The sequence below is a fragment of the Blautia hansenii genome (genome assembly GCF_013304445.1).
Classification (GTDB): domain Bacteria; phylum Bacillota; class Clostridia; order Lachnospirales; family Lachnospiraceae; genus Blautia.
This window is the reverse complement of sequence record NZ_JAAITA010000004.1, coordinates 114,737-218,033: the sequence shown is the minus strand read 5'-3', so window position 1 is coordinate 218,033 and position 103,297 is coordinate 114,737. Positions and strand designations below refer to the sequence as shown.

The window sequence follows — 103,297 nt, the reverse complement described above, 5'->3', positions numbered from 1 at the left end:
GAAGATGAAGCGGCCTCTGTTTAATATAGCAATTATTTATTATTCGTTGTACTAGATTACAAAATTATGAAGCACATAAGGATATTCTTGCAGAGCGTGACGATGTTATGTTGGAATATGTTACTTTGTATAATCTTTTAGGCATGCATCAGAAAGCTTATGATACCATTATGAATCATAGATTCCGTGCATGGGAAGGTGCAGAAGGACGAATCTCAGGACAGTATAAAATTGCTTTGACTGAGATGGCGAAGGAAGAGATTGTAAAGAAAAATTTTAAAGCGGCAAAAGAACTGTTGGAAAAAGCTTTATTGTACCCCGTAGATTTAGGCGAAGGAAGATTGGAAGGAATCAAGGATAACAATATTTATTATTATCTTGGAGTTGTAGAAGCAGAACTTGGAGAGGCAGAAAGGTCTGAAGAATGTTTCAAAAATGCAGAACTTGGAGTTGATGAACCGGCAGGAGCTATGTGTTATTATGACCAGCCGGCAGATATGATTCTTTATAAAGGACTTGCGAATCGGAAACTTGGAAATACAAATGCTGCCTGCGTATGCTTTAATAAACTTATGGATTACGGTGAGAAACATTTATATGATAAAATGAAAAATGATTACTTTGCTGTATCCTTGCCTGATTTTTTGATTTTTGAGGATGACATGAATCAAAAGAATAGGGCACATTGTCATTACTTGATGGGACTTGCCAATGTTGGAATGGGAAATAAGGAAGAGGCAGCCGTGCAATTTAAAAAGGCATTGCAATATGATTTTAATCATCAGAACTGTCGAATTTATTTAAAGATGGTAAAAGAAGCTGTTTGTTAGGGTAGGGAATTGGTAAATATTATAAAAAAATTGTAGATAAAGTTGGTGCTGGGGATTACTGCAGTACCAACTTTATTTGGTATGTGTTTAAGTTTTTCTTTCTTCCGTATAGAATTCCTGATTAGGTGAGAAAACTGACAAAATTTTATTCTGCAAAAGAGATATATTTTCAGCCCGTTGGGAGTAAACTGAAAGAAAATGCAGGAAGTGCAGCATGAAGAATCAAAAGCTGGAGAATCTTTTGAACCTGGCCTTGGATGCAACGCCGGAGGAACTGGAAAAGTCACCGGAACTGGGTATCGGGTATAATGAAGTGGAGCGGACATGGGACTTAATTATTAAATATACAGGAAATCTTTCGCAAATCATTGGAGAAGAGGTGGCACGGGCAGAACTTTTAAATGGCTTCGCCGTGATTACTCTTGCAGAGAGTAAAATCGAAAGTCTTTCCAGACTTCCCGGCATAGAATATGTGGAAAAGCCGAAAAGGCTTTTTTTTGCTGTCAATCAGGGGAAAAGTGCGTCCTGTATGACGGCAGTGCAAAGTCGTTTTTCTCCTTTGGGGGAAGCACTGACAGGGAAAGGAATTTTGGTAGCGTGTGTAGATTCGGGCATTGATTATACACATCCGGATTTTCGGAATCCGGACGGCAGTACCCGGATATGGAGGCTCTGGGACCAGAGTATAGCAGGCAGACCGCCGAAAGGCTATTCCCTGGGAACGGAGTACACACAGGAGGAAATCAATGAGGCTCTGCAGGCAGGAAGCCGAGCTGAAAGAGAGAAGATAGTGCCAAGCAGGGATTTGAGCGGACATGGAACCGGAGTCATGGGAATTGCTGCCGGAAATGGAAGAGCCTCTGACGGGATATACCGGGGTGTGGCTTATGAAAGTGAATTGCTTGTTGTAAAGTTAGGCGCCCCAAGGGAAGGCGGATTTCCGAGGACTACAGAACTTTTGCAGGGCATTGATTATGCCATTCGTCTGGCCGCAGACCGGGGAATACCGCTGGCGCTGAATTTGAGTTTTGGAAATAATTATGGCTCTCACAGTGGAGAATCTCTTTTGGAAACTTATCTTGATAATGCAGCGCTTACGGGACGAAGTGTTATCTGTGTGGGAATGGGGAACGAGGGAAACCGGGCGCTTCATACTTCTGGAACCGTATTGGCGGGAGAAGTTACGGAAATTTCTTTTAATGTGGGGGCGTATGAGCCTGGTCTGAATGTGCAGATATGGAAGCAGTATGTGGATGAAATGACAATGGAGCTGCTGCTACCCGGAGGACAGCGGGTGGGGCCATTTCAGGAGATTTTGGGACCGCAGCGCTTTACTGTGGGAAATACAGAACTTTTGCTGTATTACGGAGAACCGGCGCCTTATAGTCTGGCACAGGAAATCTATGTGGAAATGCTGCCTCGCAGCGAATATATTGACAGCGGAACGTGGAAAATCCGGCTGATTCCAGGGAAGATTGTGGATGGCAGGTATGATTTGTGGATGCCGGGGGGCGGTGTATTAAATGAAGATACCCATTTTCTGCAGCCTACACCGCAGACAACACAGACCATTCCCTCTACGGCCCAGAGAGTGATTTCCGTAGGCGCCTATGACTCCCGGTATCTGGCTTACGCAGATTTTTCCGGGAGAGGATATACCAGAGTGACCAACGAAATTAAGCCGGATTTAGCCGCGCCGGGAGTGGGAATTACCACAGCTGCCCCAGGGGACGGATATGAAAGCCGCACGGGAACTTCTTTTGCCACGCCGTTTGTCACAGGGGCAGCGGCACTTATGATGGAGTGGGGGATTGTAAGAGGCGAGGACTTGTTTTTGTATGGGCAGAAGGTAAAGGCGTATTTAAGAAGAGGAGCCAGGCCTCTTTTGGGCGGGGAGTATCCCAATAATCAGCTGGGGTTTGGGGCGCTGTGTTTGAGGGATAGTTTTCCAATTTGAAAACCCTATTGACGTGTGTAATAAAAAATGCAATAATATGTGTGATAAGAAATGCAAATGGAGAAGATATGAGAAGGAATACGTACATTAAACTTGAAACTTTATATAACAAATACAGTGGCTATGTAGGAACGAAAGAACTTCTGGCAGAAGGATTCACGAATCGTCAGATTTCTGTTTTAGTGGAAGAAGGGTATTTACAAAAAGTATGTTATGGACATTACTGGCTTGTGGGGAAACAATGCAGGAAACCGTTAGATTATAAATGCATTGAAGTGTGTCTGAGCAATCCTCGTGCGGTTATTTGTATGGACAGTGCACTTTACTATCAAGGTGTACTGGCACATGAGCCGGATTATTTATCAGTTGCAACAGAAAGAACAGATCGCAGTATGATGAAAATGGATTTTACGGTACAAAGACATTATTTTTCAAACAGTAATTTTAACTTTGGAATAAGAAAACAAAAGACGGAATTCGGCAGTTATAATATTTATAATATTGAGCGCTCTGTTTGTGATCTGTATCGTTTAGGGGGAAAAACGGAAATAGAGATAGTAAATAGTATAAAGGAAAATAAATATTTGTATGATCGTTTATTGAAATATGCAGAAGTACTACAGATAAAACGAGGATTGTAAAAAGGGATATACGATGGAGTACATATATAATGGCATACTGATAGAAGTAAAAACTTCACAGGAAAATCAAAATTGCAGTTCATGGATATATTTTAGGATAAAGAAAGTGAATGGGAACAAAAAATTTACGGTAAACTGAAAGGAGGGGAGGAGAGACATCCAATAATGGGAATTGTATTTTGTACCGTTTTAGGTAGAATTCTGGTTGGTTTGGTTGCAGGCGTTATTTCGGAGGCTGTTTTGCTGTGTGTATAAAAAATGGAGATAAAGAATGAAGAATAGAATCATAGATGTTCAAAACGTAAAAATTACTATTTCAAAAGAAGAATTAGATGATTATATTTGCATTACAGATATTGCTAAAGTAAAATCAAATTCCTCTAGAGCGGCTGATGTAGTGAGAAATTGGTTAAGAAATCGTGGAACGTTAGAGTATTTATCTGTATGGGAACAAATATACAATCCAGCATTTAAAGTGTTCGAATCTGAACACTTTAAAAAGCAAGCGGGTTTATTAACATTTACACCAAGTGTTTCTGAATGGATTCAGAAAACAAATGCCGTTGGTCTTTATGTAAAGCGTGGAAAATATGGAGGAACCTACGCTCATAAAGACGTAGCTTTTGAATTTGCGTCTGCAATTAGCCCGGTTTTTAAATTATATCTGATAAAAGAATTCCAACGTTTGAAGGAAGAAGAAAATAACGCAAGACAAATAGAATGGAATGCAAAACGTTTTCTTAGTAAAAGTAATTATTTGATTCAGACAGATGCAGTGAAGAACTATATCCTGCCTCAGAGAGATTTTAAAAAAGATTCAAAATGGATTGCATATGCGGAAGAAGCAGACATAGTGAATGTCGCTTTGTTTGGGTTTACAGCAAAAGCTTGGAGAGAAAAGAATCCAGAACTTGCCAAGAAAAATAATGTCAGAGATTTTGCAACAATTAATGAACTAACAGTAATTTCTAATTTAGAAACGCACAATGCCCAAATGATACGAGAAGGGAAGAAGAAGGAAGAACGGTTTGAAGTACTGAAAGAAATTGCGGAATATCAATTGAATATATTAAATACTGCTGAGCAGATAAAAATGATAGAAATTTGTGACAATGACTTGACATCCTCGGAGGCGCTGTGTTTGAGGGATAGTTTTCCAATTTGAAAAAAAATATTGACATATGTTCATAACGGTGGTATTCTGAAAGCGAAAAAATAGAAATCACTATCTTTTATCTATTTGAGGAAAGGGGATATATGGCACGGCCGCAGAAACGCAGATGTATCTGCTCAAAACCGAAAGTCACCAGTTTTTCACCGCAGGGCTGTACCGCAAATGGGAGTGTCAATCTTACATACGATGAATATGAAGTGATTCGTGTTCTGGACTTTCTGAAAATGACACAGGAAGAATGTGCAGTGAAAATGGACATTTCCAGACCAACGGTAACGAGGATTTATGACAACGCCCGACAGAAAATAGCAGATGCTATGGTGAATGGGCGAAGTCTAACCATAAGCGGAGGAGATGTGGCTGTATGCGAAAAGGTGAGGCCGGAATGTGCAGATATGGAGCACTGCTGTCATAGACAGCAGCCAAAAGAAATGGATAACCAGCAAAACAAAGCACCAGTTGAGAAAGAACAGGAGAAATAGAATGAAAGTACTAATTATAGGAGGCGTTGCTGCAGGAACCAAGACAGCAGCCAAACTGAAACGAGAAGACAGAAGTACGGAAATCACAGTAATCACCAGAGAAAGAAACATTTCTTACGCTGGGTGTGGGCTTCCTTATTATGTAGGCGGTCTGGTTGAAAATCGTGAGGCATTGATTATAAACACTCCTGAAAAATATGCAGAGCTGACGGGAGTGGAGGTAAGAACCGGAAAAGAGGCTATATCTCTGGACGCGGATAAAAAGCAGGTGACAGTAAAGGATTTGTTTACAGGAGAAGAAGAAGTCTGTACTTATGACAAGCTGGTTCTGGCTGTAGGAGCATCTCCGGCAGAACTGCTCATTCCAGGTATGGCACAGCAGGGTGTATTTAAAATGCGTACCCCGGATGATGCAGCGGCTATTCGTTCTTATATGGAAGAAAACCAGGTGAAGAAGGCCGTTGTTATCGGAGCTGGATTTATAGGGCTGGAAGCAGCAGAAAATCTGAAGAACAAAGGCGTGCAGGTTACGGTCCTGGATTTTGCTTCCCAGCTTCTTCCCAATATTTTGGATGAGGAAATGGCTGCTTATGTGAAAAAACATCTGTTGAAAGAGGGTATCCGTGTTCTTACAGGTACAAAAGCAGAAGAGGTGGTTGGAAGCGGAAAAGTGACCGGACTGAAAACTTCTGCTGGATTTTTGGGCTGTGAACTTCTGATTACAGCAGCCGGTATTCGTCCCAATACAGAATTTCTGCAGAGCAGCGGTCTGGAAATGTCTAAGGGAACGATTCTGGTTGATAATACGATGAAAACCAGTCTGGAAGATGTTTATGCAGCAGGAGACTGTGTCATGGTGACAAACCGCATTACCGGAAAGCCGCAGTGGTCGCCAATGGGCTCTTCCGCAAATATGGAAGGCCGAACCCTGGCGCAGATACTGACCGGAACAAGGAAAACTTATCCTGGTGTATTGGGAACCGGTGTCGTAAAACTTCCGGGTCTGCATGTGGGACGCACAGGTCTTACACAGCAGCAGGCAGAGGCAGCAGGATATGAGGTTGTAACGGTTCTGGTACCTACAGATGACAAGGCACACTATTATCCGGGAGCAGGCTTCTTTATTACCAAACTGATTGCAGAAAAAGAGACACATAAACTGCTGGGGGTACAGGTTCTGGGAACCGGTGCAGTAGACAAGATGGTGGATATTGCCGTTATGGGGCTGAATATGGGTGCTGTTCTGGAAGATTTTGAAAATGCAGACTTTGCTTATGCACCGCCATTTTCCACTGCCATTCATCCTTTTGTACAGGCGGTACATGTGCTGCTCAACAAGATAAACGGAGCACTGGTGAGCATGACTCCGGCGGAATATGCGGCAGGCAAGGCAAAAGGCTATAAGGTTATTGATGCAGGTCTGGCGCCGTCCATTCATGGAGCCCGTTATGTAGACCTTTCTGCGGTGCAGGGAGAAATCGAAGGGCTGGATAAAGAAGAAAAACTGCTTTTGGTATGTGCGAAAGGAAAACGTGCCTATTTCCTGCAGAACCGTATGCGTTTCTATGGATATAAAAATACTGTGGTTCTGGAAGGGGCAACGTTCTTTAACGATGTAAAAGTAGAAAATCCAGAAGGGGCCGTATCACTGGAAGAAGAGAAACGGGTAAAAGCTCTTGGATTTTTAAAAGACAAAAATACCCTGGATAAGTTTAACGGCCGTGTGATTACCAGAAACGGAAAGATTACAGCCGAGGAAGCACGGACGATTGCAGAAGCGGCTGAACTTTTCGGAAGCGGTGAGGTGACTATGACCTCTCGTATGACCATGGAAATTCAGGGGGTATCTTTTGCTAATATTGAACCTCTTCGTGAATATCTTATGCAGGCGGGTTTGGAAACAGGGGGCACTGGCTCCAAGGTTCGTCCGGTAGTATCCTGTAAGGGAACCACCTGTCAGTATGGACTCATTGATACATTTGGGCTGTCTGAAGAGATTCATGAAAGATTTTACCACGGATATTCCGCAGTGAAGCTTCCGCACAAGTTTAAAATTGCAGTGGGCGGATGTCCGAATAACTGTGTGAAACCGGATTTAAATGACCTGGGTATTATCGGACAGAGAGTTCCTATGGTGGATATGGAAAAATGCCGTGGCTGTAAAGTCTGCCGCATTGAAAAAAATTGTCCGATTAAGGCGGCAAAGGTTGTGGAAGGAAAGATTATGATTCCGGACAATGAGTGCAACCATTGCGGTCGCTGCATTGGCAAATGTCCGTTTAAGGCCTTTGAAAACTATACCAATGGATACCGTATCTACATTGGCGGACGCTGGGGCAAAAAGGTGGCACAGGGACGTTATCTGGATAAGGTGTTTACGGAGAAAGAAGAGGTACTTTCCATTGTGGAAAAAGCAATTCTGCTGTTCAGAGAGCAAGGAATTACAGGAGAGCGTTTTGCAGATACCGTGGCAAGACTGGGATTTGAAAATGTACAGGAACAGCTCATGGCAGATGATTTACTGAGCAGAAAAGAAGAAAATATTAAGGGTGAGAAACATTTAGTGGGCGGAGCGACCTGCTAAAGAAATATGCAGGATTGAGGAAGCTTTGTTCGCAGAAAAAAAGAGTTGTGACATACCAATAGGTGTGTGATAGCTCTTTTTTTTCATGCAGACTATCCTTTTTTCTGTTTGCTGCGTTATATATAATAGAAGGACAGGCGTTTGACTTTGAAAGGGAGGAAGGAGGAAACTGTGGATTCTGATTTTATACTGATACGGAGAATGAAGCAGGGCAGGGAAGAGGCCATGGAACATTTTGTGCGCAAATACTATGACGAAATTTTAAAATACTGTACATATCATTGTCAGGATGCACAGTATGGGGAAGATTTCACACAGGAAGTTTTTGTACGATTTTTTGCAGGGCTTGCAGCTTATGAATACCAGGGGAAAACAAAAAATTATCTCTACACCATTGCAGGGAATCTGTGCCGGGATTTTTACCGAAAGAGTCGGGAAATTCCCATGGAACAGCAGGTATTTGAACAGGAAAAAGAAGAGAACGGAAAGTTGGAGAAAGTGGCAGAGAGACTGGATATGGAGCAGGCTCTTAGAAAATTGCCGGAAGAATTGCGGGAGGTGTTGATTTTGTATTATTTTCAGGAGTTAAAACTGAGGGAGATTGCAAAGGTGCTGCAAATTGGTCTGCCTCTTGCAAAATACAGGATAAAAAGGGCAAAAGAGCAGTTGGCACTATTGCTGGAAGGAGGGAATTTAACATGAAACTGGAAGAAGAACTGCGCCTTTATAAAGAAAGCAGGAGCATACAAGCCCGGGAAATCTGTAGGAAAAGAACCATAGAGCAGAGCAAAAAGGTTTTTTATGCAGAAGAACAGAAGCGGATTTTATCGGGAACAGAATTTCTATATACCCAGCTTGGATATATCCGAAAACGATGGTGGATGTTACAGGCCCTGCTTCTGATAAGTCTGTGGAGTTTTCTTTCCTGTACAAGAGAGCCGTTCTACGTACAGCGAAGTATGGGAGTGGCGGGGGCTTTGTTTGTGATTTTGCTGATTCCTGAGTTGTGGAAGAATAGAAACTGTAATTCCATGGAAATTGAGGCGGCCGCTTATTATTCCCTTCGCCAGATTTATGCGGCAAGATTGCTGCTGTTTGGGATGACAGACGTGTTTTTACTCACTGTTTTTTGTCTGGTGTCGTCCTTTAGTCTGCAGATAGCCATGGCAGAACTGCTGACACAATTTTTATTTCCCATGGTGGTGGCAGCGTGTATTTGCTTTGGAATTTTATCCGGCAGACATGGGTGGAATGAACTTGCAGCCATAGGCGGCTGTATTGCGTGGAGTATTTTATGGTGGAGCATAGTGATAAACGAGAGACTTTATCAGGCCATTACCATGCCAATCTGGTGTGGGCTGTTTGGCATGGCAGTGATTGCTCTTTGCTTGCTTGTAAAACATTTGCTGGCGGGAAGCCGGAAGATTTGGGAGGAAAACTGGAATGGAATTGGAAATGAATAATTTGACAAAAAAATTTGGGGATTTTACTGCGGTAAAACAGCTGAATTTGTCTATGACAAGAGGCGTTTATGGGCTGTTGGGGAAAAATGGTGCGGGGAAAACCACATTTATGCGTATGTTGTGTACCCTGCTCACCCCTACGGAAGGAAACATTTTGTGTGACGGAAGAGATATCTTTAAAATGGAAGGAGAATACAGGAAACTTTTGGGATATCTGCCCCAGGATTTTGGCTTTTACCCGGAATTCACCGTGCGGGATTATCTGCTGTACATTGCGTCAATCAAAGGGCTTCCCCCGGCTGTGGCAAAGAAACGGACAAAGGAATTGCTTGCTGCCGTGGGGCTTGAAAAATATGCAGGCAGAAAAATGAAAAAACTTTCCGGCGGCATGAAGCGAAGGGCAGGAATTGCCCAGGCTATGATGAACCACCCTAAAATCCTGATTCTGGACGAGCCCACAGCAGGTCTGGACCCCAATGAACGTATCCGTTTTCGCAACCTCATCAGTGAATTTTCAGAAGACAGACTGGTGCTTCTCTCCACCCATATTGTGTCTGATGTGGAGTATATAGCCAATGACATCTGGCTGATGAATGAGGGAGAAATTGTTCGCCAGGGAACACCAAAACAGATAACAGAATCTATGAAGCAGAAGGTCTGGGAATGTTTGGTAGAGAAGAGAGCGGTTCCTTTGCTGGCGCGACAATATAAAATTTCCAATATGAAAGCAGATACACAGGGAGTACAGGTGCGGGTAATTGCAGGCGAAAAGCCGGCAGAGTATGCAAAAGAGGCAGTTCCGTCCCTGGAAGATGCGTTCTTATATTATTTTGGCGAAGAGGCGGGTGACAATCATGGTATTTTATGAAATGAAGAAAATCTTTTCCAAAAGCAGCAGTAAGGCAGCGCTTGTTTTTCTGGGATTTGCATTGTGCCTTATCATATATTTTGCAATGGGAGAAGTGTCTTATGTAAATCCGGAAGGGGAAGGAACAAAGGGAATTGCCGCAGCGCGTCATCTGGAAAAAGAGAAGGAAAAGTGGAAGGGAACACTGACAACAGAACGGCTTCAACAAGTTATCCGTGAAAATAATAAAGTGAACCAGAGCCCACAGGCAAAGTCCGAAAATACAAAAGAGAACGATCAGGCTTTTAGTCGGAAACAGGGATTTTCAGATATTCGTGAGTTGTTAAATAAAGCATTTACAGGATTTCAGGAATATGATTATTTCCGGGCAGACACGTTGACGGAAGAAGAGGCAGGGCAATTTTATAAGAAAAGGACAGAAAATCTGAAAGCCTGGCTTGCAGAAGAAGGAGGAGGGGCAGACCAGTTTACGAAAACGGAAAAAGAGTTTCTTGTAAACCAATACAAGAGTTTGGAGACACCGTGGTATTACGAAAGTTCGGATGGATTTGATGCATGGTTTACCTGGTCTCCAACGATTTGTATGCTGGTGGTTCTTACGGTAGGTTTCCTGGTATCCGGTATCTTTTCCTGCGAAAAGAGATATCGTGCAGCTTCTGTTTATTTTGCCTCTTACCATGGGAGGAAAAAAGCGGTTTTGGCGAAAATTAAGGCAGGAGTGCTTACTGCCACACTTGTTTATTGGGGAATCATGCTTCTTTACAGCGCGGTTGTATTGGGGTGTCTGGGACTGCAGGGAAGTCAATGTGTAATACAGACCCAGTTTGGAAAATGGAAAAGTTTTTATGCTATGACTATAGGGCAGGAATACGCTTACATATTGCTTGGGGGATATATTGGCTGTCTGTTTTTCACACTTTTAACCATGCTGATTTCGTCATGGAGTCATTCAGGCACGGCAGCCGTCATCGTTCCCTTTGCGCTGATATTGGCGCCCTCTTTTCTGGCAGAAACCCAGATTCCTTTTGTAGATAAAATTCTGGGACTTCTGCCAGACCAGCTGCTGCAGGTGGAACTGGTGATTTCCCATTTTAGTCTGTATTCTCTGGGCGGGAAAATAATAGGAGCCCTGCCTGTGCTGCTGGTACTTTACAGTGTGCTGTGTGCAGGACTTCTGCCTGTGGTATACAGGATTTATCGAAGAAAAGAAGTCCGGGAATAGAGGCTGATAAGCAGCACCACACCAAAAAGCAGAACTTTGAAAATTTTAAGTTTTTTAAATGCTTTTGCATGGAGAATGCGTTATATTAAGTGCAGAGAACCGTTGTCTTTTTGCAGGATTTTCGCTATAATCAACAAATAGAATAAAACGAGGGGGCATTTTCACATGCAGAAAAATCTTACACAAGGCCCTGTAGGTAAGACACTGCTGTTGTTTTCTCTTCCTATGATAGTGGGAAATTTGCTGCAGCAGCTTTACAATATTGCGGATACCTTGATTGTGGGCAGGTTTTTAGGCTCCGGCGCGCTGGCTGCGGTGGGGTCTTCTTATACACTTATGACATTTTTAACTTCTGTTTTTCTGGGACTTTGTATGGGAAGCGGCGCGGTGTTTTCCATACGGTTCGGAGAAGGGGAGATGGAAAAGCTGCAGGAGAGCATAACGGCGGCTTTTCTTCTGATTTTTACAGTAACGGCGGCGCTGAATTTTCTGGTTTTTCTGCTGATTGACCCTATTTTAGGCCTTCTGCAGGTACCGGAAGAAATTTACGGCATGATGCGGGGATACCTCTGGGTTATATTCTGGGGAATTCCGGCAGTGTTTCTTTACAATTTCTATGCCGCCCTGCTGCGGGCTGTGGGGAACTCTGTAGTACCTCTGGTATTTCTGGCAGCCTGTGCGGTATTGAACATTGTACTGGATTTGTGGTTTGTTCTTGGATTTTCCTGGGGTGTGAAAGGGGCAGCCGCGGCAACAGTTATGTCCCAATACGTTTCCGGGGTGGGGATTGCCTTGTATACCTGGAAAACCCAGACACACTTTCGGATTCAGCGGAAGTATCTGTGTCCCAGACGGCAGGTGCTGAAGGAACTGGCACAGTTTTCCTTTTTGACTTCAGTGCAGCAGTCTGTGATGAACTTGGGAATTTTAATGGTGCAGGGATTGGTAAACAGCTTTGGAACGGTAATTATGGCGGCCTTTGCAGCGGCCGTAAAGATTGATTCCTTTGCATACATGCCGGTACAGGATTTCGGCAATGCTTTTTCTACCTTTGTGGCACAGAATTTCGGGGCAAAGAAGGAGGAGCGAATCCGGGAAGGTATCCGAAAAGCAGTAGGAATGGCTTTTGTCTTTTGTGTGCTGATTTCCTGCGGTGTATTTTTCTTTGCCAGACCGCTGCTGTTGATTTTTGTCCAGCCGCAGGAGTCGGAAATTCTGGCGGCAGGCGTGGAGTATTTACGCATCGAAGGGGCGTTTTACTGCGGCATTGGCTGTCTGTTTCTGTTGTATGGCTTTTACCGGGCTGTGAAGCTGCCGGGAATGTCCGTGGTACTGACGGTGATTTCTCTGGGAACCCGCGTGGTCCTGGCGTATCTTTTATCTTCGGTGGAGAGCATCGGGGTTCTGGGAATCTGGTGGTCGGTGCCCATTGGATGGGCCCTGGCTGATCTGGTGGGCTTTGTGTATTACCGAATGAAGAAAAAGTATCTATTTCACACACTTTTTACGGAAAAAGGATAACAAATCACATAAAAAAAGAGTATGATTTCCAGATGTATGGAATTTATACTCTTTTTTGATGAGAAAGACAGAACAGGAGAAAACAATGGCAGAAGAAAAATACAAGCAGATTACGTATATGGATATGAAGAAAGATGAAGAGGTTAACATGCTTTTGGCACATGGCAATCAGGTGTTAAAGGAGTTGGGATTTACTGAACATTCCAGAAAGCATGCGGCAAAGGTAGCGGAAACAGCGGGAAGAATTTTAAAGGAGCTGGGATATGGAGACCGGGAAATCAGGCTGAGTAAAATTGCCGGGTATATGCATGATATCGGCAACGGTATTCATCGCCATGACCATGCACAAAGCGGAGCGCTTCTGGCTTATCAGATTTTAAAAGAGCGGAAAATGCCCCTTGAGGAGGCGGTTACAGTGATGACGGCTATCGGCAACCATGACGAGGAAACGGGAACAGCGGTGGATGTGGTGTCTGCAGCCCTGATTCTGGCAGATAAGACGGATGTAAGAAGAAACCGGGTGCAGAATCCCACAGCTGCCAATTTTGACATTCATGACCGGGTGAATTATGCGGTGCTGTCTTCTTCTTTAGAGGTGAAAAAGGAGAAAAAAGTCATCGAAATGAGTCTGGAACTGGATGATGAAATGTGTACGGTCATGGATTATTTTGAGATTTTCCTAAAAAGAACCATGATGTGCAAGCGGGCTTCTGAGGTGCTGGGCTGCAGGTTTAAGCTGGTGGCAAATGGGAATAAGGTTTGCTGAAATACCCCTTTTTGTGCTATGATAAGAAAAATACCATAGAACAGAAAGGGGTATTTTCAATGGAGAATATCAGTATGGCTCTTCTGGCCCATGTAGATGCAGGAAAGACTACACTGGCCGAGAGCATTCTTTATCATACAGGCAGTATTCGGAAAATGGGAAGGGTGGATCACCAGGACACCTTTCTGGACACAGATTCCATGGAACGGGCAAGAGGCATTACCATCTTTTCCAAACAGGCGGGCTTTCGGTTGGGAGAAAAGTCCTTCACCCTTCTGGATACGCCGGGGCATGTGGATTTTTCAGCAGAAATGGAGAGAACCTTGCAGGTGCTCGATTACGCAGTGCTGCTTATCAGCGGCGCAGACGGTGTCCAGGGGCATGTGCAGACCCTTTGGCGGCTGCTGAAACAGTATAGGATTCCCGTGTTTCTTTTCATTAATAAAATGGACCAGGAAGGCACGGACCGAAGAGTGCTGCTTCTGGAACTGCAGAGAAAGCTGGATGAAAGATGTATTGATTTTGGACAGGACAGAAAAAAAGAGGATATTTTAGAAGAAGTTGCCATGTGTGATGAACATTTGCTGGAAACGTATTTAGAGGAAGGGGAGATTTCTGTTTCTGAGATACAAAACCTCATTGCCCAACGAAAAATATTTCCGTGTTACTTTGGTTCTGCGCTGAAATCCTTTGGGGTGAAAGAACTGCTGGAGGGACTGGAAACCTATATAAAAGAGCCGGAGTATGGAGAAGAGTTCGGCGCCAGAATTTTCAAGATATCCAGAGATGATAAGGGAAACCGTCTGACTCACATGAAGGTTACAGGCGGCAGCCTGAAAGTGAAGCAGGTGCTGCAGGGGAAAGAATGGGAAGAAAAAGCAGACCAGATAAGAATCTATGCAGGGGCAGGATTTCGCACAGTGAGCGAGGCGCCGTCAGGAACCATCTGTGCAGTGACAGGACTTACCAAAACCTTTGCAGGAGAAGGACTGGGGATGGAAAAAGAATCCATAAGTCCGCTGCTGGCTCCGGTGCTTACTTATGAAATCCGGCTGCCGAAGGGCTGTGATGTACATAGAATGCTTCTCCAGCTTCGACAGTTGGAAGAGGAAGAACCGCAGCTTCATATTGTATGGAAGGAAAGTCTGGGAGAAATCCATGCGCAGGTCATGGGAGAGGTGCAGATTGAAATTCTAAAGAATTTAATACAGGAACGATTCGGTGTTTCGGTGGAATTTGGCTCCGGAAGTATTGTATATAAGGAAACCATTACAGAGTCTGTGGAGGGAATCGGCCACTTTGAACCTCTGCGCCACTATGCGGAGGTACATCTTCTTCTGGAACCTCTGGAGAGAGGAAAGGGACTGCAGTTTGCCTCCTCCTGCAGCGAGGATGTGCTGGATAAAAACTGGCAGAGACTGGTGCTTACCCACCTGGCTGAGAAAAATCACAAGGGCGTTCTTACAGGAGCGGACATTACAGATATGAAGATTACGCTGACCGCGGGGAGAGCACACATCAAACATACGGAAGGTGGAGATTTTAGAGAGGCCACTTACCGGGCTGTGCGGCAGGGGTTAAAGAAGGCAAAGAGTATCCTTCTGGAACCTGTGTACGAATACCGTCTGGAAGTGCCTCAGGAACTGGTGGGAAGAGCCATGACGGATATTCAGAAGATGAGCGGAACTTTTGCCGGACCGGAATTGGAGGAAGAGATGGCCGTGCTTACGGGAATGGCTCCGGCAGTGACCATGAGCGGCTATCAAAGAGAGGTGACTTCCTATACAGGCGGCAGGGGAAGGCTGTTCTGTACTTTGAAAGGATATGAACCCTGCCACAACCAGGATGAGGTGTTGGAAACGATTGGCTATAATTCCGAAGCGGATGTGGAAAATCCTACGGGCTCTGTATTCTGTTCTCATGGTGCCGGTTTTACGGTCAGCTGGGATGAAGTAGACGAATATGCCCATGTGGAATCCGCTAAAAGGAAAGAAGACATTCAAATAGAAACAGCCAGAGCTGTGCCACGCAGTTTTTCTCAGATTCGCCTGGATGAAAAAGAATTGGAAGAAATTTTCGCCAGGACTTATGGACCCGTAAAGCGGGAGAGAAATGCATTTCAGAAAACTGTGCGCAGTGTTTCTTTTGATTCTTCTTCCGGAAAAAGCGGAGGAAAGAAGAAAGAGAAAGAAAAAGAGTATCTGTTGGTGGACGGCTACAACATTATTTTTGCATGGGAAGATTTAAATGAACTTGCAAAAACCAGTATGGAAGGCGCCAGGAATAAGCTGATGGATATTCTCTGTAATTACCAGGGATATAAAAAATGTACATTGATTCTGGTTTTTGACGCTTACCGGGTGGAAGGCGGCCAGGGGGCTGTGGAGAAATATCACAATATCCATGTGGTTTACACAAAGGAAGCAGAAACCGCAGACCAGTATATTGAAAAGACGGTACATGAAATCGGAAAAAAACATCATGTGACTGTGGCTACGTCTGATGCCCTGGAACAGGTGATTATCCTGGGACAGGGAGCGGCCAGAATGTCTGCCAGAAACCTGCAGGAAGAAATCCGGATGATGAAGCAGGAAATCCGGGAGTATTATATAGAAAAACAGAAAAAAAGCGGAACGTATCTGTTTGAACATCTGCCGGAAGATTTGGCGGAATTTATGGAGGATGTCCGGCTGGGCAGAAAGGAAATAGAAGAAAAAGAGGTTTAGAAGACCAAGAAATCAGGCAGTGAGAAAAAAGAGTGCAGGAGATTACAAATTTTGTAAAAAAAGCTCTTGCATTCTTTCCAGAGAGGTGATATTATATAAAGCGTACTTTTATGCTCAGAAAGGAGGAAGAACAGTGAAAGTTAGATCATCTGTAAAACCAATTTGTGAAAAGTGCAAGGTTATCAAAAGAAAGGGAAGTATCAGAATTATCTGTGAAAACCCAAAACACAAACAGCGTCAGGGCTAATATCTGAAATTTATAGCAGAGTTGTGACATTGATTTGTGTGAATTTTAGTGCGGCTGCAGTATGAAACGCAAGGACGCGTTGTTCGTACTGATTAAATATAGTGATATTAGAATCCAGGGCAGATTTAGACCCTGAGGGAACTGTTTACCGAGGATGGTTCCTGTTGTCGGAGCGCGCGGTGCGCGGTTTCGATGACCCGGAATATTGCTTAATACCGGTATCCGCCAAATACCGGAAAGGCTGCGTAAAATTATTTTGCGGCTGGACGCAGAAGACCCCGTCAGTTTTTTGTGTCTCAATTAGGAACAATATTAACAGAAAATGGAGGAACAAATACATGGCTCGTATAGCTGGTGTAGACTTACCAAGAGAAAAACGTATCGAAATCGGCTTAACATACATCTACGGAATCGGTAGAGTAAGTTCAAACCGTATCTTAGAGAAGGCAGGCGTAAATCCTGACACTCGTGTCAGAGATGTTACTGACGAAGAAGTAGGAAAAATCCGTGACGCAATCGAAGAGTTACAGATTCCTGTAGAAGGTGATTTAAGAAGAGAAATCGCTCTGAATATCAAGAGACTTCAGGAAATCGGATGCTACAGAGGAATCCGTCATCGTAAAGGACTTCCTGTTCGTGGACAGAAAACAAAAACAAACGCAAGAACAAGAAAAGGTCCTAAGAGAACTGTTGCTAACAAGAAGAAATAATTTTTTTGTTGCGATACAGGCGGCGGCCTGAATTATGAAAATTACAGTTGAGTTTAAATATTAGAGAAAGTAGGTTAGTTTAAAAATGGCTAAAGTTACAAAAAAAGTGACAAAAAAGCGTGTTAAGAAAAACGTTGAACGCGGACAGGCACATATCCAGTCTTCTTTCAATAACACAATCGTTACATTGACAGATGCTGAAGGAAATGCTTTATCATGGGCAAGTGCCGGTGGTCTGGGATTTAAAGGTTCAAGGAAATCTACTCCATATGCAGCTCAGATGGCTGCAGAAACAGCTGCTAAAGCAGCAATTATCCATGGTCTGAAGACTGTTGACGTTTTTGTAAAAGGACCTGGTTCAGGAAGAGAAGCAGCAATCCGTGCATTGGCAGCTTGCGGTATTGAAGTTACAAGCATCAAAGATGTAACTCCGGTTCCACACAACGGTTGTCGTCCACCAAAACGCAGAAGAGTCTAATTAGGAGGTCAGTGAATCATGGCAGTAAATAGAGTACCAGTTCTGAAAAGATGTAGATCCTTAGGTCTTGACCCTGTATATCTGGGAATTGACAAAAAATCTACCAGACAGTTAAAAAGAGCAAACAGAAAAGTGTCCGAATACGGACTTCAGTTAAGAGAAAAACAGAAAGCAAAATTCATCTACGGCGTTCTGGAAAAACCTTTCCGTAACTACTACAAAAAAGCAGACCAGAGACCGGGACAGACAGGTGAAAACCTGATGGTTATGCTGGAAACACGTCTGGACAACGTAGTATTCCGTCTTGGACTTGCAAGAACAAGAAAAGAAGCAAGACAGATTGTTGACCACAAACATGTACTGGTAAACGGAAAACAGGTAAACATTCCATCTTACTTATTAAAAGCTGGCGATGTTATCGAAATTAAAGAAAAATGCAAAGGTTCTCAGAGATACAAAGATATCCTTGAAGTAACCGGCGGACGTCTGGTTCCGGCTTGGTTAGATGTAGACCAGGAAGCATTAAAGGGCGAAGTAAAAGCACTTCCTACAAGAGAAGAAATCGACGTACCGGTTAACGAAGTGTTAATTGTCGAGTTGTATTCTAAATAATTAAGAAGTGAATTGTGCGCGTAGCAAGGAGGGCTTTGCATGTTCGATTTTAACAAACCCAAAATTCAAATCACAGAAATGTCTGATGATAAGAGATATGGGAAATTCGTGGTAGAACCACTGGAAAGAGGATATGGTATTACACTGGGCAACTCTTTAAGAAGAATTATGCTTTCTTCTTTACCGGGTGCCGCTGTAAGCCAGGTGAAAATTGACGGTGTTCTCCATGAATTCAGTTCTATGCCGGGTGTCAAAGAAGATGTGACAGAAATTATCATGAATCTGAAAAATCTGGCGATTAAGAACGTAAGCGACAGCAATGAGCCGAAAACCGCATATATCGAGTTTGAAGGCGAAGGCGTTGTGACAGGTGCAGATATTCAGGTTGACCAGGATTTGGAAATCTTAAATCCGGAGCAGGTAATTGCCACCTTAAATGGCGGTACAGGCTGCAAATTCAATGCAGAACTGACCATTACCAAAGGCCGCGGATATGTAAGCGCAGATAAAGGAAAATCAGATGACATGCCAATCGGTATGATTGCTGTAGATGCAATTTACACCCCGGTTGAGCGTGTGAATATGGCCGTTGAAAATACCCGTGTAGGTCAGGTTACAGACTTTGATAAGCTGACTCTGGATATTTACACAAACGGAACACTGGACGCAGACGAGGCTGTCAGCCTGGCTGCTAAGGTATTAAGCGAGCATTTAAGCCTCTTCATTGATCTTTCTGAAAGTGCAAAGACTGCAGAAGTCATGATTGAAAAGGAAGACAATGAGAAAGAAAAAGTTCTGGAAATGAACATTGACGAATTAGAACTGTCTGTTCGTTCCTACAACTGCTTAAAACGTGCTGGTATTAATACCGTGGAAGAGCTTTGCAACCGTACTTCCGAAGATATGATGAAGGTTCGTAACCTGGGCCGTAAGTCATTAGAAGAAGTTTTGGCAAAATTAAAAGAATTGGGCTTACAGTTAAATCCAAGCGAGGAGTAAGCCTTTAGGACAAATTTATGGAAGAAAAGCAGTGCGTCAGTAAGACCGAAGAGAGCATGGCGCATTGTTCCACAAATGGAGGAAATCTAAAATGGCAAAATATAGAAAATTGGGCAGAACTGCTGACCAGAGAAAAGCTTTACTTAGAAACCAGGTAACAAATCTGTTATATCACGGAAAAATTGTTACTACTGAAACAAAAGCAAAAGAAGTTCGTAAAATCGCTGACGGTCTGATTGCTATGGCTGTTCGTGAAAAAGACAACTTTGAAACAGTAACTGTTACAGCTAAAGTTGCTCGCAAAGACGCTGACGGCAAGAGAGTAAAAGAAGTTGTTGACGGAAAGAAAGTGACTGTATACGACGAAGTACAGAAAGAAATCAAGAAGGACGCTCCTTCCAGATTACATGCCAGAAGACAGATGTTAAAAGTTCTTTACCCAGTGAAAGAAGTTCCGACAGCTGCTGCTGGAAAGAAGAAAAATACTAAAGAAGTTGATTTAGTAGAAAAATTATTCACAGAAATCGCACCAAAATACGCTGACCGTAACGGTGGTTACACAAGAATCATCAAAATCGGACCTCGTAAAGGTGATGCAGCTATGGAAGTAGTTCTGGAGTTAGTGTAAGAACACAGATGTAGCAGATGAAAGAAGGTGGACCAAAAGCAAGACCGTTGCGGTATTTGCTTTGGGGACACCTTTTTTTTCCGAATTTACAGGAGGCCATTTGAATGAGTAAGAAAATGCTTTTTATATTTAACCCGCGGTCCGGCAAAGGCAGCATTAAAAACCGTCTGATGGACATTCTGGATATTTTTGTCAAAGGAGGATATGAGGTTACGGTTCACCCCACCCAGTGCTATATGGATGGATTGAAGGTGACCAGGAAAAAGGCGGCGAACTATGACATTGTAGTAGCGAGCGGCGGAGACGGCACACTGGATGAAATTGTTACAGGGATGATGCTGGGGGGATATACCAATCCTATTGGCTATATACCTTCCGGAAGTACCAATGATTTTGCAAATAGCTTTCATATTTCAAAAAATATGCTGCAGGCCGCTACGGACATTGTAGAGGGACTGCCTCACGCCTTTGATGTGGGACGATTTAATGACGATTATTTTGTTTATATTGCAGCATTCGGACTGTTTACGGATGTGTCTTATGAAACGAATCAGGATATGAAAAATATTCTGGGACATGCTGCCTATATATTAGAAGGAACACAGCGGCTGTTTAATATCAAGTCTTACAGCCTGCAGATAGAAAGCGACGAAGGCAAGTTGTCAGGAGACTTTATTTTCGGTATGGTCAGCAATGCCACTTCTGTAGGTGGATTTAAACGTCTGACCGGGCCGGATGTCATGCTGGACGATGGCGTCTTTGAAGTCATGCTTATCCGAAAACCCAAGAATATTCTGGAATTGAATGAAATTATTGCTTCCCTGGTGGGACCTGGGGATTCCAAAATGATAGAAGTATTTAAAACCAGAACCTTGCGTATGCAGTGTGAGGAAGAAATTTCTTGGACGCTGGACGGCGAATTTGGCGGAGAACACAGAAGCGTGGAGATTCAAAATATGAAACACGCTGTACAGATTGTACTGCCGCGAAACGGGGAAGTTCCCCTTATTCATACGCCGGAAGAATAAATGCAGGAACCTGTGTACCCGGTTTCTTCATATGATAATAAAAATAGAGAAATCAGGTTACGCAATGGGTGAAATCAAAATTGTTGATGGGATTTTACTGATTCTTGCACTGACCACAGATTCGTTTGTGGTCAGTTTTGCATATGGCATGGCAAAAACAAAAATGCCATTTTTCATTGTGGCAGGAATGAATTTGATGATGAGTTCTCTTTTGGGCGCAGCTGTGCTGACGGGGAATTTTTTTTCTTCCTTTCTGCCGGACAGTTTGACCTGCTGGGTGGGAATTCTTCTGTTGTCTTTTCTGGGAATTTACAGGATGATGAGTTTTTTCTTTCGGAAAGAGACAAATTCCTGTGCCGTGAAAGTTTTGACTATGAAAGAGGGCTTTATTTTGGCATTTGTGCTGTCTGCGGACAGTCTGGCCGCCGGGTTGGGGACTGGTCTTATGCAGTCGGGAGAGTGGATGCTGGCAGCAGGGGCTTTCCTGGGCGGTATGGGAATGATGAAGGCAGGCTGGGAACTGGGGAGTCGGTTTCGGAAAAAGACCAACCGGGACTTGTCCTGGATAAGCGGTATGTGTCTGCTGCTTCTTGCATTTGGGATTTTTTGCAGAAGATAGGAAGGGAATCTTGGCCTGCATTTGCAAGTTGGCAAAAAAATACTTGCATTCTGGAAAATTTTGCGGTATCTTAGAAACAGTTTCAGGGCTATAAATGTTTGGGAAGATTCTATACCGTATGAGAGGAAGGAACACAGAAATGAGTGAATATATCAATGTATCTGAGATTTTCGGGGAAGATGTTTTTGATGACGAAGTAATGCAGCAGCGTCTTCCGAAAAAAGTTTACAAAGATTTGAAACAGACCATATTAGAGGGCAAAGAGTTGTCCCAGGAGATGGCGGATGTCATTGCTCACGAAATGAAAGAGTGGGCCATCGAAAAAGGCGCCACTCATTATACCCATTGGTTTCAGCCGCTTACCGGAGTAACGGCGGAAAAGCACGACTCTTTTATTACGGCACCTCTTCCCAATGGCAAGGTACTGATGAGTTTTTCCGGAAAAGAATTGATTAAAGGCGAGCCGGACGCGTCTTCCTTTCCTTCAGGAGGGTTAAGAGCCACCTTTGAGGCCAGAGGATATACAGCCTGGGATTGTACTTCTCCTGCATTTGTCCGTCATGACGCTGCAGGTGCCACGTTATGTATTCCCACAGCATTTTGTTCTTACACGGGAGAGGCGCTTGACCAGAAAACACCGCTTTTGCGTTCCATGCAGGCTATCAATACGCAGGCTCTGCGCCTTATCCGCCTCTTCGGAGACACCACGGCAAAGAGAGTTATTCCTTCGGTAGGGGCAGAGCAGGAATATTTTCTGGTAAGCAACGAAAAATTCAGAAAGAGAAAAGATTTGGTATTTACCGGAAGAACGCTGTTTGGCGCTATGCCTCCTAAAGGACAGGAACTGGATGACCACTATCTGGGAACCATCCGCCAGAAGGTTTCCGCTTATATGAAGCAGGTAAACGAGGAACTTTGGAAGCTGGGGGTAACAGCTAAGACACAGCACAACGAAGCGGCCCCGGCCCAGCATGAACTGGCGCCCATTTACGCAGAAGCCAATGTGGAAGTAGACCATAACCAGATTGTGATGCAGACTTTAAAACGTGTGGCTTCTCAGCACGGCATGAAATGTCTTCTCCATGAAAAACCTTTTGCTGGTGTCAATGGTTCCGGAAAGCACAACAACTGGTCTTTAACTACAGATACGGGACATAACCTGCTGGAACCGGGCATTACGCCTCACGAGAACATTCAGTTCCTTCTGGTATTAAGCTGTGTGTTAAAAGCCGTGGATACCCATGCGGATCTGTTAAGAGAATCTGCAGCAGATGTGGGAAATGACCACCGTCTGGGTGCAAACGAAGCACCTCCGGCCATTATTTCCGTATTTTTGGGTGACCAGCTGACCGATGTGATGAATCAGCTGATTACCACCGGTATGGCAGACCACAGTATTGAAAGTGAAAAACTGGAGACAGGGGTAAAGGCAATTCCCGAATTTATGCGGGATACCACAGACCGTAACAGAACTTCACCCTTTGCCTTTACAGGAAATAAATTTGAATTCCGTATGGTGGGGTCCAGAGATTCCATTGCACCGGCTAATGTGGTGCTGAATACTATTGTGGCACAGGCATTTAAAGAAGCCTGCGACATTCTGGAAAAAGCAGAAGACTTTGAAGTAGCAGTTCACGATTTGATGAAGAAAAACTTCACGGAGCACCAGAGAATTGTATTCAACGGAAACGGTTATTCTAAGGAATGGGTGAAAGAGGCAGAGAGAAGGGGACTTCCGAATCTCACCTGTATGGTGGAAACCATTGATACGTTGACTACAGAGAAGGCAGTAAAGCTGTTTGAGGAATTCGGCGTCTTTACAAAAGCGGAACTGGAGTCCAGAAGAGAAATCAAATACGAAGCTTATGCCAAAGCCATTAATATCGAGGCAAGAACTATGCTGGATGTGGCGGGAAAACAGATTATTCCTGCGGTTATCCGTTATGCCAGACAGCTGGCAGATTCCATTAATGCCATTGTAGCAGCGGGAGTTCTGGACGTAGATGTACAGACAGAACTTTTACGGGAAACTTCTGCATTGTTAAAAGAGACAAAAGAGGCACTGGATGCCCTGCATACAGTAGCAGAGCAGGCCTGGGCTATGGAAGATGGAAAAGACAAGGCATTTTTCTACCGCCGTCAGGTGATTCCGGCTATGGAAAAACTGAGAAAACCGGTAGATAAACTGGAAATGATTGTGGATAAAGAAATCTGGCCTATGCCGTCCTACGGTGATTTACTGTTTGAGGTATAGAAAAGAGACAGGAGGGCTGTCGCATTAAATATTCTTAAAAGGTGTTTAGTGCGGCAGCTTTCTTCTTTAAAAGAGAAAATCAGAAAGGGAGAATATGGAACAGACAGTAGCGTTTCTGGAGAACCAGAACATAGACAAGAACCTTATCAGAGGTGTTGAGGAATTTCGCAGCCGGAATTTTGTAGAGGAAGAGGAAAAACGGCGGATTGTAAAGCCGGACATGGCTTTTTATGGAAAAGAAGTGCTGGAGATGGCCATTGCGGCTCTCCTGGAAGGGGAAAATCTGCTGCTTACGGGAGCTAAGGCCACGGGAAAGAACGTGCTGGCAGAGAATCTGGCATGGATTTTCGGACGTCCGGTTTATAATGTATCGTTTCATGTGAATACAGACAGCGGAGATTTAATTGGAACAGACACTTTCCTTGACAATGAAGTAAAGCTTCGCAAGGGAAGTATTTACCGCTGTGCCCAGTATGGTGGATTTGGAATTTTAGATGAAGTCAATATGGCGAAAAATGATGCGGTTTCTGTGCTTCATGCGGCTTTGGATTACCGCCGCTGCATTGATGTTCCCGGTTATGATAAGATTGATATAGACCCGGCAGCCAGATTTATTGGTACCATGAACTACGGCTATGCGGGGACAAAAGAACTAAATGAAGCGTTGGTTTCCCGTTTCCTGGTGATTGATATGCCGGCCCAGGATGAAGAGACCCTGGCCTTTATTTTTCAGTCCCGTTTTCCGAAATTGAAAAATTCTGCCATGAAGCAGTGGATAGGACTGTTCATGGACCTTCAACTGAAGGCGCAGAACGGGGAAATTACCACAAAGGCTCTGGATTTGCGGGGAATGCTGGGAGCATTAAAGACTATACGGCAGGGGCTTTCTCCGGCTCTGGCAGTGAAAATGGGCGTGGTAAACAAATGCTTTGATATATTTGAGAAGGAAATTGTGCAGGATGTGGTGATGACCAGAATTCCGGATACCTGGACACCCCGGGATGTATTTGAAGACTGAGGATAGCTTATGGATGAATTAGAACTGGAACTGGAAAACCGAATAAAAAATCTTATGTGGACTGTGAGCGGGGATTATGCACTGGAGTTTAAGCCGGATTTGGCGGCATTTGCCCGTTCGCGGTATGTGGCTTTATACGATGGCATTAAGCAGGGGGCTTTTGCAAGATATTTCGACAGGGAAGCATTTTCCATGTATCTGGTGAAAAAAATCTATCTCCATGGCATGGAAGCTCCTCTGATGCAGCTGGCACAGCTGTGCATTGAATTTGCCGTTTCCGCAAGAATTACAGCAGAGAGAGAAGGCGTTGCCACTATCCGCAGAAAAGCCTGCGAAGATATCCTGGAAATGGATTTTGCCCGTCTGCAGGAAACCCTTACAGGACGGCTGAAGCTGGCTCTGTTTAAAGAAGTTTTAAACGGAAAAGAACCGGCCACAGCCCGGATGAGAAACTGGATGGACCGGATAGAAGAACTGGAATATGCCGAAAGCACAATGGATATTATTCGGACTACTGATACGCTGTACAATGAGATTGCAGACCCGTATTTTGAACGCAGGCATGGCAGTCTGGAGACGGTACTGGCCGTAACGAATGAGGAGCTGGCGGAGTTTTCCTGGAAGGATTATCTGAAAGAAGAGGAGCTGGAGGATACGCTGGAGACTTATCTGGACCAGGTGGCACAGAATATGACGAATCTGGATATGTTGGAACAGGCGGAAAAAGAAGAAAAGCCAGAGAAGAAAGAAGATAAAAAACGGGTTTTGGTGGTGGATGAAAAGGCACTGGAGCGGATGTATTCTTATGTAGAGCGCAATTATGGAAAAACGTTCTTAACAGAAATGGAAGAGAAACGTGTGAACCAGCTGATGTGCAGAGGAATCCACGGAGACTGCAGTCTGTATTTTACCAGGGGGATTTTGAAGACACCGGTTTTGCGCAATTACCAGTATGAGTATGCCAGAAAGCAGAAAGATAAAAATCTGTATGAGTATTATGATAACCACAGAATTGTAAAGAATAATATCCGGATTTTAACGGATATGTTGAAGAAAACCCTGACTTTGCGGGAGGAGGCAGAAGAGCTTCTTTCGGACAGAGGACGGGTTCTGCCTTCGCGTCTTTGGAGAATTGGACGGTCTGAGGATGCCAGAGTGTTTGAACGCTGCCTGTATCAGGACAGTGGAAGCTTTGTGGTGGACGTTCTCATTGATGCCAGTGGTTCCCAGCGCTCCAGACAGGGACAGGTAGCCATACAGGCCTATATTTTAAGTGAAGCCCTGAGTAATGTGGGAATTGCCCACAGGGTTATGAGCTTCTGCACTTTTTGGGATTATACGATTCTTCATGAATTTCGGGACTATGATGCGGACAGAAGAGAAAACAGCAATATTTTTGAGTATGTGACTTCCTCCAACAACCGGGACGGACTGGCTATAAAGGCAGCGGGATACGGGCTTTCGGCAAGAGAAGAGGAACACAAAATCCTCATTGTGTTAAGCGACGGGCGGCCCTATGATGTCATTTTAAACCGGCCAAATGCCAGAAATCCTCAGCCCTATCACGGGGAATATGCCATAAAGGATACGGGATTTGAAGTGCGGAAGCTGAGAAGCCAGGGCATTTGTGTCTTGGGGGTATTTGCCGGAGAAGAGAAAGATTTGGCAGCGGAAAAGAAAATTTTCGGGAAAGATTTCGCTTATATTCGGGATATTTCAGGATTTTCTCCAGTAGTGGGACGGTACCTCATGAAACAACTAGAAAAAGATACTTGATATTGGATAAAAATTCTGTTATATTGATAGAATATGTGTAGAGCGGAGAATGTGTATGAGTGAAAAAATAGAGATTATGGGGATTTCCGTAGAAAAATGCTATGCCGAGGATATTATGGAAAGCATTAACCAGCACTGGAATGAGGATACGCTGGCTACTTACGGGGTTATTACAATGAAATTGCTGATTGCAGCCCAGAAAGACGAAGAACTCAAGGAATATATTGAGACTCTGGACAAGGCTGTGGCAGATGAACCGGAGATTGTCAAGGCTGCCGGACTTCAGGACGAGGCTTGGGAGAGTGAAATATCCGAGCACGGATTTTTCGGAACTTTGTTCTGGTTGTTGAATTTATATAAAAACCGTATTTTTATTCTGGGTGAAAAGGAAGAAGATACGGAAAAGTTTTGCAATTATCTCAAGGAGCAGTATCCGGATATTGTCATTCTGGGAAAAGACAGCCTGACAGATATGGAGGCAGACCAGACAGACCGGGTGATAAACGAAATTAACAGTTGGAATCCCCAGGCGGTACTGAGTTGTTCCAGGGAATACAACGTAGAACGTTTTGTAAAGCGTTACAGAAAAATGATGAATACAAAGGTATGGTTCAGCCTGGGAAGTTCGCTTCCTGTTTTTCAGGAAACAGGCATAAAGTCCAACTGGCTGAACCGCCTCATGGAAAAAAACAATTTTAAAAAGCTGGTATCCCAGTACCAGGAAGAAACAGAGAAAATGTGAATAAATTGTTACATTTTGAAAAAAAATATGTAATATTTTACGTTTTCTCTTTATTTTTTCCCTATTTTGTATTAGTATATATGGTAGGGTTTTTATTTATGGGATTTGTAACAGTGTAAACAGACTATATGATGAAAGAAGGAGAAAGCATGATATCAAACCAGATACTCCAAACAACCCTGGACGGTTTAAAAGGAATATCCAGGACAGATTTTTGTGTAACAGATATGGACGGCAAAGTTTTGGCAAGCACTTTTGCACAGAGCGTATGCGGAGAGGGAGAAGTTTCCGAATTTGCCAATTCTCAGGCGGACAGTCAGGTAGTAAAAGGAAATCAGTATTTTAAGATTTATGATGACCACCAGCTGGAATACATATTGATTGTGGACAGTGCGGGGGACGATGCGTATACCCTTGGAAAGCTGGTTGTGTTCCAGATTCAGGGGCTGCTTACCGCATACAAAGAGCGGTTCAATAAGGATAACTTTATCAAAAATCTTTTGCTGGACAACCTTTTGCTGGTGGATATTCATAACCGGGCTAAGAAGCTTCACATAGAAGTAGATGTCCGCAGGGTAGTATATATACTGGAAAACAGTGAAGACAGAGACTATGGTTCCCTGGAAAATATTAAAAATGTTCTGGGAGGAAAAGCCGGAGACTTTGTAACTGCAGTAGATGAAAAGAGCATTATTATTGTGAAGGAAGTGAGCCCTTCCGATGATTATGCCCAGTTGGAGAAGAGTGCAAATGCTATTTTATCGGCTTTAGGCGTAGAAAGAGATGGAAAGACGCATATTGCGTACGGAACAATTGTAAAGGAACTGAAGGAGGTTTCCCGTTCTTACAAAGAGGCCAAGATGGCTTTAGACGTAGGAAAGATTTTCTTTGGAGAAAGAGATGTGATTGCATACAGTTCTCTGGGAATCGGACGCCTGATTTACCAGCTTCCCATTCCTCTTTGTAAAATGTTTATCCGGGAGATTTTTGACAATCATTCTCCGGATGACTTTGACGAGGAAACACTTACTACCATTAACAAATTCTTTGAAAACAGTCTGAATGTGTCTGAGACTTCCAGACAGCTTTATATCCACAGAAATACCCTGGTATACAGACTGGATAAGCTGCAGAAAAGTACGGGACTGGATTTGCGTGTTTTCGAAGATGCCATTACCTTTAAGATTGCCCTCATGGTAGTAAAATATATGAAGTACATGGAAACACTTGATTACTAAAGAGCGCGGCGCGTCTGTGCTCAATAGGAAAACAGGAGGTTATTATGATTGATTTAAAAGACGTGAGCAAATCATACAGCAAGGGCCAGCCAGCCATTGACCATATGAATCTTCACGTGGAGAAGGGTGAATTTGTGTTTATCGTAGGAAACAGCGGCTCAGGAAAATCAACTTTGATTAAGCTGCTTTTGAAGGAACTGGATCCTACCAGCGGAACCATTACGGTAAACGGACAGGTACTTAATAAGCTGAGACGGAGAAAAGTGGCAAAATACCGCAGGGGAGTAGGTGTTGTGTTCCAGGATTTTCGTCTGTTAAAGGATAGAAACGTGTATGAAAACGTGGCGTTTGCCCAGCGTGTCATACAGCGCCCTACCCGTATTATTAAGAAAAGAGTTCCTGAAATGCTGACGCTGGTCGGTCTGGCAGAAAAATATAAATCAAAACCGGACCAGCTTTCCGGTGGTGAGCAACAGCGAGTTGCTCTTGCAAGAGCGCTGGTAAACCGACCAAGTATTCTTCTGGCAGACGAGCCAACCGGTAATCTGGATCCGAAAAACTCTTTTGAGATTATGAAACTTCTGGAAGAGATTAACGAGCGCGGCACTACCGTTCTTGTCGTTACCCATAACAGAGAAATCGTAAATGCGTTTAAAAAACGTGTGGTTACGATGAAGAAAGGCGTCATTGTAAGCGACGAACAAGAAGGTGAATATCTGAATGAGAATTAGTACAATCGCATATATATTGAAACAGGGATTTAAAAATATCTGGCGTAACCTGCGCTTTTCACTGGCGTCAGTGGCTACTATGGCCGCATGTATCTTTTTGTTCGGACTGTTTTTGTCCATTGTTATGAACTTTAACTATATTGTAGATTCTGCAGAAGAAGGCGTTGCCGTTCTGGTTTATTTTGAAAAGGGTGCAAAGCAGGAACAGATTGACCAGATTGGAGAAGAAATTAAGAGTCGTCCGGAGGTTTCCAAGGTAGAGTATGTTTCCGCAGATGATGCGTGGGCATCTTTCAGTAAGGAGTATCTGGGCGAGGATAATGAAGAACTGGCAGACGGTTTTAAAGAGCAGCAGGATAATCCGTTGGCGAATTCTGCGCGGTACGATGTATATCTGAAGGATGTGGAAAGTCAGAAGGAATTTGTAGACTTTGCAAAAAGCCTGGATGGTGTCCGTCGTGTAGATGAGTCTAAAGAAGCCGCAGATATGCTGACCAATGTGAATAGGCTGATAGGATATGTATCTATTGCTATTATTCTGATCCTTCTGGCCATTGCATTTTTCCTTATCAGCAACACCATTACTATGGGTATTTCCATTCGTCAGGAGGAAATCGGAATCATGAAACTGATAGGTGCCACTGACTTTTTCGTAAGAGTACCTTTTGTCATAGAAGGTATTCTGCTGGGCGTTATCGGTGCAGCAATTCCTATGGGAATTATTTATGTTGTGTATGAAAAGGCGGTTGCTTATATTATCAGCAGATTCGGTGTTCTTGGAAACTTACTGCAGTTTTTGAATGTGTGGGACGTATTCCGTTATCTTCTGCCAATCGGTATCGGACTTGGCGTGGGAATCGGATTTTTTGGAAGTATGTTCTCTTTGAGAAAACACCTGAGAGTGTAAAGAATACAGGATTTCAGAAGGGGAGGGTGCTGCAGAGGCAGTGCTCTCTCCTTCCTTGCACAAAATGGAAAATTATTTTATAAAAATGAGAATCAGGAGCAGAGAAAATGGGACAGAAAAAATTTGCAAATGGATTTATCCTGGGGATGGCGCTTACTCTTGCTGTGGGGGGAGCGGGAATGAAAGTCTATGATGTAGTGGAAGACCGGCAAAACAGTAAAAATGCGGTGAATGATGAATCTATGGAAAAAGCAAAGCTGATTGAAGAGATTATAGACGAAAAATATACTGGAGAAGTGGATAAGGAACTCATGGAAGCAGACATGTATAAGGGCATGATGGTGAGTCTTGGAGACCCGTATTCCGCTTATTACACGGCAGAGGAATACGAGGAATTGAATACGGAAACTACAGGCTCTTATAAGGGTATTGGTGTGGTAATGCAGATGCAGATGGACACAGGTGCGGTGAAAATTGTCCGCTGCTATGAAGGGGCGCCGGGAGAGAAAGCAGGACTTTTGCCGGAGGATATTCTTTTGCAGGTGAATGGAGAGAATGTCAGCGGCCTGGAACTGTCAGAGGTTGTGGATAAGGTGAAAGCTTCCGAAGGCGAGGTGGCACATCTGACTGTGGCCAGAGATGGGGAAGACGATTATCTGGAATTTGATGTGCCTTTGGAAGAAGTAAATATACCGGTAGTAGACCATGAAATGTTGGAGGATAACATCGGTTACATTTCTCTCTATGAATTTACGGAACAGACAGAACCCCAGTATTTGGAAGCCTTCGAAGAGTTACAGAGCCAGGGGATGGAACGTCTGATTATAGATGTGAGAAATAATCCGGGCGGTCTGCTTACTTCCGTGTGCGGTATCTTAAATGATATGCTTCCAGAGGGACTGATTGTGTACACGGAAGATAAAGACGGGAAGAAAGAAGAAATCAATAGTGATGGAAAAAGTGAACTGGAGATTCCGCTGGCAGTGCTGGTTAACGGAAACAGTGCCAGTGCATCGGAAATTTTTGCAGGGGCAATTCAGGATTACGAAAAGGGAACGATTGTAGGAACAACGACCTTCGGAAAGGGAATTGTGCAGAGCATACTGCCTCTTTCAGACGGAAGTGCAGTAAAGACTACCACAGCTAAATATTATACGCCAAAAGGCAGATGTATCCACGGTACGGGGATTGAACCAGATGTGGAAGTAGAGTTGACGGAAGGGCTGGAACAGAAAGCCGAACTGACCCACGAAGAGGATAATCAGCTGCAGAAGGCTATAGAAACAGTAAAAGCTATGCAATAGCAAAATAAAAACAGCAGAAAGTAAAAGAAGAAAGGGGCAGACGGTTTTACGGACTGCCAAAAGGGAGAAGGAAAATGACACAGAAAGAACGTATGGAAAAAGGAATGTTATATGACCCGGGGGATGACGCCATTATGAATGAACAGTTCCCTTATCTGGACAGACTAGGAGAATTTAACAGCTGCAGTTCCAGTGAGACAAAAAAGAGAGAGGAACTGATGAAGGAGATGTTTGCAGAATGTGGGGAAAACTGTTACATTCAGCCCCCCTTTTATGCTAACTGGAGCGGACATCACATACATTTGGGAAAGAATGTGTATGCCAATTTCAATCTTACGGTTGTGGATGACGGAGAGGTGTATATCGGAGACTATGTGATGATTGGACCAAATGTAACTATTGCCACAGCCGGACATCCGGTGCGGCCGGATTTGCGGCGCAGGGGTATCCAGTTTAATCTTCCGGTTCATATCGGGAACAATGTGTGGATTGGCGCAGGTGTTGTGATTCTGCCGGGGGTTACCATTGGGGAGAATTCTGTTATCGGTGCGGGAAGCATTGTGACAAAGGACATTCCGGCTAACGTAGTAGCAGTGGGGAATCCCTGTAAGGTGCTGCGGGAAATCGGGGAGAAAGATGAGAAATACTATTACCGGGACAGAGAAATTGATGTGAGGGCAGAGGAAGAAGGGCTGATATGGGAAAAATAAAGAAGGAAGAATTCTTTTCCATACCCAACTGTATGGGATATTTCAGGATTCTTCTAATCCCTTTCTTTTGCGTGATTTATCTGAAAGCAGACAGCATGAAAGACTATTATCTGGCAGCAGGAATTGTGGCAATCTCAACAATTACTGATTTTCTGGATGGAAAAGTGGCGAGAAAGTTTCACATGATAACGGAGTTCGGAAAATTCCTGGACCCGCTGGCAGATAAACTGACCCACGGAGCCATTGCGCTGTGTCTGGCTTTTCGTTACGAAGCCATGCGGTATCTGGTGGCACTTATGCTTGTAAAGGAAGGTTTCATGGCTGTTATGGGGCTGATAAACCTCCGTCATGGAAAAAAGCTGGATGGAGCAAAATGGTTTGGAAAAGTGTGCACAGCCAGTCTGTTTGTTGTGCTGTGTATGCTGGTGCTGTTTCCGGGGATTTCCCTTGGGGCGGCAGAAACTCTGATTTATCTGGAGATAGGAATTATGGCGGGAACGCTGCTTTTGTACATACCGGAATTTCGGAAAATGAGGAAGAACTGGGAGCAGGAAGAAAGCAGGTGCTGACATGCTTATAGAATTTATTTTTTATATACTTTTGGGGTATTTTTCGGGTGGCCTTATGTTTGGGTATGTGATACCGAAAGTTATCAAAGGAATTGATGTACGCAGTATGAGCAGTGACGGGAATCCGGGGACAGCCAATGCCTTTTTCTACGGCGGGGCTGTCTGTGGAATTGCGGTACTGCTCTGCGACGTTTTAAAGGGACTTTTGCCGGTGCATTGGGCGCTGAAATGTCTGGGACCTGAGAAATTGGGGATGGGAGTTGCTTTGGTTATGGCAGCTCCAGTGGCAGGGCATGCATTCCCGCTTTTTGGGGGACGGAAGAAAGGCGGGAAGGGCATTGCAGTGTCTTTCGGCGTACTTTTAGGGATGTATCCTATGCTGACCGGGTTGTGGCTGCTGGTTTTCTGGTATCTGCTTTTTTCCCTGGTTCTTGTACTGGAACCTCACGGATACCGAACCATTGTGACTTATCTGTGCTGGCTGGTCAGTGGTTTGGTGTTTCATCTGCAGCCGGCAGTGCTGGCGGGAAATCTGCTGATTTCCTGGGTGGTTATGAATAAACATGCGGCAGAGTGGAAAAACAAGGAAGAAAGGCAGATACGTTTAGGGCTTAGGAGAAGTTAATGTATGAAGGTTTTAATTTTATCCTGCAAGACAGGAGGAGGGCATGACGCGGCAGGGTTTGCCGTAAAAGAGGCATTGGAACAAAAGGGACATGAGGCGGTGATGTTCGATTATCTGACTTTAGCAGGACAGAAAGTATCGGATACGGTGGGAGATGTGTATGTAAATACAGTAAAAAAGATGCCCCATGTATTTGGTGCGGTTTACCAGATTGGGATGGCTGCCAGTAAAATTATGCGGAAATCTCCGGTGTATTATGTCAATGCAAAAATGGGAAAATATTTAAAGGACTATTTAGAGACAGAAAATTTTGATGCTATTTTGATGCCGCATCTATATCCTGCGGAAACCATTACTTATATGAAACGGCAGGGAATAAAACTGCCGCTGGCGGTGGCGGTTATGACGGATTATACCTGCATTCCCTTCTGGGAAGAGACGGAATGTGATTATTATGTGGTAGCCCATGAGGAAATGGTGGCAATATGTGTGAAAAGAGGAATACCGGAGGAAAAATTACTGCCTTTGGGAATTCCGGTCAGCGGGAAGTTTTCCAGACGGGCGGATAAAGACAGGGCGAGAGCTTACCTTCACCTGCCTTTAGAAGGCGTAAACTATCTTTTAATGGGCGGCAGCATGGGGGCTGGAGATTTGGAAAAACTGACTCAGCAGTTTTGCAGAACAAGGGAAGAAGGGGAATATCTCACGGTCATCTGCGGCAATAATAAAAAAATGTTTCAGAAAATGAAGAAAAAATACAAGCAGGATTCTTTTATTTTTGTTGTGGGAAAGACCCGGCAGATGGAGGTTTATATGAAAGCCTGCGATATGCTTTATACAAAGCCGGGCGGGCTGACCTCTACAGAAGCGGCAGTATCCGGGATTCCCATTGTGCATACAGCACCCATACCGGGATGTGAGACGGCAAACAAACGGTTTTTTGTAAAGCATGGCCTTTCCATTGCCCCGAGAACTGTGGAGGGACAGGTGAAAAAGGGAAGAGAATTATTAAGAGACCGAGAAAAAGCAGAAGCCATGCAGACAGCGCAGCAGCAGGTGATACCGGGAGATAGTGCGGAGAAGATTGTTGCGTTACTGGAGGAAAAGAGAGAGGTGACAGCGGAAAACAGCAATGAAATGGATATCCTGATTACACGAGACAGCCACAAGCCATCGAACAGCTTTATGGAGAATTCAAAGAAATGAATTGATCAGCAAATTAAATGGAAAAAAGATTTTAGTAAAAGGAAATCATCATAAAAAATATGATTCAGAATTGTTTGAAGAAATTGGAATTAGAAGATATGATGTGGGTGTGGATGCAAATGGCCATTGTCCGATATCGGTGAAGCGGATTATAGAGTTGAAAATGATACCGTATGGCTTTCGATTGATCAAATGGCAGAATTATTTCAACGTGATAAAAGTGTTACAGGGAAGCATGTAAGGAATATTTTCAAAGAAGGAGAATTAAAGAAAGAATCAGTTTGGGCAAAATTTGCCTATACTGCTTCGGATGGAAAAACATATCAAGTGGATTATTACAATCTCGACATAAAACGTTCAGATGTGGGTTACTTTTAAAGAATGAATAGAAAGAGGAGAATTTATGGATCATTTTGAATTAGTATCAGAATATGCCCCTACCGGCGACCAACCACAAGCCATTGCCCAGCTTGTAAAAGGATTCAAAGAAGGTAATCAATGTCAGACTTTACTGGGGGTTACGGGATCTGGAAAGACATTTACCATGGCAAATGTTATAGCAGCCCTGAACAAACCGACATTGATTATAGCGCACAATAAAACCTTGGCTGCTCAGCTCTATGGAGAATTCAAAGAATTCTTCCCGAATAACGCCGTCGAATATTTCGTATCCTACTACGATTACTACCAACCCGAAGCCTATGTCCCATCATCTGACACCTACATCGCCAAAGATTCCGCAGTCAACGATGAAATCGACAAACTTCGTCTTTCTGCCACTTCTTCTTTAAGCGAGAGAAAAGACGTTATCATTATTTCCAGTGTGTCCTGTATCTATGGAATCGGAAGCCCGGACGATTATCAGAACATGATTATTTCCCTGCGTCCCGGCATGGAAAAAGACCGTGACGAGGTTATCCGTCAGTTAATAGACATTCAATATGACAGAAACGAAATGGATTTTCACCGGGGAACTTTCCGGGTGCGAGGAGATGTTTTGGAAATTTTTCCGGCAGATTACAGCGACACAGCTGTGAGAGTAGAGTTTTTCGGCGATGAAATTGACCGCATTACAGAAATTGATACGCTGACAGGAGAAATCAAACGCTCCCTGAGTCATATAGGAATTTTCCCTGCCTCTCATTATGTAGTGCCCATAGAAAAAATACGGAAAGCTGCAGTGGCCATTGAAGAAGAATTAAAAGAGCGGGTGGATTATTTTAAAAGTGAAGACAAGCTCTTGGAGGCCCAGAGAATTTCAGAGAGAACCAACTTTGATATAGAAATGCTGAAAGAAACAGGGTTCTGTTCCGGTGTAGAAAATTATTCCCGTCATCTTTCAGGTCTGAAGCCGGGACAGCCGCCGTTTACCTTGATAGACTATTTCGGAGATGATTTTCTGATTATTATTGATGAGTCTCATAAAACCATACCGCAGATTCGGGGGATGTATGCAGGTGACCAATCCAGAAAGCAGACTTTGGTGGACTATGGGTTCCGTCTGCCTTCCGCGAAGGACAATCGTCCTTTGAACTTTGAAGAGTTCGAGGATAAAATTGACCAGATTCTCTTTGTGTCGGCAACGCCGGGGGAATATGAAGAAAATCATGAATTGCTCCGGGCAGAGCAGATTATCCGCCCTACCGGCCTGTTAGACCCAAAGGTGGAAGTGCGTCCGGTAGAGGGGCAGATTGATGACCTTATCGGAGAAGTGAATAAAGAAGTAGAAAAGGGAAATAAGATTCTGATTACGACACTGACTAAACGCATGGCTGAGGATTTGACAGAGTATATGAAGGATTTGGGAATCCGTGTGAAATATCTGCACTCAGACATTGATACTCTGGAGAGAACCCAGATTATCCGGGATATGCGCTTAAATGTTTTTGATGTGCTGGTGGGAATCAACCTTTTGCGGGAAGGGCTGGATATACCGGAAATTACACTGGTCGCGATTCTGGATGCAGACAAAGAGGGATTTCTGCGCTCCGAGGTATCTCTGATTCAGACTATTGGACGTGCGGCCCGCAATGCGGAGGGAAGAGTAATCATGTATGCAGATGTAATGACAGACTCTATGCGCCTTGCTATGGATGAAACTATGCGCCGCCGGACTCTTCAGGAAAAATATAACGAAGAACACGGCATTACGCCAAAGACCATTAAAAAGGCAGTTCGTGACCTTATCAGCATTTCCAAGGCAGTAGCAGAGACAGAAGACAAGCTGATGAAAGACCCGGAATCCATGAGCCGGAAAGAACTGGAAAAACTCATTGGACAGGTGCAAAAACAGATGCAGACCGCAGCCGCAGACCTGAATTTTGAAATGGCAGCACAGCTGCGTGATAAGATGATAGAACTGAAAAAGAATCTGGAAGAACTGGAAGACTGAAATTCTTTCCGGGAAAATTCTAAAATAATTATAAAGCCCTTGACAAATAAAACCTCTGGTGCTATCTTAAAAACATAGATATTAGCACTCCACTTAAATGAGTGCTAACAACAAAAGAAAGGAGCAAAAGATGGAAGTCATAAGTGAACTGGATGAAAGAAAACGAAAAATTTTAAAAGCGATTATCCAGACTTATTTGGAAACCGGCGAACCGGTAGGCTCCAGGACCATTTCCAAGTACACGGATTTGAATCTTAGCTCCGCAACTATCCGCAATGAAATGTCAGATTTGGAGGAGCTGGGATACATTATTCAACCTTATACCTCCGCCGGAAGGATTCCTTCGGATATGGGTTACCGCCTTTATGTAGACGAACTCATGAAAGAAAAGGAAAAGGAAACCGCAGAAATCAAGGAACTGATGATTGAGAAAACCGACAAAATGGAAAAGGTTTTGAAACAGGTAGTCAAAGTCCTGGCATCTAACACGAATTATGCTACTATGATTACCAGTCCCACTTATCATCGGAATAAATTGAAATTCCTGCAGCTTTCCAGAGTCGGCGAAAGCCAGCTGCTGACGGTGGTGGTCGTAGAGGGTAATCTGGTGAAAAATCATATTATTGATTTGACAGAGCCCATGGATGATGAGACCGTTCTCAAGCTGAATCTTCTGTTGAATACGCAGTTAAACGGGCTTTCTATTGAGGAAATTAATCTGGCTATGATTTCCAGATTAAAGGAGCAGGCAGGAATACACAGTGCAGTAATCAGCAGTGTCATTGATGCCGTAGCGCAGGCCATTGCACCGGACGAAGAGGACATGAAGATTTATACCAGCGGAGCAACCAACATTTTCAAATATCCGGAACTGGCAGATACCTCAAAAGCAAGTGAATTGATTTCCGCATTTGAAGAGAAACAGGCGCTGGCAGAGTTTGTAAAGGATGTTGCAGAAAGTGAATACGGCAGTGAGAATACGGGGATTCAGGTATACATTGGAAATGAGAGTCCCGTGAAGACCATGAAGGACTGCAGTGTTGTAACCGCTACCTATGATTTGGGCGAAGGCATGCAGGGAACCATTGGAATTATAGGACCGAAGCGGATGGATTATGAAAATGTAATGGATAATCTGAAAACGCTGAAAAATCAGTTGGACAATATATTTAAGAAAACATAGAAAGGCGGTATGAGATTCGTGTCAGAAGAAAAAAAGGAGTATAATACCATGGAAGAAGGAAATATTTCCAGTAAAGAAGCAGAAGAAATTCTGGAAGAGGATGATGTGAATCTGGCAGAAGAGGCAGTTTCCAAGGAAGAAAGCCAGGAAACAGAAGATTCTGCAGCAGAACAGGAAGAGAAAACATCTGAGAAAAAAGGTCTTTTCGGAAAAAAGAAAAAAGATAAAAAAGATGAAAAGATAGAAGAACTTACCGATATGGTAAAACGCCAGATGGCAGAGTTTGACAATTTCCGTAAACGGACAGAAAAAGAAAAAGCTTCCATGTATCAGGTAGGTGCAAAAGAAATTGTAGAAAAAATTCTTCCGGTAGTGGATAATTTCGAAAGAGGCTTAGCAATGATACCGGAGAATGAAAAAGAAAATCCTGTTGCTACAGGAATGACTCAAATTTATAAGCAACTTATGACGGCTTTTGATGAGATGGGCGTAAAGACAATAGAAGCGGTGGGACAGGAGTTTAACCCGGATTTTCACAATGCGGTCATGCATATAGAAGATGAAGAAGCCGGAGAAAATGTGATTGTAGAAGAATTCCAGAAGGGTTATATGTATAAAGATTCTGTGATTCGCCACAGCATGGTTAAGGTGGCAAATTAACTTGAAACATTCGGTTAAAAAATTATGCGATATTCATCTCACAGGAGCAATCCTGGAAGATTTTATCTTATAAATTACAGACAATCCATCATAGAAGAAAAATTTAGGAGGAATTTATCATGGGAAAGATTATAGGTATTGACTTAGGTACGACAAACAGCTGTGTAGGTGTTATGGAAGGCGGACAGCCGGTAGTTATCGCAAACGCAGAAGGAGCAAGAACTACACCTTCCGTAGTAGCATTTACAAAATCAGGAGAAAGACTGGTCGGTGAACCTGCAAAACGTCAGGCAGTAACCAATGCAGACAAAACAATCTCTTCTATTAAGAGACATATGGGAACCGATTATCGAGTTGCGATTGATGATAAAAAATATTCTCCACAGGAGATTTCTGCAATGATTCTTCAGAAATTAAAAACAGATGCAGAAAACTATCTGGGTGAGAAAGTAACAGAAGCTGTTATCACAGTTCCGGCTTACTTCAACGATGCTCAGCGTCAGGCTACAAAAGATGCAGGTAAAATTGCAGGACTTGACGTAAAACGTATTATCAACGAGCCTACAGCAGCAGCTCTGGCTTATGGTCTGGATAACGAAAAAGAGCAGAAAATCATGGTATACGACTTAGGCGGCGGTACATTCGATGTTTCTATCATTGAAATCGGTGATGGTGTCATTGAAGTATTGTCTACAGCAGGTGATAACCGCCTTGGTGGTGACGACTTCGACCAGAAAGTTGCAGATTACATGATTGCTGAATTCAAGAAAAACGAAGGCGTGGACTTATCCGCAGATAAGATGGCTATGCAGCGTATCAAAGAAGCTGCTGAAAAAGCAAAGAAAGAACTTTCTTCTGCAACAACTACCAATATCAACCTTCCGTTTATCAGCATGAATGCCAACGGACCGCTGCACTTTGATATGAACCTGACAAGAGCCAAATTTGATGAATTAACACACGATTTAGTGGAGAGAACAGCAGAACCGGTAAAACGCGCTTTGTCGGATGCAGGACTTTCCGCATCTGAACTGGGTCAGGTACTGTTAGTAGGTGGTTCTACACGTATTCCTTCTGTACAGGATAAAGTAAAACAGCTGACAGGCAAAGAACCAAGCAAGACTTTGAACCCGGATGAATGTGTAGCACTTGGTGCATCTGTACAGGGCGGTAAGCTTGCAGGTGATGCAGGTGCCGGAGATATCCTTCTTCTGGACGTTACTCCGCTGTCTCTGTCTATTGAAACCATGGGCGGTATTGCGACAAGACTGATTGAGAGAAATACAACAATTCCTACAAAGAAGAGCCAGATTTTCTCTACAGCAGCAGATAACCAGACAGCCGTTGATATCAACGTTGTACAGGGTGAAAGACAGTTTGCCAGAGATAATAAATCTCTTGGACAGTTCCGTCTGGACGGTATTCCGCCAGCAAGAAGAGGTGTTCCTCAGATTGAAGTTACCTTTGATATTGATGCAAATGGTATTGTAAATGTATCCGCTAAAGATTTGGGAACAGGAAAAGAACAGCACATCACTATCACAGCAGGTTCTAATATGTCTGACGACGAAATTGATAAAGCAGTAAGAGAAGCTGCTGAATACGAAGCACAGGACAAAAAGCGGAAAGATGCTGTAGATACAAAGAATGATGCAGATGCCATGGTATTCCAGACAGAGAAAGCTATGGAAGAGGCCGGAGATAAGATTGACGCAAACGATAAGACAGCAGTAGAAGCTGACCTGAATGCATTGAAAGATGTTCTGGCTAAATGTGCAAATGTGGATGAAATTACCGATGCACAGGTAGAAGAAATCAAAGCAGGAAAAGAAAAACTGATGCAGAGCGCACAGAAACTTTTTGCAAAAATGTACGAACAGGCTCAGGCACAGGGTGGTGCACAGGCTGGTCCGGACATGGGAGCAGGCGCACAGGGCGGTGCCTCTAATGAAGCGTATGGCGATGATGTGGTAGACGGAGATTACAGAGAAGTTTAATCTGCAGTGTATAAGGTGAATCAGTAAAGGCATAGACATGGGGTGTTTTCGGGCAGCCCATGTCTATGTGCTTCGATATACAGAAAGGGACAAAACCAATGGCAGAAAAGAGAGATTACTACGAAGTCCTGGGCATAGACCGGGGCGCAGATGACTCTGCGATTAAAAGTGCATATCGTAAACTTGCCAAAAAATACCATCCGGATGTGAATCCGGGAGACAAAGAGGCGGAAAAAAAGTTTAAAGAGGCAACGGAGGCATATGGTGTTTTAAGCGACCCGCAGAAGAGGCAGCAGTATGACCAATTCGGTCACGCGGCATTTGAACAGGGCGGCGGCGGTGCCGGAGGCTTTGGCGGTTTTGGCGGCGCAGACATGGGTGATATTTTTGGCGATATTTTCGGTGATTTGTTCGGTGGCGGCGGAAGAAGACGCCCCAATAATGGTCCGATGAAAGGGGCTAATGTCCGTGCAGCCGTGCATATTACGTTTGAGGAAGCTGTTTTCGGCTGTGAAAAAGAGTTGGATTTAAACTTAAAAGATGCCTGTAATACTTGCCACGGAACGGGTGCAAAGCCGGGGACTTCTCCGGAAACCTGTCCGAAGTGTCACGGTTCCGGACAGGTGGTTTATACCCAGCAGTCCATGTTTGGCACTATCCAGAATGTGCAGACTTGTCCGGAGTGCCAGGGAACCGGTAAGGTGATAAAGGAAAAATGCACAGATTGCCGCGGTACAGGATTTGTTTCCAGCCGTAAGAAGATTAAAGTTACCATTCCGGCAGGAATTGACAATGGACAGAGCATTCGTATCCGGGATAAGGGTGAACCGGGATTAAACGGTGGTCCGAGAGGGGATTTGATGGTGGAGGTTATTGTGGCACGCCATCCGATTTTCCAGAGACAGGATATGAATATATTCTCGACTGCGCCTATTACGTATGCTCAGGCGGCTTTAGGCGGTGAGGTACGCATCAGTACAGTGGACGGAGATGTTATGTATGATGTGAAACCGGGAACGCAGACGGATACCAAAGTAAGACTGAAAGGTAAGGGTGTACCTTCTCTGAGAAATAAGAATGTCAGAGGAGATCACTACGTGACTCTGGTAGTACAGGTTCCCACCAAATTAAATGAAGAGGCCAAAGAGGCCTTGCGCAAATTTGATGAAGCCTGTGGAAACCGCCCTTCTACTGGCGAGAAAAAGAAAAAATTCGGTGAAAAGCTGAAGCAGGACATTAAAGATATGTTTGATAATTAAGAAAGAAGCAGACTGCTGTTTTGACAGAAAAACCTGTCGGGCAGCAGTCTTTTTCTATGGCTTTCCATATTGCAATTCGGATTTTTTTCCTCTATAATAAATATCATGTGTTTTCTGTATGGGAAACATACAGAAACAGAGGGAGAAAATGAGAATTTATGAGTGGAGTAGTAGTGCTGCAGCAAATGGCGCTGATATTTCTTTTGATTTTAACAGGTTTTGTCCTGTACAGGAAGCAGATAATATCCGAACATGCCTCCAAAGATTTGTCTGCGCTGGTTGTCAATATCTGTTCTCCGGGATTGATTATTGTCAGCATGTTTGAAGACTTATCGTCTGTATCCAGAGACAGTGTGTTATTTGTGGGAATGATAGGTATCTGTTTTTTTCTGTTTTTAAGTGTTTTGGGACTGCTGTTTGTAAAAATACTCAAAGTTTCTGCGCAGGAAAGGGTATCCTATATACTCATGACCGTATTCGGCAATCTGGGATTTATCGGAATTCCGGTAGCGTTGGCAATTATTGGGCCAGAATCCATGGTATATGTGATTGTGTTCAATTTTTTGTTTAATGTGTATATTTATACTTTTGGCGTTATGCTGCTGAAAAAGGGAACATCTGGTGTAAAAACTTCTTTTCGGGATATGTTAAGTCCGGGACTTATAGCTTGTATGGCGGCTTTTTGCATCTATTGGTTTGACATACAGCTTCCGGAGGCTGTAGAAACTGCAGCCGGTTATTACGGCAATGCCTGCACCCTGCTTTCCATGCTGGTTATCGGCATTTCCATGGCAGATATGAAGGTGAAAAGCGTACTGAAAAATACCAGGCTGATGTTGTTTACCCTTTTGCGGTTTGCAGTCTTTCCCATACTGCTGGCTCTGCTGTTAAAGCCGCTGCTTCCGGATTTTGTCATGCGGGCCACCATTGTGCTTATGGCAGCCCTTCCGGTAGGCAATCTTTCAGCCATGCTGTGCAATCAATACGGAAAGGATTCCCGGATAATTGCAGAAGGTATTATTGTGACAACCCTGCTTTCTGTGGTAACAATTACAATTACGTTTTTGTTTGTTTGATACATATAAATAGTTTATATAGAGGAGAGGAAACGATGAAGTGGAAAAAATTCAGAATAAAAACAAAAACAGAGGCTGAGGATATGATTATCAGTTCCCTTTATGACATTGGACTGGAAGGGGCTCAGATAGAAGACCATGTTCCTTTGACCACACTGGAAAAAGAGCAGATGTTTGTGGACATTCTTCCGGATATGCAGGAAGATGACGGCATTGCTTACCTGAGCTTCTTTGTGGAAGAGACAGAAGACGGCGAACTTTTGATGAATGGAGAAGTGACAGCTCAGGAGGACATTTTAAAAGCCGTGGAGGAAGAACTGGACAGCCTGAGAACTTTCATGGATATCGGGGAAGGTTCCATAGAAATCGACGAGACAGAAGACATTGACTGGATTAACAACTGGAAACAGTATTTTAAACAGTTTTATGTAGATGACATTCTGATTATTCCCTCCTGGGAAAAGGTGAAGAAAGAGGATGAAGGCAGAATGATTATTCATATTGACCCGGGAACGGCTTTTGGTACAGGTATGCATGAAACAACACAGCTTTGTATCCGCCAGTTAAAGAAGTATGTGACAAAGGATACAGAACTTCTTGATGTGGGAACCGGAAGCGGTATTCTTTCCATTGCAGCCCTGAAAATGGGGGCGAAGCATGCGGTTGGTACAGATTTGGATACCTGCGCAGTACCGGCTGTAGAAGAAAACAAAGAAGCCAATGACATTCCGGAGGCTGCTTTTGATATGATGATTGGAAACATTATTGATGATAAGGAAGTACAGGATACCGTGGGATATGAAAAATACGATATCGTAGTGGCCAATATCCTGGCCGATGTATTAGTGCCTCTGACTCCGGTAATTATCCATCAGATGAAAAAAGGCGGTATCTACATCACTTCCGGTATTATTGACAACAAAGAGGAAACCGTGGTAAATGCGGTGAAAGCTGCAGGACTGGAAGTGCTGGAAGTGACCTATCAGGGAGAGTGGGTGTCTGTGACAGCCAGAAAGAACTAGGAGAAATCTATGTATCGTTTTTTTGTGGAACCCCGGCAGGTGGGAGAAAAGGAAATTCGTATTCAGGGCTCTGATGTCAATCATATCAAAAATGTGCTTCGCATGAAGCCGGGAGATGAAATATTCATCAGCAGCGGAGAAAATACGGAATATACCTGCTATATTGAAGATATGCAGGAAGAAGAAATTCTGGCACATATTATGTATGCTCAGGAGGCGGGATACGAGCTGTCCTCCAAACTCTATCTCTTTCAGGGGCTTCCTAAAAGTGATAAAATGGAGTTTATCATACAGAAGGCAGTGGAACTGGGTGTTTGTGAAGTGATTCCCGTGGCTTCCAGAAGAGCAGTGGTAAAACTGGACAAAAAGAAAGAAGAGAAGAAGATTGCCAGATGGCAGGCAATTTCAGAAAGCGCTGCCAAGCAGTCTAAAAGAATGTATGTTCCCCGGATTTCCGAGGTGAAAACCTTTCCGGAGGCTGTGGAATATGCAAAAAAGCTGGATGTGGTGCTTCTGCCTTATGAGCTTGCAAAGGGAATGGCCCGGACCAAGGAGATTGTAGAAAACATCCAAAGAGGACAGTCCGTGGGAATTTTTATCGGTCCGGAAGGCGGATTTGAAGAAGCAGAGGTGGAACTGGCGGTGCGGGAAGCAAAGGCCAGCGCTATCACTCTGGGAAAAAGAATTTTAAGAACAGAGACAGCAGGACTTGCAGTGCTGTCTGTATTGATGTTTGCACTGGAGGAATAGAAATGGAAGCATATCTGGATAATTCGGCAACCACCAGATGTTATGAAGAAGTAAAAGACATTGTGGTAAAGACCATGCTGGAGGATTATGGAAATCCTTCTGCTATGCACTTAAAAGGTGTGGAGGCAGAGAATTATGTAAAACAGGCTGCAAAAGAAATTGCAAAAACATTAAAAGTGCAGGAAAAAGAAATTTTCTTTACTTCCGGAGGAACGGAATCCGATAACTGGGCAGTCATAGGAACCGCTTTGGCAAACAGCAGGCAGGGAAAACATATCATTACCACTCCCTTTGAACATGCGGCGGTTTCTGCGCCTTTGGCCTGGCTGGAAAAGCAGGGCTATGAGATTACGGAGATTCCCGTAGATGAGAAGGGAAACCTGCTTCTTGAGCGTCTGGCAGAGACTATTCGGGAAGACACCATTCTGGTTTCCACCATGTATGTGAACAACGAAATGGGAGCCGTAGTACCGGCGGAAGAAATCGGCAGAATCATTCATGAGAAAAATCCCAAAACACTTTATCATGTAGACGCAGTGCAGGGATATGGAAAATACAGAATTTACCCGAAAAAAATGGGGATTGATTTGCTGGCTGTCAGCGGACACAAGATTCACGGGCCAAAGGGGGCCGGCTTTTTATATATAAATGAAAAGGCGAAAATCCAGCCTTTGCTTTTAGGCGGAGGTCAGCAAAAAGGCATGCGTTCCGGAACCGACAATGTGCCGGGAATCGCAGGGCTTGGCGTGGCGGCAAAGAAAATCTATGAGAATCTGGAAGCAGATACCGCCCGTATGAGAGAACTGAAAACATATCTTGCGGCAGAGCTGGAGAAAATGGAACAAGTAGAAATTAACGGACCGGAACCGGAGAAGGGAGCGCCCCATATTTTAAATGTCAGCTTTTTAGGTGTGCGGAGCGAGGTGCTTCTCCATACCCTGGAAGACCGGCAGATTTATGTTTCTGCGGGAAGCGCCTGCTCCAGTCACAAGCGGGCAGGAAGTGCCTCTTTAGGGGCTTTGCGCCTGTCGCCAGAGAGAAAGGAATCCGCCATTCGCTTCAGTCTGTGTGAGTTTACCACAAGAGAAGAACTGGCTTATACCCTGGAAGTATTAAGAGAAGTGCTTCCCATGCTGCGCAGATATGCCAGAAGATAACAGAGAGGAAAAAGATTATGTATAAAGCATTTTTGATTAAATATGCAGAGATTGCCATTAAGGGCAAAAACCGTTATATTTTTGAGGACGCTCTGGTAGAGCAGATAAAGTATCAGTTGAAAGACGTAGAAGGCAAATTCCGTATTGTAAAAGAAATGGGACGTATTTTCGTCTATGCGGAAAGTGCATTTGACTATGAAGAAACCATAGAAGCTTTAAAAAGGGTATTTGGTATTTTCAGCATTTGTCCTGCTGTTGTACTGGAAGACGAAGGCTTTGAGAAATTGTCCGAAGAAGTCGCTGCTTATGTGAAAAAACTGTACGGAGATCAAGAACTGACCTTTAAGGTAAATACCAGAAGAAATAAGAAAACCTACCCCATGCAGTCCATGGAAGTCAGCAGCGCTCTTGGCGGCATAATTTTAGACGCCTGCCCGAATATGAAAGTGGATGTACACAAACCGGACGTGTTTGTCAATGTGGAAATCCGAAGCAAAATCTATCTCTATTCTGAAAACATTCCGGGACCGGGCGGTATGCCTCTGGGAACTAACGGAAGCGCTATGCTGCTGCTTTCCGGCGGTATTGACAGTCCTGTGGCAGGCTATATGATTGCTAAAAGAGGTGTGAAAATCGACGCGGTATACTTCCATGCGCCGCCGTACACCAGTGAGAGGGCCAAACAGAAAGTTGTGGATTTAGCAAAACTGGTAGCCAGATACAGCGGTCCTATCCGCCTGCATGTGGTGAATTTTACAGACATACAGCTGTATATTTACGATAAATGTCCTCATGAGGAACTGACCATTATCATGCGCCGCTACATGATGAAAATTGCCGAAGAGTTTGCAAAGAAAGACGGTTGTCTGGGGCTGATTACAGGGGAAAGTATTGGGCAGGTGGCCAGTCAGACGATTCACAGCCTGGCAGCAACAAATGAAGTGTGTACCATGCCGGTATTCCGTCCGGTTATCGGATTTGACAAGCAGGAAATCGTAGACGTAGCGCTGAAAATCAATACTTATGAGACTTCTATTTTGCCTTACGAAGACTGCTGTACCATCTTTGTGGCGAAACATCCGGTGACAAAGCCGAATCTTCAGGTAATTAAACGTTCTGAAGAAAAGTTACAGGAAAAAATCGACGAGATGATGAAAGAGGCTGTGGAAACTGCAGAAACCATTATCTGCGAATAAGAAAAAAGACTGCTGCAAAAGTAGCAGTCTTTTAAAAAATATGAATACGCACTTAAATTAGATTAAGTATGGTTTTAATACTTCCAGGATTTCATCTAAAGCAGCGTCTGTTGCATGAATGTTTAAATCGATAGCCTTAGATAAATCTAAAGAAAAAATACCCATGATGGATTTAGCGTCGATGACATATCTGCCGGATACTAAATCAAAATCATAATCAAATTTTGTGATTTCATTTACAAAGGATTTAACCTTGTCAATGGAATTGAGTGAAATTTTAACTGTTTTCATTGGAATAAAATCCTCCCTTACATCAGATTTTTTAATTGCATTTTACAAGGATAATGTTACCGTTATTGGCAGGAAAAGTCAATATAAAAAAGGGAGAAATAAAATACAAAGAAAATGAAAACAATTCGTCAAAACGCTAGGTCTAAAAAACAGGAAAGGTGGAATTATGAAAAAAAGAGTCGCATTGCATAATCTGGGCTGCAAGGTCAACGCTTATGAACTGGAGGCTATGCAGCAGATGCTGGAAACAGCAGGATATGAAATTGTTCCCTTTGAGCCGGGAGCAGACGTTTATATTATCAATACCTGTACGGTTACCAATATTGCTGACAGAAAGTCAAGACAGATGCTGCACAAAGCCAGAAAGATGAATCCCGATGCCATTGTCATTGCGGCGGGGTGTTATGTGCAGGCACAGAAAGATATGGATAAAATCGATGATGCCATTGACATTGTGCTGGGAAATAACCGGAAGCAGGATTTGCTCTTTATACTGGAAAATTATAAAAAGAACCAGGGACAGGAACGGGAAGTGGTGAATCTGGAGACTCCTGTAGAGTATGAGGACTTGCAGTTGTCCAGAGCAGGAGAGCACACCAGAGCATATCTGAAAGTGCAGGACGGCTGCAACCAGTTCTGCAGTTACTGTATCATTCCTTATGTGAGAGGAAGGGTACGCAGCCGGAAAAAGGAAGACGTACTGACAGAGGTGGAACGTCTGACAAAAAACGGCTATCAGGAGTTTGTACTGACCGGTATTCATCTGAGTTCTTACGGCGTGGACTGTGGGGAAACGCTGCTGTCTCTGATTCAGGCCGTACATGCAGTGCCGGGAGTGAAAAGAATCCGTCTGGGTTCCTTAGAACCCAGAATTGTAACCGAAGAATTTGCAGCAGCACTGGGCAGTATGCCTAAAATTTGCCCTCATTTTCATCTGTCTCTACAAAGCGGCTGCAATGAGACCTTGAAACGCATGAACCGTCGTTACACAGCAGAGGAATATTTAAAGGGCTGCGAAATCCTGCGGAAGCATTTTGAAAATCCTGCGCTGACTACGGATGTCATTGTAGGATTTCCGGGAGAGACAGAAGAGGAATTTGCTGAATCCAAAGCTATGATTGAGCAGGCGGACTTTTATGAAACCCATATTTTTAAATATTCCAGGAGACAGGGGACACGGGCAGACGGTATGGAAAACCAGGTGCTGGAGCAGGTAAAGACAGAGAGAAGCCATGTGCTGATTCAGCTTGGAAAAGAACATATGGAAAAATATATGAGTCATTTTGTGGGACAGGAAGTGGAAATTCTCTTTGAAGAAACCATGGAAATCAAGGGAGAAACTTACTGGACAGGGCATACAAAAGAATATCTGAGAGCTGCTGTAAAGACAGAAAAAAACCTGGAAAACTGTATTCGTACGGGGAAAGTTGTGGATTCTGTCGAAGATGGGATTTTTATTTGCACAATATAATAGTTGAATTTCCAAACAAGATATATTAAAATAGTATCATAGTTGCAGTAGTAGAATGAGAGATAAGGGCGTGAATCGTATGGCAAATTTAGAAAATACACAATATTTTAATGTAAAAACAGCTCCGGAAGTGCGCGTGAAGGAAGTCCTGGATTTGGTTTACAATGCGATGGCGGAAAAGGGATACAATCCGGTGAACCAGATTGTGGGCTATATCATGTCAGGAGACCCGACTTACATTACCAGCTACAAGGGTGCCAGAAGTACAATTATGAAAGTAGAACGGGACGAGCTGGTAGAAGAACTTCTGAAGGAATACATTAAAAACGAATCCTGGAAGCGCGGTTAAGCTATGAGGATTATGGGACTGGATTATGGCTCAAAGACCATAGGGGTGGCAGTCAGTGACCCCTTGGGACTGACAGCCCAGGGCGTGGAAATCATCAGAAGAGAAGAGGAAAACAAGCTGCGGAAATCTCTGCGCAGAGTGGAAGAACTGGTGAAAGAATACGAAGTGGAAGAAATTGTTCTGGGATTTCCAAAGAATATGAACAATACTATCGGAGAACGGGCGGAAAAATCACTGCAGCTAAAAGAAACGTTGGAACGAAGATTGGGACTGCCCGTTGTTATGTGGGATGAAAGGCTTACGACAGTGGAAGCCAACCGTACGCTGATGGAAACCGGTGTGCGAAGAGAAAACAGAGGTAAATATGTAGATATGATAGCGGCTGTATTTATTCTGCAGGGCTATTTAGATGCAAAAGCAAACCCGGATACCGTTTGATTGCAAGCCTGAACCATAAGCGGCAGGTTCGGGCAGAAACGAACGTGTTTCCGGGTTCTGTGTATGCCTAAAAAATAAAAAGAGAAAGGACGAAAAAAATGGAAACAGTAATTTTTGACGGAGAAGATGGAACAGAACTGGAATTTGGGATTCTGGAGCAGACAAGAGTAGGGGGCGTGAATTACCTGCTGGTTATTGACCCTGAAGAAAACGACGAAGAAAACGGAAGTGCGGCGTACATTTTAAAAGACATTTCTGAGGATGGCGACGAAGAAGGCTGCTATGTATTCGTAGAAGACGATACGGAATATGAAGCAGTTTATAAGGTCTTTGCTGCTATGTTAGATGACATTGATTTTGAATAGGAACGGACAATAATTGGAGGAATAACATTGAAAAAAAATAATAACGGAAAATTGAGAATCATTCCATTGGGCGGACTGGAACAGATTGGAATGAACATCACAGCCTTTGAATACGAAGACAGTATTGTCGTAGTGGATTGCGGTCTTTCTTTCCCGGAGGACGATATGCTGGGGATTGATTTGGTAATCCCGGATGTAACTTATTTAAAGGACAATATTGACAAAGTCAAAGGTTTTGTCATTACCCATGGACACGAGGATCATATCGGGGCTCTGCCATATGTGCTGAGGGAAGTAAATGTACCGATTTATGCGACTAAACTCACCATAGGACTGATTGACAATAAATTAAAAGAACACAATCTTTTAAGAAGCACAAAGAGAAAAGTAATTAAACACGGACAGTCTATTAACCTGGGCTGCTTCCGTATTGAATTTATAAAGACCAACCACAGTATTCAGGACGCGTCAGCCCTGGCTATTTACTCACCGGCGGGAATCGTGATTCACACAGGAGACTTTAAAGTGGACTATACACCTGTGTTTGGTGATGCCATTGATTTACAGCGTTTTGCAGAGATAGGGAAAAAAGGTGTGCTGGCGCTGATGTGTGACAGTACCAATGCAGAGAGAAAAGGCTTTACCATGTCGGAAAGAACCGTGGGAAAGACCTTCGACAATATTTTTGCAGAACATAGAAATACCCGTATTATCATTGCGACGTTTGCTTCTAATGTGGACAGAGTACAGCAGATTATCAATTCTGCCTATAAATACGGCAGAAAGGTGGCTGTGGAAGGCCGAAGCATGGTAAATGTCATCGGTACAGCAGCAGAACTGGGCTATCTGCAGATACCGGATAAGACGCTGGTGGACATTGACCAGATTAAAAATTATCCGGACGACAAGGTGGTGCTGATTACCACAGGAAGTCAGGGGGAATCCATGGCAGCCCTGTCCCGTATGGCGGCAAACATTCATAAAAAAGTAACCATTAAGCCCAACGACACCATTATTTTCAGCTCTAATCCCATTCCGGGAAATGAGAAGGCTGTGTCAAAGGTGATTAACGAGTTAAGCCGCAAAGGTGCAGACGTGATTTTCCAGGATGCCCATGTATCCGGACATGCATGCCAGGAAGAAATCAAACTGATTTATTCCCTGGTGAAACCCAAATATTCCATACCGGTTCATGGTGAATACCGCCATTTGAAGGCGCAGGCCGGGCTTGCCAGAGACCTGGGTATTCCGAAAGAAAATATTTTTATTCTTTCTTCCGGGGATGTGCTGGAACTCAATGAAGAAGAACCGGCAAAGGTGAAAGAAAAGGTTCGCACAGGCGCTATTTTAGTAGACGGACTGGGTGTAGGCGATGTGGGAAATATCGTTTTAAGAGACCGCCAGCACCTGGCAGAAGACGGCATTATGATTGTGGTACTGACACTGGAAAAACACAGCAGCAGACTGCTGGCAGGACCGGATATTGTTTCCAGAGGCTTCGTCTATGTAAGAGAGTCGGAAGACTTAATGGATGAGGCAAGGATTGTAGTGGAGGATGCCATTGACATCTGCCTGGATAAACACATTACAGATTGGGGAAAAATCAAGAACATTATTAAGGATTCTCTGGGAGATTTCTTGTGGAAGCGCACAAAGAGAAATCCGATGATTCTGCCAATCATCATGGAGGCTTAGACATGAGTTTTGTTGAAACCTGTACAGAAATGCTGGTTTCCGCAATCCGAAATGGCAGCACATACAAGGAGTATTGTGCTGCACTGGATGCGGTTTTCAAGATTCCGGGATTAAAGGAGCAGGTAGATGAAATTCGCCGCCTGAATTACCGGGTGCAGAATGCAAGCGAAGAAACAAAGCTGTACGAGGAGATGGATGACCTGGACGAAAAAATGGATGCATTGTCCGGGATACCGGAAGTAAACCGTTTTCTGGATGCAGAACTGGCCTTGTGCAGACAGCTGCAGGATATCGGAACCGCTATTCATCAGGGCATTCATCTGGACGTGCCTGATTTGTCATAGAGTAAGGAGAACAGTATGGGAAAACAAATCAGAAAACAGAAAAAATCATCCATTATAGCAGGCGGTTTTTTCCGTTTGGGTGTCTATCTGTGTGTGGCTATTGCGGTTATTTATATAGGCAAGTCTGCTTATGATTTCGGATACGAGATTTTTAATCAGGAAGCAGTGGCAACCAAAGAGAACGGGCGGGATATTACCGTGGTTCTGAAAAAAGATGATTCGGTATACCAGATTGGAAAAATCCTGAAAAAAAAGGGATTGATTAAAGACGCAAAGATTTTTGTGGTACAGGAAAAACTTTCCAGTTATAAGGGCAAGCTGCAGGCAGGCACATATATCCTCAACACCAGTATGACCCCGGATGAGATGATGGCCATTCTGGCCAGAGAAAACACAGAGGGACAGCCGGACCAGACAGACGCAAGCGGGGCGGCGAAGGAAGGCAGCTCTGATATCGAAAGCGAATCGGAAAATGCCTCTGATGAGGGAGGAGCAGAGCAGTGATTGTAGATGAGAGAATGGTTACCTACATGAATTCCCTGGATAAGGGGAATACTCCTTTCTTAAATCATCTGGAACAGGAGGCACTGAAAAATCGTGTGCCCATTATCCGAAGAGAAATGCAGAGTTTTTTGAAGGTGCTTCTGCAGATAAAAGCACCGAAACGTATTTTAGAGGTGGGGACCGCAGTGGGGTTTTCCACCCTTCTTATGAGCACATATAATCCGGCGGACTGCGAAATTGTCACCATAGAGAATTATGAAAAGCGGATTCCCATTGCAAAAGAGAATTTCCGAAAAGCCGGTAAGGAGGAACAGATTACACTTCTTGAGGGGGATGCTCAGGAGATTTTGAAGACGCTTACCGGAAGTTTTGATTTTATCTTTATGGATGCAGCCAAGGGACAGTATATCAACTTTTTGCCGGAGGTGCTGCGCCTGTTAGAAGATGGAGGAATTCTTCTTTCCGACAATGTACTGCAGGATGGAGATATTGTAGAATCCCATTTTGCGGTAGAGCGGCGCAACCGGACAATTTACAAGAGAATGAGAGAATATCTCTATGTTTTGAAACATCATGAGTTGCTGGAAACATCGATTCTTCCCCTGGGAGATGGGGTAACTCTGAGCATTAAGAAACAGCAGGAGGAATAAAATGGTTCGTAAACCAGAATTATTAATTCCGGCCAGCAGCCTGGAAGTGCTGAAAATTGCAGTTATGTTTGGCGCAGATGCGGTATATATCGGCGGAGAAGCTTTCGGACTGCGGGCAAAGGCAAAGAATTTTTCCATGGAGGACATGAAAGAAGGAATTGCGTTTGCTCATGAGCATGGAGTAAAAGTATATGTAACAGCCAATATTCTGGCTCATAACGATGATTTAAAGGGTGTGCGGGAATATTTTGAAGAGTTAAAGACAATCAGGCCGGATGCTTTGATTATTTCAGACCCCGGAGTGTTTATGATTGCAAAAGAAGTCTGCCCGGAAATTGAGCGTCATGTAAGTACCCAGGCCAATAATACCAACTACGGAACGTATCAGTTCTGGTGGAATCTGGGAGCCACTAGGGTGGTTACTGCCAGAGAACTGTCTCTGGCGGAGATTCGGGAAATCCGCGCGCACATACCGGAAGAAATGGAAATCGAAAGCTTCATTCACGGGGCTATGTGCATTTCCTATTCCGGCAGATGTCTGCTTTCCAATTTCTTTACCGGACGGGACGCAAACCGGGGAGCCTGTACACATCCCTGCCGTTGGAAGTACTCTCTTGTAGAAGAGACACGGCCGGGAGAATATATGCCCGTTTATGAAAATGAGCGGGGAACCTATATTTTTAATTCCAAAGATTTGTGTATGATTGAGCATATGGATGATGTGCTGGAAGCAGGGATTGACAGCCTGAAAATCGAGGGAAGAATGAAAACGGCCCTCTATGTGGCAACAGTAGCCAGAACCTACAGAAAGGCCATTGATGATTATCTGAAAGACCCGGCACTTTACCGGGAACATATGCCCTGGTATCAGGAACAGATTAAAAGCTGTACTTACCGGCAGTTTACCACTGGATTTTTCTATGGAAAGCCAGATGAAACCACGCAGATTTACGACAACAATACGTACGAAAAAGGCTATACGTATCTTGGTTATATTGAAGGGCGCAGAGAGGACGGCCGTTACCGTATCACCCAGAGGAATAAGTTCCTGCTGGGCGAAACGATAGAAGTGATGAAACCTGACGGAAGAAATGTGAAAGCCCTTGTCAAAGGAATTTTTGACGAGGACGGACAGCCAATGGAAAGTGCACCTCATCCACAGCAGGTTTTGTATGTGGATTTAGAGGCTGAAGTATCTGTCTATGATATTTTAAGAAGACGGGAAGAAACTGCGTAATTTCAGAAGTGCGTTTTTTTCAATACGGGACACATAGGAGCGGCTGATATTCAGCCGCTTTGCTATTTCCCGCTGAGTCAGTTCTTTCTCCCCGTACAGACCATACCGCAGTTTCAGAATTTCCTGCTCCCGCTGGCTTAGAATTTCAGGAAGCAGACGATAGAGAAGGGTGGTGTCCTGTTTCAGCGCATAATTTTTTACCACATCTACGGGTTCCGTTTCAATCACGTCTAACAGACTGATTTCATTGCCCTCTTTATCTGTACCAATGGGTTCATAGAGGGAGACTTCCCGGTTAGACTTTTTTCTGGAGCGCAGAAGCATTAACAATTCGTTGTCAATACATCTGGCTGCATAGGTGGAAAGTTTGCTTGCTTTGGCACTGTCAAAGGTCTGGACAGCTTTAATCAGACCAATGGTACCGATAGAAATCAAGTCGTCCAGTTCTTCTGAAGCTCCCTGATATTTCTTTACAATATGCGCAACCAGACGCAGATTTCGTTCAATTAGGATGTTTTTGGCTTCCAGGCTGCCCTGTTTGTATTCCTGAAGATAATGGCGTTCTTCTTCCGGTGTCAGGGGCTTTAGAAAAGTTTTCACACAGGCATACCTCAGAGGAATTTAATTATAGTTTATGTAAAGAGAAAGAAATTAGTGCTTTTCCATTGTAAAATACCGGAAAATGTGTTAAAATGAACTTCATCAAAATCTAAATTTCAAGGCGGTTCCGCCGATAATTTCCAAAAATAAAAAAGAAAAAAGAAACGGCTGTGAAGATAGGGAATTGTTTCATAGTGCAAAGTGTTTCTGTCTGCAGACAGCCGTTGCAGTTTGGGAGGTATTGCTTATGTTCAGCAGTATAATTTCAGCAGTTATTTCAGGGGTATCCTGTATTCCAGTGAAGGTAGAAGCAGATGTCAGCAATGGACTGCCGCTGTTTTCCATGGTAGGGTATTTGTCTTCCAGGGTGAAGGAGGCACAGGAACGTGTCAGGACAGCACTGAAAAATACGGGGTTTTCTTTTCCGGCCAGGCGGATTACCGTAAATCTGTCTCCGGCGGATATCCGAAAGGAGGGGACAGGATTTGATTTGCCCATTGCAGCGGCTCTTTTATGCGCTTTTGGCAGCCTGGAAGCGGAACAGGTAAGGGACGTCTGCATGGTGGGGGAATTGAGTCTGAATGGAGAGGTAAAAGGGGTACAGGGGATTTTGCCCATTGTGGATACTGCAGCAAAGGCAGGGTGCCGTCTTTGCATTATTCCCCGGGAAAATTTAAAGGAGACAGAGTTTCTTGACAACATTCCCATTCTGGGAGTAGGGAGTCTCCGGGAACTGTTGGAGTGTGCCGGACGCCCGGATTGGGGCGCTGTGAAAAATCCGCCTAAGAAATGGGAGTATCAGGAAGAAAAACCGGAAGAGGATCTTTCTGATATTTTCGGTCAGGAGGCAGCCAAGCGGGCGGCAGTGATTGCGGCAGCCGGGTTTCATAATCTGCTGCTGATAGGCAGCAGAGGTGCAGGGAAAACTATGATAGCCAGCCGGATTCCCGGAATTTTTCCGGGGCTTTCCAGGGAAGAAGGCATGGAAGTTTCCGGAATATACAGTGCGGCCGGACTTTTATCCAGTACAAAACCTGTTTTGAAAAAACGTCCTTTCCGCGCGCCGCATCACACCATTTCCCCCACAGCGCTGGCAGGAGGAGGGAGAATTCCGCGGCCGGGAGAAATTACTCTGGCACATAAGGGCGTCCTTTTTTTAGATGAACTGCCGGAATTTTCCCGGATGGCTCTGGAGGTTCTGCGACAGCCTTTGGAAGCGCATAAAATTTGTATTTCCCGTTTGAATGGAACGTATGAATTTCCGTCTCATTTTTTATTGGTTGCTGCCATGAACCCTTGCCCGTGTGGTTACTACCCGGACCGAAACCGGTGTTCCTGTACGGAGGGAGAAGTTGCCAGATACCTGGGGCGAATCAGCAGCCCCCTTTTGGATAGGTTTGATTTGTGTACGGAGGTAAAGGACGTTCCCTCCCAGCAGCTCTGGAGGAGAGAAAGAGGAAAAACTTCGCTGGAAATCCGCAGAGAGGTGCAGCGGGTTCATGAGATTCAGAAAGCACGTTACGGGGAGGAGAAAATCTGTTTCAATGGTTCTCTTGGCGGAAGGGAAACTGAGAAGTACTGCCAGATGGACAGGGAGGGAGAAAGGCTGCTGAAAAAAGCCTATGAAAAAATGAATTTAAGCGTAAGAGGGTATCATAAGATTTTAAAGACAGCCAGAACCATAGCGGATTTGGACAAAGAGGAGCTTATCAGGGAGCCTCATATCAGTGAGGCTGTGTTTTACCGGACCTTAGATGACAAATACCGGAAATAGGAGAAAGGGATTTTTATATGGAACGAAAAGAAAAGATTTGTTGTTATACTGCATTGGAAAAGGAATTTCCGGCAAAACTCCGGGATTATGATAAGATGCCGGGCGTTTTGTACGTGAAAGGACAGTTGCCGGATGTCGGGAAAAAAAGTGTGGCCATTGTAGGAGCCAGAACCTGCAGCCGCTACGGGGCTTATCAGGCCTATGAGTTTGCCAAAGCCCTGGCCGGATACGGAGTACAGATAATCAGCGGCCTGGCCAGAGGGATTGACGGCTGTGCCCACAGAGGCGCTTTGGACGCAGGCGGCGCAACCTTTGCCGTTTTGGGCTGTGGGGTGGATATCTGTTATCCCAGGCAGAATCAAGACTTGTATCAGCGGATAGTGAGTGGCGGCGGAGGCATTTTGTCCGAGTTTCCCCAAGGAACACCACCCTATGCCGGAAATTTTCCAAGGAGAAACAGGATAATCAGCGCTCTGGCGGATTTGATACTGGTGGTGGAGGCCAGAAAGAAAAGCGGTTCTCTGATTACAGCGAACTGCGGACTGGAACAGGGAAAAGCCGTTTTTGCCCTGCCGGGACGGGTGGGGGATGCACTCAGCGAGGGCTGCAACCGGCTTCTGGCAGACGGGGCCGGAGTGGCGGATTCTGTGGAAGCAGTTTTAAGTGAATTGCAGATTTATGGCCAGAAACAGGGAGAGAAGAATGGGGATTTCAGGGAGAAAAAAAAGATTGGGCTTGCAAGCAGAGAAGAAATGGTGTATAGTTGTCTCGATTTACAACCTAAAAATATAGAAGAAATCTTTCAGGAAATTCCTCTGAAAACAAGTGAAATTACAGAGAGTTTACTGAAATTGGAATTAGATGGGCTTATTGAGGAGCCGGTAAAAAATTATTATGCCAGAGCAGGAGGATGACATGGCGAAATATCTAGTGATTGTAGAATCACCGGCAAAAGTAAAGACAATTAAAAAATTTCTGGGCTCTAATTATGAGGTAATGGCATCGAACGGTCATGTGCGGGATTTGCCGAAAAGCCAGCTTGGAATTGACGTAGAGCATGACTTTGAACCAAAATACATTACAATCCGGGGAAAAGGAGATATTCTGGCAGCGCTGAGAAAAGCGGCAAAAAAAGCGGATAAAGTTTATCTGGCAACGGACCCCGACCGGGAAGGAGAAGCAATTTCCTGGCACTTGTCCAACGCACTGAAGCTGGATGAGAAAAAAATGCGCAGAATTACCTTTAATGAGATTACCAAAACAGCGGTAAAAGCATCCATTAAACAGGCCAGAGACATTAAAATGGATTTGGTAGACGCTCAGCAGACCAGACGTATCCTGGACCGCATGGTGGGATATGAAATCAGTCCGGTATTGTGGGCAAAAGTAAAGAGAGGTCTCAGCGCAGGCCGCGTACAGTCTGTGGCGCTGCGGATTATCGGAGACAGGGAAGAAGAAATCAACAATTTCATTCCGGAAGAATACTGGTCTCTTGATGCAGAATTTTCTGTGGATGGAGAGAAAAAGCCGCTCGTTGCAAAATTCTATGGAAACAAAAATAAGAAGCTGGGCATTCATTCCAGAGAAGAACTGGACAAGATTTTAAAAGAACTGGATGGCGTGGATTACAAGGTAGCAGAGGTCAAAAAGGGCGAGAGAAGCAAAAAAGCTCCCCTTCCGTTTACCACCAGTACCCTGCAGCAGGAGGCGTCCAAGGTTCTGAACTTCTCCACACAGAAAACCATGCGCCTGGCACAGCAGCTATACGAAGGCGTGGACATTAAGGGCAGCGGCACCATTGGTATTATCACCTACCTGCGTACAGATTCCACCCGTATTTCCGAGGAAGCAGACGCAACAGCAAGAGAGTACATTATCTCTGAGTACGGAGAAGCTTATGCGGCTACTGCAGAAAAGAAAAATGACAGCAAAAAGAAAATTCAGGACGCTCATGAAGCCATTCGTCCAACAGATATCCGAAGACTTCCGCTGTCTGTAAAAGAATCGCTGTCCAGAGACCAGTACAGACTGTATCAGCTTATCTGGAAACGGTTTGCAGCCAGCAGAATGCAGCAGGCTGCTTATGAGACAACTTCTGTGAAAATCCAGGGAGGGGAATATTATTTTACAGTGGCTGCGTCAAAGCTGAAATTTGACGGTTTTATGGCTGTCTATACCCAGGACGAGGATGGCAAAGCAGAAACCCAGCTGTTAGTGAAAAGTATAGATGAAAATACAAAAATCGGTCTAAAGGGATTTAAGGAACAGCAACATTTTACCCAGCCGCCGGCTCATTACACAGAGGCCGCCCTTGTAAAAACGCTGGAAGAACTGGGTATCGGAAGGCCGAGTACCTATGCGCCAACCATTACCACTATCATAGCCAGACGGTATGTAGCAAAGGAAAATAAGAATCTGTACATGACAGAATTGGGAGAAGTAGTCAATAAGATTATGAAAGAGGCTTTCCCAAGTATTGTAGACGTAAACTTTACAGCCACTATGGAGGAACTTCTGGACTGTGTGGGAGAAGGCAAGGTAGAGTGGAAAACCGTAATCCGAAACTTCTATCCGGACTTAGATGAAGCCGTAAAGACAGCGCAGAAAGAACTGGAGCAGGTGAAGATTGAGGACGAGGTTACAGATGTTGTTTGTGAACAGTGCGGACGGAATATGGTTATTAAATACGGCCCCCATGGAAAATTCCTGGCATGTCCCGGTTTCCCGGACTGTAAGAATACCAAACCGTATCTGGAGAAAATAGGGGTAGCCTGTCCGCTCTGCGGCAAAGAGGTCGTGGTGAAGCGAAGCAAAAAAGGACGTCTGTATTACGGATGTGAAAACAATCCGGAATGTGAGTTCATGTCCTGGCAGAAGCCGTCAAAAGAGAAGTGTCCGTCCTGTGGAGGCTATATGCTGGAAAAAGGCAGTAAACTGGTATGTGCGGACGAGCACTGCGGTTATGTAATGATGAAACCAAAAGAAACCGCAGAAGCGCCAAATAAATAAAAAGAATGAGACAGCCTGGCGTCTGAATCCACGTCAGGCTGTTTTTCTGCCATTGGTTAAGCTTCATTGTTTCAGTAATAGGAATTATTAGAAAAACTATAGAAAAGACTGAAAATAGCAAAACTACACATTGCTTTAAAGAATATTGTATGTTAAAATGGTTAGAAGAAGAGGATTCGTAACGGTAATTTATGATTTTGCCACCGGAACAGACACTATGAGGTAAAAAGGAGAGGAGGTTCGCCATGAGCGTACAATTATTAGACAAGACTAGAAAAATCAATAAACTTCTTCACAACAACCACGCATCAAAGGTACTTTTCAATGATATCTGTGAGGTTATGGTAGAGACATTAGATTCCAACATTCTGGTCATGAGCAGGAAGGGAAAAGTCCTGGGTGTGGGAACCTGCCCCGGCATAGAGCGTATTACGGAATTGATAGACAGTGAGGTAGGGGGCTATATTGATAAACTTTTAAATGAAAGACTGCTGGGAGTGCTGTCTACAAAAGAAAATGTAAATCTGCAGACACTGGGATTTGAAGGCCAGCAGATTGGACAGTATATGGCCATTATCAGTCCCATTGATATTGCGGGAGAGCGTCTGGGAACACTGTTCATGTACCGCAGCCAGAAACCATATGATATTGAAGACATTATTGTCAGTGAATATGGAACAACGGTTGTGGGGCTGGAGATGATGCGTTCTGTGCATGAGGAAAATGCAGAGGAGAACCGGAAAATTCAGGTGGTAAAATCAGCTTTTAATACCTTGTCTTTTTCAGAACTGGAAGCGATTATTCATATTTTTGACGAACTGGATGGCGATGAGGGAATCCTGGTAGCCAGCAAAATTGCAGACAGAGTGGGGATTACCCGTTCCGTTATTGTGAATGCACTGCGGAAATTTGAAAGCGCCGGAGTCATTGAATCACGTTCCTCCGGTATGAAGGGGACTTATATCAAGGTATTAAATGAAGTGATTTTCGACGAACTGGAAGAAATCAAGAAACGGAAGCTGGTAAAAAAAGCAGTAACAGAACCGTAAACAGGGCTGACGCTTAAAAGAGCCGAGAAAAATTCTGTGGGATTTGCAGAAGGCTGTTTTAGGCGGCAGCTTTTTGTTTATAAACTAAATATAAAATCTGCACAAAAAAGAAAAAGTGAAATATAGTGAGAAAATAAATGAAAATAAGAGATATAAAGAGTAAAGTGGGAGAAATAGGTTCATGTATCCGCTTGCGAAAATGTCTTAAATTAACTAATATATGACTATCGGTTAGCACTCGATAGAAATGAGTGCTAATAACAAAAGACAGGAATGATTAAGGAGGAAATAGATATGAAGTTAGTACCATTAGGAGACAGAGTTGTATTAAAACAGTTAGTTGCAGAAGAGACAACCAAATCAGGTATTGTACTGCCGGGTCAGGCTCAGGAAAAACCACAGCAGGCAGAAGTTGTTGCAGTTGGTCCTGGCGGAGTTGTAGACGGAAAAGAAGTGAAAATGGAAGTTGCAGCAGGCGACCAGGTTATCTATTCCAAATATGCCGGAACAGAGGTAAAACTGGACGGAGAAGAATATATCATTGTAAAGCAGAACGATATTCTGGCTGTAGTAAAATAAACTTTGCAAACAGATAAGAAAAGACAACAGTAAATTTAAAGATTAATTTAGGAGGAATGTCATCATGGCAAAGGAAATTAAATATGGAGCAGAGGCAAGAGCAGCCCTGGAAGCTGGCGTAAATAAATTAGCAGATACTGTAAGAGTAACTTTAGGACCAAAAGGAAGAAACGTAGTTCTGGATAAATCTTTCGGCGCACCATTAATCACAAACGACGGTGTTACGATTGCAAAAGAAATCGAACTGGAAGACGGCTTTGAAAACATGGGCGCACAGCTTATCAAAGAAGTTGCTGCAAAGACCAATGATGTAGCTGGTGACGGTACTACAACTGCTACTGTTCTGGCTCAGGCTATGGTTCACGAAGGAATGAAAAACCTGGCTGCAGGCGCAAACCCGATTATCTTGAGAAAAGGTATGAAAAAAGCTACAGAAGCAGCAGTGGAAGCTATCCAGAATATGAGCTCTAACATTGAAGGCAGAGACCAGATTGCAAGAGTTGCAGCCATTTCTGCAGGTGATGACGAAGTTGGCGAAATGGTAGCAGAAGCTATGGAAAAAGTCAGCAAAGACGGTGTTATCACAATCGAAGAATCCAAAACAATGAAAACAGAACTGGATTTAGTAGAAGGTATGCAGTTTGACCGCGGTTATATTTCTGCATACATGGCTACAGACATGGACAAAATGGAAACCGTTTTGGATGATCCATACATTTTGATTACAGATAAGAAAATCTCAAACATTCAGGATTTGCTTCCGGTTCTGGAACAGATTGTAAAGACTGGCGCAAAGCTTCTGATTATTGCAGAAGACATTGAAGGTGAAGCGTTAACTACTTTAATCGTAAACAAATTAAGAGGAACCTTCTCTGTATGTGCAGTGAAAGCTCCGGGATACGGGGACAGAAGAAAAGAAATGCTCAAAGATATTGCAGTTTTGACAAACGGTACTGTGATTTCTGATGAACTGGGACTGGAATTAAAAGACGTAACCATGGAACAGTTAGGCCGTGCAAAATCTGTGAAAGTACAGAAAGAAACTACGGTTATCGTAGACGGTCTTGGCGATAAAGAAGAAATCGCTGCAAGAGTTGCTCAGATTAAACACCAGATTGCTGAGACAACATCTGAATTTGATAAAGAAAAACTGCAGGAGAGACTTGCAAAACTGGCTGGCGGTGTTGCTGTTATCCGCGTAGGCGCTGCAACAGAGACAGAGATGAAAGAAGCAAAACTTCGTATGGAGGATGCTTTAAACGCAACAAGAGCAGCAGTAGAAGAAGGTATTATTGCAGGCGGCGGTTCTGCTTATATCCATGCTTCCAAAGAAGTGGCTAAAGTTGTAGATACTCTGGAAGGTGATGAAAAGACAGGCGCTAAAGTTGTTCTGAAAGCTCTGGAAGCTCCGCTGTTCCACATTGCAGCAAATGCAGGTCTGGAAGGCGCTGTGATTATCAATAAAGTCAGAGAATCCGAAGTTGGTACAGGATTTGATGCTTTACATGAAGAATATGTAGACATGGTGAAAAAAGGTATTTTGGACCCTGCAAAAGTTACAAGAAGTGCACTGCAGAACGCAACAAGCGTTGCAGGTACATTACTGACAACAGAATCTGTTGTTTCCACAATTAAGGAAGAAACTCCGGCTATGCCGGCAGGCGCTCCAGGAATGGGAATGATGTAAATAAAAAAGGAAAAGCCGGTGTTCAAAAGTTGGAACACCGGCTTTTCCTTTCTTGCAACCCCGGTTTATTTGTGCTACACTACTTATCAGAATACATAGGAAATATAGGAGGAACTTGAGATGACAGACTTGTATTCAGAGCTGCTTATTAAAAAAGAGCAGACTGGAAAAGACAAGGCCATTAAAATCCTGATGATTGCAGCCATTGCCATTACGGCTGCAGCGGGGTTGCTTATTCCCATTGCATGGATTTTAACACTGGCGCTTGGAATCGCGGCATACTTCATTCTTCCAAAGCTGGATTTGGAATATGAGTATGTATTTGTAAATGGAGAATTGGATATTGATAAGATTATGTCCAAGGCTAAAAGAAAACGTGCCCAAAGCTTTGATTTGGGCAAAATGGATATTATGGCACCGGTGAATTCCCACAGACTGGAATACCAGAATCATAATACCAGAGCAAAGGTGCTGGATTTTTCTTCGGGAAATCCCAATCACAAAGTATTTGCAATGTTTATTCCAGATGAAAAAGAACTGTATAAAGTCCTGCTTGAGCCGGATGCCCAGCTTCTTGAAAACATTCAGAAAAGCTGTCCGCGCAAAGTTTTTTTAGATTGACAGGCTTGTCGTAATTTGTTATATTACTATACTATAAATGAAACGAAGGGAGAACAGAAATGGGTAAGATTATTGGTGAAGGCATTACTTTTGACGACGTGCTGTTAGTTCCTGCATATTCAGAGGTAATACCGAATCAGGTTGAATTGGCAACATGGCTGACAAAAAAAGTAAAATTGAATATTCCGATGATGAGTGCAGGTATGGATACTGTTACAGAACACCGGATGGCAATTGCCATGGCAAGACAGGGCGGTATTGGTATTATCCACAAAAATATGACAATTGAGGAACAGGCAGAAGAGGTGGATAAGGTAAAACGTTCTGAAAACGGTGTTATCACAGACCCATTCTATTTATCACCGGAACATACACTGGCAGACGCCAATGACCTTATGGCAAAATTCCGCATTTCAGGTGTTCCTATTACAGAAGGAAAAAAACTGGTTGGTATTATTACAAACCGTGATTTAAAGTTTGAAGAAGATTTCTCCAGAAAAATCAAAGAATGTATGACGTCTGAAAATCTGGTAACTGCAAAAGAAGGTGTAACCCTGGAAGAAGCCAAGAAAATCCTTGCAAAATCCAGAAAAGAAAAACTTCCTATTGTAGACGACAACTTCAATTTAAAAGGACTTATTACTATTAAAGACATTGAAAAACAGATTAAATATCCGCTTTCCGCAAAAGATGAGCAGGGAAGACTGCTGTGCGGCGCTGCGGTTGGTATTACTGCAAATGTTATGGCCAGAGTCGATGCGCTGGTAAATGCCAGAGTGGATGTAATTGTAGTGGATTCTGCACATGGACATTCTGCAAATATTTTAAAGGCTGTACGCGAAATCAAAGAAAAATATCCGGATTTACAGTTAATCGCAGGTAATGTGGCTACAGGTGCAGCAACAAAAGCCTTGATTGAGGCTGGTGTAGATGCTGTTAAGGTAGGAATCGGTCCTGGTTCTATCTGTACTACCCGTGTAGTTGCAGGTATTGGTGTGCCGCAGATTACCGCGGTTATGGACTGCTACGCAGTAGCAAAAGAATATGGAATTCCAATTATTGCAGACGGTGGAATCAAATATTCCGGAGATATGACAAAAGCCATTGCAGCAGGCGCTAATGTATGTATGATGGGAAGTATCTTTGCAGGCTGTGATGAAAGCCCTGGAGATTTTGAACTGTATCAGGGAAGAAAATACAAAGTTTACAGAGGCATGGGTTCTATTTCCGCTATGGAAAACGGAAGCAAAGACCGTTACTTCCAGCAGGACGCAAAGAAACTGGTGCCGGAAGGCGTAGAAGGCCGTGTGGCATACAAAGGCCATGTGGAAGATACGGTATTCCAGCTTATCGGAGGTCTTCGTTCCGGTATGGGATATTGCGGTGCAAAGGACATTGAAACTCTGAAAGAAAGCGGACAGTTTGTCAAGATTTCTGCAGCTTCCTTAAAAGAGTCACATCCTCATGATATCCATATTACAAAAGAAGCTCCTAACTATAGTATAGACGAATAAGAAATACCGCATGAATTTGCAGCAGGAAGCAGGTTCATGCGGTATTTTTTGGCAGCATAAACAAAATATCTGTGTTCTATTGACATAAAATTTGTATTTGCGTATCATAGGATTTATAACAACAGGCAGGAAAAACGGAAAAGCAGAACACAGAAAGGACAAAAGAGAAAATGTTTGGCAGAAAGAAACAGGAAGAGCCGGCTGATTTTGAGAGCAGAAGAGCATTGCGCCGTCAAAGACGAAAGCGGGAAAGACGCCGCCATATATTGCTGTTTATTGCAGCTATTTGCACCGTTCTTCTGCTGTTTTTATTGGTCAGCCAGATAAAAGAAAAAATAGAAGAGAGAAGGCTTTTAAAGGCAAGAAATGAATCTTTTGTGGGAGCGCCGCCTTTTGAGGTGGATTTGCTGGACGTCAATGAATATTCCAGACCGGGAACTCCTCTGGAAAAAGTCAAAGGAATTGTGGTGCATTACACTGCAAATCCAGGGACAACGGCGAAAAACAACCGGGATTACTTTCAGGGGTTAAAAGACAGTCATGAGACAAAGGCAAGCAGCCATTTTGTGGTGGGAATTGAGGGGGAAATTGTACAGTGTATCCCCAGCTCTGAGATTGCATATGCTTCCAATTCCAGAAATGAAGATACCTTGTCCATTGAATGCTGTCATGTAGATGAGTCCGGCGCTTTTACTGATGCCACCTACATTTCCCTGGTACGGCTTACCGGATGGCTCTGCTACCGCTTTAACCTTACTTCTGAAGATGTGATTCGCCATTATGATGTGACCGGGAAAAACTGTCCCAAGTATTATGTGGAACATCCGGATAAGTGGCAGGAGTTCAAAAAAGATGTGGATAAGCAGATTCAGGAAGTGGAAAAGGAAGCAAAGGCTGAGGGAAAATAGAAAGTTAAAGAAATTTATAAAAAGCAGGCAGAAACGGGAGAGTCCCGCACATCTGCCTGTTTTTTGTCTGCAGCATTCCGGAAATAAGGAATGTTTACTCCAGATTCAGTTTTTTGGAAAGAATGTATCGGCTGCCAAGGAAAAATAAAACTGCAAATACCAGATCCCAGGCAAGGGAAAATCCCATTAGAGCCAGTTCATTGCCTCCAAGGGAGGTTTGCGTTATCACAGAACCGTCTGTTCCGGAAGAAACCATGGTAGTGAAAGGATTCAGTCCAGGAATCAGAAAACAGAGCAGAGTCCGGATGACAGAGAGACCAATATTAATACCAAAGAAGGAAACAATGGCTCCCAGAACTTTGTGCGTTTTAAACAGGCTGCCCAGGCAGAGTGCAAAAAACAGCAAAGTGGTGTAATAGGCAAAAAACTGAACCAAAGCATCCAGTATGGTAAGAATCATCAAAGTCTGTTCTTCGATTCCGGTAAAGCCGCTGAGTACATCCAGCAGAGATTTCAGGTCATTCACCATCCAGGACAAGGTATCTTTGTAGGTAACCAGTATCAGAATGGAAAGAGTGACGCACAGAATATCCAGCACGGACCAGGTACAGAAAACCAGGATTTTAGAAAAAAGCAGTTTTCCCGGAGATACGGGCAGTGTGTGTGTCAGGTATCCTTCATCTGAAAACAGGCTCTTCTGCATACGGGCAGCCAGATACACGAAGGTAGCAATCATGATGGCAAAGATAAACAGAACAAAGCCAAGAACGTAAAGCATACCTACAATGCCAAAAACCTGAGCAGAATCTTCGGTTATAACATGGCTGGCACTTTGGGACATGGCAATGGAAATACCGATTCGTCCGATTAATGTATAGAAAAGAAGTATCCCGTGAAGAATAAACAAAAGCAGGGAAACGGATTTCCAGTCATATTTAAACAATTTTTTTAACATTTGAACACCTCCCGGAATAAAGTATCCACGGATTTTCCCTGTTGGAAGCGAATATTTTCCACACTGTCTGTAAGCCGGATTCGTCCGTTTTGGATAAAGACCACGTCATCCAGTATGTTTTCTACATCGGAAATCAAGTGAGTGGAAATGAGAATCGTGGCATTTTCATCATAATTATTAAGAATGGTAGAGAGAATGTAATCTCTTGTGGCAGGGTCTACACCGGCAATGGGCTCGTCCAGACAGTAAAGACTGGCCCGGCGGCTCATAACCAGAATCAGCTGTACCTTTTCTTTGGTTCCCTTGGACATGGAGCGAAGCTGGTCGGAAGGATTGATATTCAGCTTCTGCAGCATATCATAGGCCCGGCTTTTATCAAAATCCTCATAAAAATCCCGAAAATAATCAATGATATCACAGACCTTCATCCAGGAATTCAGATAGGTACGTTCGGGAAGGTAAGAGACGATCTTTTTGGTTTCCACTCCGGGAGTTCGTCCATCTACAAAAATGCGTCCTTCGCTGGGAGTCAGAAGTCCATTGAGCAGTTTGATGAGTGTAGTTTTGCCGCTGCCGTTAGGACCCAGAAGACCAATGATTTTTCCGCGCTCCAGGGAAAGATTCAGGCTGTCTAAAGCGGTTTTTGTGCCATAGCGCTTCGTTAAATTTTGACATTCCAAAATGGGTTTCATGTGTAATCCTCCTTTTTTGTTTCTTTTTCTTCTTCATCTGCCTGCTGAATCAGCTGCAGGGTGGTTTCTTTGTCAAAACCAATGTTTCTCATTTTTTCCAGAAATTCTCTGACCTGCTCAGAGGCCAGTTCTGTCTTGATTTTTTCTATCATAGTTAATTCCTCCGTGACAAAACGTCCGCTGGTTCTCTGACTGAAAAGCAGTCCGGTTCGTTCAAGCTCGGACAGAGCCTTCTGCATGGTATTTGGATTAACGCCGGCATCCTGAGCCAGATCTCTTACAGAAGGAAGCTTTGAGCCGGGGGGATAGATACCGGAAATAATGTCCAGGGTTATGCGTTCCATAAGCTGAGCATAGATGGGACGTTCAGAATTCAGGTTCCATGACATAAAGAATACACCTCCTAACCAATGTATTATTGTACTAATTGCTTAATACAATAATACATACGAGAAGAGCAAATGTCAATAGAAATTTTAGAAAATAAGCATTGCAATTCAAATTATATATGTTACAATATTGTTACAAATAAGCTGAGGGTGAGAATATGAATTTATATGAAGCAATTTTTTTAAGAAAATCTGTACGCAGCTATGAAATGGAGCCTGTGAACAGCGAAATTCTGCAGGAACTCAGGGAGTTTTATGAGCAGATTGAAGGATTGAATCCCGGTATCCGCACAGATATTTCTATTATAGACAATACGAAGGGGCAAAATAAGAGGATTCACTTTCTGGGCGTGAAAGCACCTTATTATATTTCTTTTTATTCAGAAGAAAAGGATTTGGCTCAGATGAATGCAGGTTATATTATGGAACAGCTTGCGCTCTTTTTATGTACCAAAGGGCTTGGAACCTGTTTTTTGGGCAGTGTAAAGCCGAAGATGGGGAACCCGCACAAAGGCAGCTTAAAATTCATGATTACCATGGCTTTTGGGAAGAGCAAAGGAAGCTATACAAGAAAATCCGTAGACGCAAAGCGGATGGATTTAAAAGAGTTATGTGTTTATAAAGAAGTGCCGAGGCAGTGGATGAAGCAGCTTTTAGAGGCAGCCCGCCTGGCTCCGTCCAGCATGAACAGCCAGCCCTGGCGTTTTGTTGTATATGATAACCGGATTCATGTGTTTGCCAAAAAGCATACTGTGAGTCACATGGGGAAATATGAAGAAATGAATTTTGGCATTATGTTTTCGCATCTTATGGTAGTGGCAGAAGAATTGTGGTTGGATGTGGACCTGATTCGGCTGGAAGATATTACTCATAAGAATTTTCCGAACAATCAATATGTGCTCAGCGCTATTTTGCGTACCTGAAGCGGGATGCTGCGGTTAAGCAATATCCCGTTTGGCTCTTGTTTTTGTAAGGTTCAGAAAATGAGTTAAAAAAATTTTAAAATTATAGTTGACAAACAAAAAGTTTTATAGTATATTATATCTTGTGCTTGAGATAACACCTCAAAACACAATATGCGCGAGTGGCTCAGTTGGTGGAGCGCGACCTTGCCAAGGTCGAGGCCGCGGGTTCGAGTCCCGTCTCGCGCTTTTTTTGTATAAAAGTTCCTGGGATACAGGGGCTTTTTTGTTTTGCCTAAAGATGTAAAATGTGGTATAATAAGCCTCACAGAAAAATACCTGTGCACAAACAGGCAGAATCCGAAAGGATGAAGGAGGTATGGGCTTATGAAAATGATATTTGCCATTGTACGAAAAGAAGACGAAGGATTTGTGATAGAGCGGTTGAATAAAGAGAAAATCAGCATAACAAAGCTGTCCAGTACCGGTGGATTTCTGAGAAAAGGCAATGCCACACTGATGATTGGTACGGAAGATGAAAAAGTGGATACTGTCCTGGAAATTATTAAGGAAGAGTGTTCCAGAAGAAAAGAAGTCATGATTACGCCGTCTTATTCAGCCGGAAGCAAGGGACCTGTTCTGGGATATGCTGCACCTCCGGTTACCATTGACGTGGGCGGTGCCACAGTATTTATTGTGAATGTAGAACAGTTCTTAAAACTGTAGAGAGAAGTTATAAGATATAGGAAAATCTTCTTGAGAAATCGCCGATAAAATGGTAAAATTATCAGATGATAACAACCTGAAATGCGCTGTGCGCATACAAATTTTATCACGAAAGCGGAGGATTTTACCATGAAAAAACTGAAAGTTGTAAAAGGTGCAAAATGTATGGCATGTCTGGAGTGTGTGAGAGCATGTTCTCAGAGTTTTTATAAGGAGTTTGACCCGGACAAGTCCTGTATCCAGATTATTGACAAAAAGGGCGATGCAAAGCCTATGGTATGTGTACAGTGCGGCAAATGTGCGAAAGCCTGTCCGGAAGGCGCAATTACACAGAATGCCAAGGGCGTATACATGATCAACAAGAAGAACTGTACAGGATGTGGCAAATGTGTAGAAGCCTGTCCATTTGGCGTTATGGTAAAAGCAGAAGAATCACCGGTGAGTAGCAAGTGTATTGCATGTGGTATCTGTGCAAAAGCCTGTCCGGCAGATGTTCTGGAGATCGTAGAAGATTAATTAAGACACGGAAGGGGCTGGCGCTTTTGAGGCATACGTTGTATGCATAGGAAGCGCCGGTTCTTTTTAGGTTTTGAAAGAGTTCGTGAGAAAAATTAAGGGAATGGAGGCGATTTGATGATACAAAATACAGCAGAACTCATTTCCAAACAGGATGGGCTTACCCTGTCTGTGCTTTGGACAGAGCCGGAGAAAAAGGTAAGAGGTGTAGTACAGATTTCTCATGGTATGAGTGAACATAAAGAAAGATATCTTCCTTTCATGAAATTTCTGGCAGGACATGGATATGTGGCTGTGATTCACGACCACAGAGGGCATGGAGGCAGCGTAAGGGAAAAAGAAGACCTGGGATATTTTTATAATACAAAAGAAAAAGGAATTATAGAAGATTTACATCAGGTTACCAGGTGGGCAAAAGATAGGTTTGCAGGTCTGCCCTTTTATATGCTGGGACACAGTATGGGAACATTAGTGGCCAGGAATTACCTGAAACAGTATGATGAAGAACTGGATAAACTGGTTCTTACAGGACCTCCCAGCAAAAATCCGGCAGTGGATGCAGGGCTTTGGCTGGCAAAAGTCCAGAAAAAGCTAAGAGGCGGCAGTTACAGGAGCAAAGAAATTCAGCTGCTGGCCTTTGGACCGTTTGCGTCCAGATTCAGGAAAGAAGGAAGTCCTTCTGCATGGATATGTTCGGATGAAAAAGTGGTAGAAGCCTATGACCAATCTCCGCTTTGCGGCTTTGTGTTTACCACAGATGGATTTGAGAGTCTGTTTCATCTGACGAAAAGCGCCTATAGCAAAAAAGGATGGAATGTCAGAAACCAAAAGCTTCCCATATTGTTTCTGGGAGGCGAGGAAGACCCCTGTATTGGAAACGGCAGAAAATTTGTGCAGGAACTGCAGTTTTTGAAAGCAGTGGGGTATCAGAAGGTGACGGGAAAAAGATATCCGGGCATGCGCCATGAGATTCTCAATGAACAGGGAAAAGAAGAAGTTTTTAGAAATATTTTGCAATATCTGGAAAAATAGAGGGAGCACAGAAAGATGACGGAAGAACAGGAACGGTTAAGACGCCGTAGAAAAAAGGCAATGCTGAGACGGCAGATACTGAAAAAGAGAATAGCTTTGACAGTAATTGCCCTGGCAGGGGTAGGTGTTGGCATTTACAGTGCCTGTGTGATAAGGGCGGAAAAAGCAGAGCAGAAAGAAATCCAGCAGAAGAAAGAGGAACAGGCTGCCAAAGAAAAGGCAGAGGAAGAAAGAAAACAAGAACGTAAGGATGCGCATCAGGAAGCGGAAGAAGAGCAGGTGCAGGTTATGGAAAACCTAAAGGAAGATGTGGAAAACCTGTTGAGTGATTTTTCTGGCGAGTGGAGCGTTTATATTCAGGAAATGAATTATGACAACGAAATCGTCGTGAATAATACTCCCATGTATCCGGCAAGTCTGATAAAGCTCTTTGCAATGGCGGCGTCTTATGAAAATATGGGAGAAATACTGGAGCATGAGAAAGCGTATGCGGACAGTGAAGAGGCAGCGGTAGAAGAGGTGGGAAGACTGTTAGAAGAAATGATTACAGTGTCAGATAATGAAGCATACAATGAACTGGTGAAACTACAGTCGGCGGATCGGGATTTTACAGAAGCCTGCAGTAAAATCAATGCATATCTTGAAGAAAACGGTTTTGAGGATACAGAGGTACATACAACGCTTCATCCTGCTTATTCCAGCTTTGATTCGGACAATGGAGGCGATAACGTTACAACGGTAAAGGACTGCGGAAAGCTGCTGGAACAGATTTATAAGGGAAGCTGCATAAGTCAGGAAAAATCCGCAAGTATGCTGCATTTGCTTTTGAAACAGGAAAATACGGTAAAAATACCGGGAGGACTGCCAAAGGGAACGAAGGTAGCCAATAAAACGGGAGAAACCTCGGATGTACAGCATGATGTGGCGATTGTATACGGAGAAGAAACAGATTTTATCCTGTGTATTATGACCCGGGAATTTGACAGTGAGGAAGGCGTTTACAGCGACATGCATGAACTTTCTCAAATGGTATATGAAACTCTGAACCCATAGAAAACCGAAAAATGCGGTTGAAAAATAAATTATATGGTGCTATCATGTAGTTTCATGGATAGTTTTTGTAAAATGGTCTATGATAACATTAAAACTTTAGGAGGAAAATCATGAAGAAGAAAATCTTAGGTGTGTTACTTTCTCTTGCCATGGTTGGAACATTAATGGCAGGCTGCGGACAGCAGCAGGGGGTGGAAGACCAAAATGCTTCCAAGACAGACAGCGCACAGACAGAAGAAAGTGCGGATGCAGGAGAGGACAAAGAAGATGGAAAAAGCAACTTTGCACCGGTAGCAAAGGAAGATTTAAAAGTAGGCGTTATTCACATTGGCGATCCTGCAGACGGCTCCGGATACAGCTACGCTCATGACCAGGGAATCGTAGAGATGCAGAAGGAACTGGGGCTGGAAGACAGCCAGATTATCAGAAAAAACAACATTCCTGATGCAGACCCGACTATGACTGAACAGGCTATGAGAGAGTGTATCGAAGAAGGATGCCAGATTATCTTTGCAACCAGCTTTAACTACATGGATACCTGCGAAGCTCTGGCAGAAGAATATCCGGATGTTATTTTCTCACATGGTACAGGCTATAAATCAAACGACACAAACTTCAATAACTATTTCGGAAGAATTTATCAGGCCAGATATTTATCCGGTATTGTAGCAGGTATGAAAACAGAAACAAACAAAATCGGTTATGTAGCAGCTATGGGTTCTGAAAACTCAGAAGTAACCGGAGGTGCAGATGCGTTTGCTATTGGTGTTGCAGAAGTAAATCCGGATGCACAGGTTTATGTAAAAGTAACAAACAGCTGGCTTTCTCCAACAGAAGAAACCAATGCGGCAAAAGCTCTGATTGCAGAGGGCTGTGACGTTATCGGACAGCACTGCGATACTCCAAATCCACAGACTGAGGCAGAATCTGCAGGCGTATGGGGCGTTGGATATAACTCTGATATGATGAATGATGCGCCGAAAGCAACTCTGACTTCCGTTGTCTGGAACTGGGGAGTGTACTATACACAGGCTGTACAAAAAGTTATTGACGGAACCTGGACATCTGAAAACTACTTTGGCGGCATGGATGACGGTCTGGTAGACATCACTCCGTTAAATGAAGATATCGTTGCACCTGGCACACAGGAAAAAGTAGAGGAAGCCAGAAAGAAAATTGTAGAAGACGGCTTTAACGTATTTGACGGTGTTCTGGAAACGAATGACGGTAAAACCGTAGGAGAAGAAGGAAAAACTTTAGATGATGCGACTATTACAGGCGGTATCAACTGGTATTACAAGAATATTGTAGTAAAATAAAAATGATAGAAGAAGGTGCTGAGACGAAAGTTGAAGCACCTTCTTTTTGCTCTGTGAAAAAGCAGAAAAGCCCTTGTGCACTACTTCTTTCTCTGATACAATGAATCAGTATGCGATGTGAGAATTCAACAAAAGAAATGAGAGGTGACACGAGTTGGCTTTGGAAAAGAAAGAGAATGCCATTGAGCTTCAGGGAATTACCAAAACCTTCGGAAGTGTTGTCGCCAATGACCATATTAATCTGGAAGTGCGCAGAGGAGAAATTTTGGCGCTTTTAGGTGAAAACGGATCCGGTAAGACAACGCTTATGAATATGATTTCGGGAATTTATCACCCTGACGAAGGCGTTATTAAAGTAAATGGGAAAGAGGTAACCATCAACTCTCCCATGGATGCAGGAAAACTGGGAATCGGTATGATTCATCAGCATTTTAAGCTGGTAGATGTATTTTCAGCCATGGATAATGTGGCTATGGGAATGGAAGGGAAACGAGTAAAGCCAAAAGAATTAAAAGAACGTCTTTTAAAACTGACAGAAAAATACGGACTGGAAGTAGAACCGGAGAAAAAGATTTACAATATGTCTGTCAGTGAAAAGCAGACCGTAGAGATTCTGAAAGTATTGTACCGTAATGCAGATATTCTGATTCTGGACGAACCTACTGCCGTGCTGACTCCCCAGGAGACGAAAAAGCTGTTTGCCATTCTGCGGAAGATGCGGGAACAGGGAAGCGCTATTATCATTATTACCCACAAGCTGAACGAGGTTATGGAAATTAGTGACCGGGTAACTATTCTCAGGAAGGGTCAGAGTATTGATACAGTAAATACCTGCGAGACCAATGAAAAACAGCTGACAGAGCTGATGGTGGGACGCCCTGTGACACTGGAAATCCAGCGCCCGAAATGTGAAAATGTGTTTACCAGACTGAAAATCGTAGATCTTTCTGTGAAATCTGCAGACGGAACTATGGCTGTAAAGGATTTGAGTCTGGAAATCAAGGCCGGTGAAATTCTGGGTGTGGCTGGTGTGGCCGGCAGCGGACAGAAGGAACTATGTGAAAGTATTGCAGGGTTGATTCCGGTAGATAAGGGAGCAATTCTGCACAATAAAGAGAATATTGTGGGAAAAAGTCCAAGAGAGATTGCCAATCTGGGAATCAGTCTGGGATTTGTGCCGGAGGATCGTCTGGGTATGGGACTTGTGGCGTCCATGGGTATGGTAGATAATATTCTTCTGAAAACCTACGACAAAAATAAAGGGATTTTTATAGACAGAAAACCAGCCAGAAAGATGGCTGAGGAACTGGTGAAGAAGCTGGAAGTGGTAACACCCGGTGTGGATACTCCAGTGCGGCTGATGTCAGGAGGAAATGTCCAGAAGGTGCTTCTGGGGCGGGAAATTGAGTCAAATCCGTCTGTTCTGGTGACAGCTTATCCTGTCCGGGGACTGGATATCAACTCTTCTTACACGATTTATGACCTGCTTAACGAGCAGAAGAAAAAGGGCGTTGCCGTGTTGTTTATCGGAGAGGATTTGGACGTGCTTCTGCAGATTTCTGACAGAATCATGGTTATGTGCCACGGGGAAGCTACGGGAATTGTAGATGCCAAGACAACCACCAAAGAAGATTTGGGACTGATGATGGCAGGTAAGAGGAGGGAAGAAGCATAATGGAAAACAGCAGAAAAGAACCCCTGATTCGTATTGAGAAGAGAAGTGAGAGATCCCATGGCCAGATTATCCGTCTGCGTCTGCTCTCTGTTCTTCTTGCCATTGTGGCAGGGGGATTGTTCATACTCTTTATCGGATATAATCCATTTTCCGTATACGGAACCATTGTATCCGGTGCATTTAGAAGTACTATGGCCTTTCAGGCAACTATTAAGCTGATGGTGCCTCTTCTGATTCCGGCTCTTGGTGTAACGCTGGCCTTTAAGATGCGGTTCTGGAATATCGGTGCAGAAGGACAGATTATTATGGGGGCTATTTTTGCCACCTATTTTGCTCTGTTTTGCTGGGATTTTCCGCACTGGCTGCTGATGATTTGCATGTTCCTGGCCGGTATGCTGGGCGGCGCTTTGTGGGGGCTGATTCCGGCACTTTTCAAGGCGAAATTTGATACCAATGAAACACTGTTTACACTGATGCTGAACTATGTGGCTTTGTATCTGATTTCTTTTTTGCGTGACGGCCCGTGGAAAGACCCAAATTCTTCCGGATTTCCGAAAATTGCCAGATTTGGAGAAAATGCGCAGCTGGATAAAATTTTCGGCGTACATGCAGGCTGGCTGATTGGTCTTGTTCTGGTGGTTATTGTTTTTATTTATCTGAAATTTACAAAGCAGGGATATGAAATCGGTGTCGTAGGGGAAAGCCGGGCGACAGCCAACTATGCGGGAATGAATTATAAAAAGATTGTGCTCCGTACCATGGCATTTTCCGGAGGAATCTGCGGGATTGCCGGTATGGTACAGGCCAGCGGTTCTGACCTGACACTGACCACATCTGTAGCCGGAGGCGTAGGTTTTACGGCTATCATTGTGGCATGGCTGGCACAGTTAAATCCAGTAGGAATTCTGGTGGTTTCTTTCCTCTTTGCGGTACTGGAAAAGGGAAGTACCGTTATGCAGTCTGCTCACGGCCTGTCTGCTTATTCCGCAGATGTGCTGCAGGGAATCATTCTGTTCTTTGTACTGGGCTGTGAATTCTTTGTACGGTATAAATTTGTGACACGCAGGAAAGGAGGACATGCATAATGGATTTCTTTGTAAACTTTTTCGTAGCAGCAGTTCTTGCGGGAACACCTCTGCTGTTCGGAATTCTGGGAGAAATTATCAATGAAAAAGCAGGACATCTGAACCTGGGTGTGGAAGGGATGATGTCCATTGGTGCCGTAGGCGGATTTGTGGTGGGATACTGGACAGACAATCTGGTGTTTGCCTTGATTGCAGCCTTTGTGACCGGTATGCTGGGTGCGCTTATCTATGCGGTTCTGACTGTTACCTTTATGGCAGACCAGAATGTGACCGGTCTGACGCTTACCATTTTCGGCATTGGTTTTAGTAACTTTGTAGGTGATTTTGTAAGGGAAAAGAGCGGAAGCACCTCTTTAAAGCTGCCGGAAGGAATTCTGGACAGTCTGGGAAAGGTGGAGATTCCTTTCCTGACCGATATTCCGGTACTGGGAAAACTGCTTTTTAACTATAATATTTTTGTGTACCTGGGTGTGGCTGCGGCTATTCTGTGCGCCATTTATCTCCATAGAACGAAAGCAGGTCTGAATGTCCGGGCGGTAGGCGAGAATCCGGCGGCAGCAGATGCAGCGGGAATTCCGGTTACGAAACTGAAATACCTGAATCTGATGCTGGGCGGCGGCTTGTGCGGTATCGGTGGTGCTTACTGTTCTATGATTATTTGTAATGGTGTGTGGGTGACAAGCTGCGTAAACGGACTTGGATGGATTGCGGTGGCTTTGGTTATCTTTGCAACCTGGAATCCCAACAGAGCTATTTTGGCAGCCTTGGTATTTGGCGGTTTCAGCGTTCTGAAATACTATGTACCTCAGGTGATTCCAAGCTCTATTTTTGACATGATTCCGTTCCTCATGACGATTGTGGTGCTGGTTGTGACCTCCATTCGCTTCTCTAAGGAGAATGCGCAGCCGAAATCCTGCGGTGTGAATTATTTCCGTGAAGAGCGGTAAAAGAAAGTAAGGGAAGGCAAATGTCTACGAAATCAAAGCTTCTGGAGTTGTTGGAAAGTCAAAAAGGAACTTATCTTTCGGGAGAGGAACTGGCGCGGCAGCTTCAGGTGTCCAGAGCCGCTGTATGGAAAGCAGTGAAAACGCTCCGTCAGGAGGGGTATCAGATTCAGGCGGCAACAAACAGGGGATATGCGCTGAAGCAGGAAAACGATATCCTTTCTAGAGAAGCTGTCCGTTGTTTCCTGGAGCACCAGGAGGCAGAGGTGCAGGTCTTTCAGAAAATTTCTTCTACCAGCAGGGTCATGAAACAGTTAGCGGTGGAGAAACAGCTGCCCCATGGGTCTCTGGTGGCAGCCAACAGCCAGACAGAAGGAAGAGGCAGAAAAGGACGAAAGTTCTATTCGCCTGAAAGCAGCGGGCTGTATCTCAGTGTGCTGCTTTATCCGAAAAAGACACTGCGGCAGAGCCTGGAGATTACGGCAGCAGCTGCGGTGGCTGTGTGCCGTGCGGTGGAAGGGTGCTGCGGGGTTTCTCTGGGCATTAAGTGGGTCAATGATTTGTATCTGCAGGAAAAAAAGGTGTGCGGAATTCTTACAGAAGCTGTCACGGATTTTGAGACAGGAGAGATAGAGTTTGCCGTAGTGGGAATCGGTCTGAATCTCTATGAACCAAAGGAGGGATTCCCGGAAGAAATTCGCCGGAAGGCAGGAGCGATTCTGGAAAGAGGAGTTCGGACAGACAGAAACCGACTGGCAGCCTGTATTGTCAATGAACTTTTAAAAGAAGCAGAAAAGCCAGGCATTTCTCCAGAATATCGACAGAGAAATATTGTGCCGGGAAGACAGATAAAAGTCTTTGGAAATCAGGAGTGTCGTGTGGTAAGGGCAGAAAAAATTCTGGAGGATGGAAGACTTCTTGTAACCAATGGACAGGGAGAGAGAGAACTTCTGGATTTTGCAGATGTGTCCCTGGAAATTTAAAAAATAAAAAAGGAACTGTTGGCGGGACAGTTCCTTTTTTATTACCTTCTTTTAGAAGGCGTAAAGCTATGACAGAAAATCTGGACGAAAATAATACCAAACAGCGCCCCGGTACTGTCGATAAGGACGTCTCGCTTGGAAGGTCCCCGTCCGGCAACAAAGGACTGGTGGAATTCATCTGTGCAGGCAAATCCTGCGGACAGCAGTCCGGCCAGAAGAAAGAGCCAGAAGCCCCGGACTCCGTATACATACAGAGGGAAAGATATACATATGGTCAGAATGCAGTATTCTGTCATGTGAGCCAGTTTTCGTACCGGCAGTTCAATTTTGTCGGCATAGGTATTTTTGCTTTCTTCAGACAGATTTTTATCCAGAATCCGGTCTGCTGCGGATACAATCTGATAACTGATTTCATGGCTTAAATTTCCGGACTCTTTGCCGGTTTGGCTGGAAAAGCTGAAAATGAGATACATCATGGCAATGGCCGGAAGGAAGGAAAATGGTTTCAATAAATAAATAATCAGTTTTTTCATCTGTAAAGGGCTCCTTTCTGAATCGTAAAAAGTAAAACACACGTTGAAGAATTTATTGTTAAAGCGTATCATTTTTTGCAGGATTTGTAAAGTTCAGAAGCTTTCCGCCGGGAGACGCTTTTGTTTTTTGTATAGCAAAAGACAGGAGAATAGGGTATAATAAAAAGCATGAGAAAAGCAGAAGAAAGGAAACCAGTATGAGTTTAGCAGATAATTTGTTTATTTCCATGTGCCGTGACATCCTGGAAAACGGAACTGATACACAGGGAGAAAAGGTGCGCCCCAAATGGGAGGATACAGGCGCTTATGCTTATACCATTAAGCGTTTTGGAGTGGTAAATCGTTACGATCTGCGCAAGGAATTTCCGGCGCTGACTTTAAGAAAAACAGCATTAAAAACCTGTATGGACGAAATTCTCTGGATTTATCAGAGAAAGTCCAACAATATTCATGATTTAAACGCCCATATCTGGGATGCGTGGGCGGATGAAAACGGCTCTATCGGAACCTGCTACGGAGATGTGGTGGGCAGAAAATTTCTGTATAAGGGCGAAAAAATTGACCAGATGGACTATGTATTAAAGCAGCTGAAGGAGAATCCTTACAGCAGAAGAATTATGACGAATCTGTATCAGTTTGAATATCTGCACAGCGGCGGCTTAGACCCTTGCTGTTACAGTATGACGTACAACGTTACCAAAGAAAAGAACAGCGAGAAGCTGGTGCTGAATGGCGTGTTAAACCAGCGTTCCCAGGACGTGCTGGCAGCAAATAACTGGAATGTGTGCCAGTATGCGATTCTTCTTATGATGGTGGCTCAGGTCAACGATATGATTCCCGGAGAACTGGTACATGTGATTGCGGACGCCCATATTTATGACCGACATGTGGACATTGTGAAAGAACTGATTTCCAGAGATACCTATCCTGCGCCAAAGGTTTCTTTGAATCCGGAAATCAAGGATTTTTATGCGTTTACCACAGCAGATTTGATTGTGGAAAATTATCAGGCAGGACCACAGATTAAAAATATACCTATTGCAGTGTAAGAGAGGAGAACAGTATGAATCTGATTGTAGCGGCAGACGCCAACTGGGGCATTGGAAAAGAGAATAAACTGCTGGTAAGTATTCCGGCGGATATGAAATTTTTCCGTACCACAACCACGGGAAATGTGGTGATTATGGGAAGAAAAACATTGGAGAGTTTTCCGGGAGGACTTCCATTGAAGAACCGGGTGAACATTGTTCTTACAAGGGACAAGAATTACCGGGTAAAGGATGCCATTGTAGTGCACAGCGTGGAAGAAGCTCTGGAAGAAGTGAAAAAATATAAGGAAGACGTTTACGTTATCGGCGGGGACAGCATTTATAAACAGATGCTGCCTTACTGCCACAAGGCTCATGTGACAAAAATTGATTTTGCCTACGAAGCAGATACCTTTTTCCCAAATCTGGATGAGGATAAAGAGTGGAAAGTGACTGAGAGAAGCGAAGAACAGACGTATTTTGATATTGAATACGAATTCCGGACATATGAGAGAGTGAAAAAATAAAAAACAGCAGAAAGCTGCAGGAGAAAAACGCCATTGCAGCTTTCTGCTGTTTTTTTACCCTGGGGGCATTTGCAGAAAGGTTTTCCCGTTTCGTGCAGGCTTTGCGCAGGTGTCCCGTTTGGCAATGTGGAAGGGCAGAATTACTTTCAAAGGAATTCTGTGTCCGCCGTTAATCCGGTCAATGAGAATCTTGGCAGCCAGCTGTCCCATTTCTTCTGTGGGAATGTGTACGGTGGTCAGCATGGGAGAGAGATACTGGGCGGTTTCGATGTCATCCACACCAATGATAGAAATATCTTCCGGAATCCGGTATCCTTTTTCCCGGATGGCTTTGATGGCCCCGATGGCAGTATTGTCATTGGCACAGAAAATGGCCGTTATGTCGGATTTGGCTTCCATAAGATGATAAGCTCCCTGGTAGCCGCCTTCGTGGGAAAGTTTTACGTTTGCTGTATTTTTCTGTAAAAAGGGCAGATTCAGGGATTTTAAAGCCTCCTTGAAAGCCGTATAGCGGATTTCGTTGTTCTGCTCTCCGATATAGCCGATTTTAGTATGCCCCAGTTCATGGAGATAGGAAATGGCGCTGTAGGTAATCTCTCTTCCATCGCATACCACCTGGTCGTATTTGCTTCCCATGGGGTTTAGTCCTGCATATACAATATGCTTATAATGTTCTGTGAAAAATTTCAGCATTTGTTTGTCATAACGACCCAGAATCACGGCTCCGTCGGCAGGAGAATTAGCTACCCGGGCGGCAACCTCCGCATTGGCAATATCAAGAGCAGTGAAAGAATGTTTGATGAAAAAGTTGCTTTTAAAAGCTTCCTGCTCAATGGCCTTGGCAATATGCGAGAAAAAAAGGTCGGAAACTGCGGTTTCTCCTCTTGCGTAAATACAGGAAATCGTTTTCGGCAAAGAGGTGATTGCAGCAGGTGCTTTTGTCCCCATTTTCAGCGCCCGTGCAGAAGTATTGGGCGTATAGCCGCTCTCCCGCACAATTTCCCAGATACGTTCCTGAACTTCAGGGCTTGCTGCTTTTGTGTTTTTTTGATTAATGACACGGGAAACCGTGGATATGGATACGTTTGCTTTTTGGGCGATTTCTTTTAAAGTCATATTCAAACCTCACAATACAAGAGTTAATAGATAAGCATATTATAACTGAAATGACGGATTATGACAACAAAATATAAGACAACGTTTGCTTAAATAGAATATAAAAACAAGGGGCTTTTGGGAAAGGTTTATTGAAAATGTATGGTGCTTATCGTATAATCGGAACTACAAAGATAAGATTTATAGTACAATGACCAATCGTATGGAAAGGAAGAACTGATATGAGACATGCATATTACAGCTATACCAGAGAAGAACTTTTAAGCAATAACCCGAAACTTCCTGTGCTGGTTATGGAAAACAATGAAGCGGTGTTTCGCTCTATGGCAGAGGAAATGGCAGAGGAAATCAAGTCCCACAACGAAAAAGGGGAAAAAACAGTATTTATCTGCCCCGTAGGCCCGGTAGGACAGTATCCGTTTTTTGTGGAAAAGGTAAATACGGAAAAAATCAACCTGAAAAATGTATGGTTCATCAACATGGATGAATATCTGGAGGACGACAAAAAGTGGGTGCCGGAAACCCATCCGTTAAGTTTTCGAGGCTTTATGAACCGTGAAGTATATGGAAAAATCGAAAAAGAACTTTTGATGCCGGAAGAACAGAGGGTTTTCCCGGATCCGGAAAATTTGGGATACATACCGGAATTGATTGAAAAGCTGGGCGGTGTGGATATTTGTTTTGGCGGTATCGGTATCAACGGTCATGTGGCGTTCAACGAAGCAGACGCTTCTATGAGCAAGGAAGAATTTCTGGCGCAGAAGACCAGAGTGCTGGAGATTACAAAGGAAACCAGAACTGCAAATGCCATTGGAGATTTTAACGGTGCACTGGAAGATATGCCTCATTACTGTGTGACCATTGGTATCTGGGAAATTGCCCATGCAAAAAAAATCAGACTGGGATGCTTCAGAAACTGGCACAGAGCAGTGGTACGCCGTACAGCTTACGGAGAGGCAACTTCTGATTTCCCGGTATCCCTTCTTACCGGACATCCGGACATTAATCTGAAGATTACAGAGTTTGTAGCTGCACTGGAGGGATAGAGATGAAAACCTGGATTACCGGCGGATATGTATACCGATATGAAAAACGCCGCCTGGAAAGAAAAAATCTCTGTATGGAAGATGGGAGGATTACCAGAATCTGCAGCCCGTCTGAGAAAATTACAGATGGAATCATCCATGATGTCAAAGGCAATGCGGTAGTTCCCGGCTTTATCGATATTCACACCCACGGCGGCTGCGGCTTTGACGTCAATGCAGCTTCCAAAGAAAAATTTCAGAAAATCGGTTATTTTTTTGCACAGCAGGGAACTACAACCTGGCTTTGTTCGATTTTGACCGATACCAAAGAACAAACGGAAAAGGTCATTGCAGAAGTGCTGAAGCATAAAGAAGACCACGAAAACTGTGCAGATTTGCTGGGAATTCATCTGGAAGGACCTTTTTTATCCGTGGAATTTAAAGGGGCCATGCCTGAATCCCTGCTTCGGGGGGCGGATATAGAGCTTTTACGGGAATATCAGGAAAAAGCCCGGGGGAACATTCGGTATATTACAGTATCGCCGGAGGTAGAGGGAATTCCGGAATCCATTCCTGAAATCAGAAAGCTGGGCATAACCGTTGCCATCGGTCATTCCGGAGCGGATTATGAGACGTCAAGAAAATGTATTGAAAACGGAGCCGAAGCCTGTACCCACACCTGCAATGCCATGAAGCTGTTTCATCAGCATTTCCCTGCAATTATGGGGGCTGTGCTGGAAGCGGACGATGTATACTGTGAAACTATCTGTGACGGAAGACATCTGCACCCGGGCAGTGTCCGTATGATTTTAAAGGCAAAAGGCCATGACAGAGTGGTAGCTGTGACTGATTCTATTATGGCCGCAGGACTTCCGGACGGAGCGTACAAGCTGGGAGTCAATGATGTGATTGTGGAAGACGGAGATGCCAAACTGCCAAACGGTGTCCGGGCCGGCAGTACGCTGACTACGGGAACAGCTCTGAAGCGGCTGATCGAATTTACGGGAGAGTCTATGGAAGACGTTCTGCCGCTGCTTACCATGAATCCGGCCAGACTGATACACGCAGAGGAGCATATTGGCAGTCTGGAAGTGGGAAAAGACGCAGATATACTCATTTTAGATGAAAATTACAATATTCTGGAAACTTTTGTAAAAGGAATGAAAATTGAAAAACAGGAGGAATCATCATGCCATTAATACCATTGAGACCATTGTTGGAAACCGTTGACAAATATCATTTTGCCCAGGGGGCTTTTAATGTAAATGCAGTGGCACAGGCAAAAGCAGCCATTGAAGTACACGAAATGTTCCGTTCCGCAGCAATTCTGCAGGGGGCGGATTTGGCCAACGGATTTATGGGAGGACGCACAGATTTTCAGAATGCTACCCTGGAAGATAAAAAAGTAGGCGCAAAAAATATTGCGGCAGCAGTAAAAAAATACGCAGAAAATTCACCTATACCGGTTGTTCTGCACCTGGACCACGGCAAAAATTTTGATTCCTGTGTGGCAGCCATTGAAGGTGGATATACGTCGGTTATGATTGACGGTTCTTCCCTTCCTTTTGAGGAAAATGTGGAACTGACCAGAGAAGTGGTAAAATATGCCCATGAAAGGGGCGTATCTGTAGAAGGAGAATTAGGTGTACTGGCCGGCGTGGAAGACCATGTATTTTCCGCCACCTCTACTTATACCAATCCTTTAAAGGCAGTGGAATTCTTTCGGAAAACAGGCTGTGATGCCCTGGCCATTTCTTATGGAACTATGCATGGGGCTTCCAAAGGAAAAGGTGTAAAGCTGAGAAAAGAAATTGCTATTGCAATTAAAGAGTGCATGATGCATGAAAATCTCTTTGGAGTTCTGGTATCTCACGGTTCCTCTACAGTACCCGGATATATTGTAGAGGAAATCAATGCACTGGGCGGAAATATTCAGAATGCACATGGTATTTCCATTGAAGAACTGAAAGCTGCCATTCCCTGTGGCATTGGCAAAATTAATGTGGACACGGATATTCGTCTGGCTGTTACCAGAAATATGAAAGAATATTTCGCACAACATCCGGAAAAGAGAAACAGTCCGTCTATTGGAGGCGTTTATCAGCTGCTGGAAGAGAAGAGAGAGCAGTTTGACCCAAGAGCCTTTCTGCCGCCAATTATGGATACGGTTATGTATGGAATGGTTCCGGATAAGGACAGGGCGGAATTGGTAGAAGTGATTGAGAAAGGTGTAAAAGAAGCTATCGGAACTTTGATTGTAGAGTTTGGTTCTTACGGAAAAGCGCCGCTGGTGGAACAGGTTTCTCTTGAGGAAATGGCAGAACGTTATAAAAGAATGTAAAAAATAGAGTCAAAAGTGCAAAATGCACAGAAAAATGTGAGGTTTGGGCAGCGCAAAAAAGGCGCTGCTCAAATTTTTATGCTTTTTTGCTATCTTGCGCAATATTTTACTTTGATAAAACACAAAAATAAACAAAACAATCAAACGTTTGCTTAAAATACAGTTGAAACAAAACCCTATATAGGGGATAATGTCAATAGAAAAACAAATAAGAAATGTGTTTTGGTGCGAAATACCGAAACGAAAGAAAGCGGAGGTTTAAAATGGGGAAAAAAAACAAGGGCGGTGCTGATTTTATTAGCAAAATACCAAAAGGGATATGGCTGTTTATTTCATTTATCGTTGCCATGCTTGTATGGACGCTGTTATCTGTGACGCCGCAGACAGCAAGATGTTTTCCAAATGCGGTGAAAGTAGTGGAGTCCATAGGATTAATGCAGGGAGAAAGAGGAATTTTGCTGCAGGATATCGGAAGCAGTTTGATTTCCGTATTCTGGGGATTTCTTCTGGGATTTGTGATTTCTGTGCCGGTAGCCTTTCTGATGGCCTGGTACAGACCGGTACGGTTTATTCTTGAGCCGTGGATTCAGTTTATTAGAAATATCCCGCCATTAGCATATGTACCGTTGGTTGTTATTGGTGTTGGTGTTGGACGTACACCGCAGATTATCGTTATCTGTCTGGCCACTTTCCTGATTATGACCGTTACGATTTTCCAGGGTGTTATCAATGTGGATGAAACGTTGATTAAGGCGGCAAGAGTATTGGGAGCCAATGATGCGCAGCTGTTCGTGAAGGTTATCTTTCCGGCTACGACACCATTTATCATTACGGCAGTAAGACTTGGTATTTCTACTGCACTGACGACTCTGATTGCGGCAGAGTCCACCGGAGCCATTGCAGGTCTTGGTATGAGGATTAAATCTCTGGCCAACTCTTATGAGACAACACCTATGCTGCTTTACATCATCATTATTGGTGTAATCGGTATGATTGCAGAAAAAGTTCTTAAATTCTTTGAAAGGAAGTTAACAGGATGGCAGGAAAAGAGGGAAATATAAAGGTAAGTATTCAGGGCATAGAGAAAAAGTACAATACCCGTAAGGGAGAGGTAGTTGCTCTGAATGGTGTAAATTTTGATATTAAAGAAAATGAATTTATCTGTGTAATCGGGCCGTCCGGCTGTGGAAAATCCACCCTGTTAAATATTATTGCCGGACTTTTAGAGCCTACAGCCGGACAGATTCTGGTAGACGGCAAACCGATTCAGGGAACCGGAACAGACAGAGGTGTGGTATTTCAGCAGTATGCGCTGTTTCCGTGGCTGACAGTTAAGAAAAACGTAGAGTTTGGTCTGAAGTTAAAGGGACTCTCCAAAGACGAATGTGACAGCATTGCCATGAAATATCTGAAAATGGTAGAACTCGAAAAATTCGCAGATTCTTATCCAAAGGAATTATCCGGCGGTATGAAACAGAGGGTTGCGATTGCAAGAGCTTATGCCATGAATCCGGAAGTACTTCTCATGGATGAGCCTTTCGGCGCTTTGGATGCACAGACCAGGACGCAGCTTCAGACAGAGTTATTAAAAGCATGGCAGGAAGAGAATAAAACCTGTTTCTTTGTAACGCATGACATTGAGGAGGCCATTGTACTGGCTACCAGGGTAGTGATTATGAGTGCCCGCCCGGGACGGATTAAAGAAGTGGTGGATATTGATATTCCATATCCGAGAGACCAGGAAACAAAAATGAGCGAGCGTTTCATTGAACTGAAAAACCATATCTGGGGTCAGGTATACCAGGAATACCTGGAGGTTAGAAAATAGGACTTACAAGGGGCGACCTGTGAGAACATAAAAACTATATTTTTAAGGAGGATTTTTTCATGAAGAAGAAATTATTGGCAATGGTACTGGCAGCAGCGACTGCAATGACAATGTTGGCAGGCTGCGGCGGTGACGACAAGGTGGCAGGCACCAAGGACAACAAAGAAGCGTCTGCAGATGCAGGGGAGAAAAAAGAAGAGTCCAAAGAACTGGACAAGGTAAAAGTGGCTTATATGCCGAATTACGCTTCCTTATGGGTTGTTACCACAGCGAGAGAAAAAGGATTTTTTGAAGAAGAAGGCATTGAAGTAGAACTGACAAAGTTTGATGACGGTCCTACAGAAATTGCAGCTATGGAATCCGGTTCTATGGACGTGGCTTATATCGGCCCTGGCGCTCATACACTGGCAATTCAGGGAAATGTAGACGTATTCTGCTTCCAGCAGTTGGGTGATGCAGACTGCGTGATGGGGCTGAAATCCCACGGTGTAAATTCCCTGGAAGACTTAAAGGGTAAAAAAGTAGCGTATGCTTCCGGTACATCTTCTGAGACAATTTTGCTTCGCGCTCTGAACTCTGTAGGGCTTACTATGGACGATATTGAACCATACAACATGGAAGTTACCAACATGCCAAGTGCCATGATTTCCGGTTCCATTGACGCCTGTGCTCCATGGTCACCGAACACAAAGGTTATCACGGATGAGTTAGGCGATGACGCACAGATTTTCGTAAGCAACGCAGACTTCTCTGACATTGCAGCAGACCCGGCAAGCTGGGTATGTATGCCGGAATATGCAGAGAAGAACAAAGACCTGCTGGTAAGATACACAAGAGCATTGTATAAAGCCATGGACTTCGGTGCAAAAGAAGAAAACTTTGAAGAAGTTGCCGGATATGTGGCAGATGAAACAAAAACAGATGTAGAAACGGCTATGGGTCAGACAACAGACGGTGCATGGATTACTTCCGAAGAACTGTTGAAAGAAGTTGGTGACGGAACCGTTGCAGGATACTATGAAATTCAGCAGAAAAACTTCCTGGATGCAGGAAAGATAAAAGAAGAAGTTCCGGTTGAGGACTATGTACTGTTTGACATTATGGAAGAGGCAGGAAAATAAGCTTCCAAACTTGTCAGGTGCAGCTGTAGGAAAAACAGAGGATTGAAAATTGGGGGAGGGGCTGCCGCGTTTGTTGTATACAGAAAATTACAGAAAGCGGCAGCCCCTGTTTTTTGTCATATGGAAAACACGTTTTTCCCTGTGCCAAAGAACTTCCCGAAATATGGAAAAGAAAAATTCTGTGTTTCAAAGGGAACTCCAAATTTTATAGAAGATTGAGAAAGGAAAAGAAGCATGGCAGAGAATTTACTGATTGTACATGGAGGCGGGCCTACGGCAGTTTTAAACGCTTCTCTGTACGGGGCAATCAAAGAAGCAAAAAAATACGGAAAGCTGGAACATATTTACGGAGCTGAAAATGGAACGGGAGGTGTTCTGGAAGAGCATTTTCTTGCATTAGAAAATGTGCCGGAAGAAAAGCTGGAACTGCTTCTGCAGACTCCAGGAACTGCCATTGGAACGTCCAGAGACCCTATCTGGCAGGAAGACTATGAAAAAATGGCAGATATTCTGGTAAAGAGAGAGATAAAATATGTGCTCTTTAATGGAGGCAACGGTACGATGGATACTTGCGGGAAACTGCATAAAACCTGTCAGGCCAGAAATCTGGATATCCGTGTTATGGGGATTCCCAAGACTACAGATAACGATATTGCGGTGACAGACCACAGTCCCGGTTTTGGAAGTGCAGCCCGCTATATTGCAGCCTGTACGGAAGAATTGTGTGCGGATGTGCGTTCCCTGCCAATTCATGTAGTGGTGATGGAGGCTTCCGGTAGAAATGCAGGCTGGATTACGGCAGCCAGTGCGCTGGCCGGGGAGAAAGGATACGGACCGGATTTGATTTACCTTCCGGAGCGTCCTTTTGATGAAGAACAGTTTATAAAAGATGTGGAAAATAGGCTGAAAGAGAAAAGCGGCATTGTGGTAGTGGCCAGTGAAGGGCTCACAGACAAAGAGGGAAACCCCATTGTCAAACCGGTTTTTAAAACAGAACGGGCTACGTATTTCGGAGATGTGAGTTCTCATCTGGCTAACCTGGTGATTCAGAAGCTGGGGTATAAAGCCAGAGGAGAAAAACCGGGGCTTCTGGGCCGGGCATCCATTGGTCTGCAAAGTCCGGTGGACTGTCAGGAAGCGCAGCTTGCGGGAGAAACAGCATGCCGGGCTGCCCTTGATGGAGAGTCCGGGAAGATGGTGGCATTTAAACGGACTTCAGAAAATCCATATCACATAGAAGCGTTTCTGGTGGATATTGATGAGGTTATGATGTATGAGAGGACCATGCCGGAGGAATTTATCAATGAAGAGGGCAATGGTGTGACCGGGGCCTTTCTGGACTGGTGCAGACCTCTTATCGGAGAAGAACTTCCGGATATGGTATCGTTTAACGGATTTTATGGAAAAAAGTAAAAGCGTGTTTCGTTCGGTTTGAAAAGGGAAACACAGAAAGGAAAAAAGATGAAACATATTTATCTGAATTTAAAGAGATTTGATGTGCCTGCAGAGTTGGGCGGTGTAAACCGGATTGCGGATGTTCGGGAATGGGGCAGTTATATAGTAAAGGAAACACAGGAAAAGCTGAAACCTTATGCAAAAGAGGATGTGGAGTTTGCTATGTTTTTCCCTGAAATTCACCTGTTCTCCGCTATTGGGGCAAAGACAGAAGAAAGTCCGGTTCAGGTGGGCTGTCAGGGAGTATTCCGGAATGACGTACAGCCCGGTGGAAACTTCGGGGCCTTTACAACCGGAAGACCGGCAGCAGCGATGAAAGCGGCGGGCTGTGAAGCCGTGATTATCGGACACTGTGAGGAACGGAACAACTTAAATGGGATTCTGGCAGAAGCCGGATGTAAAGATACCAAAGCCGTGAACCGTATTTTGAATCAGGAAATCAAATGCGCGGTAGCTCAGGGGCTGAAAGTTCTGTACTGTATTGGGGAAAAGAGCGAAGAACAAGAGCAGTGGCAGGAAGTTTTGGGAGAGCAGTTGGAAATCGGACTGCAGGATGTGGATAAATCCATGGTAACCATTGCCTATGAACCGGTTTGGTCCATTGGACCGGGCAAAACTCCGGCAGATAAAGAATATATCACGAAGATTGCCAGATTTGTCAAAGAAAAGACAGCGGGCATGGATATGGTATACGGAGGCGGGCTGAAGCAGGACAATGCAGCCATGCTGGCTTCTATACCGGAAATCGACGGCGGACTCATTGCTCTTACCAGATTTCAGGGTGAAATAGGTTACTATCCGGAAGAATATCTGGAAATCATCGGTCTTTATATGAATGCATAAAATCAGGAGGAATAAGGTTATGAAATTAGAATTTGAATACGGACAGGGAACTATGGCAGCAGAACTGCCGGATAACACAGACATTTTTATTCCGGGTGAAACGGTAAAAGACCCGGACTACATACCGGAAGACAAATTAAGAGACGCTTATCTCACAAGTTTGGCGCATCCCATCGGCATGCCTACACTGACAGAACTGGCTCATAAGGGCAGCACCGTTACCTTTGTAGTTCCGGACCGAGTAAAAGGCGGGGAACAGGCGACCAGCCACAGAAAACTGAGTATCAAATATATTTTGGAAGAACTCTATGCAGCAGGTGTGGAAAAGAAAGATATTTTATTCATTATCTCAAACGGTCTGCACCCAAGAAGTAAGGAATCTGACGCAAAGGCTATTTTCGGAGAAGAATTGTTCCATGAATTCTGGCACACAGGACAAATTATCAGCCACGACAGCGAAGACCAGGAGCATATGGTGAATCTGGGAACCACCAGAAGAGGGGACCCGGTTTACATGAATAAATATGTATATGAATGTGATATTCCGATTCTGATTGGTCATGTACAGGGAAATCCTTATGGCGGATATTCCGGTGGATACAAACACAGCGCAACCGGTATTACAAACTGGAAGAGCATTGCCAGCCACCATGTTCCGTCCGTTATGCACAGAAAAGACTTTACTCCTGTAAACGGAGGCAGTCTTATGAGAACGAAATTTGATGAGATTTCCATGCATATGGAAGAGAAAATGGGACATCCATTCTTCTGCTGTGACGCAGTCCTGGATACAAATTCCAGACAGATTGCGATTTATTCCGGTTATGCAAAAGAAATGATGCCGGAAAGCTGGAAACTGGCTGACAAGAGGACTTATGTACACTGGGCAGAGAAGAAATACGATGTTCTGGTATTTGGTATGCCGCAGAAATTCCATTACGGGGACGGCATGGGAACAAACCCGATTATGATGATGCAGGCTTTAAGCGCACAGGTACTGCGTTACAAACGTGTCATGAGTGATAACTGTGTCATCATCTGTTCTTCTCTGTGCAACGGCTTTTTCCATGATGAACTGTGGCCGTATTTGAGAGAAATGTATGATGTTTTCCAGCATGATTACATGAACACACTGCCGGATGTGAACCGCTATGGCGAGTATTTTGCTACAAACGAAGAGTATATCCGGAAATACCGTTTTACAAATGCGTTCCATCCATTCCATGGCTTTAGTATGATTTCCTGCGGACATATTGCAGAAATGAATACCAGTGCGATTTACATTGTAGGCGCACAGGAACCTGGTTATGCAAGGGGCATGGGACTGAAAACAAGAGCCACCTTTGAAGAAGCTCTGGAGGATGCCAAGAAGAAATTTGTTGGGGAAACTCCGAATATTCTGGCCCTGCCTCTGACCTTCAAAAAATCGGCAGTTCATCTCTGTATGAAAAATCCGGAAGAGGACTGTATGGATGCTTACGGACACTGTCATCCTTGCATGGGTTGAGAAAAGGCAGAGAGAAAGGGATAAAATAGGATAAATAATAGAAAGTGGGTTGTCTTTTATCGCTATGTGGAAAATTGTAAAATTTTGCAGCGTGGTTGGGGACAGCCTGCTTTTCGTTTATTTGCGGAAGAAGCAGTTGGGGAAACGGGGAAATCCAAGGAGGAAAAAGGAATGTTGAATTTAAAAATAGAAGACAAAAATCCCAATATCAAGCAGGAATTAAAGGAGTATATGGAAGGAAAAAGAAGCGTTCTGAATCAGATTCTGGAGGGCGAAACAGATTATAAAGATTCGCTGGGCTGGTTTCATACAGCAGAATGGGCAGATGTGGAACAGACAGAAAGGATTCAGAAGCTGGCCGATGAAATCCGGGAAGAGGCAGACGTTTTTGTAATCGTGGGAGTGGGAGGCTCCAATAATGCGGCCCGTTCCGTCATCGAAGCCATTCAGACAGACCGTAAAGTAGAAATTGTGTATGCAGGCCATACACTGTCACCTTATGCGTTAAATCAAATGCTGAAAAGTCTGGAGGGAAAATCCGTTTATATCGATTGCATTGCCAAGAACTTTGAAACATTGGAGCCGGGGGCTTCCTTCCGTATCCTGCGGAAATTTTTGTATGAAAGGTATGGAGAACAGGCAGGGAAAAGAATGATAGCAACCGGCACAAGGGGAAGTTCTCTGGAAAAACTCTGCAAAAAACACGGATACACGTTTCTGGAATTTCCGCAAAATGTAGGGGGACGTTTTTCTGCTGTGACCAGCGTGGGGCTGCTTCCCATGGCTGTGGCGGGAATTGATATGAAAAGTCTGGTAAGAGGCGCTGCCGATATGGAAAAACAGCTTCACAAAGGGGGAAGTGAGGAAAATCCGGCTTATGAGTATGCCTGTCTTCGGAATATGTATTATGAAAAAGGGTATAAGCTGGAAATGCTGGCAGGCTTTGAACCTCAACTTCGGTGGTTTTATAAATGGTGGGTGCAGCTTTTCGGGGAAACGGAAGGCAAAGAAAACAAAGGGCTTTTCCCTGTGGCGGCAGAATTCTGCGAGGAACTGCATGCAGTGGGGCAGTATATTCAGGACGGAGCGCCGCTGATGTTTGAGACGTTTCTGGATGTACAGGAGCAGAACGCGTCCTTGTATGCCGAACAAGACCGGGTGGAGGATGGATTTGATTACCTCAACGGGAAAGATTTCTGGGATATGAATAAGGCCTCTTTCCATGCTACGGTAAAAGCGCACAGAGAAAAGCTTCCATGCCTTATCCTGGAGATTGAGAAACTGGATGCTTACCACTTCGGACAGTTGTTTTACTTCTTTTTGTTCGCCTGCTATGTGTCGGCCAGGATTCTGGAAGTGAATCCCTTTGACCAGCCGGGGGTAGAGGCGTATAAGAAGTGGATGTTTGAGGCATTGGGGAAATAAAAAAGAGGGTGAGAAACCATCACCCTCCAGGTTGTTATTCAATCACCTTCAGCCAACCTTCCGGTGCCTCCAGTTTCCCCATCTGAATACCGGTCAGTGTTTCGTAAAGTTTCTGTGTCACCGGTCCCATGGCTTCCATGCCGCTTGGGAAGCAGATTTCTTTTCCGTGGTCTACGATTTTTCCCACCGGAGAAATAACGGCGGCTGTACCGCACAAACCACATTCTGAGAAATCCTTTAATTCATCCAGGAATACCTCCCGTTCTTCCACTTCCAGTCCAAGGTATTCTTTTGCTACATACATAAGAGAGCGGCGGGTAATGGAAGGAAGAATACTGTCGGATTTCGGTGTGACAACTTTTCCGTCTTTTGTAATAAACAGGAAGTTGGCGCCGCCTGTTTCTTCGACTTTTGTTCTGGTAGCTGCGTCCAGATACATGTTTTCATCATATCCCTGCTGATGGGCATCCACAATTGCATGCAGACTCATAGCATAATTAAGGCCGGCTTTGATGTGTCCGGTTCCGTGTGGGGCAGCCCGGTCAAAATCACTGACGCGGATGGTCAGAGGTTTCACACCGCCTTTGAAATACGGTCCTACCGGGGTGGTAAAGATACGGAACTGATATTCGTCTGCAGGTTTCACTCCAATAACAGGATTGCTGCCGAACATATAGGGGCGGATGTATAAGGTTGCGCCTGAGCCGTAAGGAGGAACATAAGCGGCATTTGCCTTTATGGTTTTTACAACAGCCTCAACAAAACGGTCTTCCGGAAATACCGGCATTTCCAGTCTTCTGGCAGAATCTGCCATACGGCTGGCATTTAAGTCCGGGCGGAAGGTAACAATGCGTCCATCCTGTGTAGTGTAAGCTTTCATTCCTTCAAATATGGTCTGGGCGTACTGCAGGACGCCGGCACATTCGCTGATGACTACTTTGTCATCCTGCGTCATTTTTCCTTCATCCCATTTTCCGTCTTTAAAGTCAGATACGAAACGATAATCGGTTTTTACATAGCCAAATCCCAGATTAGACCAGTCAATGTTCTTTTTCTCCATGTCCATTTCCTCCATTCTGCCGCAGAATGCGGTATGTAATTTTTTATCATTAATTAATTTTTTACCATTATAAAACTTTAACGTGTGAATTGCAAGAGAAGTTCCGTTGCTTTTTTGGATTCTTTCATATATAATTTAAGGGAGTGAAAAGAACAGAGTTTTAAATAGAAAATTGGGACGCAAAAAATAGGATGCGGACTGAGAGTGAGGAGTGAAGGATATGTCTGGAAATGACTGGAATAATTTGGGGAGAGATGTGAAAAATATTGTGCAGAATGCCATTGATACAGGAGACTTCGGCAGACTGAACCGGGACTTGGGACAGACTCTGGAGAGCGCATTGGGAAATGTGGCACAAAGTATGAAAAATGCAGGAAATATGGCCGGGCAGTACCGTTATCGGGGACAGCAGGGAATGAATCAGCCATACGGGCAGGATAAAGAGCCGAAACCGTACGGGCCGGGGAATGGGTATAGTACCAATTACAGGTATCGGCCCTTTGGACACTACAGAAGCCCTGCGTCATCTGAGCGAGTGAAGGAAGCCAGAGAAGAGTTTGCCTTATTTGTCAATACGGGAAGTGCAAAAGCCATGGGGATTTTGCTTACGACATTGGGAATTGCATTGACCATTATGTTTGGGGCGACTGCAGCGGGATTTATCATTGCATCTCTGTTTGTGCATACAGTTGCGGTAAAACTGGGGACTATCCTGGCTGTTTTTGGGACAGCTACTGCACTGAGTCTGATTATGGCGGTTTGCGGTAACCATTTGAGAAAGAAGATTAAACGATTCCGCACTTATGTGAAAACCCTCAATGGGAAACCTCATGGAAGCATCAGAGAGTTGGCAAAAAGCGTAAGAAAGTCGGAGAAATTTGTCCGTAGAGATTTGAAAAAAATGATTAATAAGCGCATGTTTTTAGAGGGGCATCTGGATGCTAAAGGCACTTGTCTGATTGCCAGTGACGAAGCTTATGAGCAGTATGTGAAAACAGAAGAAAATGCCAGAGAGTTAAAGAAACAAGAAAAAAAATCTCCCAGACAGCAGCTTTCTGAGGAAGTGAAAAAGGTTATCGAAGAGGGTGACCGTTATATCGAAGAAATCCGCAGAAGCAATGACGCTATTCCAGGCGTGGAAATTTCCAACAAAATTTATCATATGGAAAATGTAATTCTCCGGATTTTCCAGAGAGTAGAACAACATCCGGAGCTGATTCAGGATTTACATAAGTTTATGGATTATTATCTTCCTACCACAGTAAAACTTCTGAATGCTTACGAGGAACTGGACAAGCAGAGTCTGGAAGGCGAAAACATTAAAACGGCCAAGAGGGAAATTGAAAATACACTGGATACCATTAACGTAGCGTTTGAAAATCTTCTGGACAGTTTTTATAAAGAAACAGCCTGGGATGTTTCTGCCGACATTTCGGTATTGAAAACCATGCTGGCACAGGAAGGGCTTACGGAAGAAAAAAATTTTCAGAGAAAGGAATCATAGAAGATGAGCGAAGAATTAAAGGATTTTACGGTGACACCCACCCTGACTTTTGAACCTTTAAAAGAGGAGGCACCGGTTGCAGAAGTGAAGAAGGAAGAGCCGACAGAGCCAAAGATGGACGACAGTATTCTGTCACCGGAAGAGCGAAAGATGGTAGATGACTTTGCCAAACAGATTGATATCCGCAATTCAACTGCTATTTTACAGTATGGCGCAGGCACACAGAAGAAAATGGCGGATTTTTCGGAGGATGCGCTGGACAAAGTGCGCACCAAGGATTTGGGCGAAGTGGGCGATTTGCTGGAAGATGTGGTGACAGAACTGAAAAACTTTGATGCGGAAGAAGAGCGCAAAGGTATTATGGGATTCTTCAAAAAGGGAGCCAACAAACTGGAATCCATGAAAAACAAGTATGCCAAAGCGGAGACCAATGTGAATAAAATCGTGGAAACTCTGGAAAAACATCAGATTCAGCTTATGAAAGACGCAGCGATTATGGATAGGATGTATGCCTTAAACTTAAACTATTTTAAGGAATTATCCATGTATATTCTGGCAGGAAAACAGAAGCTGGAAGAAATCCGCGCCACAGAACTGCCCCAGCTTATGAGCAAAGCCCAGATCAGTGGTCTGCCGGAGGACGCCCAGGCGGCAAAGGATTTGGACTCTCTCTGCGACCGGTTTGAAAAGAAAATTCACGACCTGGAACTGACCAGGATGATTGCCATTCAGACAGCACCGCAGATTCGTCTGGTACAGGGAAATGATACGCTGATGGCAGAAAAAATACAGTCCACCATTGTCAATACTATCCCCCTGTGGAAGAGCCAGATGGTGATTGCCCTTGGAGTGGCACATTCTACGGAAGCGGCAAGAGCCCAGAGAGAAGTGACAGATATGACCAATGCTCTGCTGCAGAAAAATGCAGAGACTCTGAAGCTGGCTACTGTGGAAGCGGCGAAAGAATCCGAGCGCGGTATTGTAGATATTGAAACTCTGCAGAAGACCAATGAATCCTTAATCAGTACCTTTGATGAGGTTATGAGTATTCAAAAGGAAGGACGGGAAAAGAGAAGAGCTGCAGAAGCGGAAATCTACCGTCTGGAGGGAGAATTAAAACAGAAATTACTGCAGATTAATCATTAAGGAGGAAGGCAGTATGTATCGGGACAACACAAAGGTCATTGCTATCGGGAACCGGAAAATCGGTGGCGGGAATCCTATTTTGATTCAGTCCATGACCAACACACCTACCGAAGATGTAGAGGCAACGGTAAACCAGATATTAGAACTGGAGGCCGCAGGCTGCGAGATTATCCGCTGTACCGTGCCTACTCTGGAAGCGGCAAAAGCTGTTAAAGAAATTAAAAAACAGATACACATTCCACTGGTGGCAGACATTCATTTCGATTATAAAATGGCTCTTGCAGCCATGGAAAACGGGGCGGATAAGATTCGGATTAATCCGGGAAATATCGGCAAAAAAGAAAAAATCAAGGCGGTAGTGGATACGGCAAAAGAAAGGAATATCCCTATCCGCGTAGGAGTAAACAGCGGGTCGTTGGAAAAAGAACTGGTGGAAAAATATCATGGTGTCACAGCAGAAGGCTTGGTGGAAAGCGCGCTGGATAAAGTGAAAATCATAGAGGATTTGGGCTATGACAATCTGGTTATCAGCATTAAATCCTCGGATGTTCTGATGTGTGTAAAAGCCCATGAACTTTTGGCAAAAGAAACCTGCTATCCTCTGCATGTGGGAATTACAGAGGCGGGAACTTTGTATTCCGGAAATATAAAGTCTGCTGTGGGACTGGGCATTATTTTGTATCAGGGAATCGGAGATACGATTCGGGTATCGCTTACGGGCAGTCCGGTAGAGGAAATTAAGTCTGCCAAGCGGATTTTAAAGACGCTGAACCTGCGAAAAGGCGGTGTGGAAGTGGTTTCCTGTCCCACCTGCGGAAGAACAAAAATTGATTTGATTGGACTGGCCAATCAGGTGGAAAACATGGTGCAGGAATTTCCTCTGGACATTAAGGTGGCCGTTATGGGCTGCGTGGTTAATGGACCGGGGGAGGCAAAGGAAGCGGACATTGGAATTGCCGGAGGCAAAGGAGAGGGCCTTTTAATAAAGAAAGGCGAAATCATCCGAAAGGTACCGGAAGAAGAACTGCTTTTTACTTTGCGGGAAGAACTTGCAAATTGGAAATAAAGATGGAGGCAATGCGGTTATGGAAAAGGAATTTCTGGATGTGTTCCGGAATCTGGAATTAAACGGAGAACTGAAAGCCCTGTTGGAAGAGGTTGTGGTAACAAAGGTATCCGTGAACCAGAGAAAGGACCATATTCGGGTTTATATCCGAAGCCGGCAGTGGATTCATAAAAAGTATATCTACGCACTGGAGAGAGCCATTGCGTCCCAGTGTTTCAGGGGAGTTCCCATGGAGGTTAAGGTGTTGGAGAAATTTACACTTTCCAGCCAGTATACGCCCCAATTATTCTTTGAAGCGTATCAGTCTTCCATGGGACTGGAACTAAAAAATTACAGCATTCTGGTCTTTAATATGTTCCGGAATGCTGTTATTACGTTTCCGGAAACCAATACCATGCATATGCTTTTGCAGTCCACAGTACTGGCAAGAAGTAAAGAAGAGGAACTGATTCACTATATGGAAAAGGTGTTCTGTGAGCGGTGTGAATTTTCTCTGAAAGTGGAAGCCGAATATCAGGAAGCAAAGGAAAGCAGATTCCGAAAGAACAGTGATATTCGCATTGCGCAGGAGGCTGCGCATATTATAGAAATGTCAACTCTTGGAAAAGGAAAAGAAGAGGCGGAGAATACGGCAGAGGAACGAAAAGAAGAAGTAAAAAATACAGAAAAGAAGAGTGCAAAACAGGTTGGCAGCGGAGAGAAAACACCCAGAACTAAGGGGAAAAACGAGAAGTTTTCCTCTGATTTCAGACGGAGTGTCAAGCGCTCGGATAATCCGGATGTATTGTACGGAAGAGACTTCGAGGATGAGGCGCTTCCTTTAGAAACCGTGCAGACAGAGATGGGAGAGGTGTGTATCCGCGGTCAGATTATGAGCCTGGAGAAGCGGGAAATCCGCAACGAAAAGACCATCATTATCTTTTCTATTACGGATTTTACGGATTCCATTACGGTAAAAATGTTTGCCCGCAACGACCAGGTAGAGGAGATTACCGAAGGGGTAAAAGAAAAAGCCTTTGTAAAATTAAAGGGAATTACCACCATAGACCGCTTTGACAGTGAGCTGACCATTGGCTCTGTAGTGGGGATTAAAAAGATTGCCAGTTTTGGAACTGTGCGCTCCGATAATTATCCACAAAAGCGTGTAGAGCTGCACTGCCACACCAAAATGAGCGATATGGACGGTGTTTCTGACGCAAAGTCTATTATTAAGAGAGCGTATGAGTGGGGACATAAGGCCATTGCCATTACGGACCATGGAGTGGTACAGGCTTTCCCTGAAGCCAATCACTGTTTTGACGCCTGGGGCGGCGTAGTGCCGCAGGATTCGGACTTTAAGGTGATTTACGGTGTGGAGGCTTATCTGGTGGATGATTTGAAAGGAATTGTCCAGAAAAGTCAGGGGCAGAGCCTGGACGCTCCTTATGTGGTCTTTGATATCGAGACCACCGGTTTTTCTGCCATGAAGGACAAAATCATTGAAATCGGTGCGGTTAAGGTGGTAAACGGAAACATTACCGAGCGGTTTTCCGAGTTTGTGAATCCGGAAATTCCCATTCCTTTTCGCATTGAGCAGTTAACCAGCATTAATGACAGTATGGTGGCAGAGGCTCCTACCATTGATGTGATTCTGCCCCGTTTCGAGGAGTTCTGCAGGGGCTGTGTGATGGTGGCTCACAACGCAGAATTCGATATGAGTTTTATTAAGAAAAATTATGAGGATTTGGGGATAGAGAGAGAGGATACCATTGTGGATACCGTGGGAATGGCTCGTTTTCTGCTGCCTCAGTTAAATCGTTTTAAGCTGGATACTGTGGCAAAGGCCGTGGGAGTTTCTTTGGAACATCACCACAGAGCCGTGGATGACGCAGCATGTACGGCTGAAATTTTTGTGAAATTTCTTCAGATGTGCAGGGAAAGAGATATTTTCAATCTGGATGAGTTGAATGAAAAAGGTGCGGTTTCCGTGAATTCTATTCAGAAAATGCCTACCTATCACGCCATTATTCTGGCGAAAAATGATATTGGAAGGGTGAATCTGTACCACTTGATTTCGGATTCTCACCTGGTTTATTATCACAGGCGTCCCCGTGTGCCAAAAAGCCTGTTTTTGAAGTACCGGGAGGGATTGATTATTGGTTCAGCCTGTGAAGCAGGGGAACTGTATCAGGCCGTATTAAACGGCAGACCGGAGGCGGAAATTGCCCGATTAGTGAATTTTTATGATTATCTGGAGATTCAGCCGCTGGGCAACAATGCCTTTATGATTCGCAGCGAGGACCGTTCCGACATTACTTGTGAAGAGGATTTGCAGGAGATTAATCGAAAGATTGTGAAGCTGGGAGAAGCCTTTAATAAACCGGTGGTGGGAACCTGTGATGTGCATTTTCTGGAACCGGGAGATGAGGTGTACCGGAGAATTATTATGGCGGGGAAAGGTTTTGATGATGCAGATGACCAGGCTCCGCTGTACCTGCGTACAACAGAGGAAATGTTGGAAGAATTCTCTTATCTGGGGCGGGAAAAGGCAGAGGAAATTGTCATTACCAACCCGAACAAAATTGCAGATATGGTGGAGAAAATTTCTCCTATTCACAAAGGAAAATGTCCGCCGGTGATTGAAAATTCGGATAATATGCTGCGGGAAATCTGTTACAATAAAGCCCATGAAATCTACGGGGACAATCTTCCAAAAGCCGTGGAGGAGCGTTTGGAAAGAGAACTGAATTCTATTATTTCAAACGGATATGCGGTTATGTATATGATTGCGCAGAAGCTGGTATGGAAGAGCAACAGCGACGGTTATCTGGTAGGCTCCCGAGGCTCGGTAGGCTCTTCTTTTGCGGCAACCATGTCGGGAATTACAGAGGTAAATCCTTTAAGCCCTCATTATTATTGCGCGAAATGCCATTACTCGGACTTCGATTCTGAGGAAGTGCGGGCTTATTCGGGAAGAGCGGGCTGCGACATGCCGGATAAGAAGTGTCCGGTGTGTGGAGAGCCTCTGATTAAAGAGGGATTTGACATTCCTTTTGAAACCTTCCTGGGGTTTAAAGGAGATAAGGAACCGGATATTGACTTGAACTTTTCCGGGGATTATCAGGGAAAAGCCCACCGCTATGTAGAGGTTATTTTCGGCGCAGGACAGACTTTTAAGGCGGGAACAATCGGTACGCTGGCAGAGAAAACAGCTTTCGGATATGTGAAAAAATATTATGAGGAACGGGGGCAGAGAAAGCGTTACTGCGAGATTAACCGGATTGTGCAGGGGTGCACCGGTATCCGCCGTACCACAGGGCAGCACCCGGGAGGAATCATTGTTCTTCCCATCGGCTGGGATATCGAAGAATTCACTCCGGTACAGCACCCGGCTAATGATATGAACAGCGACATTATTACCACCCATTTTGATTATCACTCCATTGATTCCAATTTGCTGAAGCTGGATATTCTGGGGCACGATGATCCTACCATGATTCGTATGTTAGAAGACCTTACGGGAATTAATGCCAGGGAAATTCCGCTGGATTCCAAGGAGGTTATGTCTCTGTTTAAGAGTACAGATGCCCTTGGAGTTACCCCGGCAGATATCCGCGGCTGTCCTCTTGGCTGTCTGGGGATTCCGGAGTTTGGCACCGATTTTGCCATGCAGATGTTAATTGACGCCAACCCCACTTCTTTTTCGGATTTAGTGCGTATTTCCGGTCTTTCCCATGGTACGGATGTGTGGCTAGGGAATGCGCAGGATTTGATTAAATCCGGTACAGCAACCATTACCACTTGTATCTGTACCCGAGATGATATCATGATTTATCTTATCAATAAGGGCCTGGAACACGGGCAGGCTTTTACCATTATGGAGAGTGTCCGTAAAGGGAAAGGTTTGAAGCCGGAATGGGAAGAAGAGATGAAAAAGCACGATGTTCCGGACTGGTATATTGCTTCCTGTAAAAAGATTAAATACATGTTCCCAAAAGCCCATGCAGCGGCTTACGTTATGATGGGCTGGCGCATTGCCTACTGTAAAATCTTTCATCCGTTGGCATATTATGCGGCGTATTTCAGTATACGCGCTACGGCATTTTCCTATGAAATCATGTGCCAGGGAAAGGAAAAACTGGAGTATTTTATGGATGATTATGAGCGGAGAAAGGATACGCTCAGCAAGAAAGAGCAGGATACCTATAAAGACATGAAAATTGTGCAGGAGATGTATGCAAGAGGATTTGAGTTTGTGCCTATTGATATTTATAAAGCCAATGCGCATACCTTCCAGATAAAAGGGGATAAGTTGATGCCTGCGCTGGATACCATTGAAGGATTGGGGGACAGAGCCGCCGACGCTGTGGTGGCTGCGGCAGAAGAGGGAGAATTTTTGTCTCTGGATGACTTCCGAAACCGGACAAAGGTGACGGCTTCTACGATTGACTTGATGAATGATTTGGGCCTGTTTGGGAAACTGCCACAGTCTAATCAGATGTCGCTGTTTGATTTTCAATAAAGAAGAACGTTTTGGCAAACGGATAGAGTATCTGTCGAAACAGAAAAATTTTGTATTTTTTTCAGGAATTCTATTCCCTTTTTCGGGAAATTTGTTACAATAAAGAAGAATCAACTACTATTAAGCAAGAGGAAAGGTGAAAACATGCAGGAGTACAAACCATTTAAAGAAGGAAAAGTGCGTCAGGTATATGATATTGGAGATAAGCTGGTTATCTATGCAACTGACCGGATTTCCGCATTTGACTACATTTTGAAAAACAAGATTACAGACAAGGGCGTTGTCCTGACAAAGATGTCTAAATTCTGGTTCGATTTTACGAAAGATATTGTTCCGAACCATATGATTTCCACAGATGTAAAAGAAATGCCGGAATTTTTCCAGAAACCGGAATTTGAAGGACATGCTATGCTGTGCCAGAAGCTGGATATGCTGCCTGTAGAATGTATTGTTCGAGGATATATTACAGGAAGCGGCTGGGCTAGTTACCAGGAAAATGGAACTGTATGCGGCATTGAACTGCCGGAAGGGTTACAGGAGTCTGATAAACTGCCTGAACCAATCTATACACCGACAACAAAAGCAGAG

At 44.1% G+C, this 103,297-nt stretch carries 97 protein-coding genes and 1 tRNA gene (1 of these 98 only partly in view); 90 read left to right on the top strand and 8 right to left on the bottom strand.

What is annotated here, in order from left to right; genetic code table 11:
• The first annotated feature begins 107 nt into the window (after positions 1-107).
• The 44 genes from G5A70_RS05795 to thiI all read left to right on the top strand — a co-directional run bounded on the left by G5A70_RS05795 (position 108) and on the right by thiI (position 47,327).
• Positions 108-830, top strand: a complete 723-nt coding sequence (locus G5A70_RS05795) for a hypothetical protein (RefSeq protein WP_173748727.1) — start codon at positions 108-110, stop codon at positions 828-830.
• A gap of 214 nt (positions 831-1,044) precedes the next feature.
• Positions 1,045-2,787: a S8 family peptidase gene (locus tag G5A70_RS05790; RefSeq protein WP_173748726.1), complete on the top strand. Its 1,743-nt coding sequence runs from the start codon at positions 1,045-1,047 to the stop codon at positions 2,785-2,787.
• Between the two features lie 68 nt (positions 2,788-2,855).
• Positions 2,856-3,428, top strand: a complete 573-nt coding sequence (locus G5A70_RS05785; protein WP_173748725.1) for a type IV toxin-antitoxin system AbiEi family antitoxin domain-containing protein — start codon at positions 2,856-2,858, stop codon at positions 3,426-3,428.
• 271 nt (positions 3,429-3,699) lie between these two features.
• Positions 3,700-4,593 (top strand): KilA-N domain-containing protein, encoded by an 894-nt coding sequence (locus tag G5A70_RS05780; protein WP_173748724.1) that lies wholly within the window; start codon positions 3,700-3,702, stop codon positions 4,591-4,593.
• 92 nt (positions 4,594-4,685) lie between these two features.
• Positions 4,686-5,084, top strand: coding sequence for a DUF134 domain-containing protein (locus G5A70_RS05775; RefSeq protein ID WP_173748723.1), 399 nt, complete (start codon positions 4,686-4,688; stop codon positions 5,082-5,084).
• Position 5,085: 1 nt separating this feature from the next.
• Positions 5,086-7,668: an FAD-dependent oxidoreductase gene (locus G5A70_RS05770; RefSeq protein WP_173748722.1), complete on the top strand. Its 2,583-nt coding sequence runs from the start codon at positions 5,086-5,088 to the stop codon at positions 7,666-7,668.
• 171 nt (positions 7,669-7,839) lie between these two features.
• Positions 7,840-8,370 carry an RNA polymerase sigma factor gene (locus G5A70_RS05765; RefSeq protein WP_173748721.1) on the top strand — a complete coding sequence of 177 codons (531 nt, stop codon included), beginning with the start codon at positions 7,840-7,842 and terminating at the stop codon, positions 8,368-8,370.
• Positions 8,367-9,131 (top strand): hypothetical protein, encoded by a 765-nt coding sequence (locus G5A70_RS05760; protein WP_173748720.1) that lies wholly within the window; start codon positions 8,367-8,369, stop codon positions 9,129-9,131. The genes G5A70_RS05765 and G5A70_RS05760 overlap by 4 nt, the downstream gene beginning before the upstream one ends.
• Positions 9,112-9,999 (top strand): ABC transporter ATP-binding protein, encoded by an 888-nt coding sequence (locus G5A70_RS05755; protein ID WP_173748719.1) that lies wholly within the window; start codon positions 9,112-9,114, stop codon positions 9,997-9,999. Before G5A70_RS05760 ends, G5A70_RS05755 begins: the two co-directional genes overlap by 20 nt.
• The gene (locus G5A70_RS05750) at positions 9,986-11,221 is read left to right on the top strand and encodes an ABC transporter permease (RefSeq protein ID WP_173748718.1); all 1,236 of its coding nucleotides are present in this window, start codon (positions 9,986-9,988) and stop codon (positions 11,219-11,221) included. Before G5A70_RS05755 ends, G5A70_RS05750 begins: the two co-directional genes overlap by 14 nt.
• Positions 11,222-11,386: 165 nt before the next feature.
• Positions 11,387-12,742 (top strand): MATE family efflux transporter, encoded by a 1,356-nt coding sequence (locus G5A70_RS05745; protein WP_173748717.1) that lies wholly within the window; start codon positions 11,387-11,389, stop codon positions 12,740-12,742.
• 85 nt (positions 12,743-12,827) lie between these two features.
• On the top strand, positions 12,828-13,508 hold the full coding sequence (locus G5A70_RS05740) for an HD domain-containing protein (RefSeq protein ID WP_173748716.1): 681 nt from the start codon (positions 12,828-12,830) through the stop codon (positions 13,506-13,508).
• A 59-nt stretch (positions 13,509-13,567) separates the two neighbouring features.
• Positions 13,568-16,234, top strand: coding sequence for a translation factor GTPase family protein (locus tag G5A70_RS05735; protein ID WP_173748715.1), 2,667 nt, complete (start codon positions 13,568-13,570; stop codon positions 16,232-16,234).
• Positions 16,235-16,367: 133 nt separating this feature from the next.
• Positions 16,368-16,481, top strand: a complete 114-nt coding sequence (rpmJ, locus tag G5A70_RS05730) for a 50S ribosomal protein L36 (protein ID WP_003022746.1) — start codon at positions 16,368-16,370, stop codon at positions 16,479-16,481.
• Between the two features lie 338 nt (positions 16,482-16,819).
• The gene (gene rpsM / locus G5A70_RS05725; RefSeq protein ID WP_173748714.1) at positions 16,820-17,191 is read left to right on the top strand and encodes a 30S ribosomal protein S13; all 372 of its coding nucleotides are present in this window, start codon (positions 16,820-16,822) and stop codon (positions 17,189-17,191) included.
• Positions 17,192-17,276: 85 nt separating this feature from the next.
• Entirely contained in the window at positions 17,277-17,669 is a 393-nt protein-coding gene (gene rpsK, locus G5A70_RS05720; protein WP_022269707.1) for a 30S ribosomal protein S11, read from the top strand.
• Between the two features lie 18 nt (positions 17,670-17,687).
• Positions 17,688-18,281 carry a 30S ribosomal protein S4 gene (gene rpsD / locus G5A70_RS05715; RefSeq protein ID WP_173748713.1) on the top strand — a complete coding sequence of 198 codons (594 nt, stop codon included), beginning with the start codon at positions 17,688-17,690 and terminating at the stop codon, positions 18,279-18,281.
• Positions 18,282-18,320: 39 nt separating this feature from the next.
• The gene (locus G5A70_RS05710; protein ID WP_173748712.1) at positions 18,321-19,280 is read left to right on the top strand and encodes a DNA-directed RNA polymerase subunit alpha; all 960 of its coding nucleotides are present in this window, start codon (positions 18,321-18,323) and stop codon (positions 19,278-19,280) included.
• 91 nt (positions 19,281-19,371) lie between these two features.
• Positions 19,372-19,908, top strand: a complete 537-nt coding sequence (locus tag G5A70_RS05705; protein ID WP_173748711.1) for a bL17 family ribosomal protein — start codon at positions 19,372-19,374, stop codon at positions 19,906-19,908.
• A 104-nt stretch (positions 19,909-20,012) separates the two neighbouring features.
• Positions 20,013-20,936 (top strand): diacylglycerol/lipid kinase family protein, encoded by a 924-nt coding sequence (locus G5A70_RS05700; protein WP_173748710.1) that lies wholly within the window; start codon positions 20,013-20,015, stop codon positions 20,934-20,936.
• A gap of 64 nt (positions 20,937-21,000) precedes the next feature.
• Complete coding sequence (locus G5A70_RS05695; RefSeq protein WP_226853529.1) at positions 21,001-21,555, top strand: manganese efflux pump MntP family protein; 555 nt, start codon at positions 21,001-21,003, stop codon at positions 21,553-21,555.
• Between the two features lie 139 nt (positions 21,556-21,694).
• Positions 21,695-23,809: a glutamine synthetase III gene (locus G5A70_RS05690; RefSeq protein ID WP_173748709.1), complete on the top strand. Its 2,115-nt coding sequence runs from the start codon at positions 21,695-21,697 to the stop codon at positions 23,807-23,809.
• Positions 23,810-23,903: 94 nt separating this feature from the next.
• The gene (locus G5A70_RS05685) at positions 23,904-24,827 is read left to right on the top strand and encodes an AAA family ATPase (RefSeq protein WP_173748708.1); all 924 of its coding nucleotides are present in this window, start codon (positions 23,904-23,906) and stop codon (positions 24,825-24,827) included.
• A 9-nt stretch (positions 24,828-24,836) separates the two neighbouring features.
• A complete protein-coding gene (locus G5A70_RS05680; RefSeq protein ID WP_173748707.1) occupies positions 24,837-26,603 on the top strand; it encodes a cobaltochelatase CobT-related protein in 1,767 nt (588 codons plus the stop codon).
• A gap of 55 nt (positions 26,604-26,658) precedes the next feature.
• Positions 26,659-27,345, top strand: coding sequence for a WecB/TagA/CpsF family glycosyltransferase (locus tag G5A70_RS05675; protein ID WP_173748706.1), 687 nt, complete (start codon positions 26,659-26,661; stop codon positions 27,343-27,345).
• Between the two features lie 149 nt (positions 27,346-27,494).
• On the top strand, positions 27,495-28,583 hold the full coding sequence (locus G5A70_RS05670) for a PucR family transcriptional regulator (protein WP_173748705.1): 1,089 nt from the start codon (positions 27,495-27,497) through the stop codon (positions 28,581-28,583).
• 44 nt (positions 28,584-28,627) lie between these two features.
• Positions 28,628-29,314 (top strand): cell division ATP-binding protein FtsE, encoded by a 687-nt coding sequence (gene ftsE / locus G5A70_RS05665; RefSeq protein WP_173748704.1) that lies wholly within the window; start codon positions 28,628-28,630, stop codon positions 29,312-29,314.
• Positions 29,304-30,221 (top strand): permease-like cell division protein FtsX, encoded by a 918-nt coding sequence (ftsX, locus tag G5A70_RS05660; RefSeq protein ID WP_173748703.1) that lies wholly within the window; start codon positions 29,304-29,306, stop codon positions 30,219-30,221. The genes ftsE and ftsX overlap by 11 nt, the downstream gene beginning before the upstream one ends.
• A 107-nt stretch (positions 30,222-30,328) precedes the next feature.
• A complete protein-coding gene (locus G5A70_RS05655) occupies positions 30,329-31,525 on the top strand; it encodes a S41 family peptidase (protein WP_173748702.1) in 1,197 nt (398 codons plus the stop codon).
• Between the two features lie 74 nt (positions 31,526-31,599).
• Positions 31,600-32,235 (top strand): sugar O-acetyltransferase, encoded by a 636-nt coding sequence (locus G5A70_RS05650; protein ID WP_173748701.1) that lies wholly within the window; start codon positions 31,600-31,602, stop codon positions 32,233-32,235.
• Positions 32,223-32,804 carry a CDP-alcohol phosphatidyltransferase family protein gene (locus tag G5A70_RS05645; RefSeq protein WP_173748700.1) on the top strand — a complete coding sequence of 194 codons (582 nt, stop codon included), beginning with the start codon at positions 32,223-32,225 and terminating at the stop codon, positions 32,802-32,804. The genes G5A70_RS05650 and G5A70_RS05645 overlap by 13 nt, the downstream gene beginning before the upstream one ends.
• A gap of 1 nt (position 32,805) precedes the next feature.
• Positions 32,806-33,429 carry a glycerol-3-phosphate acyltransferase gene (locus tag G5A70_RS05640; RefSeq protein WP_173748699.1) on the top strand — a complete coding sequence of 208 codons (624 nt, stop codon included), beginning with the start codon at positions 32,806-32,808 and terminating at the stop codon, positions 33,427-33,429.
• Positions 33,430-33,432: 3 nt separating this feature from the next.
• Positions 33,433-34,635: an MGDG synthase family glycosyltransferase gene (locus tag G5A70_RS05635; protein WP_173748698.1), complete on the top strand. Its 1,203-nt coding sequence runs from the start codon at positions 33,433-33,435 to the stop codon at positions 34,633-34,635.
• 126 nt (positions 34,636-34,761) lie between these two features.
• The gene (locus tag G5A70_RS05630) at positions 34,762-35,013 is read left to right on the top strand and encodes a hypothetical protein (RefSeq protein ID WP_226853527.1); all 252 of its coding nucleotides are present in this window, start codon (positions 34,762-34,764) and stop codon (positions 35,011-35,013) included.
• A 25-nt stretch (positions 35,014-35,038) separates the two neighbouring features.
• A complete protein-coding gene (gene uvrB / locus G5A70_RS05625) occupies positions 35,039-37,027 on the top strand; it encodes an excinuclease ABC subunit UvrB (protein ID WP_173748697.1) in 1,989 nt (662 codons plus the stop codon).
• A gap of 130 nt (positions 37,028-37,157) precedes the next feature.
• Positions 37,158-38,210, top strand: a complete 1,053-nt coding sequence (hrcA, locus tag G5A70_RS05620) for a heat-inducible transcriptional repressor HrcA (RefSeq protein WP_173748696.1) — start codon at positions 37,158-37,160, stop codon at positions 38,208-38,210.
• 18 nt (positions 38,211-38,228) lie between these two features.
• A complete protein-coding gene (gene grpE / locus G5A70_RS05615) occupies positions 38,229-38,870 on the top strand; it encodes a nucleotide exchange factor GrpE (protein ID WP_226853525.1) in 642 nt (213 codons plus the stop codon).
• A gap of 119 nt (positions 38,871-38,989) precedes the next feature.
• On the top strand, positions 38,990-40,867 hold the full coding sequence (dnaK, locus tag G5A70_RS05610) for a molecular chaperone DnaK (RefSeq protein WP_173748694.1): 1,878 nt from the start codon (positions 38,990-38,992) through the stop codon (positions 40,865-40,867).
• A 98-nt stretch (positions 40,868-40,965) separates the two neighbouring features.
• Positions 40,966-42,126 (top strand): molecular chaperone DnaJ, encoded by a 1,161-nt coding sequence (dnaJ, locus tag G5A70_RS05605; protein ID WP_173748693.1) that lies wholly within the window; start codon positions 40,966-40,968, stop codon positions 42,124-42,126.
• A gap of 158 nt (positions 42,127-42,284) precedes the next feature.
• A complete protein-coding gene (locus G5A70_RS05600; protein ID WP_173748692.1) occupies positions 42,285-43,202 on the top strand; it encodes an AEC family transporter in 918 nt (305 codons plus the stop codon).
• A 35-nt stretch (positions 43,203-43,237) separates the two neighbouring features.
• The gene (gene prmA, locus G5A70_RS05595) at positions 43,238-44,224 is read left to right on the top strand and encodes a 50S ribosomal protein L11 methyltransferase (protein ID WP_173748691.1); all 987 of its coding nucleotides are present in this window, start codon (positions 43,238-43,240) and stop codon (positions 44,222-44,224) included.
• Between the two features lie 9 nt (positions 44,225-44,233).
• Positions 44,234-44,974, top strand: a complete 741-nt coding sequence (locus G5A70_RS05590; protein WP_173748690.1) for a 16S rRNA (uracil(1498)-N(3))-methyltransferase — start codon at positions 44,234-44,236, stop codon at positions 44,972-44,974.
• Positions 44,975-44,976: 2 nt separating this feature from the next.
• A complete protein-coding gene (locus tag G5A70_RS05585; RefSeq protein ID WP_173748689.1) occupies positions 44,977-46,131 on the top strand; it encodes a cysteine desulfurase family protein in 1,155 nt (384 codons plus the stop codon).
• A 17-nt stretch (positions 46,132-46,148) separates the two neighbouring features.
• On the top strand, positions 46,149-47,327 hold the full coding sequence (thiI, locus tag G5A70_RS05580) for a tRNA uracil 4-sulfurtransferase ThiI (protein WP_173748688.1): 1,179 nt from the start codon (positions 46,149-46,151) through the stop codon (positions 47,325-47,327).
• Positions 47,328-47,384: 57 nt separating this feature from the next.
• Here the strand turns inward: thiI and G5A70_RS05575 are convergent, their stop codons facing one another.
• Positions 47,385-47,618, bottom strand: coding sequence for an HPr family phosphocarrier protein (locus G5A70_RS05575; protein WP_111920272.1), 234 nt, complete (start codon positions 47,616-47,618; stop codon positions 47,385-47,387).
• A 166-nt stretch (positions 47,619-47,784) separates the two neighbouring features.
• Here G5A70_RS05575 and mtaB point away from each other — a divergent pair, with 166 nt between their 5' ends.
• The 9 genes from mtaB (at position 47,785) to G5A70_RS05530 (ending at position 54,671) form a co-directional block, all read left to right on the top strand.
• Positions 47,785-49,089, top strand: a complete 1,305-nt coding sequence (gene mtaB, locus G5A70_RS05570; RefSeq protein WP_173748687.1) for a tRNA (N(6)-L-threonylcarbamoyladenosine(37)-C(2))-methylthiotransferase MtaB — start codon at positions 47,785-47,787, stop codon at positions 49,087-49,089.
• Positions 49,090-49,168: 79 nt separating this feature from the next.
• Complete coding sequence (locus G5A70_RS05565) at positions 49,169-49,438, top strand: IreB family regulatory phosphoprotein (protein WP_173748686.1); 270 nt, start codon at positions 49,169-49,171, stop codon at positions 49,436-49,438.
• A 3-nt stretch (positions 49,439-49,441) separates the two neighbouring features.
• Positions 49,442-49,876 carry a Holliday junction resolvase RuvX gene (ruvX, locus tag G5A70_RS05560; protein WP_173748685.1) on the top strand — a complete coding sequence of 145 codons (435 nt, stop codon included), beginning with the start codon at positions 49,442-49,444 and terminating at the stop codon, positions 49,874-49,876.
• Positions 49,877-49,974: 98 nt separating this feature from the next.
• On the top strand, positions 49,975-50,241 hold the full coding sequence (locus G5A70_RS05555) for a DUF1292 domain-containing protein (protein ID WP_173748684.1): 267 nt from the start codon (positions 49,975-49,977) through the stop codon (positions 50,239-50,241).
• Between the two features lie 27 nt (positions 50,242-50,268).
• Positions 50,269-51,936 carry a ribonuclease J gene (locus tag G5A70_RS05550; protein ID WP_173748683.1) on the top strand — a complete coding sequence of 556 codons (1,668 nt, stop codon included), beginning with the start codon at positions 50,269-50,271 and terminating at the stop codon, positions 51,934-51,936.
• A 2-nt stretch (positions 51,937-51,938) separates the two neighbouring features.
• Entirely contained in the window at positions 51,939-52,280 is a 342-nt protein-coding gene (locus G5A70_RS05545; protein WP_173748682.1) for a YlbF family regulator, read from the top strand.
• A 15-nt stretch (positions 52,281-52,295) separates the two neighbouring features.
• On the top strand, positions 52,296-52,784 hold the full coding sequence (locus tag G5A70_RS05540; RefSeq protein ID WP_173748681.1) for an endolytic transglycosylase MltG: 489 nt from the start codon (positions 52,296-52,298) through the stop codon (positions 52,782-52,784).
• Positions 52,781-53,434, top strand: coding sequence for an O-methyltransferase (locus G5A70_RS05535; protein WP_173748680.1), 654 nt, complete (start codon positions 52,781-52,783; stop codon positions 53,432-53,434). The genes G5A70_RS05540 and G5A70_RS05535 overlap by 4 nt, the downstream gene beginning before the upstream one ends.
• Position 53,435: 1 nt before the next feature.
• Entirely contained in the window at positions 53,436-54,671 is a 1,236-nt protein-coding gene (locus G5A70_RS05530; RefSeq protein ID WP_173748679.1) for a peptidase U32 family protein, read from the top strand.
• Here G5A70_RS05530 and sigK read toward each other — a convergent pair.
• The gene (gene sigK, locus G5A70_RS05525; protein ID WP_173748678.1) at positions 54,645-55,271 is read right to left on the bottom strand and encodes an RNA polymerase sporulation sigma factor SigK; all 627 of its coding nucleotides are present in this window, start codon (positions 55,269-55,271) and stop codon (positions 54,645-54,647) included. The genes G5A70_RS05530 and sigK overlap by 27 nt on opposite strands.
• 247 nt (positions 55,272-55,518) lie before the next feature.
• Here sigK and G5A70_RS05520 point away from each other — a divergent pair, with 247 nt between their 5' ends.
• The 9 genes from G5A70_RS05520 to G5A70_RS05480 all read left to right on the top strand — a co-directional run bounded on the left by G5A70_RS05520 (position 55,519) and on the right by G5A70_RS05480 (position 66,412).
• Entirely contained in the window at positions 55,519-57,045 is a 1,527-nt protein-coding gene (locus G5A70_RS05520) for a YifB family Mg chelatase-like AAA ATPase (protein WP_173748677.1), read from the top strand.
• Between the two features lie 17 nt (positions 57,046-57,062).
• Positions 57,063-57,959 (top strand): DNA-processing protein DprA, encoded by an 897-nt coding sequence (gene dprA / locus G5A70_RS05515; protein ID WP_173748676.1) that lies wholly within the window; start codon positions 57,063-57,065, stop codon positions 57,957-57,959.
• Between the two features lies 1 nt (position 57,960).
• Entirely contained in the window at positions 57,961-60,054 is a 2,094-nt protein-coding gene (gene topA / locus G5A70_RS05510) for a type I DNA topoisomerase (protein ID WP_173748675.1), read from the top strand.
• A gap of 245 nt (positions 60,055-60,299) precedes the next feature.
• Entirely contained in the window at positions 60,300-61,103 is an 804-nt protein-coding gene (gene codY, locus G5A70_RS05505; protein WP_173748674.1) for a GTP-sensing pleiotropic transcriptional regulator CodY, read from the top strand.
• A gap of 294 nt (positions 61,104-61,397) precedes the next feature.
• The gene (groES, locus tag G5A70_RS05500) at positions 61,398-61,682 is read left to right on the top strand and encodes a co-chaperone GroES (protein WP_111920259.1); all 285 of its coding nucleotides are present in this window, start codon (positions 61,398-61,400) and stop codon (positions 61,680-61,682) included.
• A gap of 64 nt (positions 61,683-61,746) precedes the next feature.
• The gene (gene groL / locus G5A70_RS05495) at positions 61,747-63,369 is read left to right on the top strand and encodes a chaperonin GroEL (RefSeq protein ID WP_173748673.1); all 1,623 of its coding nucleotides are present in this window, start codon (positions 61,747-61,749) and stop codon (positions 63,367-63,369) included.
• Between the two features lie 120 nt (positions 63,370-63,489).
• A complete protein-coding gene (locus tag G5A70_RS05490; RefSeq protein WP_173748672.1) occupies positions 63,490-63,990 on the top strand; it encodes a DUF6106 family protein in 501 nt (166 codons plus the stop codon).
• A 59-nt stretch (positions 63,991-64,049) separates the two neighbouring features.
• A complete protein-coding gene (guaB, locus tag G5A70_RS05485) occupies positions 64,050-65,504 on the top strand; it encodes an IMP dehydrogenase (RefSeq protein ID WP_173748671.1) in 1,455 nt (484 codons plus the stop codon).
• Between the two features lie 170 nt (positions 65,505-65,674).
• A complete protein-coding gene (locus G5A70_RS05480) occupies positions 65,675-66,412 on the top strand; it encodes an N-acetylmuramoyl-L-alanine amidase family protein (RefSeq protein WP_173748670.1) in 738 nt (245 codons plus the stop codon).
• A gap of 94 nt (positions 66,413-66,506) precedes the next feature.
• Here G5A70_RS05480 and G5A70_RS05475 read toward each other — a convergent pair whose 3' ends face one another.
• Genes G5A70_RS05475 through G5A70_RS05465 form a run of 3 tightly spaced genes read right to left on the bottom strand, consistent with a single transcriptional unit; the run spans position 66,507 to position 68,448 of the window.
• Positions 66,507-67,367, bottom strand: coding sequence for a hypothetical protein (locus tag G5A70_RS05475; RefSeq protein WP_173748669.1), 861 nt, complete (start codon positions 67,365-67,367; stop codon positions 66,507-66,509).
• Positions 67,361-68,059: an ABC transporter ATP-binding protein gene (locus G5A70_RS05470; protein ID WP_173748667.1), complete on the bottom strand. Its 699-nt coding sequence runs from the start codon at positions 68,057-68,059 to the stop codon at positions 67,361-67,363. The genes G5A70_RS05475 and G5A70_RS05470 overlap by 7 nt, the downstream gene beginning before the upstream one ends.
• Positions 68,056-68,448, bottom strand: coding sequence for a GntR family transcriptional regulator (locus G5A70_RS05465; RefSeq protein WP_173748665.1), 393 nt, complete (start codon positions 68,446-68,448; stop codon positions 68,056-68,058). The genes G5A70_RS05470 and G5A70_RS05465 overlap by 4 nt, the downstream gene beginning before the upstream one ends.
• A 158-nt stretch (positions 68,449-68,606) precedes the next feature.
• Here G5A70_RS05465 and G5A70_RS05460 point away from each other — a divergent pair, with 158 nt between their 5' ends.
• The 11 genes from G5A70_RS05460 to G5A70_RS05410 all read left to right on the top strand — a co-directional run bounded on the left by G5A70_RS05460 (position 68,607) and on the right by G5A70_RS05410 (position 78,683).
• Positions 68,607-69,371 carry a nitroreductase family protein gene (locus G5A70_RS05460; protein ID WP_173748663.1) on the top strand — a complete coding sequence of 255 codons (765 nt, stop codon included), beginning with the start codon at positions 68,607-68,609 and terminating at the stop codon, positions 69,369-69,371.
• Between the two features lie 155 nt (positions 69,372-69,526).
• Positions 69,527-69,599, top strand: a tRNA-Gly gene (locus G5A70_RS05455).
• A gap of 138 nt (positions 69,600-69,737) precedes the next feature.
• Positions 69,738-70,076 carry a cyclic-di-AMP receptor gene (locus G5A70_RS05450; protein ID WP_173748661.1) on the top strand — a complete coding sequence of 113 codons (339 nt, stop codon included), beginning with the start codon at positions 69,738-69,740 and terminating at the stop codon, positions 70,074-70,076.
• A 129-nt stretch (positions 70,077-70,205) separates the two neighbouring features.
• A complete protein-coding gene (locus tag G5A70_RS05445; protein WP_173748659.1) occupies positions 70,206-70,592 on the top strand; it encodes a 4Fe-4S binding protein in 387 nt (128 codons plus the stop codon).
• Between the two features lie 117 nt (positions 70,593-70,709).
• Entirely contained in the window at positions 70,710-71,624 is a 915-nt protein-coding gene (locus tag G5A70_RS05440; RefSeq protein ID WP_173748657.1) for an alpha/beta fold hydrolase, read from the top strand.
• Positions 71,625-71,639: 15 nt separating this feature from the next.
• Positions 71,640-72,677 carry a serine hydrolase gene (locus G5A70_RS05435; protein ID WP_173748655.1) on the top strand — a complete coding sequence of 346 codons (1,038 nt, stop codon included), beginning with the start codon at positions 71,640-71,642 and terminating at the stop codon, positions 72,675-72,677.
• Between the two features lie 110 nt (positions 72,678-72,787).
• Entirely contained in the window at positions 72,788-73,996 is a 1,209-nt protein-coding gene (locus G5A70_RS05430) for a BMP family ABC transporter substrate-binding protein (RefSeq protein WP_173748653.1), read from the top strand.
• Positions 73,997-74,150: 154 nt separating this feature from the next.
• Complete coding sequence (locus tag G5A70_RS05425) at positions 74,151-75,671, top strand: ABC transporter ATP-binding protein (protein WP_173748651.1); 1,521 nt, start codon at positions 74,151-74,153, stop codon at positions 75,669-75,671.
• Positions 75,671-76,756 carry an ABC transporter permease gene (locus G5A70_RS05420; RefSeq protein ID WP_173748649.1) on the top strand — a complete coding sequence of 362 codons (1,086 nt, stop codon included), beginning with the start codon at positions 75,671-75,673 and terminating at the stop codon, positions 76,754-76,756. The genes G5A70_RS05425 and G5A70_RS05420 overlap by 1 nt, the downstream gene beginning before the upstream one ends.
• On the top strand, positions 76,756-77,703 hold the full coding sequence (locus G5A70_RS05415; protein ID WP_173748647.1) for an ABC transporter permease: 948 nt from the start codon (positions 76,756-76,758) through the stop codon (positions 77,701-77,703). The genes G5A70_RS05420 and G5A70_RS05415 overlap by 1 nt, the downstream gene beginning before the upstream one ends.
• Positions 77,704-77,723: 20 nt before the next feature.
• Positions 77,724-78,683, top strand: coding sequence for a biotin--[acetyl-CoA-carboxylase] ligase (locus G5A70_RS05410; RefSeq protein ID WP_173748645.1), 960 nt, complete (start codon positions 77,724-77,726; stop codon positions 78,681-78,683).
• A 41-nt stretch (positions 78,684-78,724) separates the two neighbouring features.
• Here G5A70_RS05410 and G5A70_RS05405 read toward each other — a convergent pair whose 3' ends face one another.
• Positions 78,725-79,216, bottom strand: a complete 492-nt coding sequence (locus tag G5A70_RS05405; RefSeq protein WP_173748643.1) for a VanZ family protein — start codon at positions 79,214-79,216, stop codon at positions 78,725-78,727.
• A gap of 197 nt (positions 79,217-79,413) precedes the next feature.
• On the opposite strand from G5A70_RS05405, the gene thyA reads away from it, so the two are divergent.
• A complete protein-coding gene (thyA, locus tag G5A70_RS05400; protein WP_173748641.1) occupies positions 79,414-80,265 on the top strand; it encodes a thymidylate synthase in 852 nt (283 codons plus the stop codon).
• A gap of 14 nt (positions 80,266-80,279) precedes the next feature.
• Entirely contained in the window at positions 80,280-80,771 is a 492-nt protein-coding gene (locus tag G5A70_RS05395; RefSeq protein ID WP_173748639.1) for a dihydrofolate reductase, read from the top strand.
• 54 nt (positions 80,772-80,825) lie between these two features.
• Here G5A70_RS05395 and G5A70_RS05390 read toward each other — a convergent pair whose 3' ends face one another.
• Entirely contained in the window at positions 80,826-81,887 is a 1,062-nt protein-coding gene (locus tag G5A70_RS05390; protein WP_173748636.1) for a LacI family DNA-binding transcriptional regulator, read from the bottom strand.
• A 221-nt stretch (positions 81,888-82,108) separates the two neighbouring features.
• Between G5A70_RS05390 and G5A70_RS05385 the strand changes: the two genes are divergently transcribed.
• The 10 genes from G5A70_RS05385 (at position 82,109) to G5A70_RS05340 (ending at position 93,432) form a co-directional block, all read left to right on the top strand.
• Entirely contained in the window at positions 82,109-82,933 is an 825-nt protein-coding gene (locus G5A70_RS05385; protein ID WP_173748634.1) for a glucosamine-6-phosphate isomerase, read from the top strand.
• Between the two features lie 2 nt (positions 82,934-82,935).
• Entirely contained in the window at positions 82,936-84,111 is a 1,176-nt protein-coding gene (gene nagA, locus G5A70_RS05380) for an N-acetylglucosamine-6-phosphate deacetylase (RefSeq protein ID WP_173748632.1), read from the top strand.
• A complete protein-coding gene (locus G5A70_RS05375) occupies positions 84,102-85,253 on the top strand; it encodes a class II fructose-bisphosphate aldolase (protein ID WP_173748630.1) in 1,152 nt (383 codons plus the stop codon). The genes nagA and G5A70_RS05375 overlap by 10 nt, the downstream gene beginning before the upstream one ends.
• Before the next feature lie 263 nt (positions 85,254-85,516).
• Positions 85,517-86,314: an ABC transporter permease gene (locus G5A70_RS05370; protein WP_173748628.1), complete on the top strand. Its 798-nt coding sequence runs from the start codon at positions 85,517-85,519 to the stop codon at positions 86,312-86,314.
• Positions 86,290-87,081 carry an ABC transporter ATP-binding protein gene (locus G5A70_RS05365; RefSeq protein ID WP_173748626.1) on the top strand — a complete coding sequence of 264 codons (792 nt, stop codon included), beginning with the start codon at positions 86,290-86,292 and terminating at the stop codon, positions 87,079-87,081. Before G5A70_RS05370 ends, G5A70_RS05365 begins: the two co-directional genes overlap by 25 nt.
• A 59-nt stretch (positions 87,082-87,140) precedes the next feature.
• A complete protein-coding gene (locus tag G5A70_RS05360; RefSeq protein ID WP_173748624.1) occupies positions 87,141-88,202 on the top strand; it encodes an ABC transporter substrate-binding protein in 1,062 nt (353 codons plus the stop codon).
• A gap of 234 nt (positions 88,203-88,436) precedes the next feature.
• Complete coding sequence (locus G5A70_RS05355; RefSeq protein WP_173748622.1) at positions 88,437-89,615, top strand: diphosphate--fructose-6-phosphate 1-phosphotransferase; 1,179 nt, start codon at positions 88,437-88,439, stop codon at positions 89,613-89,615.
• A gap of 48 nt (positions 89,616-89,663) precedes the next feature.
• Complete coding sequence (locus G5A70_RS05350) at positions 89,664-90,500, top strand: triose-phosphate isomerase family protein (RefSeq protein ID WP_173748620.1); 837 nt, start codon at positions 89,664-89,666, stop codon at positions 90,498-90,500.
• 19 nt (positions 90,501-90,519) lie between these two features.
• Positions 90,520-92,007: a lactate racemase domain-containing protein gene (locus G5A70_RS05345; RefSeq protein ID WP_173748618.1), complete on the top strand. Its 1,488-nt coding sequence runs from the start codon at positions 90,520-90,522 to the stop codon at positions 92,005-92,007.
• 171 nt (positions 92,008-92,178) lie between these two features.
• A complete protein-coding gene (locus tag G5A70_RS05340; RefSeq protein ID WP_173748616.1) occupies positions 92,179-93,432 on the top strand; it encodes a glucose-6-phosphate isomerase in 1,254 nt (417 codons plus the stop codon).
• Positions 93,433-93,466: 34 nt separating this feature from the next.
• Here the strand turns inward: G5A70_RS05340 and G5A70_RS05335 are convergent, their stop codons facing one another.
• Complete coding sequence (locus G5A70_RS05335; RefSeq protein ID WP_173748614.1) at positions 93,467-94,492, bottom strand: branched-chain amino acid aminotransferase; 1,026 nt, start codon at positions 94,490-94,492, stop codon at positions 93,467-93,469.
• Between the two features lie 220 nt (positions 94,493-94,712).
• Here G5A70_RS05335 and G5A70_RS05330 point away from each other — a divergent pair, with 220 nt between their 5' ends.
• From G5A70_RS05330 to G5A70_RS05310, 5 genes are all read left to right on the top strand, one after another.
• A complete protein-coding gene (locus tag G5A70_RS05330; protein ID WP_173748612.1) occupies positions 94,713-95,996 on the top strand; it encodes a 5-bromo-4-chloroindolyl phosphate hydrolysis family protein in 1,284 nt (427 codons plus the stop codon).
• Between the two features lie 3 nt (positions 95,997-95,999).
• On the top strand, positions 96,000-97,142 hold the full coding sequence (locus tag G5A70_RS05325) for a toxic anion resistance protein (RefSeq protein ID WP_173748610.1): 1,143 nt from the start codon (positions 96,000-96,002) through the stop codon (positions 97,140-97,142).
• A 13-nt stretch (positions 97,143-97,155) separates the two neighbouring features.
• On the top strand, positions 97,156-98,208 hold the full coding sequence (gene ispG, locus G5A70_RS05320; protein WP_173748608.1) for a flavodoxin-dependent (E)-4-hydroxy-3-methylbut-2-enyl-diphosphate synthase: 1,053 nt from the start codon (positions 97,156-97,158) through the stop codon (positions 98,206-98,208).
• Between the two features lie 19 nt (positions 98,209-98,227).
• Positions 98,228-102,709 (top strand): PolC-type DNA polymerase III, encoded by a 4,482-nt coding sequence (locus G5A70_RS05315; RefSeq protein ID WP_173748606.1) that lies wholly within the window; start codon positions 98,228-98,230, stop codon positions 102,707-102,709.
• 144 nt (positions 102,710-102,853) lie between these two features.
• On the top strand, positions 102,854-103,297 hold the 5' portion of the coding sequence (locus G5A70_RS05310; protein ID WP_173748604.1) for a phosphoribosylaminoimidazolesuccinocarboxamide synthase. It continues 426 nt past the right edge of the window; only the first 444 of its 870 coding nucleotides appear in the window; the start codon lies at positions 102,854-102,856; its stop codon lies off the right edge, out of view.

Coding starts and splice junctions, on each gene's coding strand:
- G5A70_RS05795 (WP_173748727.1), top strand. CDS start 108: ATGTTGGAATATGTTACTTTGTATAATCTTTTAGGCATGCATCAGAAA.
- G5A70_RS05790 (WP_173748726.1), top strand. CDS start 1,045: ATGAAGAATCAAAAGCTGGAGAATCTTTTGAACCTGGCCTTGGATGCA.
- G5A70_RS05785 (WP_173748725.1), top strand. CDS start 2,856: ATGAGAAGGAATACGTACATTAAACTTGAAACTTTATATAACAAATAC.
- G5A70_RS05780 (WP_173748724.1), top strand. CDS start 3,700: ATGAAGAATAGAATCATAGATGTTCAAAACGTAAAAATTACTATTTCA.
- G5A70_RS05775 (WP_173748723.1), top strand. CDS start 4,686: ATGGCACGGCCGCAGAAACGCAGATGTATCTGCTCAAAACCGAAAGTC.
- G5A70_RS05770 (WP_173748722.1), top strand. CDS start 5,086: ATGAAAGTACTAATTATAGGAGGCGTTGCTGCAGGAACCAAGACAGCA.
- G5A70_RS05760 (WP_173748720.1), top strand. CDS start 8,367: ATGAAACTGGAAGAAGAACTGCGCCTTTATAAAGAAAGCAGGAGCATA.
- G5A70_RS05755 (WP_173748719.1), top strand. CDS start 9,112: ATGGAATTGGAAATGAATAATTTGACAAAAAAATTTGGGGATTTTACT.
- G5A70_RS05750 (WP_173748718.1), top strand. CDS start 9,986: ATGGTATTTTATGAAATGAAGAAAATCTTTTCCAAAAGCAGCAGTAAG.
- G5A70_RS05745 (WP_173748717.1), top strand. CDS start 11,387: ATGCAGAAAAATCTTACACAAGGCCCTGTAGGTAAGACACTGCTGTTG.
- G5A70_RS05740 (WP_173748716.1), top strand. CDS start 12,828: ATGGCAGAAGAAAAATACAAGCAGATTACGTATATGGATATGAAGAAA.
- G5A70_RS05735 (WP_173748715.1), top strand. CDS start 13,568: ATGGAGAATATCAGTATGGCTCTTCTGGCCCATGTAGATGCAGGAAAG.
- rpsM (WP_173748714.1), top strand. CDS start 16,820: ATGGCTCGTATAGCTGGTGTAGACTTACCAAGAGAAAAACGTATCGAA.
- rpsK (WP_022269707.1), top strand. CDS start 17,277: ATGGCTAAAGTTACAAAAAAAGTGACAAAAAAGCGTGTTAAGAAAAAC.
- rpsD (WP_173748713.1), top strand. CDS start 17,688: ATGGCAGTAAATAGAGTACCAGTTCTGAAAAGATGTAGATCCTTAGGT.
- G5A70_RS05710 (WP_173748712.1), top strand. CDS start 18,321: ATGTTCGATTTTAACAAACCCAAAATTCAAATCACAGAAATGTCTGAT.
- G5A70_RS05705 (WP_173748711.1), top strand. CDS start 19,372: ATGGCAAAATATAGAAAATTGGGCAGAACTGCTGACCAGAGAAAAGCT.
- G5A70_RS05700 (WP_173748710.1), top strand. CDS start 20,013: ATGAGTAAGAAAATGCTTTTTATATTTAACCCGCGGTCCGGCAAAGGC.
- G5A70_RS05695 (WP_226853529.1), top strand. CDS start 21,001: ATGGGTGAAATCAAAATTGTTGATGGGATTTTACTGATTCTTGCACTG.
- G5A70_RS05690 (WP_173748709.1), top strand. CDS start 21,695: ATGAGTGAATATATCAATGTATCTGAGATTTTCGGGGAAGATGTTTTT.
- G5A70_RS05685 (WP_173748708.1), top strand. CDS start 23,904: ATGGAACAGACAGTAGCGTTTCTGGAGAACCAGAACATAGACAAGAAC.
- G5A70_RS05680 (WP_173748707.1), top strand. CDS start 24,837: ATGGATGAATTAGAACTGGAACTGGAAAACCGAATAAAAAATCTTATG.
- G5A70_RS05675 (WP_173748706.1), top strand. CDS start 26,659: ATGAGTGAAAAAATAGAGATTATGGGGATTTCCGTAGAAAAATGCTAT.
- G5A70_RS05670 (WP_173748705.1), top strand. CDS start 27,495: ATGATATCAAACCAGATACTCCAAACAACCCTGGACGGTTTAAAAGGA.
- ftsE (WP_173748704.1), top strand. CDS start 28,628: ATGATTGATTTAAAAGACGTGAGCAAATCATACAGCAAGGGCCAGCCA.
- ftsX (WP_173748703.1), top strand. CDS start 29,304: ATGAGAATTAGTACAATCGCATATATATTGAAACAGGGATTTAAAAAT.
- G5A70_RS05655 (WP_173748702.1), top strand. CDS start 30,329: ATGGGACAGAAAAAATTTGCAAATGGATTTATCCTGGGGATGGCGCTT.
- G5A70_RS05650 (WP_173748701.1), top strand. CDS start 31,600: ATGACACAGAAAGAACGTATGGAAAAAGGAATGTTATATGACCCGGGG.
- G5A70_RS05645 (WP_173748700.1), top strand. CDS start 32,223: ATGGGAAAAATAAAGAAGGAAGAATTCTTTTCCATACCCAACTGTATG.
- G5A70_RS05640 (WP_173748699.1), top strand. CDS start 32,806: ATGCTTATAGAATTTATTTTTTATATACTTTTGGGGTATTTTTCGGGT.
- G5A70_RS05635 (WP_173748698.1), top strand. CDS start 33,433: ATGAAGGTTTTAATTTTATCCTGCAAGACAGGAGGAGGGCATGACGCG.
- uvrB (WP_173748697.1), top strand. CDS start 35,039: ATGGATCATTTTGAATTAGTATCAGAATATGCCCCTACCGGCGACCAA.
- hrcA (WP_173748696.1), top strand. CDS start 37,158: ATGGAAGTCATAAGTGAACTGGATGAAAGAAAACGAAAAATTTTAAAA.
- dnaK (WP_173748694.1), top strand. CDS start 38,990: ATGGGAAAGATTATAGGTATTGACTTAGGTACGACAAACAGCTGTGTA.
- dnaJ (WP_173748693.1), top strand. CDS start 40,966: ATGGCAGAAAAGAGAGATTACTACGAAGTCCTGGGCATAGACCGGGGC.
- G5A70_RS05600 (WP_173748692.1), top strand. CDS start 42,285: ATGAGTGGAGTAGTAGTGCTGCAGCAAATGGCGCTGATATTTCTTTTG.
- prmA (WP_173748691.1), top strand. CDS start 43,238: ATGAAGTGGAAAAAATTCAGAATAAAAACAAAAACAGAGGCTGAGGAT.
- G5A70_RS05590 (WP_173748690.1), top strand. CDS start 44,234: ATGTATCGTTTTTTTGTGGAACCCCGGCAGGTGGGAGAAAAGGAAATT.
- G5A70_RS05585 (WP_173748689.1), top strand. CDS start 44,977: ATGGAAGCATATCTGGATAATTCGGCAACCACCAGATGTTATGAAGAA.
- thiI (WP_173748688.1), top strand. CDS start 46,149: ATGTATAAAGCATTTTTGATTAAATATGCAGAGATTGCCATTAAGGGC.
- G5A70_RS05575 (WP_111920272.1), bottom strand. CDS start 47,618: ATGAAAACAGTTAAAATTTCACTCAATTCCATTGACAAGGTTAAATCC.
- mtaB (WP_173748687.1), top strand. CDS start 47,785: ATGAAAAAAAGAGTCGCATTGCATAATCTGGGCTGCAAGGTCAACGCT.
- G5A70_RS05565 (WP_173748686.1), top strand. CDS start 49,169: ATGGCAAATTTAGAAAATACACAATATTTTAATGTAAAAACAGCTCCG.
- ruvX (WP_173748685.1), top strand. CDS start 49,442: ATGAGGATTATGGGACTGGATTATGGCTCAAAGACCATAGGGGTGGCA.
- G5A70_RS05555 (WP_173748684.1), top strand. CDS start 49,975: ATGGAAACAGTAATTTTTGACGGAGAAGATGGAACAGAACTGGAATTT.
- G5A70_RS05545 (WP_173748682.1), top strand. CDS start 51,939: ATGAGTTTTGTTGAAACCTGTACAGAAATGCTGGTTTCCGCAATCCGA.
- G5A70_RS05540 (WP_173748681.1), top strand. CDS start 52,296: ATGGGAAAACAAATCAGAAAACAGAAAAAATCATCCATTATAGCAGGC.
- G5A70_RS05530 (WP_173748679.1), top strand. CDS start 53,436: ATGGTTCGTAAACCAGAATTATTAATTCCGGCCAGCAGCCTGGAAGTG.
- G5A70_RS05520 (WP_173748677.1), top strand. CDS start 55,519: ATGTTCAGCAGTATAATTTCAGCAGTTATTTCAGGGGTATCCTGTATT.
- dprA (WP_173748676.1), top strand. CDS start 57,063: ATGGAACGAAAAGAAAAGATTTGTTGTTATACTGCATTGGAAAAGGAA.
- topA (WP_173748675.1), top strand. CDS start 57,961: ATGGCGAAATATCTAGTGATTGTAGAATCACCGGCAAAAGTAAAGACA.
- codY (WP_173748674.1), top strand. CDS start 60,300: ATGAGCGTACAATTATTAGACAAGACTAGAAAAATCAATAAACTTCTT.
- groES (WP_111920259.1), top strand. CDS start 61,398: ATGAAGTTAGTACCATTAGGAGACAGAGTTGTATTAAAACAGTTAGTT.
- groL (WP_173748673.1), top strand. CDS start 61,747: ATGGCAAAGGAAATTAAATATGGAGCAGAGGCAAGAGCAGCCCTGGAA.
- G5A70_RS05490 (WP_173748672.1), top strand. CDS start 63,490: ATGACAGACTTGTATTCAGAGCTGCTTATTAAAAAAGAGCAGACTGGA.
- guaB (WP_173748671.1), top strand. CDS start 64,050: ATGGGTAAGATTATTGGTGAAGGCATTACTTTTGACGACGTGCTGTTA.
- G5A70_RS05480 (WP_173748670.1), top strand. CDS start 65,675: ATGTTTGGCAGAAAGAAACAGGAAGAGCCGGCTGATTTTGAGAGCAGA.
- G5A70_RS05475 (WP_173748669.1), bottom strand. CDS start 67,367: ATGTTAAAAAAATTGTTTAAATATGACTGGAAATCCGTTTCCCTGCTT.
- G5A70_RS05470 (WP_173748667.1), bottom strand. CDS start 68,059: ATGAAACCCATTTTGGAATGTCAAAATTTAACGAAGCGCTATGGCACA.
- G5A70_RS05465 (WP_173748665.1), bottom strand. CDS start 68,448: ATGTCATGGAACCTGAATTCTGAACGTCCCATCTATGCTCAGCTTATG.
- G5A70_RS05460 (WP_173748663.1), top strand. CDS start 68,607: ATGAATTTATATGAAGCAATTTTTTTAAGAAAATCTGTACGCAGCTAT.
- G5A70_RS05450 (WP_173748661.1), top strand. CDS start 69,738: ATGAAAATGATATTTGCCATTGTACGAAAAGAAGACGAAGGATTTGTG.
- G5A70_RS05445 (WP_173748659.1), top strand. CDS start 70,206: ATGAAAAAACTGAAAGTTGTAAAAGGTGCAAAATGTATGGCATGTCTG.
- G5A70_RS05440 (WP_173748657.1), top strand. CDS start 70,710: ATGATACAAAATACAGCAGAACTCATTTCCAAACAGGATGGGCTTACC.
- G5A70_RS05435 (WP_173748655.1), top strand. CDS start 71,640: ATGACGGAAGAACAGGAACGGTTAAGACGCCGTAGAAAAAAGGCAATG.
- G5A70_RS05430 (WP_173748653.1), top strand. CDS start 72,788: ATGAAGAAGAAAATCTTAGGTGTGTTACTTTCTCTTGCCATGGTTGGA.
- G5A70_RS05420 (WP_173748649.1), top strand. CDS start 75,671: ATGGAAAACAGCAGAAAAGAACCCCTGATTCGTATTGAGAAGAGAAGT.
- G5A70_RS05415 (WP_173748647.1), top strand. CDS start 76,756: ATGGATTTCTTTGTAAACTTTTTCGTAGCAGCAGTTCTTGCGGGAACA.
- G5A70_RS05410 (WP_173748645.1), top strand. CDS start 77,724: ATGTCTACGAAATCAAAGCTTCTGGAGTTGTTGGAAAGTCAAAAAGGA.
- G5A70_RS05405 (WP_173748643.1), bottom strand. CDS start 79,216: ATGAAAAAACTGATTATTTATTTATTGAAACCATTTTCCTTCCTTCCG.
- thyA (WP_173748641.1), top strand. CDS start 79,414: ATGAGTTTAGCAGATAATTTGTTTATTTCCATGTGCCGTGACATCCTG.
- G5A70_RS05395 (WP_173748639.1), top strand. CDS start 80,280: ATGAATCTGATTGTAGCGGCAGACGCCAACTGGGGCATTGGAAAAGAG.
- G5A70_RS05390 (WP_173748636.1), bottom strand. CDS start 81,887: ATGACTTTAAAAGAAATCGCCCAAAAAGCAAACGTATCCATATCCACG.
- G5A70_RS05385 (WP_173748634.1), top strand. CDS start 82,109: ATGAGACATGCATATTACAGCTATACCAGAGAAGAACTTTTAAGCAAT.
- nagA (WP_173748632.1), top strand. CDS start 82,936: ATGAAAACCTGGATTACCGGCGGATATGTATACCGATATGAAAAACGC.
- G5A70_RS05375 (WP_173748630.1), top strand. CDS start 84,102: ATGCCATTAATACCATTGAGACCATTGTTGGAAACCGTTGACAAATAT.
- G5A70_RS05370 (WP_173748628.1), top strand. CDS start 85,517: ATGGGGAAAAAAAACAAGGGCGGTGCTGATTTTATTAGCAAAATACCA.
- G5A70_RS05365 (WP_173748626.1), top strand. CDS start 86,290: ATGGCAGGAAAAGAGGGAAATATAAAGGTAAGTATTCAGGGCATAGAG.
- G5A70_RS05360 (WP_173748624.1), top strand. CDS start 87,141: ATGAAGAAGAAATTATTGGCAATGGTACTGGCAGCAGCGACTGCAATG.
- G5A70_RS05355 (WP_173748622.1), top strand. CDS start 88,437: ATGGCAGAGAATTTACTGATTGTACATGGAGGCGGGCCTACGGCAGTT.
- G5A70_RS05350 (WP_173748620.1), top strand. CDS start 89,664: ATGAAACATATTTATCTGAATTTAAAGAGATTTGATGTGCCTGCAGAG.
- G5A70_RS05345 (WP_173748618.1), top strand. CDS start 90,520: ATGAAATTAGAATTTGAATACGGACAGGGAACTATGGCAGCAGAACTG.
- G5A70_RS05340 (WP_173748616.1), top strand. CDS start 92,179: ATGTTGAATTTAAAAATAGAAGACAAAAATCCCAATATCAAGCAGGAA.
- G5A70_RS05335 (WP_173748614.1), bottom strand. CDS start 94,492: ATGGAGAAAAAGAACATTGACTGGTCTAATCTGGGATTTGGCTATGTA.
- G5A70_RS05330 (WP_173748612.1), top strand. CDS start 94,713: ATGTCTGGAAATGACTGGAATAATTTGGGGAGAGATGTGAAAAATATT.
- G5A70_RS05325 (WP_173748610.1), top strand. CDS start 96,000: ATGAGCGAAGAATTAAAGGATTTTACGGTGACACCCACCCTGACTTTT.
- ispG (WP_173748608.1), top strand. CDS start 97,156: ATGTATCGGGACAACACAAAGGTCATTGCTATCGGGAACCGGAAAATC.
- G5A70_RS05315 (WP_173748606.1), top strand. CDS start 98,228: ATGGAAAAGGAATTTCTGGATGTGTTCCGGAATCTGGAATTAAACGGA.